The following is a 114442-nucleotide window of genomic DNA, read 5'->3' as shown; positions in this document are numbered from 1 at the left end:
CCGCCAATCAGAATGGCTGAACCGCGTACAAAACCGCCGCCGGTCACGCGATCAAGCTCGGCTATGCCGGAAATGATACGTGGGGCATCCTCGATTTCGCCCGAGAGCGAGGTGAGGGCAACGGCCCGGCCCTTGCGTTTGGACAGCATGGAGCCGGGACCGGAGCCAATACCGCTATTGGTGCCTTCTTCGACGAGTGTGTTCCACTCGCCGCAGGAGTCGCATTTGCCTGCCCAGCGCGTATGAACAGCGCCGCAATTCTGGCAGATAAACTGGATGCGTGCCTTGGCCATCAGGCACGCTCTTCAGGATTGGACAAACTATTCATACTGGTTCGGAATTGCGACCAAAGGAAATATACGGGACTATTCATATTGGTCCGGTATATAAGACCCTTCGGCCAGATCTGCAAATCGCGTGAACTCAGCCTGGAATGCGAGTTTGACAGTGCCGGTTGGTCCGTGACGCTGCTTTGCAATGATCACGTCAGCAGTACCTTTTACTTTTTCAAAGTGCTGCTTCCATTCTTCATATTTTGGATCGAACTCATCGCGTGGTTCGAGATTCTTGACGTAATATTCTTCACGGAACACAAAAAGCACAACGTCGGCGTCCTGCTCGATCGAACCCGATTCACGAAGATCGGAGAGCTGCGGGCGTTTGTCATCGCGGCTTTCCACCTGACGCGAGAGCTGCGAGAGCGCGATGATCGGAACATTGAGTTCCTTGCCAAGCGCTTTGAGACCCGTGGTGATTTCGGTAATTTCCTGCACGCGGTTCTGGGCCGATGCTTTCGATGAGCCGGTCATCAGCTGCACATAGTCGATCACCAGAACATCGAGACCACGCTGTCGCTTCAACCGGCGGGCACGCGCGGCAAGCTGGGCAATCGAGATACCACCGGTCTGATCGATATAAAGCGGAATCTTCTGCATATGCTGCGAGCAGGCAACCAGCTTTTCAAAATCGGATTCGGTGATGTCACCACGGCGAATTTTTGAGGATGAGACTTCCGTTTGCTCGGAAATGATACGTGTTGCGAGCTGTTCTGCCGACATTTCGAGCGAGAAGAAGCCGACAACACCGCCATTTTTGGCTTTAACTGTGCCGTCGCTTTGTTGGTCAGGCTCATAGGAATTGGCAATATTGAAAGCAATATTGGTGGCAAGCGAGGTTTTACCCATGCCCGGACGGCCTGCAAGGATGATAAGATCGGAAGGCTGCAAGCCACCCATCTTGCCATCAAGCGTGTGAATTCCGGTGGAAACGCCTGACAGATGACCATCACGCATGAAAGCAGCATTGGCCATATCGACAGCGGTGGTGACGGCATCTTTAAAGGCCTGAAAACCACCATCATAACGGCCGGTTTCTGCAAGCTCGAACAGACGACGCTCGGCATCTTCGATCTGTTCCTGCGGCGCATTATCGACGGGCGCATCATAGGCAACATTGACCATGTCTTCGCCGATACCGATCAAGGCGCGGCGGGTGGCAAGATCATAGATCGCCCGGCCATAATCCTCAGCATTGATGATGGTTACGGCTTCGGTCGCAAGACGTGCGACATATTGAAAGACAGTCAGATCACCGATCTTGCCTTCATTGGGCAGAAAGGTCTTCATTGTGACCGGATTGGCCATTTTGCCAACACGGATGAGGTCGGTGGCTATCTCATAGATGCGGCGATGCAAAGGCTCGAAGAAATGTGTTGGCTTCAGAAAGTCTGAAACGCGATAAAACGCATCATTATTGATCAGAATAGCGCCCAAAAGTGCCTGTTCCGCTTCAATATTATGAGGTGCTTCACGATAAAGCGTGTCTTTCTGATCACGCGCATCATCAAGTTTGCGTATCGCCGCTTCCGCCATGTCCGTCTTGTCCTGTCCCTGATCTTTTCCAGCTAGCCCTGAAGTGAGGCCAAACGCAATGCAGCCTCACGGTGATTCCGGCTGGAAGTCACAAGCTATACCATGATTCACAGGCATCCACAGTTCATCATTCAATCTTTTGCCACAGCACTTGACGAGAAAAATTCAGGCCTTTGCTCTCCTTTTTGGCGCTTGCACCGCGCTATTGGCGCCTTTGGGTGCACTGTCGAGCCGTTTCAGGCGCTTTTCTTCGGCCTCGATATAATTGCGGGTCAGCGGTACGGCCTCCTGTTTATGGGCAATCTGAATGTGGAAAACCATCATGTTTTGCCAACGGAAGGCACTTTCCGAGGCGGCCAGATAAAACTCCCACATGCGGCAGAAACGTTCATCATAAAGCGCTTTGGCCTCATCGCGTCGCGCCATGAAAGCCAGACGCCATTCTTTGAGTGTTTCCGCATAATGAAGCCGCAGAATTTCAATATCTGTAACATAAAGCCCGGCTTTCTCGATATGGGGCAAGACTTCGGAAAGGGCAGGGATATAGCCGCCGGGGAAGATATATTTGCGGATGAAAGGGTTGGTGGCGCCGGGGCCATCGGCACGGCCAATAGAATGCAGCAGAAACACGCCGTCTTTTTTCAGCAGACGTGCCACATGCTGGAAATATTCTGCGAAGTGGCCAACGCCGACATGTTCAAACATGCCGACCGAAACCAGCCGGTCGAACTGGTCATCAATATTGCGATAGTCGGTCAGTTGAAATTTTGCACGCTCCGCAAGGCCTTCTTCAGCAGCGCGTTGATTGGCGATAGTGTGTTGTTCCTCGGAAAGGGTAACACCAGTAACATCCGCCTTGAAATAACGGGCAAGATAAAGCCCCATGCCGCCCCAGCCGCAGCCGATATCCAGTATTTTGTCACCTTCATTGATGAGCATTTTGGCTGCGATATGCCGCTTTTTGGCGAGCTGTGCTTGCGCAAGCGTTGCATCGGCTGTTTCAAAATAGGCACAGGAATATTGTTTGTCCGGGTCAAGAAACAGATCGTACAGCGCACCCGACAGATCATAATGGCTTTTTATATTGTGTGATGAACGTGTGATATTATTCATCTGCTGAAAGCGGCGAAACAGCACGCGCAACTTTCCGGCTACTTTCATCCAGGGTTCGGTGGCCGCTGTCGGTCCTGTATTTTCAAAGACGATTTTCAGAAGCGTATAAATATCGCCTTCCAGAAAATCGATCTCGCCATCCATAAAACATTCAGCAAGTTTCAGTTCGGGGTTTAAAGCAACGGCGCGTTCTGCATGACGTGTATTGAAACGGATATGGACCGGCTCTCCGGTCTTGTCCCCATAACGCTGCAGTTTACCACTTGAATCAGTAACCGTCAGATCCCCGCTTTGTATCATATGCGAAAGAACGGTACGCAGCATTCTATACATCGGCCCCATCTCCTATTTAGAGCGCCGTGTGTCTGAAGGAGGCACAAAAGGCGCTCTAATTTCCAGTTTCGCAACCTGCTTTCCAAACTCTGAAACGAATTTGGAAACCATAATCCATCAGGATTGAAGTTGGCGCAAACATCAATGTGAACCTGTGGCAGCCGGCCTGTTGCCGTAATAAAAGCCGCGCTGTCCGTAGCTTTCAGACTATTCCCCGTCGGTCGATTGGCCTTTGGCTATTCATCTGAACAAGCACAGATGTCTCCGTCAGTCCCCTCTCCAATCCTATACTAATATATAGAATAGGGAGATTCGCGGATCTGAAAAGAGAAAATGCCCGGCGGAGACCACCGGGCATCATCATATAAAGTTTACCACCATGGGAATGCCCTTTGTTCAAGGCTGGCATTCCTTGGCTGGGAGACGGCTGATTAAGCCTGATCTTCTGCTTCTTCGTCTTCGTCGAAGATTTCTTCAGCAAGAGGTTCTTCTTCAATGCCGTAGATAGCTTCGATCGAGGTCAGGTCTTCACCCTTGGCCTGACGTTCGGCTTCTTCAGTCGAGCGGGCGATGTTTACAGAAACTGTAACTTCGACTTCAGGGTGCAGGGAAATGACGATTTCATGAATGCCAATTGCCTTGATCGGCTGCTTCAGTTCAACCTGGTTGCGGTGCAGGTTGAAACCGTTTGCAGTGATGATGTCAGCGATATCGCGGGTCGAAACCGAACCGTAGAGCTGACCTGTTTCACCAGCCGAACGAACAACGATGAAGGATTCACCATTGAGCTTGGCTGCAACGGCTTCAGCTTCGTTCTTGCGTTCGAGGTTCTGGGCTTCGAGCTGTGCGCGCTGGCCTTCAAACTTCTTGCGGTTGGCTTCGTTGGCACGAAGAGCCTTGCCCTGCGGCAGAAGGAAGTTACGGGCAAAGCCGTCCTTGACCTTTACAGTGTCGCCCATCTGACCAAGGCGCGCGATGCGTTCCAGAAGAATAACGTCCATTTGAGTTTCCTTTCGAGATTTAAATATGGATTTACTGGTTGTCGGCTTCCGGTATTTTCGAAATTGGCGCTCCGCGCGATGTATCGAAAAGGCCGAATACCATGAAGACAAAAAGCAGGAATGCGAAGAGTATGATCGCTACATAAACAAGCCAGAGCGCGACCGGGCGCCATGGTTTGCCACGAGTACGATGATGGAAAGTTGCAAGACCGGCCATCATGAAGCCGGCGCTCAGAGCACCAACCACGACCGTTGCAACAAGACCGGCAGTGCCCGGCAAAAATGCAACCGCAAGCGCAATCGCAAGAACCAGCAGTGCCGGACGGGGCATGCGCATGGTTGCTGGCCAATCATCGCGCGGTCGGCGCAAACGGCCTGAAAGAGCCGTCAGGCGCAGCGCCAGATAGAAATTGCCAACCAGAATAGCAAGAGAAACAGCAGGCTGAATGGCCGGTACCGCAATTGCGAGCATTGCACTGGTATTCTGACGCATTTCGTCAGAGGCGACGAATTGCGGATCGGCAGCCGAAAGCGCATCGATTGCCGAATTGGCCATAAGGGTAGCCATTTCGGGGCCAAAGCCAATAATTGCACCAATCACCACGCAGCTTGCTGCAATGAACAGCGACAGACGGAAAACAATATCCGAAAGCGGATACCAGACCATCACGTCTTTTGGCCCGCCAAGTTCTGACGCAGGGCGGGCAAGACCCGAGAGATAAGATCCGGTTGCAGCAGGCGCATAGCTTGTCAGCGCCATGAGCAATGCAGCCATGGGGGACGCAACAATGCCGACTGCAATGGTGGCGCATGAAGCTGCCACAAGCCCTGCGCTCGAACCCCAGCCGAAAGCCGCAACAAAAATCGGCAATGGCGTCAGGAAATAAAGAACCACTGCCATGCCGGACTGGACCAGAACGCCAGACGACATCAAGGCCGAGGCAAGCCCCGCCAGAATGCCAACGCCAATAATGGTTCCATTGAATTTCATAAATTCGCTGTCCTGCCCCGGCTGTTCCGGTTTTGCAGTTAGAGGTGCGGACAAGGTCACGTGCACCCCAACTCGGGATTTTAAGTGCTCCGGCTGCGCCCATCGCATCCGGGAAGAAATGCGAGGCGGCATGATCGCCGCCTCGCAAAAATTCTTACTTCACAACATATGGAAGCAGGCCGAGGAAGCGGGCACGCTTGATCGCCTTGGCGAGTTCACGCTGCTTCTTCTGGCTGACAGCCGTAATACGCGAAGGAACGATCTTGCCACGTTCCGAAATGTAACGCTGCAGGAGCTTGATGTCCTTGTAGTCGATCTTCGGTGCATTTGGACCTGTAAAAGGGCAGGTCTTGCGACGACGATGGAAAGGACGACGGGTTGGGATCTGATTGATATCAACCATGATTATGCTCCTTCGCCAGCTTCGTTGTCACGTGGACGACGTGGGCCACGATCGCCGCGATCACTATTGCGGTCGAAACCGCCTTCACGTGGGCGACGTGGGCCGCGGTCATCACCATCACGCTCACGACGTTCGTCGCGGCGCGAAAGCATTGCCGACTGGCCTTCTTCGTGTTCTTCAACGCGGATGGTCATGAAACGAAGAACGTCTTCGTTGATACGCATCTGGCGTTCCATTTCAGCAACGGCTGCTGCCGGTGCGTCAATGTTGACGAGCGTGTAATACGCCTTGCGATTCTTCTTGATGCGGTAGGTGAGGGGACGAAGACCCCAGTTTTCAACCTTACCGACCTTGCCGCCATTAGCTTCGAGGACACCCTTGTACTGTTCGACGAGAGCGTCGACCTGCTGCTGGGAAATGTCCTGGCGGGCAAGAAGCACATGTTCATAAAGAGCCATTGGCTTTGCCTTTCTTCTGTTACACACTACCGGCACTAACGGCTAAGCCTCTGCGACTTCTCTTAGACCGGAAAACCGGGAAGAAAGGACGCTTGGGTAAAGACAATCGAGAGCGGAGACACGGGAGGCAGAAGCACTTACGACTTCCACATGCTTTCTCACATTTAATGGTGAAGAAGGCACGACCCTCCGTTCAGCCCCCAGCTAATGCCAGTAACGAACGGGCGCTCAATACGTGCTTTTCCCCGGATTTGCAAGCGCTGTGATCTGCAAAAATCCACAAATACTTGACTTTTCAACCCATGCTGGGGCACATCGCGAGAAATTATTATATAAAAGAGGCATTCATGGCGGTAGCATTTACCTTTCCCGGACAGGGCAGCCAGGCAGTTGGCATGGGCAAGGCCCTTGCTGAGCAATTCGCTGAAGCACGTGCTGTTTTTGAGGAAGTGGACGAAGCACTGGGCGAAAAGCTTTCAAGCGTCATGTTTGAAGGGCCGGAAGATGTTCTGACGCTTACTGCCAATGCACAGCCTGCCTTGATGGCTGTTTCCATTGCCACGCTGCGCGTCATGGAAGCGCAGGGCTTTTCATTGAAAGACAAGGTTGCTTATGTCGCCGGCCATTCGCTTGGCGAATATTCGGCTCTTTGCGCCGCAGGGACTTTTTCGCTGGCCGATACTGCCCGTCTTTTGCGCATTCGCGGCAATGCGATGCAAAAGGCTGTGCCGGTCGGTGAAGGTGCCATGGCTGCAATCATCGGTCTTGAACATAGTGATGTCGAAGCAATTTGTGCTGAGGCAAAAACTTCTGGCCCGGTTCAGATTGCCAATGATAATGGCGGCGGTCAGCTTGTGATCTCCGGCGCAAAGGCGGCTGTCGAACTGGCAGCCTCGGTTGCTTCCGAAAAAGGCGCCAAGCGTGCAATCATGTTGCCGGTCTCCGCACCATTTCATTCGACGCTGATGGCGCCTGCGGCTGATGCGATGCGTGAAGCGCTTAGCTCTGTTGAAAAGCACAATCCGGTTGTGCCGCTTATTGCCAATGTGCGTGCTGTACCTGTGCGTGATGCCAATGAAATCGCTGATCTGCTGGTTGAGCAGGTGACAGGTCAGGTGCGCTGGCGCGAAACGGTTGAATGGTTTGCCGCAAATGATGTTACAACGCTTTATGAAATAGGTTCAGGCAAGGTTCTGACAGGTTTGGCGCGACGCATCTCCCGAGATGTGAGCGGCGTAACCGTTGGTTCGGCTGAAGAAATAGCTGCAGCACTTGCTGCGTTGAATAGCTAAGGGATCCCATATGTTTGATCTGACTGGCCGCAAGGCTCTTGTAACCGGTGCGACCGGGGGCTTAGGCGAAGCAATTGCACGCGCTCTTCATGCGCAGGGTGCTATCGTTGGCCTGCACGGCACACGCGAAGAAAAGCTGAAAGAACTGGCTGCTGAGCTGGGCGAGCGCACTTTCATCTTCCCGGCCAATCTTTCCGACCGCGAAGCTGTTAAAGCGCTCGGTCAGAAGGCTGAGGAAGATATGGGCGGCATCGACATTCTGGTCAACAATGCCGGTATCACCCGCGATGGCCTTTTTGTGCGCATGAGCGATGAAGACTGGGATGCAGTTCTTAATGTTAATTTGACGTCTGTATTTAACCTGACGCGCGAAGTGACGCATCCGATGATGCGTCGTCGCAAGGGTCGTATCATCAATATCACATCGATTGTTGGCGTAACGGGCAATCCGGGACAGGCAAATTATTGTGCATCGAAAGCTGGTCTGATCGGCTTCTCGAAATCGCTGGCACAGGAAATTGCAAGCCGCAATGTGACTGTGAACTGCATTGCGCCGGGCTTTATCGAATCGGCCATGACCGACAAGCTCAATGAGAAGCAGAAAGACGCAATCATGAGCAATATTCCCATGAAGCGCATGGGTGTTGGTAGTGAAATTGCGGCTGCTGTGGTTTATCTTGCAAGCGATGAAGCTGCATATGTTACAGGTCAGACGCTGCACATCAATGGTGGCATGGCCATGATTTAAAAGCTCTTCGCTAGCTTTTAAATCAGTATTTTACGGTATAAAAAGTCTTAAAGTCGGGTGGTAGAAACCAAAATGCGCTTTGCCTTGCTCAAGAAGCATGGTAATGCGCCCGACGAGAGTTTCGGTGTTTCGTTTGTGAAATGCCGTTATCCTGTTCCGCAAGGAATATCCACAGGGTGACTGTCAGGCGAGTAAACTCGAAACTTGGCAGACATCTTATAACTTGATTACAATCATGCATGCCGCTAACCAAGGCAGAGCAAATTAACAACAGGTCGAGGTTCCGACATGAGCGATACCGCAGAGCGCGTCAAGAAAATCGTTGTTGAGCATCTGGGTGTAGATGCTGACAAGGTCACAGAAGGTGCAAGCTTCATCGATGATCTTGGTGCAGACAGCCTCGACACCGTCGAGCTGGTCATGGCTTTCGAAGAAGAATTTGGCGTTGAAATTCCTGACGACGCTGCAGAAACGATCCTCACGGTCGGCGACGCTGTGAAGTTCATCGATAAGGCTTCTGCCTGATCTGAGCTACAGGGGCTGGGATTCTTCCGAATCCCGGCCCTGCTTGTCTTCTCTTTGAAGGCACTGAATTATCATGACCGGGAAAGCCCTGACTGGCTTTTGGCAGATTGCAGCCCGGTGACAGGACAGTCCGGTAACAGGGCCGCCCGGTAACAGGATTGAGCATTGGCCGTATGAGGCGCGTATCGCCTGCGGGATGTCTCCAACGAAACCTATCAAATCTAAGGGGTGAATATGAGGCGTGTCGTCATCACTGGTCTTGGTCTGGTGTCACCGCTGGCAAGCGGTGTCGAAGAGACCTGGAAGCGTCTTATTGCCAGTGAAAGCGGTGCTCGCCGCGTCACGGAATTTGAAGTCGATGATCTGCCGTGCCAGATCGCCTGCCGTATCCCTCTTGGCGATGGTACCAATGGTACTTTTAATCCTGATCTCCATATGGAGCCAAAGGAACAGCGCAAGGTCGATCCGTTCATTGTCTATGCTGTTGGCGCTGCCGATCAGGCTCTGGATGATGCCAACTGGCACCCGCAAAGCGATGAAGATCAGGTTCGCACCGGCGTTCTGATCGGTTCCGGTATTGGCGGTATCGAAGGCATTGTGGAAGCGGGCTATACGCTTCGTGACAAAGGTCCGCGCCGTATTTCACCATTCTTCATTCCGGGTCGTTTGATCAATCTGGCTTCCGGCCATGTTTCGATCAAGCACAAGCTGCGCGGCCCGAACCATTCGGTAGTTACCGCTTGCGCAACCGGCACACATGCCATTGGCGATGCTGCCCGTCTGATTGCTTTTGGCGATGCGGATGTGATGGTCGCCGGTGGTACAGAATCGCCGGTCAGCCGTATTTCGCTTGCAGGTTTTGCTGCCTGCAAGACGTTGTCCACCAAGCGCAACGACGATCCGACCGCAGCGTCGCGTCCTTATGATATTGATCGCGACGGTTTTGTCATGGGTGAGGGTGCCGGTGTTGTGGTGCTCGAAGAGCTGGAACATGCTTTGGCACGTGGTGCGAAGATTTATGCTGAAGTGGTTGGCTATGGCCTGTCGGGCGATGCTTATCACATCACGGCTCCAACCGAGAACGGTGAAGGTGCAGAGCGCTGCATGGTCGCAGCATTGAAGCGTGCAGACATTACCCCTGACCAGCTTGATTATATCAATGCCCACGGCACTTCGACCATGGCGGATACGATTGAACTGGGTGCGGTTGAGCGCGTAGTCGGTGATGCAGCTTCAAAGATATCCATGTCGTCGACCAAGTCGTCGATTGGTCATCTTCTTGGTGCTGCTGGCGCTGCGGAAGCGATTTTCTCAACACTGGCAATTCGTGATAATATTGCTCCGCCAACGCTTAATCTCGACAATCCGGCCGTTGAAACGAAAATCGATCTGGTGCCGCGCAAGGCGCGTGAACGAAAAATCGATGTGGCCTTGTCGAATTCATTCGGCTTTGGCGGCACCAATGCATCGCTGGTTCTGCGCCGTTATTCATAAGATTTAATGCGCTGAAAATCAGACTAATTTAAAAACGCGGGGATTTCTCCGCGTTTTTGTCAAAATGTGACCCGATATCATATTTAAAATTTCCAATTATGTTTAGTATTGCTCTACACAATAATATTGATTTGGATGCCGTTTCACGCGGATGAGAGCAAAAGAGTGAAGACAGGACGACTTGAAAAAGTTGGATCCGATGCACTCTAAAGACGAGGTAGTCGAGTGACGACAGAGGAAAAAGCGGGAAGCAATTCCGTCCAACAGCCGCCGCAGGATAATACGCCGTCTTCTGCGACGCCGGAAGAAGTTGTAGCCGCCAAGCCTTTTGTTCCTAAATCAGCCTCGGAAGCGCTTCGCCCGGAGCCGGGCACGCCTCCGCCGCGCAAGCGTTCGCGTCATGCCCGAAGCCAGATCGTCGTTTTTATGAACTTCATGCTGTCTTTGCTTGTGCTGGTTTTGATTGGTGCTTCGGCGCTATTTTATTTTGGCAAGGTCCAGTTTGATGCGACCGGTCCTTTGACTGCCCAAACGACTTTCCTCGTAAAACGTGGTGCTGGAGTTTCGGAAGTGTCAAACAGTCTCGAAAATCGCGGGATTGTCACTGATGCGCGTATTTTCCGCTATGGCATGCGTGCTTACGGCCATGAAAATGATCTGAAGGCGGGTGAATATGCCATCCCTGCCGGTTCCACCATGCGCGATGTGATGAATATCCTCATCAGCGGCAAGTCGATCATGTATCCGCTGACTATTCCTGAAGGATTGACCGTCAAGCAGGTGTTCGACCGTATTGCGGCTGATCCGATACTTGTCGGCGATATGCCAAAAGAAATGCCTGCGGAAGGTACACTTTTCACCGATACGCTTAATTTCACACGTGGCACCACACGCGAAGAAATCATCAATCGCATGATCGCTTCACAGCAGAAACTGATTGATGAAACCTGGGCCAAACGCCGCCCTGATCTTCCGATCAAGGACAAGAACGAATTCGTCACACTGGCTTCCATTGTTGAGAAGGAAACGGGTATTGCATCGGAACGTCCGCATGTGGCGTCTGTTTTCGTCAATCGCCTCAAGAAGGGCATGCGTATCCAGTCTGATCCGACCATTATCTATGGTCTGTTCGGTGGTGCAGGCAAACCCTCTGATCGCCCGATTTTCAAATCGGACATTGAGAAGCCAACGCCATATAATACCTATGTGATTAACGGCCTTCCGCCGACACCGATTGCCAATCCGGGTCGTGCCGCCCTTGAAGCGGTAGCCAATCCGCTTGATACCGAAGATCTCTATTTCGTTGCGGACGGTACCGGCGGGCATGTCTTTGCCAAAACCTTGGCTGAACACAATGCCAATGTGCGTAAATGGCGTGCAGTTGAGCAGGAAAAAAACCAGCAACAACAGCAAAATACTGGCCAGTAATTGGGCCAGTATTATTGGCTGATTTAGTTAGTAACGGACTTTGATTTCGCGTGAAGGAAAAAAGATATGGCGCTCCAGAGTATGACAGGGTTTGCGCGCCACGCGATACAGTATGGTGCCGCTGATAATGAAGCGCGGATTGTATGGGAAGTGCGCTCCGTCAATGGTAAGGGGCTGGATCTGAGATTGCGTTTGCCACAGGGGCTGGAAGGGGTTGAACATGCGGTTCGCTCTCTTCAGGCACGCTATTTCTCGCGCGGCAATTTTCAGGCAAGCCTCAGCGTTGAGCGAGCAGAAGCGCAGGCAGGTTTTGTAATCAATCAGGCGATGCTGGATGAAGTGCTGAAGCTTGGTGCCGAGCTGCAAGCCAGGCACGGACTTGCACCCGCAAGCGTTGACGGCATTCTTTCCTTGCGCGGCATCATTGATCAGGCACAGGTGAGCGAAGACGAAAATGCACGCGCGGGTCTCGAAGCCGCTGTTGTCGCCGCCTTTGAAGGTGCGCTAAAGGCGATTGCAGAAGCACGTATCCACGAAGGTCAGTCGCTTTTCGCCATTCTGTCCGGCCATGTCGATACGATCGGGCATCTGACATTAAAAGCGCGTAACGATCCATCACGCAGCATCGATTCTATTCGCACTAAGCTGGGAAACCAGCTTGCGCTGCTTATGGAAACAGGGCGTGATCTCGATGAAGCACGGCTTTATCAGGAAGCAGCGTTTCTTGCGACCAAGGCAGATATTCAGGAAGAGCTGGACCGGCTGGAAACCCATGTTTCTTCTGCCAGAAAGCTGCTTTCCGATGGCGGGCCAATCGGACGCAAGCTTGATTTTCTTTCACAGGAATTTAATCGCGAAGCAAATACATTGTGTTCCAAGTCGAATGCAGCATCGATCACGGCAATTGGCCTTGAGCTGAAAGCAGTTGTTGATCAGTTTCGCGAACAGGTACAGAATCTGGAGTAACGGAAAATGGCCATATCTTCGGTCGAAAATGGCATTGCACGTCGCGGTCTCATGGTGGTGATTTCATCGCCCTCTGGTGCTGGAAAATCCACTATAGCCCGGCAATTGCTGAGCGATACGGATATGAATCTTTCGCTTTCCGTCTCCGTTACCACGCGTGAACGTCGTCCAAGCGAAATTGAAGGGGTTCATTACCACTTCATCAGCAAACGTGAATTTGAGCGCCGCCGCGACAATGACGAGCTGATCGAATGGGCAGAAGTGCATGGCAATTTCTATGGCACGCTGCGTCAGACTGCCGAGGAAGCGCTGGCCGATGGCAAGGACATGCTTTTTGACATCGACTGGCAGGGAGCCGAGCAATTACAGGCCAAAATGCCTGCCGATGTGGTATCGATTTTCATTCTGCCGCCAACCATGCGCGAATTGCAGAACCGCCTTAACCGCCGCGCAGAAGATGCAGCGGATGTGATTGAAACCCGTTTGCAGAATGCGCGGTTTGAAATTCAGAAATGGGCGAAATACGATTATATCGTTATCAATGAAGACCTTCAGCGCTCTTATGCCGGTATCAAGGGTATCATCATTGCCGAGCGCCTGCGCCGCGATCGCCGCCCTGGACTTTTTGAGTTCGTCGAAGGCCTTCTGGAAGAAAATCCTGAGGCTTAGAGCGCTCCAGTTAAACGCAGAGCTAAAGCATGTTGTCTATATACCATGCTTCAACTCTTTGTTTTTCGGCGGATTATTTTAGTCGATCAGTATAAGGATCACATCAACCACAGCCAGTATGAACAAAAGCGCTATCATGGTTGCGGCAGCTATCACCATCATACGCTTTTGTCGGGGGCGCTTTTCTGGCTGCTTTTCGCTCAAGTGATAAGCTGTTTCAGGCATGGTCTCCTCCGGCTTGATCATTCCTTCAAGTTTTAACCTTATACCAATCAGACTGCCGTGCCGCCAACAGTCATTTGATCCATGCGCAGATGTGGCTGGCCAACACCGACCGGAACCCATTGTCCGCCCTTGCCGCAATTGCCTGAGCCGGTATCAAGTTTCATATCATTGCCGATCATCGAAATGCGCTGCATGGCATCCGGGCCATTGCCGATCAGCATCGCGCCCTTGATTGGTGCGCCGATCTTGCCGTCTTCGATCATATAGGCTTCCGTGCAACCGAACACGAACTTGCCCGAGGTGATATCAACCTGGCCGCCACCAAAGGAAACGGCATAAATGCCTTTCTTCATGGAGGCGATAATCTCTTCCGGCGTTTTGTCGCCCGAGAGCATATAGGTATTGGTCATGCGCGGCATCGGTGCATGTGCATAGGATTCACGCCGCCCGTTGCCCGTGGCTTCCATCCCCATCAGGCGTGCATTTTGTCGGTCCTGCATGTAATTGACGAGTTTGCCATCTTCAATCAGCACCGTGCGATTGGTTGGTGTGCCTTCATCATCGATGGTGAGTGAACCGCGACGCTCCGGGATTGTGCCGTCATCGACGACAGTTACGCCTTTTGAAGCGACCTGCTGACCGAGCAGCCCGGCAAAGGCGGAGGTCTTTTTGCGGTTAAAATCGCCTTCAAGCCCGTGGCCCACAGCCTCATGCAGCATGACACCGGGCCAGCCATTGCCCAGCACAATATCGTAAGTGCCGGCAGGGGCGGGGATAGCTTCGAGATTTACCAATGCCTGACGCAGCGCTTCATCCGCAACGCTTTGCCAGCTTTCTGTGGTGATGAAATCACCAAAGCCCTTGCGCCCGCCCAGCGTGTGTGAACCCGATTCCTGCCGCTCGCCATTGCCTGCAACGACCGAAACACTCAGCCGCACCATTGGGCGGATATCGCGCACGAAATGGCCGTCAGCACGTAGAATTTCCACCTGTTGCCATGAGCCTGCGATGGAAACCGAAACCTGCCGCACTTTCGGGTCTTTGGCGCGTAGATAGGCATCAATCTTTTGCAAAAGCTGAACCTTTGCATCAAATGTCGGTGAGCCGATTGGATTTTCATCTGTATAAAGATGACGATTGGTGCCAGCAGGTGCTGCCCTGTAGCTGCCGCTATGACCGCTCAATGTGGCGGAAACCGCATCGGACGCACGCTTGAGAGCGGCAAGCGACATCTCACCTGCATGGGCATAACCGATCGCTTCACCGGCCACGGCACGCAGGCCAAAGCCCTGATCCTGATTGAATGAACCCGTCTTGAGGCGGCCATTGTCGAAGACAAGTGCTTCCGCCTCACGATATTCCATGAACAATTCACCATCATCGCTGCCTTTCAGGCTTTGCGAGACAAGACGTTCAATATCGTCACGGTTCACGTCGAAACTATCGATCAGGCTTTTCATAAAAATAATCCTGCAGCATGTGTTTGCCACAGGATGTAAGCGCTAAATCGGTTGAGAACAACCTTAAACCATGCCACAAAAACCGGAGACCGGTTTTTCGATAACGGCATGCATATAATAAACGACTGGAGCGCCGTTTATGGCAATGCGTCGAAGCCTTCAGCAAAACCCGTCAAATCAACAGGAATGCCAACGCCTTCTTCCGGGGTCTGGAAGACAATGAATGTTGCAGACTTGCCGTTGCGGAATGTGTTGAGCAGGTCATCTTCCAGGATCACTTCTGCATAGCAGCCGTCTTCAAAGCAGCGCACGAAATAAGCGCGGCCAATATCCTTGCCGTCAACATTCAATCCAAGACCATTGGGCAATAATACGCCAAGCGGTGCAAGAACGCGCAGGATACGGGCTTTGTTGTCGGCAGTTTTGAGAACGACGACCGAAAGACCGAGTTCAGGGCGCTTTGCAGCAACCACATTTTGAATGAGTGCGCATTGCTCGGTCTTGGCACCGGCTGGCGTGTCGCAAAGGATCGCCCATGGGCCGTGCTGGGATTTGAGCGTGCCACTTTGCTGCGGTGTAGAAGGCGACTGGCCCGATTCCTGCTGTGCGGCGGGCGCAGGCAGCTGCGCCGGCGTCTGCTGTGCAAGCGATGGCAAACTTAGCGCAGAAAGAACCAAAGCTGCACCCGTTGCAATGGTGGCAAGAGTGGTAAGGCGCTGGAAAAGCGGGCGGCGGGTGGATGGGCGGAAAATCATGAAATCTCCAGATCGAATCACCGGGACGTTATCCTTAGAAACACGCGATGAAAAGCTGTTGTCGCTTCCGCACCATGTTTCAACGGCTTTGCCAGTATCGCATCGAGGATACGTCCTGATCAGTTGCAGCCATTATCATGTGGCACGTTAAAGGAAACCTTCTTTTAAATCATGGCTTCATTATGAGATTCTTCGGCTTTTCCCAAGTTTTCATTCACTTTTCACTGTTTTTGATAGCTTTAATCTTCAAGATGATATGCGCAGCTTCGGCACTGGCTTGCGTGCAAAAATGCCGCACAGGAACATATTCGCCTTCCTTGCGGTGTGCGTTAAGGTGTGGTTTGAACGCTGACGGGGGATACGGCCGTCTGTACGTCCGGCGTCCAGCTCGAAAGGGCAAAAAGGGAGAGAGTTCTGGTGGATAAGATTGTTGCCACAACGGGGGGTGCCGTCGTTGGTGCTTCCGCTTTGCTGTGGACAGGCGGTGCCGCTTTGGCGGATCAGCCGCGTCCGTGGGAAATGACATTTCAAAGTGCTGCGACCGGCATTGCCACGCAGATTCATTGGTTCGAGCGCTATACGCTCTGGTTCATCGTGCCGGTTACATTGCTTGTTCTGGCATTGCTGATCTGGTGTGTGATAAAATTCCGCGCCAGCGTTAATCCGGAGCCATCCAAGACCAGCCACAACACGGCAATCGAGGTGGTCTGGACCATTGGCCCGGTGATTATTCTGCTTTTTCTGGCAGTGCCCTCGTTTCAGCTTCTGACTGCGCAATATTCACCGCAGGATCCGACGCTGACCGTCAAGGCGACGGGTTATCAGTGGTACTGGGGCTATGAGTATCAGACTGAAAATCCTGTAAGTTTCGATTCGCTCATCCTCACGCAAGCCGACAGGGCTGCTGCGGGCAAAGAGGACCTCGCCATCTATCCGCGTCTTCTTGCGGTCGATAATGAAGTCGTGGTGCCGGTCGATACGACCGTGCGGCTGCTTGTAACCGCTGCCGATGTGATCCATTCCTGGACCATTCCCGCTTTCGGGGTAAAAATGGACGCTATTCCGGGCCGTATCAACGAGGCATGGTTCAAGGCGGATAAAGAGGGGCTTTATTACGGTCAATGCTCCGAACTTTGTGGTAAGGACCATGCCTATATGCCGATTGCCGTGCGTGTTGTATCTGATGAACAGTACAATACGTGGCTTGCGGCGGCAGCGACAAATTTGCAGGACGCAAACAAGGCGCTCAGGTCTGAACTTGAAAGCAAGACAAATGATAAGGTAGCTGCGGCGGGTCTTTGAGACTTCGATACGCAACTCTGTTGAAAGACGGGAGCGAATTCCATGGCTGGCACAGCAGCTCATAAGCATGCAACCATTGATGCGCATGATGATCACAAGCCAAAAGGCTGGGTGCGCTGGGTTTACTCGACCAACCATAAAGACATCGGTACGCTGTACCTGATCTTTGCAATCATTTCCGGTATTATCGGTGCAATATTATCGATTGCAATGCGGGCAGAATTGCAGGAACCGGGGATCCAGATTTTCCATGGCCTTGCGGCAATGGTATATGGGGTCGAAGGCGATGCGGCACTTGATGCAGGCAAGCACATGTTCAATGTGTTTACCTCCATGCATGCGCTGATCATGATCTTCTTCATGGTCATGCCAGCACTGATCGGCGGTTATGCCAACTGGATGATTCCGCTGATGATCGGTGCGCCGGACATGGCGTTTCCACGCATGAACAATATATCCTTCTGGCTCTTGCCACCGGCACTGATTTTGCTGCTGATTTCATTGTTCATGCCAGCGGCTCCGGGAAGCTGGGGCGTGGGCGGTGGCTGGACATTATATCCGCCGCTTTCAACCAGTGGACAGCCGGGACCGGCAATCGATTTTGCCATTCTTGCACTGCATATTGCAGGTATCTCGTCCATTCTTGGTGCAATCAACTTCATCACCACAATCCTGAATATGCGTGCTCCGGGCATGACGCTGCACAAGATGCCGCTTTTTGCATGGTCGGTGCTTGTGACAGCATTTTTGTTGCTTTTGTCGCTTCCGGTTCTGGCTGGTGGTATCACGATGCTGCTTACGGATCGTAATTTTGGCACGTCATTCTTCGCACCTGAAGGTGGTGGTGACCCAATTCTTTATCAGCATCTGTTCTGGTTCTTTGGTCATCCTGAAGTCTACATCCTGATTTTGCCGGGCTTTGGTATTGTCAGTCACATCATTTCGACCTTCGCGCGCAAGCCAATTTTCGGCTATCTCGGCATGGCTTATGCAATGGTCGCAATTGGTGTGGTCGGCTTTGTGGTCTGGGCGCACCATATGTATACGGTGGGGCTGTCTCTTGATACGCAGCGCTATTTCGTGTTTGCAACGATGGTAATTGCGGTGCCGACAGGCATCAAGATTTTCTCGTGGATCGCGACCATGTGGGGTGGCTCCATCACCTTCCGCGCACCGATGCTCTGGGCAATTGGCTTTATTTTCCTGTTCACCATTGGTGGCGTGACAGGTGTGCAGCTTGCCAATGCCGGTCTCGACCGCGCCCTTCATGATACCTATTATGTGGTGGCGCATTTCCATTATGTGCTTTCGCTGGGCGCTGTCTTTGCAATCTTTGCTGGCTGGTATTACTGGTTCCCGAAGATGAGCGGCTATATGTATGACGAATTTACCGCCAAGCTGCATTTCTGGGTGACCTTTATTGGTGTCAATCTCGTCTTCTTCCCGCAGCACTTCCTTGGGCTTGCCGGTATGCCGCGTCGCTATATCGATTACCCGGATGCCTATGCCGGCTGGAACATGGTGTCGTCTTACGGTTCCTATATTTCCGGCCTCGCGGTGTTGATCTTCCTTTATAATGTATTTGATGCATTTGCGAAGAAGCGCGTAGCAGGTGCTAATCCATGGGGTCCGGGTGCAACAACACTGGAATGGCAGCTTTCATCACCGCCGCCTTATCACCAGTGGGAACAGCTTCCGCGCATAAAATAAATCTGGCTCTGGCGAATGACCGAAAGGGGTTCGCCAGCGCATAAAACTATGTTATGTGCAGGCGGCATTCAGTTCCGTCTGACATCGCTTGACGTTCAGGAACGACGCTTTCGATTACAGCATGTCTTCCAAAAGCGGAAACCGGTTTTGGGAAAAAGACAGGCTGAGGATGGGAAACTGAGGCGTGTCGCACGAATATGATAGACGTGACACGCTTTGGTTAAGGATGCATCTCCGGGAGGTAAAGTCGTTTTGGATTGCTGATGTGCGCTCAGGGCCGGGTGCAGCATTGGCCCCGTGAATTCGAGGTTGTTAAAGTTAATGTCTCTGGTGGAAAAAAACGTTGTTTCCGAAGATGCATTCGCTCTTTCTGAGGCGACTGCACGGGATTATCTTATCCTGCTGAAACCACGTGTTATGTCGCTTGTGGTGTTTACCGGGCTGGTTGGTCTGGTGCTTGCGCCCGGCCACATGAATCCGGTTCTTGCGGCAATCAGCATTCTTTGTATTGCAGTTGGTGCAGGTGCATCAGGTGCGCTCAATATGTGGTATGATGCTGATATTGACGCGATTATGAAGCGCACAAAAAAGCGTCCAATCCCGGCAGGTCTGATTGCACCCAATCAGGTTCTGGCATTCGGTCTGACACTTTCAGTATTTTCGGTGTTGACGCTCGGCCTGATGGTCAACTGGCTTTCGGCGGCTTTGCTGGCATTCACGATTTTTTTCTATGCGGTGGTCTATTCGATGTGGCTGAAACGCTCGACGCCACAAAACATCGTTATTGGTGGCGCTGCCGGTGCTTTTCCGCCGATGATTGGCTGGGCTGCGGCAACCGGTGAGATCACCTGGGACAGTGTTGTCCTGTTCATGATCATCTTCTTGTGGACGCCTCCGCATTTCTGGGCGCTGTCTTTGTTTTCCAGTAATGATTATGAAGCTGCCCGCATTCCGATGATGCCGAATGTGAAGGGTGAATTGTCAACCCGCCGTCAGGCGATGTTTTATGCCGTTCTTATGGCGCCGGTGGGTGTTCTGCCCTATCTGATGGGCTTTGCGGGCATTAGCTATGGCGTGATTTCAACGCTGCTGGGGCTGGCATTTGTTTATTATGCATGGCGCATGTGGATGGCGGATAGCGAAACGCAGATGCTGCTTGCAGCACGCAAGCTGTTCCGGTTTTCGCTCATCTATCTTTCGGCGATTTTTGCCGTGCTGTTGTTTGAAGCATTGACGATGAAACTGTTGACCGGCTTTGGTATTGTCTGAGGAGACAGAATGGAGAGCGTCGTGACAGAAAAGACGGGCCAGCAGCCCACAGAAAAACTGGAACTGATTGTTCCGACGCCTTCGCAGAAAAAAGCACAGCGTAATCGTTCGATTGGTCTGGCGATTGCGCTCGTGTTGTTTGTGGTGCTTGTCTATATTGGTACGGTTGCCAAGCTTGGCGCCAATATTTTTGCGAGATCGATTTAATCGGCCTGAATTGATTGATATGAATTGACCGATATGAACTGATCGACTGTTACTCGTTTTCGGGAGGAGAAAATGGTTCAACAGCATGATGGTGACGAAAAGCAGAAGAAGCTGAACCGTTCCAACCGGACGGTAGCGATTGCCTGTATTTCTTTTTTCGTCTGCATGATTGGTGCAGCCTATGCTTCGGTCCCGCTTTATCGTATTTTCTGTCAGGTGACAGGTTATGGCGGCACGACGCAGCGTGTCGAGCAATATTCAGACACGATTCTCGACCAAACCATCAAGGTCCGTTTTGACGCGAATACATCCAATGCCCTGCCTTGGGATTTCAAGCCGGAACAGCGCGAGGTGAGCGTTCGCATTGGTGAGACCACGATGGTCAAATATGATGCGAAAAATCTGTTTGATGCGCCGACCTATGGCCGTGCAAGCTTCAATGTCGCGCCGGGCAGGGCTGGCGCTTATTTCAACAAGGTTGAGTGTTTCTGTTTTACCGATACGACGCTGCAACCGGGGGAAAGCATGGAAATGCCGGTTGTTTTCTTTGTTGATCCCGAGATCGTTAATGATCCCGATCTGAAAGACGTGAAGACAATCACGCTGTCCTATACGTTTTTCCCGATTGATAAGCCGAAATTTGTTGCCGATGTGAAGCAGGCTCCGGCTGGCAATAATGGAAGCTGAAAAAACGCAATGATGCGGCACACAATGCCGCAAAGACAATCGAGCGTGAGCGCTCTATTGTTTCGCTAAGAAGGGAATTGTCTGACGTTTGAATGAGCGCAGGCAGGATGGCACACAGAGGAGCCCTTTACAGGGTTGCATGGGGAGAGACATGGCAGACGTTCACGAGAAGAATCACGATTATCATATTCTTGCACCCAGCCCCTGGCCGTTTCTAAGCTCGGTTGGTGCATTTGTGCTGGCCATTGGTGGCATCGCCTGGATGCGCTATATCAATGCGGGTGATCTGCCTTTCTTCGGTATCAATCTGGCGACACCATGGCTGTTCTTCATCGGTCTCGCGATCGTTCTTTACTGCATGTATGCATGGTGGTCGGACGCAATCAAGGAAGGGCGTGAAGGCCATCATACGCGCGTTGTATCGCTGCATCTTCGCTATGGCATGATCATGTTCATTGCCTCCGAAGTCATGTTTTTTGCGGCATGGTTCTGGGCCTTCTTCGATGTCAGCCTGTTTCCGAATGAAGTGCATCAGGTGCTGCGTGCTGAGTTCACCGGCGGTCAGTGGCCTCCGAAGGGCATGGAAGTGCTCGACCCGCTGCATCTGCCGCTTTACAATACCGTTATCCTGCTTTTGTCGGGCACAACACTGACATGGGCGCATCATGCGCTGCTGCATAAAGACCGGACAGGCATGATCATTGGTCTGGTCCTGACAGTCGCACTCGGTATCCTGTTCTCCTTTGTGCAGTTCTTCGAATATGCGCATGCACCTTTCGAGTTCAAAGACTCGATCTATGGCGCAACCTTCTTCATGGCGACGGGTTTCCATGGCTTCCACGTCATTGTTGGAACGATCTTCCTGCTGGTTATCCTGTTCCGGGCAATGAAGGGTGATTTCACGCCGGAGCGGCATTTTGGTTTTGAAGCGGCTGCCTGGTACTGGCATTTTGTGGATGTGGTCTGGCTGTTTCTGTTCTGCGCCATTTATGTATGGGGCAGCTGGGGCGCCCCGATGCATGGTGGCTGATAAACTGTTTGAAAGACTTGCAAGGCGGCCCTGGAAACATGGCCGCTTTTCTTTTCAGAAACGTTCGGGAGGGCGTGATGTCAAACCATGATCTGTCGTCACAGGTTGATCCGGTTAAGAGTGGGATGAGCGGGCATTGCCCGCGCTGCGGCGAAGGCAGGTTATTTAACGGCTTTCTCACCGTTGCTCCGCGTTGCAGCGCTTGCGGGCTGGATTATTCCTTCGCTGATTCAGGCGATGGGCCGGCTGCCTTTGTAATCCTGATCATTGGCTTTATTGTTGTCGGGGCCGCTTTGTGGATGGAGGTCAATTATGGACCGCCACTCTGGGTGCATTTTCTTCTCTGGGTGCCGCTGGCAATTATTTTAAGTCTTGTTGCCATGCGCAGCATGAAAGGTATTCTGATTAATCTGCAATATCGTAACAAGGCGCAACAGGGCCGCCTGGATGATGGTCAATGACCCAGTCTCAAAAGCCGCCACCCTTTCCCTGGGCAGTGCTGATCGCCTCGCTTATTGCGTTCTCGATCCTGATTATGCTCGGAACATGGCAGGTTGAGCGGCTTTTTTGGAAGGAAGAATTGATTGCTTCCACGCAACAGCGTGTGCATGAGGCGCCGCTGCCATTGGCTGAAATGGAAAAAATCTATTCCGATGAAGGGACAGTCGAATATCGCCCGGTCACAGTGTCGGGTACTTTCATGCATCAGGGAGAACGGCATTTTCTGGCGACCTATCAGGGGCAGTCAGGTTTTAACGTCTATACGCCCTTGATGCTCGAAGATGGACGCTTTGTGCTGATCAATCGTGGTTTTGTTCCTTATGAGAAAAAAGATCCGCAAACCCGGCTGGATGGACAACTGGACGGACCTGTAACGATTACAGGTCTTGCGCGTGATCCGCTCAAAAGCAAGCCGGGTTATTTCCTGCCGGACAATGATGCGCAGAAGAATATTTTTTACTGGAAAGATTGGCCGGTAATGGCTGAAAGCGCTGATATTCCTTCGCTTGATGATGCCGTCCCTTTCTTTATCGATGCGGATAACAAGCCGAATTTTGGTGGTTTGCCGATTGGCGGAATAACGATTATCGATTTTCCCAACAATCATCTTCAATATGCTGTGACATGGTATGGGCTTGCTTTGGCGCTCCTGGGGGTTGTCGTGGTATGGTTCTGGCGCTATCGAAGGGCTATAAAGACCTGAGGAAGACTTGACACGGGCCTCGTTGCGGCCCAACTCCGGTCTTATATAATTTGCGCCTCACACCCAAACTTGCGAGCACGCTTCATGACCGATACACGTCCCCCTCTGGAAATCCGCCTTTGCGGCCCGCGTGGTTTTTGCGCAGGTGTTGACCGGGCAATCCAGATTGTTGTGCTGGCTTTGAAGAAATATGGCGCACCGGTCTATGTGCGCCATGAGATCGTGCATAATCGTTATGTCGTTGAGGGCTTGCAGTCGCGCGGCGCAATTTTTGTCGAAGAACTTGATGAAATTCCGGCAGAGCATCGCGATCAGCCGGTGGTATTTTCGGCCCATGGCGTGCCGAAATCGGTGCCAGCGGATGCACAGGCCAAGAACTTGTTTTACCTTGATGCGACATGCCCATTGGTATCGAAAGTGCATAAACAGGCCATGCGCCATCAGCGTCTTGGCCGTCATGTGATTCTGATCGGTCATTCCGGGCACCCGGAAGTTATCGGCACGATGGGGCAATTGCCTGAAGGTACAGTCACACTTATTGAAACGGTGGATGATGCAAGGGTGATTGAATTTGCCGACCCGGATAATCTTGGCTTTGTGACGCAGACAACGCTTTCCGTGGATGACACCGCCGGTATCATTGTCGAATTGCAGCAGCGTTTTCCAAATCTGACAGCTCCTGCTGCGGAATCGATCTGCTATGCCACCACCAACCGTCAGGATGCTGTGCGTGCAGCGGCTCCCGGTTGTGATCTGTTTTTGATTGTTGGAGCGCCCAACTCTTCAAATTCCAAACGTTTGGTTGAGGTGGCTGAAAAATCCGGTGCGGGCATGTCGATGCTTGTGCAACGCGCTTCCGATATCGAGTGGGACAAAATCGGCGATATTTCGGTGGTCGGGCTTTCCGCTGGTGCATCGGCACCTGAAATTATTGTCGATGAAATCATGGATGCTTTCAAGGCACGTTTCTCGGTCAGGATTGAACTGGCGGAAACGATCATTGAAACAGAAAATTTTCTGGTCAATCGCGAAATTCGTGATGTTGAATTGACAGTGCAGGATATGGCATTCGTCAATGGCGAAAACCGGGTTGTAGGGATACCGAAATTAGAGCGCATCCCAAAAAGTGTGTAACGGTTTTTGGACAAGATGCGCGATAGAAACAACCGCATCCCAAAAAGTGTGTAGCGGTTTTTGGGCAAGATGCGCGATAGAAACAACCGCATCCCGAAAACTGTGTAGCGGTTTTTGGACAAGATGCGTGTGGTGAATATGGGGAAATAAGCGGCATGGCCGTCTATACAGACATTAACGAAATCGAGCTTGGCGCTTTTCTTGAGCAATATGACATCGGGGCTTTGACCTCCTATAAGGGTATTGCAGAAGGCGTCGAGAATACCAATTATCTCCTGCACACCACGACCGGTTCTTTTATTCTCACGCTTTATGAGAAACGTGTGAACCGGGATGATCTGCCGTTTTTCCTCAATCTGATGCAGCATCTGGCCAAGCGCGGTCTGGAATGTCCGCAGCCGGTTGTGCGTCGTGATGGTGCAATGATTGGCGAACTTGCAGGGCGTCCGGCAGCAATTGTCACTTTTCTTGAAGGTATGTGGATGCGCAAACCAACGGTTGCGCATTGCGAAGAGGTTGGCCGTGGATTGGCTGAGATGCATCTGGCGGGTGAAGATTTCGACATGCGCCGTCGCAATGGCCTGACATTGTCGGATTGGCGTCCGCTATGGAACCTCTCGAAAGAGCAGGCTGACAGCGTCGAGCAGGGGCTGGTTGCAGAAACTGAAAGCGATCTTGATTATCTCGAAAACAACTGGCCGGCAGGATTGCCGGAAGGCGTGATCCACGCAGACCTCTTTCAGGATAATGTGTTTTTCCTTGGCGACCGCCTGTCGGGATTCATTGATTTCTATTTCGCCTGCACGGATATTCTCGCCTATGATGTGGCAGTGTGCTTGAATGCGTGGTGCTTTGAGAAGGATTTCTCCTTCAATCTGACAAAGGGCGCTGCCTTCCTGCGCGGTTATAATTCGGTGCGTCCGCTCTCGGCTGCGGAAATTGAGGCGCTGCCCGTACTGGCGCGTGGTGCGGCTGTTCGCTTTATGCTGACCCGTCTTTATGACTGGATTAATGTCCCCGATGGCAGTTTTGTCATGAAGAAAGACCCGATGGAATATGTGCGCCGTATGCGCTTTCATCGTCAGGTAACATCGGCAAGCGAATATGGTCTTGAAGCAGCAGGAGCAACTGCGTGAAGCATATTGAAGCGTTCACCGATGGCGCATGTTCAGGCAATCCCGGTCCCGGAGGCTGGGGCGCAATCATACGCTGGAATGATCATGTGAAAGAGTTGAAGGGCGGCGAAGCCGACACGACCAATAATCGCATGGAACTGATGGCTGCGATCTCGGTGCTGAACGCGCTTAAAGAGCCATGCGAAGTCGATCTTTATACCGACAGTGTTTATGTCCGTGATGGCATTTCCGGCTGGATTGAGGGCTGGAAGCGCAATGGCTGGAAAACAGCGGCCAAGAAACCGGTCAAGAATGCAGAGCTTTGGCAGGCGCTTGATGAGGCTCGTAAGCCGCATAAGGTAACCTGGCACTGGGTTAAAGGCCATGCGGGACATCCCGAGAATGAACGTGCTGACGAGCTTGCCCGTGCAGGTATGGAACCATTTAAATATAATGGTCACAAGTCGCTTCAGGTAAAGTAATTATCTTTTGATATTTAGATATGAAAAAGCCGCGCTGGAAACCAGCGCGGCTTTTGAGCTTTTGGAGCACATCCCGAAAAGTGGGAACCGGTTTTCGGACCATGATGTGCGTAAAAACAAATCCTTAGAGCGCCGATCTGATTCGATCAGATCGAAACGCGCTCCAGAGATAATTACTTGCTTTGTTCGAGTTCTGTTGGGTCTTTCAGACGGCCCGTCAGCGAGAATGCAAGAAGTGAAGATATCAGCATGGCTGCACCGACGATAAACATCGGCATTTCATAAAGACCAGTCCAGTCCTTGACGAGACCCGTGATATAAGGTGCTGCAAAGCCTGCAATATTACCGATCGTGTTGATCAGTGCGATACCTGCTGCGGCCGCCGTTCCACTCAGGAACCGCGATGGAATGGCCCAGAAGTTAGGCAATGCGGAGAAGATCGCACAGGCTGTGATCGTGATCATCAGGATCGTGGTTGCAGGCGATGGCATGAAGAGTGCTGCCGGGATGGCAATGGCGCCAACGAGTGCAGGAATGCCGATATGCCATGGGCGTACACCACGCTTTGCAGCATCGCGGCTCCAGAAATAAAGTGCGAATGCGGCTGGCAGATATGGAATTGCTGTGATCAGCCCCTTATCCACCACGTCAAACTTGGTGTTGAACTGTTGTTCAAAGCCGCCAATAATGGTTGGCAGGAAGAAGGCCAGCGCATAAAGCCCATAGATAAGCCCGAAATAAACAATCGACAGAAGCCAGACGCGCTTGTCTGTCAAAGCAAGACCGCTGCGGTGTCCGGGTGCCTTTTCCTTTACCTTTTCCTCCTGAGCGAGAGCGCCATTCAGCCAGTCGCGCTCGTCTTTGCTGAGCCACTTGGCGTCATTTGGCGTATCAGGCAGATAGAAGAAAGTAATGATGCCGACGATGATTGCAGGGGCTGCAACACCGAAGAACATAATGCGCCAGCCTTCAAGACCAAAAGCGCCATGCATTGCGATCAGCTCCGCTGCAAGCGGTGCCCCGATCACTGTTGTTAATGGCTGCGCAAGGTAGAACAGTGCAAGGATCTTGTTGCGGTGGCGCGAAGGCACCCATGTTGACAGGAACAGGATTGCGCCCGGGAAGAAGCCAGCTTCCGCCACACCCAGCAGGAAACGCAGAACGTAAAGTTCAGTCGCACTTGAAACCCATGTAAACAGAAGGGCGACAATGCCCCATGTGACCATGATGCGGGCAAGCCATTTGCGTGCGCCAAACTTGTGCAAGGCAAGATTGCTTGGCACTTCAAGAATGATGTAACCGACGAAGAAAATACCGGCTGCAAAACCGAATTGCGCTGCTGTGAGCGCAAGATCAGTTGTCATCCCGTTCGGACCGGCAAAGGATATTGCGGTGCGATCCAGGAAATTGATGAAGAACATCAACGCGATGAATGGAACCAGCCGGATCGAGATTTTCGATATGGCCGACTTTTCAGCGGCTGACATTTCGTGAGATTTTTGCTGCATTGCAGTTCCTCCCTGCTAGCACATTAAGAGAAGCGAAGAAGCTTGAAGAGAGGCATATCAAAAGATATTGCATATTCTATGGGCATCTGCGCTTAGAAATAGGCAGATAGCTAATGGTTGCGACATGCCGCCGCAAGCGATTTATTATCCGTAATTTGTGATATTACCTCACAGGTATGATCATATGCTAAGGGACTTCCATGCGACCATTGCCTTCTTTGAATGCACTCAAGGCTTTTGAGGCTGTTGCTCGTCATCGCTCGATGACAAGGGCTGCAGAAGAATTATGCGTGACCCATGGCGCGGTTAGCCGCCAGATAAGATCATTGGAGGATACGCTTGGCGTGCTGTTGCTTACACGCAATGCGCGGTTGAGCGAGCCGACACCGGAAGGGGCGCGGCTGGCAGAAGGTCTGGTCAGTGCATTTTCAATTATTGAGGGCAGTATCGAGCGTGTGAAACCGGGGCCGCTGACATTGTCCTGTTCCTCATCAATTATGATGGAATGGATCATCCCGCGTATTGGCCGGTTTCATGAAAGTCATCCGAAAATCGAGTTGCAGTTCAATATGAATTATGATCGCATCGATTTTATGCGTGACAAGATTGGCATAGCAATTCGTTCAAGCGTGATTGAACCGCCGGTTGATGCGGTGATTCGGGATATGGGCCGCGAGGAAATCGGCCTTGTATGCGCACCGTCCTATTTGAAACATTGCCCTTTGATTGATCCGGCTGATCTTGCACAGGCTGCGGTGCTTGCCACGCATACACGGCTGGAGGCCTTTGCAGACTGGCAGAAAGCAGCCAATGCAGATTTTCCGGCACCAGAGCCGAAATCCACATTTCATCACTTTTATCTGCTCATTCAGGCGGTGCTGTGTGGTTTGGGCGTTGCGGTGGTTCCGCACATGCTGGTTGCCGAACATATTGCATCCGGGCGGCTGGTTGCGCCATTCGGATTTCGTCCGGGGCCGCGTCGCATGTTGCTCTGGATCGCACCGCACAGGGCCGGGCAGCCCGATTCACTCGCACTTGAAAAGTGGTTGACCCGTGAAATGCGCGCTCCGCTGCAAAAGCAGAGCGCCACATCAAATTAATGAGTCCTGACCCTAAGATCAGAGCTGTTCAATCAGCGTTGCGGCACTCGAAGTCACAGCCTGTCCAGCCTGTTCCTCGATGTTCAGTGTTTTGACGATACCGTCTTCAACGATTGCCGAATAGCGTTTGGAACGAATGCCAAGACCACCTGCGGTCGCATCAAGCTCAAGGCCAAGTGCTTTCGTGAACAGTGCAGAACCATCAGCAAGATACAGGATCTTGCCTTCGCCACCCGTGCTTTGCGCCCATGCGCCCATGACGAATGGGTCATTGACCGAAACAACTGCGATTTGATCGACGCCCTTGGCCAGAATGGCGTCGTGGTTTTCCAGATAACCCGGGAGATGGTTAAGGCTGCAGGTCGGTGTGAAAGCGCCGGGAACAGCAAAAAGGACAACCTTTTTGCCTGCAAAGACTTCATCAGTCGTCACTTCTTTTACGCCATCCGCAGTCTTTACCTTGAAGGTTGCCGCAGGCAATTTGTCACCAACTTTGATCGTCATCATTTTCTCCTGAAAGTGAGCTTCTGCCGTCACGGCTCACCTGTATGAATGGCTGCATTTCATATGCCTTTGCACAAAGCAGGGCAGGGGTACTTAAGCCGATAAATCTAAGTTTCACAAATTCAAAATTGTGCTTTTCAGGTTCTGACTCTAGTCAAGCCGAACCTGCCCTGAAACTGCCTGGCCATTCTGCACCAGCGTATAGTCGATCAAAGCGTCCTTTTTGGCCTCACTGTAAAGCATTGCGGTGAAGCGGGATTGTCCTTCAGCTTTTGCTTCTGAAAGCTCGAGCTGATCACTGCCAACAAACAATTCGGCAGGGGCTGTCATATCCGGCAATGCGATCTCGAAAATGGCTTTGTTGTCCGCACGTTTTGCACTTTTCACACCAAAATCGCCAGAGGCTGCATCAGGCAAGCGATCAAATGCCGTTTGGATGATTGTGCGTGAAGCAATTACCTGAGGTGATTGTTCTTCCGTTTCATGGAGCATAAAGTCAAATTCTGCCTGAACAGGGATACAGATTTTGTCGCAAACACCGAGAAAGACATGGCCTTTCAGGCGATTTTCGCCGGGCTGTGTGGTGAATGTCAGCGGCAATGATACGGATTTTTTATAACCGATACCGCTTTCCTCTCCTTCACCAAAATAGACAGGTGTTGGGAAATCGATGCGAGCGGAAGCAGCCCCTTCGACATTGATTTGAGGCGGCACACCGGCATCGCCCGGATTGCGCCAATAGGTCTTCCATCCGGGATTAAGATCGATCTGCAAAGCGCCGCGTTGTTCCTCGCCCGACTTTGTGTCTTCGAGAATAATGCGAACCATGCCGCCGGGCGTTTTGGTCCATTCGGATGTGGCGGCCTGTGCGCCGGTGACGGCGCTTAAAACGAGCGAAAGGGTAAGAAGCTTGACTGATCTCATGAGACAAGATTGATTGAAAATCATGTTACTATCAAGGCCGGGTTTATGCTGGCATATTATCATTTAGATTTTCACCATCAGATTGAAAATGACAGTTAAAAAAATCATCAGGCCAAGGCCGATATGCATCAGCAAAGCGATGTTGGAAATGACACGTAATTGTGCATAATCCGTGAAATATGTGCTGATTTCTTCAGGCGGTGTCGGGTTGTGCCAGAGATAAAGTGCAAAGCGGTAATTGCCGCGCGGCATGGTGAAAATGTAATAAAGATCAGATACATCGCCGATAGATTTTGTCATTGATGGGCTTTGTCTTATGAAGTCGATCAGTGGTGACAATCTGCTTTGTGCATACACAGAGTAGATCATGAAAATAACGGCTGAAAACAGTATTATATAGATCAGCATGAAATCTATTCTTTTCAATTTTTCATAGTTTTTCTTGCAGGCAATGTTTCTGTGCCGCATTAACGTAAATCAAGAACCGTTTGGCAGATCGAGACAGTTTGCACAATTTTCATTGTCATTTGGCCCAGTCTTGCTACCTTGATGCCCATGAGTATTCTCAGGAAGCCAAATCAGGAGCAGGGTTTTTTAAACGGGCAATTCCTGCTTGCCATGCCCGGTGTGAATGATGACAGCTTCGCCCGCGCTGTTGTCTATATTTGTGCGCACTCCGAAGAGGGGGCCATGGGGTTTATTATCAATCAGTTGCAGCCTGTCGGCTTTCCTGACCTTCTGCGACAGATAGGTATTGTGCATGATGACGACCAGATCATACTGCCTGCACATGCACAGAAGATGATTGTACGCAATGGTGGGCCGGTGGACCGAACACGCGGCTTTGTGCTGCACAGCGATGATTATATGGTCGATTCCACCATGCCCGTAACGGAAGATATCTGTCTTACGGCAACCATTGATATTCTGCATGCAATCTATGGCGGTACCGGGCCATCACAGGCTTTGCTGACACTGGGCTATTCAGGCTGGGCGCCGGGGCAGCTTGACATGGAGTTTGCAAAAAACGGCTGGCTGGCCTGCTCGGCGCCGATGGATATGCTCTTTGATAGTGATATTACCGGAAAATATGAGCGGCTCATGAACCGGATGGGTATCGACATGACGCGGCTGGTTTCCGAAGCCGGTCATGCCTGAACAGGTTTTGAAATAGTTCTGACTGTTAAGCGGCTGCCGCATCCTGCTGTTCGCGGATGATGCGTGTTGCGTCGTCACGGCTGGATGGTTCGCCAAACATGAAGCTTTGCACATATTCGCAACCCATCTGGCGCAGTTGCAATGCATCGCTTTCATTATCGACGCCTTCTGTTACCACAGCCAGCCCCAGATCATGCGCCATGCTGACGATGGATCGTAAAAGCGTTGTCTTTTGCGGCTGGTCGCCTTTGACGAAAGAGCGGTCGATCTTGATGATGTCAAATGGGAAACGTGTCAGATAAGCAAGCGATGAATAGCCGGTGCCAAAATCATCAAGCGACAAGCCCACGCCCATGGTTTTCAGGCGGGCCAGCACATGGGCCGACTGTTCCGGGTTTTCCATCAGCACAGATTCCGTCAATTCCAGCTTGAGGCTGCCGGGCGCAAGATGAATGCGTGAGAGAACCGAACGCACATCATTGATGAGATCCTGCCGGATTAATTGTGTGCTGGACAGATTGACCGAGACAAACAGATTGAGTTTCGGAAATTGTTCCTGCCATTCAAACAGATCTTCCGCAGCGCGTTGAATAGCAAATAAACCGAGCTGTACAATCAGGCCTGAATTTTCTGCAATCGGAATGAACTCCAATGGCGATATGCCGCCGCGTCGCGGATGCTCCCAGCGCATCAGTGCTTCAAAACCGGCAATTGTACCTTCATCCAGCCGCACGATCGGTTGATAAACGAGGCTGATTTCATCGCGTTCAAGGGCGCGGCGCAGATCGGATTCAAGTTGCAGCTTGTCGCTGCCAATCGCACGGAAAGCAGGGCGGAATGGTTCGATACGATCGCCACCAAAACGTTTTGCCTGATGCATTGCAAGCTCTGCATCTTTTACAAAGTCTTCCGCAGAAGCCGCGGTCTTCGTCCATGTGATCAGACCCACAGATGCGGTCAATACGATCTCACGCTTGGCATAAGCAATCGGAGAGCGCACTGCCTGACGCATGGCTTCAGCGAAGGCTGCAATGCGGCCCGGATCATTTTCCGATGTCAATAACAGGCCGAACTGATCGGAGGAAAGGCGCGAAAGCGTATCCTGCGGCTGCATGAGGCGTGACAGGCGACGCGAAATTGTAAGCAGGATTGTATCGCCGGCTGACATGCCAAGACTGTCATTGACCTGCTTGAAGCGGTCAATATCGATGATGAAGACGGTTGGATGCAGGCTGCTCTCGCCCCGCGCCATATTCATGACATTGCTCAGACGATCAAGGAAAAGCTCGCGATTGGGCAAGCCCGTCAGATTGTCATGCACGGCATCATGCAGCAGGCGCTCTTCCGCCTTTTTCTGTTCTGTGACATTGACCAAAGTGCCAACACAACGAACGATCTCGCCGTTTGATCCGATGACAGGACGCGCACGCAGCGCATACCAGTGGTAATGCCCGTCATTGGCACGCAGGCGGAAAATCTGGCCAATGCGACCACGCCGGTTTTCCAAAATGGCGTCAAGGGTTGAACGGAAGCGATCGCGATCGTCTGCATGCATGGCCGGCAGCCAGTTGCGTACCGGACCTTGCAGGGAGCTTGCAGTATTGCCAAGATAATTTGCAATATCAGGTGTGGTGACAACCCGGTCCCGGGGGACATCCCAGTCCCACACGATGTCACCGGCGCCAATCACTGCAAGCGCCTGACGTTCCATGTCGGACAGCAGGCCTTGTTGCAATGCGCCGCCTGAGAAGGCGTGTTGCATGATTGTAAAGCCGATCAGCAAAACGATCAGAACAAGACCGCCACCAAGTGCTGGCTGAATAATGTCATTATCGAGCTGGCCCGAAACAGTCATCCACGAGCCAAGCAACCATATCAAAGTCAGCAGCCACGCCGGAATGAGCATGACCGCTCGATCATAGCCTTTGATCGCCAGATAACCGATGATGAAAACGCCACTGACAACCGTCAGTGCCAGCGATATTCGCGCAATGCCGGACGCAACAGGCGGATCAAAGACCGCAACACCTGCAAGCGCCAGAAGGCCAAGCACCCATGTGATAGCGCCATAGCTGAAATGATCATGCCAGCGATTGAGGTTGAGATAGGTGAACAGGAAAATCACCAGCGAGGCGGCAAGCGCAACCTCGGTCCCCGCCCGCCAGACCTGCTCATTTCCGGGCGTTATCTCCATCAGCTTGTTCCAGAAGCCGAAATCAACGCAGATATAGGCCAGAACCGCCCATGCGAGTGCTGCGGTTGCCGGGAAAAGCGAAGTGCCCTTAACGACAAAAAGGATTGTCAGGAAAAGGGCGAGAAGACCGGAAATGCCAAGCAGAATGCCGCGATAAAGAGTGTATGCATTCACAGCATCCTTATAGGTCTCCGGTTCCCATAGATAGAGCTGCGGCAGGTTATGGGAGGCAAGCTGGGCAACGAAGGTTATAACAGTGCCCGGATTGAGCGTGATGCGGAACACATCTGCATCTTCGCTTGGTTGACGATCAAGCGTAAAGCCTTCACTCGGGGTAATCGACGCAATACGGGTCGAGCCAAGATCGGGCCAGATCACGCCTGATCCAACAAGACGATAATGTGGTGCAACGATCAGCCTGTCAATCTGCTCATCAGTTGGATTGGCAATGGAAAAGGCTGCCCAGTCGCCGGATGCATTGGAGTTGGGATCTGCCTGCACTTCGATGCGCCGCACAATGCCGTCTGAGCCGGGTGCGGTAGAAACCTGAACGCTTTCCCCCTGATTGCGCAGCAGCTCAACAGCGCGCGAAAGATCAAGGGCCGTATCTCCCTTGGAGATTTTTATGGGTTCAACGGCATGAGATGGAACTGCCCAGCAGCTTATAAGGATGACCAGCGCCATGCAGCGCATAAAGGCAATAAAAAACCTGTTTGCTACACCATTCACGAGCGTTCAACCTTGCCATTGATCATGCGTAAATCGCTTTCTATCAGGGCAAACAACAGGTGATCCTGCCAGAAGCCATTGATTTTAAGATAAGAGCGCAGCAGTCCTTCTCTCTGAAATCCGGCTTTTTCGAGAAGCCGTATCGAACGAACATTATGGGGAATACAGGCAGCTTCGATCCTGTGCAACCTTAGTTCATTGAATGCAAAGGGGATAACTAATGATAAGGCTTCGCTCATATAGCCCTTGCCAGCCGACGATACACTGCTCCAATAGCCAATCATCCCGTTTTGCCCAACCCCGCGCTGGATATTTCCCAGCGTTATGCCGCCCAGAAGCCGGTTATCCTTGTTGTGGAAAATAAAGAACGGATAGCCGGTTCCATCGGAAATTTCCTCCTGAACACGCCTTAGCCTGTATCGAAAAGCCCCTTTGGTCAGGTCATCATCGGCCCATGTCGGCTCCCATGGCGTGAGAAAGGCGCGGCTTTGTTCACGCACATTGGCCCAGATTGCAAAATCGCTCAGCAATGGCTCGCGCAAATAAACGCGCTCCCCACGAAGAAATGTTGAATTGCTGCGCCGGAATGGCAGGCCGATCATTCTGGTTCCCGTGTTGTGGCATGTGCCAGGAGACTGTTCGTGGAAAGCGCAACAATGTTGCCGGGTTCCCTATGAAATTACAGCCTATTCCCCGATCTGTTAAACAGCAATCTTTCTTGTATGTGCACTTGTGGAAAGCGCATCCGTAAGTCCTTCAAAGCTCATCAGACGTCCAACTGGGCCAACCCCAGCAATTGTCGGCTTGCTATCGAGGAACATGCGGCCAGCGAGATCGCTCAGGCGTTCAGGCGTAATCAGTGCCAGACGCTCCATCAACTCGCTATTTGCAACAGGGCGGCCATAGAGCAGGAACTGACGTGCAATCTGCCCGGCGCGGCTTGCTGCACTTTCCTGTGACATCAACAGGCTTGCACTATATTGCGCACGGGCACGATTGACTTCTTCTATGCCAATCGAGTCGGCTGCTTTATGCAATTCATCAATGATGACAGGCAGAAGTTCGACAAGCTCATCCTTGCCGGTTGCTGCATGAATGCCGAAAAGCCCGGTATCCGAAAAGCCCCAGTGAAATGCATAGACCGAATAGCAAAGGCCGCGCTTTTCACGCACTTCCTGAAACAGGCGTGAAGACATGCCGCCGCCAAGGATCATCGACAGAAGCTGCGACGCATAGAAGTCACGCACATGATAGGCGCGGCCTTCAAAGCCGATCAGAACCTGCGCATCCATCAGATCGCGATTCTCGCGGAAGTCACCGCCAACATAAGTGGCGAGATCAAGCGTTGGCGCACTGTTATGGGCACGAAAACCGCCCAGACGCTTTTCCACTTCCTTCACGAATTCATCATGATCAATACCGCCTGCGGCCGTCACAACCATACGGTCGGCACTATACTGCTCATCAATATATTGACGAAGATCAGCCGGAGTGAAGGACATGACAGTATCCGGTTCACCAAGGATCGCACGACCGATTGGCTGGTGACGATAGGCAGCCTCAGTAAAACGGTCAAAGACGATATCGTCAGGCGTATCATGCGCGGCACCGATTTCCTGCATGATGACCTGTTTTTCGCGCTCAAGCTCGGCCTCGTCGAATTTGGAGGCTGTCAGAATATCAGCGAGAATGTCGATTGCCAGCGGCATGTCGTTGCGCAGAACCCGCGCATAATATGATGTGGTTTCCACACTTGTTGCAGCATTGATTTCACCACCGACATTTTCAATGTCAGAAGCAATCTGCCATGCACTGCGTTTTTCAGTTCCCTTGAAAGCCATATGCTCAAGCAGATGAGCAATGCCATGTCGGTTTGGCGCCTCGTTTCTTGCGCCGGCTTTCACCCAGATACCCAACGCAACGCTTTCCACATGCGGCATGTTATCCGTTACAATGGTCAGGCCATTGGAAAGACGCGTTACTTCAACACCCATATGCAAAATGCTCCCATTGTCCCATTCGGGTTCCCGTTCATGTTCCTTTTGAAAAGCAGCTGGACTTATGCCCGGGAATGACGGCGAATGTATTCTTCCACGATTTTCAGTTCGTTGTGAAGAACTGTGAAATTTTCTTTTCGCTCCATCAGGTCCGAAAGCCACGCCGGAAGTGCCGGTACTATACCGCTTGCAGCCTTGACTGCATCCGGGAATTTAGCCGGATGCGCGGTGGCAAGAACAACCATCGGCGCCTGGCCCGACATATTTTCGCGAGCGACCTTGACTGCAATGGCTGAATGCGGATCAAGCAGATAGCCATCGGCTTCCAGAACGGATTTGATTGTTGTCGCTGTTTCATCAACTGTTGAGCGTCCGGCAGCAAATTCGCTGCGAATGGCTGCAAGCGGCTTTTCAGAAATCGTAAAGCCGCCCGATTGTTTCAGGCTGTCCATAAGACCACGGATGGCACTTGCATCACGATCATGCGCTTCAAACAGCAGGCGTTCGAAGTTTGATGAAATCTGGATGTCCATCGAAGGCGATGTTGTCTGTTCGACCCCGCGCATTTCATATCTGCCGTTTTCCAGCGTGCGCGCAAGAATGTCATTATCATTGGTGGCGATAATGAGCTGATCAATCGGCAGGCCCATTTTCTTGGCAACGAAGCCTGCAAAAATATCACCGAAATTGCCTGTCGGGACCGTAAATGAGACAGCTCTGTCCGGTGCTCCAAGGCTCAATGCGGCTGAGAAATAATAGACAACCTGGGACATGATGCGTCCCCAGTTGATGGAGTTTACGCCGGAGAGCGAAATTGCATCGCGGAATTCGAGATCGTTGAACATGCCTTTGACCAGATTCTGGCAATCATCGAAGTTGCCTTCAATGGAAAGTGCATGGACATTTGAAAAACCGGAGCTGGTCATCTGACGCTGCTGGACAGGAGATACGCGACCATTCGGAAACAGGATGAATATATCAGTATTGTCACGACCGCCAAAGGCTTCAATCGCAGCGCCCCCCGTGTCGCCGGATGTGGCACCCACAATGGTTGCACGTTGGCCGCGTTGTGCCAGAACATAATCCATCATACGTGCCAGAAGCTGCATGGCGACATCTTTGAAGGCAAGTGTCGGGCCATGGAAAAGCTCAAGCACATATTCGTTGGCGCCCGTCTGAACCAGTGGACAAACAGCATCATGCCGGAATGTGCCATAGGCTTCACGCACCATGCGTTCAAATTCAGCCTGTGGAATTTCGCCGTTCACGAAAGGAGCAAGCACAGCCAGCGCAATATCCACATAGGATTTTCCACGCAGGTCACGGATCTGATCAAACGTGAATTGCGGATATTCCTGCGGAAGGTAGAGGCCGCCATCGCGGGCAAGTCCGGCGAGCAAGGCATCGCTGAATCCAAGAGCAGGTGCTTCGCCGCGGGTGCTGATATATTTCATCTCAAAGGCCTTCATTTCGGGTCGAGGCATATTTTAGCCATTGAATGCAATAGAGCGTCCCCAAAAAAGCCGCAAGAATTAATGCATGTTTTGAGGGATGGGGTTGCTCTTGACGATAAAAAACGGGAAAACCCCCTCACACTATCCATTATGGAGTGGTATAGAACAGGTCGATCAGTGCAGGGAAGCCCGGTTTATGCAGAAAGCATCACAGAATCGTTCACCATTGTTTGCAGTCGTTGCAACGGTTTTGCTCGCAGCACTTGCAGGCTGTACGACGAGCGCTACACAAAAATCAGCGGATGGATCACTCACAGAAGCTGGTCAGCCCCGTATCAAGGAATCGGAACTCCGTGCTTTTTGTCCGGGCGTTTCCCTTCGTGAAGGCACCGCTTATTTCAACACCTATGAAAAAGGCGGCGACAAGGATCCGGCCCGGGTCGTTTATCAGGCAGCGCTGACTGATACGACACGTTCTTGCCAATATACAGACGGAACCATCACCCTTGATGTTGCCGCAGCCGGCAAGGTTGTGCCTGGCCCGAAATTTAAGAGCGGCAATATTACAATGCCGATCCGTGTGGCTGTGGTGCAGGGTGGTAAGGTTATTTATTCAAAGCTGCATAAGCAGACAGTAAATATTGGTAATAGTGCTGCTGCAACGCAATTTGTCTTTAATGACAAGGCAATATCGATTCCATCTGAAAGTGCACGCAGTGTGCAGATATTCGTTGGCTTTGATGAAGGCCCATATAATACGAAATAAGCTTGCTTAAGCATATTTTGTGAATGAATGGAAACGGCTTGTAATTTAATCATGAGCCGTTTCACTTTATAAATCTGTTTTGACTAATTAATAATATAGTTGTTATTTTACGATTTTCTGGTTTCAAAAAATGAATATTTTTAGAAATCTATTGTTATCGGCCCATTTGTTTGATCTATTTTAACTTATAGCATGAATTGATATTATTCGCATTTGCAGCATTTTCGCTGGATTTTGTGGTTTTTCGTTATAAGCGCATTATAGTAGGGCGTTTTAATATGCTGTTCCAGCGCAGTTCATTCTTGTCGCCTGTTCCTTTCATAGTATGCATCATGCTGCTGGCGGGTGCATTAACTGGAAAGTGGGCCGCAGATCGCTTTCATCTCATGGATGAAGAAAGCGATATGAACCTCTATATGAGCGTGCTCATGAAGCAGGCCAACCGCATTGTCGACTCGGCGCGTGTCACGCTGGATAAAATGAACAGTTCAAATTTTCCAATATGCTCGCAGGAGGACAAACATTATATGCGTGAGGTTCTATTCTCCGCATATAATATTAAGGATATTGGTCGTCTCCAAAATGATATTCTGCAATGTTCCGCATTTTTGAGTGATGTTACTACTGAAGGGCGCCGTTCCAGAGAAGATGTCAGCTTTGATGATGGTACATATGTTTATCAAGACAGAGAGCTGATCACCACGGGCAGTCACGGCTCTATTTTTGGGCGCGATCAGGCCAATGTCGTCTTAAGCACGGTTGCTTTCGATGCGCTTCATATTCAACGGTATAATTTCGCTGTGTTCATTCATAATGAAAACAAAACGCAATTCGCTCAGCTTTATGGCTATCCGGCAACATTTACACCAGATTTTGGCAACCTTTTTGCGACACTTGAAGGCACCCGCTTTGATGATAATGAGGGGCTTTTTCAACTGCGAAGCTGTGATCCTGCATCGAATGTCTGTATTGTAATTACAACTTCAGCCGATATGAACAATACTTCGGACCGGCTTTTGCCTCTTGTTTTTATCAGTCTGGGCATGTTGGTTGGCGGTGGCCTGGCGATGGGGTGGAATTATTACCGCAATCGCGATCGCTCCTTGATTTCATTATTGAAAAAAGCGCTTGCTGCGAAGGAACTTACGCTCGTCTATCAGCCCGTGGTCAATATTGGAAACCGTTCCATTATAGGCTTTGAAGCCCTTATTCGCTGGGAGATAACAAAGGGAGACTTTATTCCGCCTGATTTATTTGTTGCACGCGCGGAAGAACATGGCATTGCCGATAAGATAACGCTTTATGTTCTGGACTGCGTTATCAATGAAATGGGACGCCTTCTGCGCAAGAAACGCTCACTTTACATCAATATTAATATTACGGCGAGTGATCTGCAAAGCCCGGATTTCATGAGAGCTATTAATGAACGACTGGTTGCTGCCAAAATAAAGCCAGAGCAAATCGGGCTTGAATTGACGGAACGCACAGCGGTTGATTTTGCAAAAGCCCGGGAAGGGATCAGTATTTTGCGCAAGCGCGGCCATAAGGTTTATATTGACGATTTTGGGATTGGTTATTCCAGCCTTGCCTATCTGGGTGAACTTCAGGTTGATGCGATCAAGATCGATAAGTCGTTTACACGAACAATTGGCGATGATGTTGATGCAGTATCGATTGTTCCTCAGATTATTTCCATGGCGCATCAGCATGGACTTGGGATTGTTGTTGAAGGCGTGGAAACAGAGGCGCAGGTAAATTATTTGCAGGGTATTTGTACAAATCTTTCAGGTCAGGGATGGTATTTTGGTAAACCCGTTGATGCAGCGGCTGTGGCCGCACTTGCAGGCAGCGCCCCGTCAAGCCGAAAACGCCGCCAGCCCGGATCATGATCCTATGTCCTGACCCGGATATTTTATAGCCGTCCCTGAAAAGGTGAACCGGTTTTCGCGACAAGTGCTTGTTGCAAATATTTCTTCGGAAATAGAAATTTAACTATAGAAGTAATCTTTAAGATTCTAATTAAATTAGACCTCTTATGTGAAGTGAATCGCAAGAATTTTGCGCTAAAACGTTAATCACTGAGACAGTTTAGCCTTAAATCCGACAGGCTGGGCTGCTTATGAGAAACAGTAACGAAACATTAGGGGGCAGGGCGGCATTTGCCGGTTCTGAGCTTGAGCCCATGAAGCCAAAATATGAACGTGTTCTTGAACCGACGGATAGCTGGGCGATTTTTGATGTCGCCACGGATGAACCTGCATCAATCGGTGATCGATTGTTGATAGGTCTTGGTGAGCATGAATCGGAAGAACTGCTTGCCCAGCTTAATGCTGCGCTCAAAGTTAAAAGAAAGCGCAGCGCTGCCTGACAACTTTTTGCGCACCGTTCAGGTGCGCAATAATGTTTTCCGGATTGGCTGACAACAATCAGGCATCCGCCCAGATTGAAAGAGCCTCGATAACCCCGGGCAAGTCCTTATGGCGATGGATGACGGTTTCTGCACCAGCATCTGTCAGCTTGTCGGCATGGCCCGGATAGGTATGCGCTCCACCTGTAAAGCCGATCACCCGCATACCGGCCGCACGTGCGCCATGGATGCCGTGGGCTGAATCTTCAATGACAATCACATCTGCCGGATCGACACCGAAATTCTGCGCAGCATGAAGAAAGACATCAGGAGCAGGCTTTGGCTTTTTGCTGCCGACTTCACGTGCAGAGAAAATATTGGGTGCAAACAGATCATAAAGGCCAACACGCTTGAGCATAAGTTCAAGGCGGGTGCTGGTTGAGTTTGAGCAGATGCATTTTGGCAGATTGAGCGCTGAAACGACTTCCACGATATCTTCAATCGCCTGCACTTCATTTTTCAGCCGTTCGTCCAGCAGTTTTTCTGCCTTATCCAGAAGCGATGCAGAAATAGGTATGCCAGCTTCACGCTCGACTGTGAGAAGAATATCCTGCCAGGTCAGCCCGGCAAAACGTTCGCCCACTTCAGCGGCTTCAATCGGGTAGCCAGCTTCTGTCAGAAGAGCAGCATCGACTTCTGCCGAGATGACTTCAGAGTCCACCAGAACGCCGTCACAATCAAAAATAATCAGGGCTGGAGCTGCCATGCTAAAAGCCTTTACTTGGGAGATATTGGGGTCAAATGACCTGCTGAACATTGCGCAGGAGCTACACTTTTATAATCCGCAGGTCAAACTTCAGCAGGGGGTATGCTTTATGCATTATCATATCATGATAGTGCGACATCTGAAAAACTGACGAAATAAAACATTGTGATTGTTTACACTTCACCGGAAATCTCGCGTCTGCGCCGGTCCAGCTCTTCATTATAGCGGCGCAATGTGTGTGCCTCGCTCAAAAGCCCGAGTACCTTGCGTTCCTGCGCATTATTGATGACTGCGAGGGCTTCCGCTTCTGCCCTGTCAAAGCGTACGACCGCTTCTTTTGCATTCATATGGGGCAGCAGAAATTCATCCTGATAACGCAATAATTCGCGGATGCTGCGTGTTTGGTCTGTTTTGTCAAAGCTCTCTGAATATGCTTCCGGCACTGGTATCATGCCGACATAATGACCTTCACTGTCTACTGCGATAACGCGTTGGGTCGAACCCAGCGGGAAATCGTGACGGAATGTCTCAATATCTGTATCAATCGGTACGGTTTTAACGTCATGTCGCATCATGCGATGAACAGTGAGATCGCGAACCCAGCCAATATCATGCGCTGAACGAATGGCTTCGCCACGCAAATGGAACCGCCATGTGGCGAACGAATAGCCGAATGTTTTTCTCACCATAAGTGATGACGAGACGACAGCGCCCAGAACAAGCATTGCCAGCGGAAAATCCCCTGTCAGCTCCAGAGCCAGAAAAGCCATTGTCAACGGGCCACCGATGATTGCAACGGCCATCGAGCTCATGCCGATGACGGCATAGGCTTCCGGTTCAAGCGTAAGCGGCAGAACATAGCCGCTGAGAATGGCAAATAACTTGCCAGTGAGTGCTCCCAAGAACAATGATGCAAAGAAAAGACCACCGCGAAAACCGGAGCCGATGGAAACAGCGGATGCAAGAGATTTGCTGAAAATCAGCAGCAACAATACCGGAATTGTCAGATTGGCATTAAGGTCCAGATGCAGCGCACCATGACCAGAAGCCAGAACCTGTGGTGAAACAAAAGCGATCATGCCGATAGCTGCCCCGCCAATTGCCGGCGCCAGCACTGTAGGTATAACGCTTTTACGGGCAAGCTGCTCTACGGTTGTGACACCGCGCATGATAAGAATGCCAATGCCTGCCGTCATGAAACCGAGAACAAGAGCTGGCAGATAGTCGCGTGCAGTGATCCCGTCGAGCGGGCCGATATGAATCACCAAAGGTGCGCCGCCAATGGCTTGTGTAACCAGCATTCCAACAATCGCTGCCACCACGACAGGGGCCAGAGTTGCAATCGAATAGACGCCGATAATCAGTTCAAATGCATAGAAGGCGCCCGTCAGGGGCGCGTTGAAAGCACTCGCAATAGCCGCCGCCGCACCGCATCCGACCAAAGTGCGCAAATCGGCCCGGCGTAGCTTCAGTATCCGCCCGATGCGTGAGGCAAAGCCACTTGAAAGCTGCGTATAGGCCGCTTCCAGCCCAACCGATGCCCCAAAGCCGTTTGAAATAAGGTTTTGACCAACCAGAATAAAACTGTCGGTCAGTGACAGGTGCCCGCCATGCAGTGCATTGGCTTCGATCGGGTCAACAATGGGTTTTTTGCGCCAGCGTGCCAGTATCCAGACGACGATACCCATCAATATGCCGCCAGCGACAGGCGCAATATAGGCAGCTATGTCGAGCTGAGAGGCCGAGCTTAGCCGTTCTCCTTCAGCTAGTCCGAAAAGCGCCTGATGCATCCATTGGGAAATGCCTGCAATGGCTGCCACGGCGAGGGCGGAGATGATACCAATGACGGCACCGGCAATGGCCAGACCGATCTCGCTGCCGCGCACAAGTGCACGCATACGGAAAGGCACAAAGAGAACCCGCAAATACCGGTTATGACGCAGCTCGTTGATATTCATGGACCATACATCGAGAGAAGCAAATCAGTTTCAGTGCGATCATAGGCAAAAACGAATAACCAAGCCTTAGTAATTGCACCGGATTTTTGTCCGTGAACTGCAATTTATTGACGGCATTAATATGGCTGGAAGAAATCTGTCATTTTTTACAGGCGCCCAAAAGCGCCGAAAACCCGGGTTTTTAGCACAAAATTAAGAAAAGGTTTACGATTTCAATCACTTGGCGTTAACCGCATATTTACCCTGTTCAGTAACCATAAGGACAAGTTTTTAGCGTTCACAGGTAATCGAGTATCCCATGTCTCTAGTACGTCTTGCACATGAGTTGCCAATTGAGGCCCCACGTACCGCCTGGCTCGACTCTATCATCAAGGGTGATTGCGTTGCCGCCCTGGAGCGTCTGCCTGATCACTCGGTGGACGTCATTTTTGCTGATCCTCCTTATAATCTCCAGCTTGGTGGCGATCTGCATCGCCCGGATCAGACCATGGTCAGTGCTGTGGATGATCACTGGGACCAGTTTGAAAGCTTTCAGGCCTATGATGCCTTTACCCGCGCATGGCTGATGGCTTGCCGCCGCGTGCTCAAGCCAAATGGCACGATCTGGGTGATTGGCTCATATCACAATATTTTCCGCGTGGGCACACAGCTTCAGGATATTGGCTTCTGGTTGCTCAATGATGTCATCTGGCGCAAGACCAACCCTATGCCAAATTTCCGTGGCCGTCGTTTCCAGAATGCGCATGAAACATTGATCTGGGCTTCGCGTGACGAAAAAGGCAAGGGTTACACCTTCAATTACGATGCCATGAAAGCAGCGAATGACGATGTGCAGATGCGCTCTGACTGGCTGTTTCCGATCTGCACAGGCTCTGAACGTCTGAAAGACGATAATGGCGACAAGGTACATCCGACACAGAAGCCGGAGGCTTTGCTTGCCCGTATTCTGATGTCATCAAGCAAGCCGGGCGACGTTATCCTTGATCCATTTTTCGGATCCGGCACTACGGGTGCTGTTGCAAAACGCCTTGGCCGTCATTTTGTCGGCATTGAACGTGAACAGGATTACATTGATGCTGCAACAGCACGCATTGCCGCAGTTGAACCACTGGGCAAGGCGGAACTGACCGTGATGACGGGCAAGCGTGCAGAACCGCGCGTCGCTTTTACCTCGATTATCGAAGCAGGACTTTTGCGCCCGGGTACAGTCCTGTGTGATGCACGACGTCGTCATGCTGCGATTGTGCGGGCTGATGGAACATTGGCGGCTAATGGCGAAGCTGGTTCCATTCATCGCATTGGGGCGAAAGTACAGGGTTTTGATGCCTGCAATGGCTGGACTTTCTGGCATTATGAAGAAGCAGGCATATTGAAGCCGATTGATGCCTTGCGCAAAGTCATCCGCGATGAAATGGCCGCAGCGGGCGCATAGAACACCACCACACTACCATCGGACGACCTCCAACAAAGTCTGATGAAAAGACCCTCGGAGCAGATTGCTTCGAGGGTCTTTTTTCATGCGTTGTTTGCAAATCGCCAGAAAGAACAATCAAGGTTTTTTCGTTCCCTTTTTGAAAGCATCCGGCAGTGCGGCGCTGATTGCCTTTTTCATCACCGTTGGCAGCGCTTCGCTTTCAAGCTCACTTTCTGCGGACCACCAGCCGTCAATGGTATGACTTTTTTTGATATTGCTGGCTGAGTAGACAGACAGGCGCAATTCAAAATGCGTGAATATATGCGTGATATTGCCCACAGGCTTCCAATGCGCAGGAAAGGGGGCTGATTGGGTTGTCGTATCTCCATCAATACGTGCAGTCCATCGACTGCCGGGAACTTCACTCATGCCAGCCAGCAAACCTTCGCCTTTGCGCTTGCGCAGCAATATTGCGCCATCATCTGCAATAGCGATAAATGCTGCACCGCTTCGCACAGGCTTGGGCGCTTTGGGCGCCTTGACCGGAAATGTTTCAGGATCGTGATGTGCGAGTGCTTCACAGCCATCATTGACCGGGCAGATTGCACATGCCGGACGATGCGGCGTGCAGATGGTTGCGCCTAAATCCATGACTGCCTGCGCAAAATCGCCGGGTCTGTCATGGGGTGTCAGACTTCCCATGAGATCACGAATTTCAGATTTTGCCGCGGGAAGAGGGGTATTTATGGCATAGAGGCGCGAAATGACACGCTCGACATTGCCGTCGACAACAGCAGCCGGTTCTCCAAAGGCAATGGCAGCAATGGCTGCCGATGTATAGTCACCAATTCCCGGTAGTTTTTTCAATTCAGCCGCGCTGGAGGGGAATTTTCCGTTATAATTTGCTGCAATAATATCTGCGCATTTCTTGAGATTGCGGGCACGGGAATAATAGCCTAAGCCCGCCCAGGCACGAAGAATATCATCCTCACTGGCCTTGGCCATGGACGCAACATCCGGCCAGAGTGTAACAAATTTTTTGAAATAGGCTTTGACGGCCTCAACGGTTGTTTGTTGAAGCATGATTTCCGATAGCCAGACACGATATGGATTTTGGAGCGTTCCGCGCGAGTTATCATATGGATTTACACGCCAGGGTAGAATACGATGGTGGCGATCATACCAGCTAAGGATTGCCTGGGTGTGGTCGGGTTTCAATATATTAAGCATCGTGATGGTAGGATTGAGCCAGCTGAGTGAATGTGTGATTTTCCTTAATCATGAATTAGGGAAAATGATATCAATTTGAAGTGTCTTCAAGGGGGCACGCTATGATAGACAGCCCTGTAGTGATATTGGGGCGTAAATCTCAAAGAAAGAATGCTCGTGAATAGTCATGTCCCGGTCTATGTCCTCAATCTTGCGCGTTCTGCGCAGCGCTGGGATGATGTAAAAGCGAGTGCCGGTCAGTTCGGTGTCGATCTGCGACGGATCGAGGCGGTTGACGGCAAGCTTCTCAAAGATGAAGATATTGGCAATTTTGATGCCGCAGCCTTTCGGCGATATCATGGAAAGATTGCTTTACCGGCAGAGATTGGTTGCTATTTTAGCCACATTAAAGCTCTCAGGGCAATTATTGCTGCGCCTGAATCATATGCCGTTATTGTTGAAGACGATGTGCGGTTTACCGCTGATTTTTTGCCATTTATTACCGATGTGAGCAGATTGAAGGGCTGGGATGTAATCAAGCTCGTCAATCATCGTATGGCAGCCTATCGAGGTTTTGTGAGCGTCAATGCGCGATATTCAATTGGCCGTTGTTTACATGGGCCTTCGGGCAGTTCAGCTGCCTATCTTCTGACGAAAGAAGGGGCGGGCAAGATTTTGGATGCGATTCAAATAATGTCTTTGCCATATGATGTGGCCTTGGAACGTGGCTGGTCAGGGGGCTATGAGCTGTTTCAGTCAAATCTCCCGCTCGTCAAACTTTCAGATACTGCAATTTCGACAATTGCGCAGGGGCGTGATGCCTATGCCAAAAAGCGTTTGCCGCCCTATAAACGGATCAGCACACTTTTTTTCCGGGCCACAGACTATATCAGGAGAATCGCATACGCTATGCAGATGAATCGACTACATATGGAGACTGAATGAGCTTTTTGAAAAAGACATTCCTTGTTCGGCGAAGAATTGATCATTGGGCTCTGACCATTGCATCTGCCGCAATGCCGATACGAGTTGGGCTCGGACCCGTACTGCTTTTTGTATTTTCATGCCTTGGTATTTATCTGGCGGTTTTCCGGCATGGAACAACGCGATTGTTTGCAAAGAAGTTTTATATTTTTATTCTTCTCTATGCTGCCTGGTCGCTTGGACTGATCCTTTATCGGGGAGAGCCCTTTGCCGATAATCGGCAGATTGGCTATACTCTGCTTATCGCCGTTTTCGCTTTTGCAAGTGCCGGTATGGTGCTGGTAAGAGACCCGCTGCGATCCTATGTCGTTGGATCGCGCATAGGTCTCATTGTGACTATGCTGGTAGTATCCTATCTTGTTTTCACGCATGATGAGCGTATTGGCGTAGGAGGTAACGCAGCGGTCTTTGCGTTTGTAGCAGGCGTTGCCGCCATCTCCGCCACATTACCGATTTTGAATGCACCCCGTTATCTGCCGAACGGACCCCATTGGCTGGTTCTGGGGCTTGCAGCAATCTTGCCATCAGAGACACGCGCGATCATTGTTGTGTTGCCGCTTTTTGCTGCCATTGAGATTATCTGTTTTCTCAAAAAATATAGCATAAAAAAACAAGGTGCGGTTTATGCGGTTTTTTTTGCAGCATTAGCCGCAGTCATCGTTGTCGGTCCCGTTGGAGATATAATTTCCAAACGATTTGCCGGGATGGTCGAATATTATGAGACTGGTGACAGTTCAAAATGGCAGGATAAGATTTCAGCCGATATTCGCGAAGTTATGTGGAAAAATTCTGTTATAGTTATTAAGCAGCACCCCATGATTGGCGTCGGCTCTTATTCAAAGATGGATATTGTAAGGCAAGAAGCAGGTGAGCAGGCTTCAATGCTTGCCGGTTTTCGCCATGTTCATAATACAGTGCTCGATGAATTGCTCAATGATGGTATTATTGGCCTGTTTTTCTTGTTTGCGGCTTTTGCCTCGATTTTCGTCTATTTGTGGCGCACGGCCAACAGCTGGGCTATGAGGCGTGTATTGATTTATTTTGCCGTTGCAGCTGGTAGTTATGGCATGTTGCATAATCCTTTACTGCATGAAGTGACGATCGCATCCGTGATGTTCTTCATTGCAGCATTAAATGCTGATGCTTCACGTCGTATTATGGCTTTGCGCCGCTCCGGGCTTGAAAATAATATTTGCAGGAAATGACATCTATGAAAGCAATCGTGACTGGTGTCGCTGGTTTCATCGGCTTTCACACGGCATTGCGCCTTTTGGATGAGGGCTGGCAGGTTATCGGCATTGATAATCTCAACGCATATTATCAGGTGGAATTGAAAGAAACCCGTCTGGCCAAGTTGAATGATCGCGATGGTTTTCGTTTTGCGCAAGCTGATATTTCAGATGCAGAGGCTTTTAATCATGCAATTGGCGCTGATGTTGATGTCGATATTATCGTGCATCTCGCAGCTCAGGCTGGTGTTCGTTATTCCATCGAAAACCCCGCTGCCTATGTTTCAGCCAATATTATGGGGCAGGTGAGCGTTTTTGAAACGACACTCAAGCTCGAAAAACGTCCGCCGATAGTGTATGCCAGCTCGTCATCAGTCTATGGGGCGAATGAAAAAATTCCTTTTTCGGAAAGTGATGCAGTTGATCATCCGGTCTCTGTCTATGCCGCAACCAAACGATCAGGCGAACTTCTGGCAGTGTCTTACAGGCATGTGCATGGTCTTTATTCGACGGGTTTGCGTTTTTTTACGGTCTATGGTCCGTTTGGACGCCCGGATATGGCGCCATGGCTGTTTACCTCGGCAATCCTCAAAGGGGAGCCGATCCGGGTTTTTAACAATGGTCAGATGCAGCGTGATTTCACCTTTATTGATGATATTGTGAGCGGCGTCCTGGGGGCTGTGAAGCGTATCATCGAAAAGCCGGAACAAACCGAGCCAGTTTATAATCTGGGTAATAATAACCCTGTTATGCTCAATGATTTTATTGCAGCAATTGAAAAAGCATGTGGCAAGCAAGCAATTCGTAAGCTTGAACCAATGCCGGCCGCCGATGTCCCGCGTACCTATGCAGATATTGCGCTGGCTAGCCGCGATCTTGGTTTTCGCCCTAAAACTGCGCTTGATGAAGGTATTCCTTTGTTTGTTGAGTGGTTTCGCGGCTATAATGGAACGCGATGAGCGAACGCAAACCAAAACGCGGCTTCCGCCCACTGGCTGATATGACCTCTGGTCTGATGGACCCGATATTGCAGAAGCGTGCGGGTATCAGTCTTTCATTGCTCCAGTCATGGGAAGATATTGTTGGCCCGGCAATAGGCAGCTCTTCGCGGCCTTTGCGTATTCTCTGGCCCCGGCGGCTACATGAGGATGACCCTTTCAGCCCGGCCACGCTGATTATTGCTTGCGAAGGATTTGCCGCCTTGCAGATACAGCATGAGACAGGCGAAATCATCAGCCGGGTGAATGGTTTTCTTGGCTTTTCTGCTGTTGGACGTATCAAGATTGAACAGAAACCGCCTGCAATTGATTTCAGGCGTAAACCAAAACGCTTTGCAACGCTTGCCCCTTCAGAAGAGCGGCGCATCGATAAGGCCACGGATGGTATTGAGGATGATGCGCTGCGTGCGGCACTGGCGCGTCTTGGCAAGAATATCCTTGCAGAGAAAAGATCGACAAAGAAGTGAACGCTTTGCCATAAAATTGATTCAAGGCAGGTGTTGAACTTCATTTGATGAAGTGAGGGCTGGTGCATAATGGCTCGCCGCTTTAAATTGTTATTAAAGTCAACATTGAAACAGGACTGGATGATTCGTATGCCTGCAATGCTTAACCGCAGACATGTTATTTCTCTTGCAGGCGCAGCAGCCGCAGGATTGGCGCTTGCTGGCAATGCAGGCGCACAGGCACGCAGTGCCGATGCCTCTGTCGATGCAGCCAAGGTTGCTGAACCCGGCAAGCTCAAGGATATGGTTTACGGCAATGCCGATGCGCCTGTTACGATTGTTGAATATGCTTCGCTGACCTGTTCGCATTGTGCTGATTTCACAATCAATACGTTTCCGGCCATCAAGGAAAAATACATTGATACGGGCAAGGCACGTCTGATCTTCCGTGAATTCCCGTTTGATCCACGCGCAACCGCTGCTTTCATGCTGGCCCGCTGTGCGCCTGAAGATCGTTATTTCCCTATGATTGACGTTTTCTTCAAGCAGCAGCAGCAATGGGCCGGTGCAGCCGATGGCGAAGCTGCATTGCTTCAGATTGCGAAACTTGCAGGTTTTACACAGGAGTCGTTCAAGGCTTGCTTGACGAACCAGCAAGTTCTCGATGATGTGAGAGCAACCATGGAACGCGGATCGACGGAATTTGGTGTCAATGCCACACCAACTTTCTTTATCAATGGACAGAAATACGCTGGAGCCCTTTCGGTTGACGAGATGTCGGCAATCATTGACAAGCTGCTCTAAGCCACTTTTCGGCAAGAAAAGCGGGCGCTTTATTGCGTCCGCTTATTGCGTTTTCAAGGGGAGGGCACGCTGATGCGCTTCTCCAAACTGCGCCTTGTTGGTTTCAAGTCTTTTGTCGAACCAATGGAATTCGTCATTGAAGGCGGATTGACTGGCGTTGTCGGGCCGAATGGCTGCGGCAAATCCAATCTCGTTGAAGCATTGCGCTGGGTGATGGGTGAAAACTCATACAAGAACATGCGTGCTTCCGGTATGGATGATGTGATTTTCTCCGGCTCTGCTACGCGCCCCGCACGCAACACGGCAGAAGTTACCCTTTTTCTTGATAATTCCGACCGTACAGCACCCGCTGCCTATAATGATCAGGACGAGTTGCAGGTCTCGCGCCGCATTGAGCGTGAAGCAGGTTCAGTCTATCGTATCAATGGCAAGGAAGCACGCGCCAAGGATGTGCAATTGCTTTTTGCTGACCAGTCGACGGGCGCACGCTCACCCTCCATGGTTGGTCAGGGCAGGATTGGTGAGCTTATTCAGGCCAAGCCACAGGCGCGTCGTGCACTGCTTGAAGAAGCGGCCGGTATTTCCGGTCTGCATACCCGCCGCCACGAAGCGGAATTGCGGCTTCGTGCAGCGGAAGGCAATCTTGAACGCCTTGAAGATGTGGTGGGAGAGCTTGGCAGCCAGATTGACAGCCTGAAACGTCAGGCGCGTCAGGCCAACCGGTTTAAAGCCCTGTCGGCTGATATCCGCCGGGCTGAAGCCTCCTTGCTGCATCTGCGCTGGTTGCAGGCAAAGGCACAGGAGGGAGAAGCGCAAAGTTCGCTTGCGCAGGCAACATCCATTGTTGGTGAAATGGCGCAGGAGCAGATGAAAGCCGCTCGTGAACAGGCCGTTGCTGCGCATAAATTACCTGAAATGCGTGAAGATGAAGCCAAAGCCTCTGCCGCTTTGCAACGTCTTTCCATTGCCCGCTCCCAGCTTGATGAAGAGGATGGACGTATTCGCGCCCGTCGTGCCGAGCTTATGAAACGGCTTGAGCAATTGAGTGCTGATATTGCACGTGAAGAGCAGATGGTGCGTGAAAATGCAGATCTTCTCGCCCGGCTCGATGAGGAAGAGCAGGAATTGACGGTTTCCGGTGAAGCATCCGGGGAGCGGGATGATGAGCTGCGTGCGGTTTTTGAAGATGCGGAAATTCGTTTGCAGGACAGCGAAAATGCGCTGGCTCGTGTAACGGCGGAGCGTGCAGAAGCGGCTGCCGAACGCACACAGATCGAGCGGGTCTTGCAGGAAACAAAAAACCGCCGTGACCGTCTGGCAAATCAGATGGAAACAATCGAACGCGATATTGCAGCAGTTGTCGAACAGATTGGTGGATTGTTTGATCCCTCTGAAAAGCGTCTTGCTGTCGAAGCTGCAACAGATGTTCTGGCAGCGTCTGAGGATGCGGTGCTTGAGGCAGAAGAACGTGTCGGCGCTGCACGTGAACGCGAGGTGGAAAGCCGTCAGCCACTGAGTGAAGCGCAGACCGAACATAACCGCATCGAAACCGAAGCGCAGACATTGATGCGTATTCTCAATGCCGGGGAGACAGGGCAATTCCCGCCGGTTGTTGAAGAATTGCATGTCGAAAAGGGCTATGAAATTGCTCTTGGTGCAGCCCTTGGTGAAGATCTGGATGCAGCAAGTGACACCAATGCTCCTGTTTTCTGGGCCTATAATCCGGCGGCTGAAACCGACCCGGCACTGCCCGATGGCTGTGTTTCGCTTGACCGTCTGGTCAAGGGGCCACAGCAATTGCGCCGCAGACTGGCACAGGTCGGCGTGGTCTCCGACAATGATGGACCGCGTTTGCAGGCAGCATTGCGACCCGGACAGAGATTGGTCAGCAAGGCTGGGGCGCTGTGGCGTTGGGATGGTTATACCGCAAGCGCCGATGCGCCGACACCGGCGGCCCAGAGGCTTGCTCAAAAGAATCGTCTGGCTGAACTTGAGCAGGAGGCCATTGCTGCTGCTGCTCGTGTGCAGGCTGCGCAACAGGCTGTGCAGCGCTTTGAAACTTCTGTCCGTGAAGCCGTGGAGCAGGAGCGCGTTGCACGGGATATCTGGCGTTCCAACCAGCGCAAGCTGGATGAAGCGCGTGAAGCGCTGGCCGCAGTTGAACGCGCAGCCGGGCAATTGGCGACAAAACGCGCCGGCCTTGAAGAAGCCAAAGCACGCCTTGAGGAAAATCTCGAAGAAGCACAGATGCGCGTCGTTGAAGCTGAAGACCGGCTTCATGAAATGCCGGATATGGATGCAATCAGTGAGCGTCATGCGGCTCTGGCAGCCGAGGTGCAGTCAAATCGTGCGCGTCTTGCCGAGGCCCGTGCGGCCTATGAGGGACAGCGCCGTGAAGCAGATAACCGTATGCGGCGTCTGGCGATGATTGGGCTTGAGCGTCGTAACTGGATGTCCCGTGCACAAAATGCGCAACAACAGATTGCAGCGCTCAATGACCGGCGGTCAGAAGCTGCTGATGAAGCTGAAACATTGGCTGAAGCCCCTGAAGAGATCGAAAATCGTCGCCGTGCATTGTTTAACGAGTTGTCGCAAGCCGAGGAGCGACGCAAGCAGGCTGCCGATCGTCTTGCGCAGGCAGAGACTGCACAGGCTGAGCTGGACAAGGCTGCGACACTTGCCATTCAGCAATTGGCAACCAGTCGGGAACAGCGTGCGCGTGCCGAAGAGCGGCTGACCGCTGCCGAAGAGCGTCGCAAGGATGCGGAAGCGCGTATAATTGATGCGTTGAATTGCGCTCCGCATGAAGCCATCAGACATACCGGATTAAAGCCTGAAGATCCTATGCCCGATACCGATCAGCTTGAACGCCAGTTAGAGCGTTTGCGGATCGAACGCGAACGTCTTGGCGCGGTCAATCTTCGTGCAGAAGAGGAAAGTCAGGAACTGATTGATCGTCTTGAGGCGATTATTTCCGAACGCGAAGACGTCATTGAAGCGATCAAGAAATTGCGACAGGCGATCCAGAGCCTTAACCGCGAAGGCCGCGAGCGTCTGCTGGCGGCGTTTGATGTTGTGAATGTGCAGTTCCAGCGTTTGTTTACGCATCTTTTTGGTGGCGGTACTGCGGAATTGCAGCTGATTGAAAGCGATGATCCGCTGGATGCGGGACTTGAAATTCTGGCCCGTCCTCCGGGCAAGAAGCCGCAGACAATGACGCTTCTTTCAGGTGGTGAGCAGGCGCTGACTGCCATGGCGCTGATTTTTGCAGTGTTCCTGACCAATCCGGCACCGATCTGCGTGCTCGACGAAGTGGACGCGCCGCTCGATGATCATAATGTTGAACGCTATTGTAACTTGATGGATGAAATGGCGGCTTCAACACAGACGCGCTTTGTGATCATCACCCATAATCCGATCACCATGGCGCGTATGAATCGTCTGTTCGGTGTGACAATGGGCGAGCAGGGCGTGAGCCAGCTTGTTTCGGTTGATCTGCAAACCGCAGAACAGTTGCGCGAGGCAAGCTGAATCATAGCTCGAAAAGGGGCGACGGTTTTTCGCCAGGACATGCCACATCATTTCCATAGGGTGTGGAGAGTCAATAATCACTATTTTTCGCTCCAGACAGCAAGCTCATTGCCAGCAGGATCGGTAAAGTGAAAACGCCGGCCACCGGGAAATGCAAAGATTGGTTTCACAACTTTGCCGCCGGCTTCTGTGACAGCTTTGAGCGTTTCTTCAAGCTGCGTTGAATAAAGGACCGGCAACGGTTTGTGTGTTGCTTGCGGGTCGGCATCAAAACCGCCGTCCAGTCCTTCTGCAAAAGCGGAATAGGTTGGACCGTAATCAACAAATGACCAGCCAAATGCACGCGCATAAAAACTCTTTGTGCTGTCCAGCGATCCGTTGAGCGCAGGCATTTCAAGATAATCGAGCTTGCCGGTGATCCGCATAACCAACTCCATTTGTTCCTTATTTGTTCTTATTTTTGCCGCAAGACGCAACAAGAGTCAATCCTGGCCCCGGCTGAAAATCAGTCTAATCGATTCTATTACGCTCCTTTGTCTTTTTTGATTGGCAGACAATGGGTTGATCGCATAAGCACGGGGACAGTTTCTGCAGTTCTGTGGAAAACACAGATATTGCGGACCCGTTACCTACGCATGGGAGGCCAGAATGGCAAAGTGGGTGTACGCATTCGGTGATGGCAAGGCAGAGGGTGCTGCGAGTGATCGCAACCTTCTCGGCGGCAAAGGTGCAAATCTGGCTGAAATGAGCAGCCTTGGTTTGCCGGTGCCGCCCGGTTTTACGATCACGACAGAAGTGTGCACCTATTATTACGACCATGAGCACTCTTATCCTGATGCGCTTGACCAGCAGGTGCAAACAGCGCTTGATCAGGTTGCAAACCTGACCGGGCGGGTGTTTGGCGGAGCGCAAAAGCCTTTGCTTGTATCGGTACGTTCGGGTGCACGTGCGTCCATGCCGGGCATGATGGATACGGTTTTAAATCTTGGTCTTAATGACAAGACGGTTCAGGCGATTGCGCGTGAAGCTGGCGATGAGCGCTTTGCCTATGACAGCTACCGCCGTTTTATCCAGATGTATTCAGATGTCGTTCTGGGTGTCGATCACGGTTTTTTTGAAGAAATTCTTGAAGACAAGAAGGCCGCTCTTGGCGTCGAAGTTGATACGGCATTAAGTGCTTCCGACTGGAAAGACGTGATTGCGCTTTACAAGAGCAAGGTTGAGGAAGAGCTTGGCGAGCCTTTTCCGCAAGATCCGCGCGAACAGCTTTGGGGCGCGATCAGTGCTGTTTTTTCAAGCTGGATGAATGCGCGTGCAATCACATATCGCCGTTTACATAATATTCCGGCCCAATGGGGCACAGCGGTCAATGTTCAGGCCATGGTGTTTGGCAATATGGGCGATACTTCGGCCACAGGTGTTGCCTTCACCCGCAATCCTTCGACGGGTGAAAATAAGCTCTATGGTGAGTTTCTGGTCAATGCGCAGGGCGAAGATGTTGTTGCAGGCATTCGCACGCCGCAAAACATTACCGAAGATGCACGCATTGCTGCCGGTTCTGATAAGCCTTCGCTTGAAAAGGTCATGCCGGAAGCTTTCGCAGAATTTCTGAAGGTCGCAGACCGGCTTGAACAGCATTATCGTGATATGCAGGATCTGGAATTCACCATTGAGCGTGGCAAGCTGTGGATGCTGCAAACCCGGTCCGGCAAGCGCACTGCCAAAGCTGCACTCAAAATGGCCGTTGAAATGGCTGCTGAAGGCTTGATCAGCGAAGAAGAAGCCATATTGCGTATCGACCCGCTGGCACTTGATCAGTTGCTGCATCCGACCATTGACCCACGGGCCGAGCGCATTGTCATCGCTCAGGGTTTACCGGCTTCTCCGGGGGCTGCCACAGGTGAAATCGTGTTTTCGTCCGAAGATGCGGAACAGGCAAAATCGGAAGGGCGCAATGTCATTCTGGTGCGTGTTGAGACAAGCCCGGAAGACATTCACGGTATGCATGCAGCTGAAGGAATTCTGACTACACGTGGCGGCATGACCAGCCATGCGGCAGTTGTTGCACGCGGTATGGGCAAGCCCTGTGTGTCGGGGGCGGGGTCGCTTCGTGTTGATTATCGCAATGGCATCATGCTGGCAGCAGGCCAGACTTTCAAAAAAGGCGATATCATCACCATTGATGGCAGCAATGGTCAGGTGCTCAAAGGCAAGGTTGCCATGTTGCAGCCGGAATTTTCCGGCGACTTTGGCAAGCTGATGGAATGGGCAGACAAGACCCGACGCATGAAGGTGCGTGCGAATGCTGAAACGCCTGCCGATGCACGTACTGCACGTTCATTCGGTGCGGAAGGGATTGGTCTTTGCAGAACCGAACATATGTTCTTTGAAGGTGAACGTATCCTTGCAATGCGTGAAATGATTCTTGCTGACAAGGAAGATGGTCGCCGGGCAGCTCTGGCAAAGCTGTTGCCGATGCAGCGTTCGGATTTTGTTGAGCTTTTCGAGATCATGAAGGGCTTGCCGGTCACGATCCGTCTGCTTGATCCGCCTTTGCACGAGTTTTTGCCGCGAACTGATGAAGAAGTTGCTGAAGTGGCAAGTGCCATGGGCATTGATGCGGACCGGCTGCGCGAACGCGCTGAGAGTCTGCATGAATTTAATCCGATGCTCGGTCATCGCGGTTGTCGCTTGGCAATATCCTATCCGGAAATTGCCGAAATGCAGGCGCGGGCAATCTTTGAAGCAGCCGTTAGCGCAGGCAGCAAAACCGGTGAGCCGGTGGTGCCGGAAATCATGGTGCCGCTGGTTGGGCTCAAGGCGGAACTTGATTTTGTCAAAGCGCGTATTGATGCGGTGGCAAAAGAGGTGATCAGCGAGTCCGGTGTCCAGATCGATTATATGGTCGGCACGATGATCGAATTGCCCCGTGCGGCTTTGCGCGCTGCTGAAATTGCAAAAACAGCAGAGTTTTTCTCGTTTGGTACCAATGATCTGACGCAGACGACATTTGGTATTTCGCGCGATGATGCAGCACCGTTTCTTTCGACCTATCAGAGCCGCGGTGTGATCGAGCAGGACCCTTTTGTTTCACTGGATTTTGAAGGTGTGGGAGAGCTGATCCAGATCGCAGCCGAGCGTGGGCGCAAAACACGTGACAAGCTCAAGCTTGGCATTTGTGGCGAACATGGCGGTGATCCGGCTTCTATCGCCTTTTGTGAAAAAACCGGCCTTGATTATGTATCATGTTCACCCTTCCGGGTGCCGATTGCACGTCTTGCGGCAGCGCAGGCGGCCATTCGTAACAAGTGATTGGTTTGAATCGGGGAACTTAATGTTTCGTCTCTTGTTAGCTGCGGGGAGCGTATTTGTTGGTTTAAGCACTGTGGCCAACGCCCATGATGCGTTGCCGCAGCGGGAGAAGCATGAGAAAATCACGATTGTAGAACCGCAATTGCGCATTGCAAAGGGTGGTTCTGCGGCACCTCAGATTGCGCTTACGCTTGATGCCTGTATGGGAAAGACCGATCATCGCATATTGGATGTTTTGGTGCAGAAACGTATCCCGGCAACAATTTTTGTGACCGCACGCTGGCTGAAGCAGAATGCCGAAGCTTTTGCGGTTATGAAGGCGCATCCTGATCTGTTTGACATCGAAAACCACGGCAATATGCATGTACCGGCCATAACGAACAGGCCGACCATGTATAATATCAAAACGGCAGGGTCGCTGGATGCTGTTCGATCGGAGATTGACGGCGGTGCGGATGCAATCGTGAAATCAGGAGCGCCAAGGCCGCAATGGTATCGGGATGCGACAGCCCGTTATTCAACCGATGCTGTCAAACTCGCCCAAAGCATGGGTTATGAGATTGGCGGTTATTCGCTCAATGGCGATCAGGGGGCATCCTTGCTGGCTCCTGTCGTTGCAAAGCGCATTGCGGGCGCACGCGATGGCGATGTCATCATCTCGCATATCAACCAGCCAACACGCTCAGCAGGTGAGGGCGTTGTGAAAGGCATTCTTGCTCTTCAGGCACAAGGCATGAAATTTGTGAAACTGCGTGATGTAAAAACCATTCTGACACTCAACCCGATCCATGATCCTGATGTGGCGGCACCTTCAGCCCTTGTAAAACCGCATGAGCCAAAGCCTGTTGAGTGATGGTTTTCAGCTGCCTTTGGTTGTTTTGTTCGTGGGTGTCAGGCTTTTCATGACAGCGGCATAATTGCGTCCAAGGCTGACAAAAAGAGCATTTTCACCTATAGGTGGCTCTACTGACAATGTTGTTCCGTCATGGCCCAGTGTTACAAAAACAACCTGGTCTTCTGGCTGCCCGGCAATGGCAATAGCACCAATTCGCTGGGCTTTGGTCGTGTCCAGTGCAGGCATGTTGAAAAGAACTTCTCCGCCCACACGCTCGGCTGCTTTGGCAAGGGCTGTATCAAATCCTTCAATGAAGACATCAATGGCACCGAGCGCAAATTCAAGCTCGACAGCTTCCAGCGTCATGACATCCTGTTCTGTTTCAGCAGTTGCGGATGTGGCTGGCGGCTGGCCATTATGATGGGTGCGATCCATATCGTCCTTTCCGACGAATCCTAAAAAAGCCCCCATATACGCGATCATGCCTTTCGTTAGAATTTGCTGCAATATCTTTTCTGTTGATTTAACTATATTTTTTCCCCTCATTTTTATAGCTGGATGAATTGCCAGTCTGTGTTGCGCCTTTTTCTTTTGCGCCACATCAGTCTCTGTTATGGATGAATGGGCTATGAAAACCGTTGGGACACTGCATGAGAAAACTTCGCTATCAGCGTCGTCAGTCACGCTCCGCAATATGGGCATTGCGGTTTGGCGTGTTTGCAGCTGTGCTGTCAGTGCTTGGATTTATCCTGCACAGATCGTCTCAAATTGAGACACCTGATTTTGTACTTGTCATGGCTGCTGGCGGGTTTTTTTCACTACTGGCCCTGCTATGCGCGGCAAAAGGATTGCGCAATCTATGGGTAAACGGTGACAAGGGCGGCACGCGTTCGTTCTGGGGCAGTTTTCTGGCATGTGTGGTGCTGTTTCCCATCTGCTTTCTTGCTTCGCTCTGGTATGGTTCACCACCGCTTCATGACGTGGCGACCGACCTCGAGAATCCGCCGCAATTTCCTTCAAACATGCCTGCGCGGCTGCCGCGCATGAATGCGTTGACTGCTGAGATAAAGGGCGAATTGCCTGGACAGATGTCCGCCTATCCCGATGTGACAGGCCGTCGTTATGAAGCGGCCCCTGACCGGGTGGCGCAAGGCGTGGAAAATACGTTGATGCTCTTTGGCTGGACATTGATCAGCCGCGACATACCAATGAATTCGCATGATTCAATACGTTTTGCGGCAACGGCCCATAGCGCCATTCTTGGATTGAAGAGCGATGTGGTGATCCGTTTGCTGGATGAAGGCGAGACCACTTATGTCGATATGCGCTCGGTCTCGCATTATGGTGAGCGGGATATGGGGCTGAATGCCGCTTTCATCACCGGATTTTTGTCTGCACTGGGCGGCGAAGTGAACAAGGCGCCTGCCGACGCACAATGATCAGCATGGCTGATAGATGCCGTGCAAGGATGGATTGCCATCCGTGATGATTTCACCACGCCCGACCAGATCTTCCAGATGGGCCAGAACGGAAAGTGCGGCAGCTCCATGCAGACGCGGGTCTGTCTCGCGGTAGATTGCCTTGACCATATCGGCAATGATGCGATCACCTTGCCTGATCCGTTGCAATATTGCGCGCTCGCGCATTTTTCGATGCGTGCGCAAACCGCGGACAAATGCAGCAGGTCTGGTGACTGCACCGCCATGGCCGGGCAGATAGATATGGTCATCACGTTCCAGCAGTTTTTCAAGCGAAGCCATGTAATCACTCATGGAGCCGTCTGGTGGCGCAACGATGGATGTGGCCCAGGCCATCACATGATCGGCGGAAAAAAGAATACCGCTACCTTCCAGACTAAAAGCCATATGATTGGCAGCGTGGCCTGGTGTGTGTATGCCGCGCAGACTCCAGTCGTCACCATCGATTTTTGCGCCATCGATAAGAGCTATATCTGGTAAAAAATCAGTATCTGCACTGGCTTCGAGCATATTCACTTCGCCAAAGTGATAGGCACGCGCAGGGCGATGCGGACCTTGTGCAACAAGAAGCGCTCCGGTGTGTTCTTTCAACCGTTTTGCAAGCGCCGAGTGGTCTCGGTGGGTATGGCTCACAAAAATATGGCTGACGGGGCGACCGGCAATAGCTGCAAGCAAGGTTTGAAAATGCTGCTCGTCTTCGGGACCGGGATCAATAATGGCGAGCGTATGGGTGCCGATAATGTAGCTGTTGGTGCCGTGAAATGTAAAAGCACTCGGATTATTGGCCGTTAAGCGCAAAAGGTCTTTACTCAGGGCAACCGGAGTTCCATATTCAGGGGAGAAATGACCGTTGAAATCGAGTGCCATCGAATTCCATTCTTCTTTGGTTTTATTGATTAAGCGGATTAAGGCTTATATAGTCGGGTTTCAATTGGATAATCTGAATGCAGGACTTTAAAGTCCGGTCGAAGGAGTGAGACGAACATGCAGCACAGATCAAAGTCAAAGGTTGCGGCCGCATCGCTTGCAGCGAGCTATTTGCCAACCGGGCAATTGACACGCGCATTCTATTTTGTCTCGCTGGCCCTGATCGGCACGGCAGTTCTGACAATTTCTGCAAATATCAAGGTTGACCTTCTTTACGTCAATGTGACGATGCAGACTTTTGCTCTTTTTGCGATTTCTGCGATTTACGGTTCGCGGCTGGCCGTTGCAACCGTTGCGCTCTATTTGCTCGAAGGGGCGCTCGGAATGCCGGTTTTCACCGGTACGCCTGAAAAAGGCATTGGCCTTGCTTATATGGTCGGACCAACCGGCGGTTATCTTCTCTCCTATCTGGTGGCTGCATGGATGATTGGCCGCGCTGCGGATAAGGGGCTGGCGCGTAATCCTTTTGCGCTTGGTGGCGTGATGCTGCTTGCTGAGGCTGTCATTCTGATCATGGGTGCAGGCTGGATGGCTTATTTGTTCGGCCTTGAAAAAGGCATTGCTTTTGGCCTTGGTGTTTTCATCATCGGGGATTTGGTTAAGCTTGCATTGGCGGCCTGCGGTGTTCCGGCAGTCAGCGCATTTTTCAAGCGTCGCTAGATTTAAGCAATTGATAGATTTTAAAGGCCGGGCAAGAACCCGGCCTTTTTCATATCTTTGTTGAAACTGCTTCGTGATTGACAATGCACCTGTTGCAAAGCTTTGTTAGTGCATATGTGTCGAATTTATCGGGAGGATCGCGTGAAGTTTCAAACGCTTGAGGTGGAACCGCTAACAAAAGCAGGCTTTGCGTCCTTTGGCGATGTCATCGAGACGGAAGGTGCCGAACGGCGTCTTATCAATAATGGTACAACGGAGCGTTTTCACGATCTGGCCCGTGTTGAAGCTGCAGGCACTGACGCCCGTGTGCTCATCAATATTTTCCGGGGGCGATCTTTTGCATTGCCGATTGATATTGTGATGCTGGAGCGCCATCCATTCGGATCGCAGGCTTTTATCCCGCTGCATCGCCGGCCATTTCTTGTTGTTGTGGCAGAAGATGCAAATGCTAAACCTGTAAAACCAAGGGCGTTTCTCGCGCGTGGTGACCAGGGCGTGAATTACTGGCGCAATGTCTGGCATCATCCGCTGGTTTCGCTGGAAGAGACTTCAGATTTTCTTATTGTTGATCGTGCAGGGCGCGAGGATAATCTGGAGGAGTATTTTTTTACGGATGTCACATATCGGATTGAAGCCATTCCGACGCTCGAAACAAAAAACTGAGGTTGATCATGGGTAAGCTCTCCACACATGTTCTTGATACCGCTTCTGGTAAACCTGCGGCGGCGATGCGGCTTGAACTCTATCGCCTTGGTGCTTTGGGTAATCTGGAACTGATAAAACGTATGGTGACAAATCTTGATGGCCGTACCGATGCGCCATTATTAAGTGGCAGCGAGATGCAGCAAGGCATTTATGAATTGCAGTTTCATGTCGCCGAATATTTTGAGGGTAACGGTGCAGACGTAACCCGCCCGCCATTTCTTGACCTCATTCCGATCCGTTTTGCCATTGCCGATGAGGACGGCAATTACCATGTGCCGTTGCTGGTCAGTCCGTGGTCCTATTCAACTTATCGCGGTAGCTGACTTATCCCCCTTGGCATGAATAGGATTAAGCTTGCTCGCATTATAATTGCGAGGAGTTTTTCATGGACCAAACCCCTAATCTTAAATTGCCCTATATCATGCCCAGTCAGGCGCAAAAGCATGTAACCCATAATGAGGCGATACGCCTTCTCGATGCGGTTGTGCATCTGAGTGTTAAATCGCGGCTAAACACAGATGCGCCTGCCAGCCCCATATCCGGCGAACGCTATATTGTCGCGGCCCCTGCTGGCGGAATCTGGTCCGGCAAGGATGGTATGGTCGCCTTTTTTGTTGATGATGGCTGGTCGTTTATCAGTGTCGGCAAAGGATGGCTTGCCTTTGTCGAGGATGAAGATCAACTGCTGATTTACAATGGTACGAGCTGGCAGAACACGGCGTCAGTTCCTGATAGTTTGACACTTTCCATGTTGGGCGTGCAGACAGATGCTGACGAAATTAACCGGTTTGCCGTGTCATCAGAGGCGAGCCTGTTCAACAATGCCGGTGCCGGTCATCAGGTGAAGATCAACAAGAATGCAGTGACAGATACAGCAAGCCTTCTATTCCAGACAGCCTGGAGCGGGCATGCAGAAATGGGCTTGAGCGGCGACAATAATTTTCGCATCAAGGTTGGAGATGATGCTGGCAACTGGCGTGAGGCGATGAAAATCGATCACGCAACCGGAAATGTTGCTGTGGGGCAGATTTGGCCATCAACACGGCTTCATGTTGATGGACCTATTCGTCTTGCATCCTTTACGGTGGCCGCTTTACCATTGGCTTCGCAACCCGGTCCGGGAGCTATGGTTTTCGTCAGCAATGCGACAGGTGGTGCGCAAATGGCTTATTCTGATGGCGTTGCCTGGCGTTCATTTCGTAATGGCGGTTTGATTATCCTCAATTCTACTTCTTGTAATATCCTCAGATACCAAACTTAAATGCTTTTGAAGTAATAATATACTATCTTCACTTGAATTGAGTAAGTATTTGTTTTCCTTGACGCCTTTTGGATTTACGCCATACATTTTTTTAAAAGATTTAATAAGCTGGCTTGGATCATTGAAACCGCAGCGATAGGATATTTCTTTAATAGAAGGTACTCTATCCGGGCTAAACATAATAATTTTATATGCAAGCTTCAGTCGTTTGTCGCGAATGAACTTTGAAATTCCGCCATGTTTTTCAAAAAGACGGTAGAGATTTGAGCGCGAAATATGAAAGTGCTCTATTATGAATTGTGGGCAAAGAAGTGGATTGGCCAGATTATTTTCTATAAAAGCTATAATCCTGTGGCGGATATTCAATATTGGTACCCAGTCACCGCTCAGACCTTTATCGACACCGTTTAAACTTGAAGATAATAAAGAGAGAAGTGCTTCTTTGATGCCAATGGCTTCTACAGCGCTGAATTCAGCTTCTATGTTGATTATGCCCTGGATGTAATTGGATAATATTTTTGTCGATGGTAAGTGCTGTTTTAATATGACGCCATGGAGGTTTTTCCATGCATAAATTTTTTCAAGTTCATTTTTTGAAATATTGATGTTGATGCGAGATCCGGCACTGACTTCTCCCGCTGTGGTTTGTGAAAGATCCGTAATATAAATATCGCCAGGTTGAGCGTAAACTTCCACATCATTAAAAGTGCTATACATCGTGCCGGCTGTCACGATTTGGATAATATAGTGATCTAGTCCGCTTTGGGCGATTGTTCTTTTTGTGCGGACATATCTCTGACTATTGAAGGTCGAATTCCCAATCAGAAGTGACCCTATTGCGCGCCATCGTACGCTGCCATGGAAACCTTTGATTTTTTCATCGGTATTTTCAGACACTTCATATATTGGTTTGATTGTCTCGCGCCATAGGTCATCTTTTCTTTTGGCATCCACCATGTTCGTTGAAAAGAAAAATTCTTTTTTCATATTTATTCATGCAGACATTGTTTTGGTTGCGCAATATAACCGGGGAGTGCGAATGGAATTGTCGCAAAATTATTGTGATAGAGTATAGTTTTAGTAAAATATCATATAATGGATATAGGCATCATAATATAATGTATCTATATTAAGAATACATATTATGAAACTCAATTTTCAATTTATTATAATGAAAAAATCAATTGGGAAAAGATCGAAATTATTCGAATTTATAGAATTCATGTTTCCATATTGTGGAGAACATAACTAAATTTTGAGCATTGATCATGCCGGGTCAGCATCTTTAAAAACGATGCAGGCCCGGCATGTTTATTTGTTTCGCATCCCTGTCAGTAGGGGCTGTCGACCTGGCCCATTTCCACATACACAGTCTTGATCTGACTGTAATGTGTCAGGGCTGCAATGCCGTTTTCCCGTCCAATTCCAGACTGATTATAGCCGCCAAATGGTACTTCAACGGGTGTTAGATTATAGGCATTGATCCAGCAGGTGCCGGCCTTGATCTGGCTGATGACGCGATGTCCACGTGCAATGTCAGCGGTGAAGACACCGGCAGCCAGACCAAATTCGCTGTCATTGGCGCGGGCGACCACTTCATCCTCTTCGGAAAAGTCAAGAATGCTCATGACGGGTCCGAAGATTTCCTCCCGCGCGATTGTCATATTATCGGTGACATCGGTGAATATGGTCGGTTCAATATAGCTGCCTTTATCAAAACCCTGAAGTTTCGGGATGCCGCCACCGCAGACAAGTGTGGCGCCTTCTGCCTTGCCTTTTTCGATATAGGACAACACTTTGTTGCGTTGTGCATGATTGATGAGCGGCCCCATCTGGGTGGCTTCATCCAGCGGGTCGCCGATGCGAATTTTACGGGTGCGTTCAGTCAGGCGTTCGACAAATTTCTCGCGGATGTTCTTGTGTACGAAAACGCGCGTACCATTTGAGCAGACCTGACCTGTAGAATAAAAATTGCCGAGCATCGCGCCGCCAATTGCATTGTCGAGGTCTGCATCGTCAAAGATGATAATTGGCGATTTGCCACCCAGCTCCATGGTGACATGCTTGAGGCTTTCGCCAGCCTGCGACATGATCCGCTTGCCGGTTGGAACAGAGCCCGTCAGCGACACTTTTGCTGTCAGACGGTGATTGACGAGTGCCGCCCCCACTTCGCCAAAGCCCTGAACAACATTGAACAGACCATCAGGAAGGCCAGCTTCCATATAGGCTTCTGCCAGCGCAAGTGCTGATAGAGGGGTATTTTCAGACGGCTTGAAAATGAAAGCATTGCCCATTGCCAGCGCCGGGGCGGATTTCCAGGCAGCAATCTGGATCGGGTAATTCCAGGCGCCAATGCCGACACAGATTCCAAGCGCTTCACGGCGAGTATAGGCAAAGGAGCCACCAAGCTCGACGAATTCACCGTTAAAACCAGCAACCACCCCGCCGAAAAATTCAAGCGCATCGGCAGCTGATGCAGCGTCTGCAACCAGCGTTTCTTGCAGCGCTTTACCCGTATCGAGTGTTTCGATCTTCGAGAGTTTCTTGTTCTTTTTACGCAGGATTTCTGCGGTGCGGCGCAGAATGCGACCGCGCTCAACCGGTTTTAGCGCCGCCCATTCGCTTTGCGCTTTCAGTGCAGCCGCATAGGCTGCTTCGATTACATCAGGGGTTGCAGAGTAGAGTCTGGCAATTTCTTCGCCTGTTGCCGGATATATCACAGGCAATGGCGTCCCGGCCTTGTCTTCCACAAATGCGCCGCCGATGAAGTGCGAGGCTTTTGGTTGTGCTTTCATTTTTTTCTCCTCGAAATTCATTAGCGGTCGGATATTTCCCAACGTGGGTTGATCCATGGTTGCTGATTGGACCGTCCCAGTGGCGTGCGCCCCAGAATATGATCGGATGCCTTTTCACCCGTCATGATCGATGGGCCATTGAGGTTGCCATTGGTAATGCGCGGGAAGATCGACGAATCTGCAACGCGCAATCCCTCAACACCAATGACCCGGCATTCAGGGTCAACCACGGCCATTGGATCATCAATTGAGCCCATTTTGCACGTTCCACAAGGATGGAATGCACTTTCCACATGTTCGCGCAGGAAATCATCGAGTTCACTATCAGACTGAACATGAGCACCGGGCTGAATTTCTTTGCCGCGATAGGGCGCAAAAGCATCCTGCCCGAATATTTCGCGCGTCAATCGCACGCAATGACGGAAATCAGCCCAGTCATCCTCATGGGACATATAGTTGAACTTTATGACAGGCTTTTCACGAGGATCGGCCGAACGAAGCGTAACACTGCCGCGGGATCTGGAGCGCATGGGCCCGACATGGGCCTGAAAGCCGTGCGATTGGGCTGCCGCCTTGCCGTCATAGCGGATGGCAACTGGCAGGAAATGATACTGAATATCTGGATATTCTACACCCGCTTTTGAGCGCACAAAGGCAGCAGACTCAAAGTGATTTGTCGCACCATCGCCGGTTTTGAAGAACAGCCATTGTGCGCCAATTCTGGCTTTTGAAAATAGGTTAAGTTTTGAATAAAGCGTGATGGGCTGCGTACATTCCTGCTGGATATAAACCTCCAGATGGTCTTGCAGGTTTTGGCCAACACCGGGCCGATCGGCTATCACTTCAATGCCATGTTCTTTAAGCTGTGCGGCTGGCCCGATGCCGGAAAGCATGAGAAGCTTTGGCGAATTGATCGATGATGCGGCGATGATCACTTCACGGCGTGCGCGAATGGTCGAGAAGCTGCGCCCAGCTTCAATTTCAACGCCAACGGCATGTTTTCCATTTATTATGATTTTTCGTGCCAAACCTCTGACAAGTTTGACATTAGGACGCTTGAGAGCCGGTTTCAGATAGGCATTGGCCGCAGACCAGCGACGTCCCTCATGGATCGTCTGCTCCATCGGGCCGAAACCTTCCTGCTTTTCACCATTATAATCTGAGGTCAACTCAAAGCCCGCCTGATGACCGGCATCGACAAAGGCCTTGAATAATGGATTATCGCGGCGACCGCGCTGAACATGCAAAGGACCATTGGTGCCGCGCCAGCCCTCCTGTCCACCATGCGAATTTTCCATCCGTTTGAAATAGGGCAACACATCGGCATAGGACCAGCCGCTTGCGCCACTTTCCGACCAATGGTCATAATCGCGTGCATGACCGCGCACATAGACCATGCCATTGATGGATGATGAGCCGCCAACCACCTTGCCGCGCGGGGTAACGAGGCGGCGTCCACCGATATGGGGTTCCGGCTCTGTCGAAAATCCCCAGTCATAGGTTTCCATATTCATGGGAAAGGAGAGGGCGGCAGGCATCTGGATCAGCGGACCAATGTCCGGGCCACCATATTCGATAACAATGACCGAATGTCTGCCATCTTCTGACAGACGATAGGCCATGGCTGACCCGGCAGAACCGGAGCCGATGATAACGAAATCTGCTTCCATACTCATGGCTCCACCGAAAGCTGGACCGCGATATAATCTTCAACAAGCGCAATTGCCGATGTGGCATCCGGTGCATCTGCACCCAGCGCATGACGGATATAAAGCCCGTCGATCAGTGCGCTCGCGCCTTCAGCAATACGATTGGCGCGAGCTTTAGAGGTAAGCTGACCGAGCGCGAAAACGAAGTTTGAATGCAGGCGGCGGGCATAGACACGCAAAAGCCGCCTTGTGTCTTCGGATTGCTGGGCGTGGACATAGAATGTGAGCCAGGCGGCAATCGTCTCATGGGCGAATTGCGAAGCGGAAAAATTTACCTTGATAATGGCAGCAATGCGCTCATGCGGCGTCTCGGCAGCCCTGATTGCCTCGTTTAAATCATGGCCCAGTTCGCGCAATAAATGCCGCATGGTGGCGAGGATAAGCTTGTCTTTACCGCCAAAATAATGATGCGCGAGGGCAGGAGATACGCCAGCCTCATGGGCGATTTGCGCAACGGTGACATCAAGCGAACCGCGCTGGCCGATTGTTTTGATCGTGGCGTTGATGAGTTCGCGCCGACGCAGTGGTTCCATCCCGATTTTGGGCATAATCATTATCCGGCTTGAGGAGTGTCGATTGCTATTTTATTGTTGCCCATTTTATCGTTGATTGACTGATCAATCAATAAAAAATCTGACAGGCGTCGAAATGTGGATAGGGGCTATTATTTAGCGACTTCCACCCGATGAGCTTGCGGACAATGTCTGCTCTGCATACATTCAAGCCATGAGCAGAGCTTTCACAAAAGAACAGGACGATGCACCGGTTGACCTTGGTGAACGACCTGTCAGCCCGCACCGCAATCTCGTAACGCCTGACGGCTTGAAGATGATTGAACAGGAGCTTGTGCGCCTGCAACGCGAGCTGGCGCAAGCCAATGTCGCGGAAGAACGTTCAACAATTGCGCGTCTTTCGCGTGATTTGCGCTACTGGACGTCGCGTCGTGAAACGGCAGAACTATCTGTACCTGAACCGGACAGCGAGGTGGTGCGCTTCGGCATGACGGTTGAGCTTGAAAATCTTGATGACGGCAGCACCCGCATATGGACTATTGTGGGCGAAGATGAGGCCGACCCATCCAAGGGCAAAATCTCGCATATAGCGCCGGTTGCAATCATGCTTTTTGGCAAGCCGGTGGGCGATGTGTTGAAGATCAATGGCCATGACTGGGAGATTGTGTCGGCGAAAGTTTAGGATCCTGACTCTAACCTTCGCCAACCGCTACACAATGATCACGAAAGAAAGCTGCAGCACCGGCTTCGTCGATTTCGCTGGTTGATACCATCAAAACAAGTTGGATAATGTCTTCTTGCTCTGCTTCGAGGCTGTAGCCATTGAAGTAAAGAAACAAATCAGCAGCCGCCAGGCCAGTGCGCTTCTTGCCATCGATAAATGGATGGTTCTTAAGTAACCCAAACAAATAAGCTGCGGCGAGATCAAACAGGTCGGGATTGCCATAGGCTTCTTTCTGCAATGGTCGGGCCAGAGCAGAATCCAGTAAGCTGGAATCACGAATCCCCATCGCTCCACCATGCAGCAGTAATTGCTCCTGATGCAGTGCCTCAATAAAAATGCGTGAATGAAAGTCTGTCACTTTGCCAGCACACGATAGGCGGTCTCATATTTTTTCATGCGCTCACGCGCAATCTTCATCTTCTTCTCGAAGACGTCAGGATCATCCTCATTGCGCGTTAATCGTAGGCTGTTTTCATCTGCTGTGAGAACCAGCGTGTCGCCTGCTTGCAGATTAAGTCGCTCCAGCACTTCCTTAGGCAGGATGACACCTTCGGAATTGCCGATCTTGCGCAGGGTTACGTTCATGACTTTTCTCCTATGTTATAACAGATGATATAACATAGGAGTCATATTGTCTACGCGTCCTATAACCATCCCTTGCGGCGGAAATAGAACAGTGGCAGCAATGCCGAGGCAATCATCAGGCCCAGCGCCATTGGATAGCCCCATGGTGAGTTGAGTTCCGGCATGAATGAGAAGTTCATGCCATAGATCGACGCAACGAGTGTGGGCGGCATGAAGCCCACCGCGGCAACTGAGAAAATTTTGATGATCGCATTTTGTTCGACAGATATAAGCCCGACAATTGTATCCAGCAAAAACGTGACCTTGTTGGACAGGAAGTCGACATAGGCGACCAGCGATTGCGCATCGCGTTCAAGCGATTTGATCCATGACCGTGTGTCTTTTTTGGTCGCGACGGGGCTATTTATTGCCGAAAGATAAACCAGCATTCGACTGACGCCTGCCAGGCTTTCCCGCATGCGCGATAAAAACGTTCCCTGACCGCCGATCTGTGTGAGGATATGTCGAAAATCTTCCGTTGTCATTGGCCGCGCTTTTGGCTGGCGACGATAGATCGAATGCGATGCCGCATCGATTTTTCCTGCAACGCCTTCCAGAATATCCGCCAGACGATTGGTCGTTGCCTCGATGATGCCAAGCATGATCGACAGGCCCGAGCATCTGGTTGTCGGGATCAGACCATTACCGGGCTTTGTGGCACGGGTAATGTAAATGCTCACCGATTTCGGGTCCGCATAGCGCACGGTCACAAGGCGCTGGCCATAGATGATGAAGGTGACAGGCGCCAGTTCCCGGTGATCAAGATCAACAGCATGAAGAATTGGCACCGTCAGATATTGTGCGCCATTTTCCATATAGAACCGGCTTGATTCCTCAATTTCTGTCATGTCTTCGCGGGTGGGGATGGAAATGCCGGTCCATGCCTCAACGATATGATCTTCATTGACGCCGGGTGCAAGCAGGTCAATCCATATGACATTTTCAGGCAAGGGATTGCCGGGTTCGACCTCGACACGTTCAAGGTGGTCTCCGTTTAGGCAGTAAAGATTGATCATGGTGCACCCGATTGCCAAGTCTTTTAATTCACCTGCCAGCTTGCGTTAAAAATGTTAACGGAATACGGCAGACCAACTCTTCCGATGTTTATTACAAAATTTCAGCTATTGATCCAATAATCTGATGAGATGCATCGCTGATTTGTGATGAGATTGACATGAAAGGTGCTGGCGAAATGAGCCACACAAATTCTGCGGCAGAGACCGCTTTGGTGGATGTCGAAGTTGACAGTGTGCCGCAGCCTCCCGAGCCGCGCCAACAGAATATGGCTCTGCGCTTTTTGCTGGGATTAAGTCTGGTTTTGATTGCAGCCAATCTGCGACCGGTGTTTTCAAGCGTATCGGTGCTTTTGCCGGAAATCATCGAAGCGACGGGTATGTCGGGTGTTGCGGCAGGTGTGCTGACAACTTTGCCGGTTGTCTGTCTTGGAGTATTTGCGCCCTTTGCACCGCGCCTTGCGCAGCGTTTTGGGGCGGAGAAAGTTCTGTTATTTGTACTGATCGTTTTAACCATTGGCACAGCGATCCGCGGCATTGGCAATTCGGCATCGCTTTTTATCGGTGCGATGCTGGCAGGAGCGGCAATTGCCACGGGTAATGTGTTGCTGCCGGGGGTGGTTAAGCGCGATTTCCCAAAAACCGCAGCCATCATGACCGGGCTTTATACAATGGCATTGTGTGGCGGCGCTGCCGCAGCAGCGGGTTTTACAATCCCGATTGAGCATATGCTGGGCGGCTCCTGGAATCTGGCACTGGCTTTCTGGGCTTTGCCAGCCGCACTTGTGCTGTTGCTGTGGTTGCCACAGGCTTTACGCGCAAAGCATAATGTGGCCCATTCCGGTTTTAAGCTTATCGGATTATGGAAAGACAAGCTTGCATGGCAGGTCACATTGTTTATGGGGCTTCAGTCTTCCATGGCTTATGTGGTCTTCGGCTGGCTCGCCCCTATTTTGCGTGAGCAGGGGCTAAGCGCCACCGCAGCCGGCGGACTGGTGTCATTTTCCATTCTTGTGCAGGTCATCACCTGTCTGGGGATACCTTCGATCGCCATCCGGCAGAAAAGCCAAAGCCTGCTCAATGCTCTGCTTTGTATGAGTGCAGCGCTGCCCTTGATTGGTTTTCTTTATTTGCCGCAATGGAGCTTCTGGCTTCTGGCCATCATTCAGGGCTTTGGGCAGGGCGGACTTATTGCAGCTGCGATGATGGTGATCGTGTTGCGTTCACCCGATTCCCATATAGCGGCGCATCTCTCTGGCATGGCGCAATGTGTGGGCTATATAATCGCTTCCATCGGGCCGCTGGTGGTGGGATTGATCCACAGTGCGACAGGCAGTTTTGCAGCTTGTGGACTATTTTTTGCAGCTCTTGGTATAGGAGCTGCCATTAATGGCTGGGGCGCAGGCCGCGCAAAACATATCGGCGTTAAAGGCGTTTAAAAAATAAAACAGCCCCGTTTTCCGGGGCTGTTTTTTGTGAAATCTATACGAACTGACCCAGGCCAGGAATTGATCCGACAATGGCGTCGACCGGTTCGGCACCGGCTTTTTCCTTGGCAAAGCTGATGGTTTCCTTTGCAACGCCGGAAATTTCGCCCATGCCGAGACCCGCGCCCATCAGCTGCGAGCCAAGTCCCATCACGCCACCCATCAGGCCGGATAGAAGGCCGCCGCCTTTAACCTGCGAAATGGCTTCTTCCGCACCCGGAAAAGCTGCCAGAAGCTGCTGAACCTTGTCGGCTGGACCTTCTTTTTGCAAAAAGGCCAAAATCATACCAACGGCTTTTTGAGCTGTCGCTGCATCAATACCGACATTGGAGGTGATGCGCGTGATCAGTTCTTCCATGAGACTCTCCCGAATTATCTTACGTTTACGTAATATGCATTATGATTGAAGCTTTGCAAGTATTTCTGATGCATAATGTTCCGAATTTTTCTGAACTGAAGCTAAAAATCAAGTTTCCTGCCCCTAATTTCGAGTTATCGTTGTAGCGTGGCTGTGCTGCTGGTATATCCTTGGTCAAGCAAACCTTTTACGGAGCGACAGAGCTGATGACCGCTGATGATGCAATTTTTCTTGGTGCAAGCCGTAAACCGGATGATTCCTATCAGCAGCCGGAATATCTGGCGCTGAAATATGGTAACAGGCATGGTCTTGTCACCGGTGCGACGGGCACGGGGAAGACTGTGACTTTGCAGGTATTGGCTGAAAGTTTTTCTGCGGCTGGTGTTCCTGTTTTCTGTGCAGATATCAAGAGCGATCTGTCAGGGATTGCCGCAGCCGGTGTGGCAAACGAAAATCTCACCAAACGCGCTGAAGAAGTGAAGCTTGATCCTTATGAATTGCGCGCTTCTCCTGTTATTTTCTGGGATATTTTTGGTGAAAAGGGCCATCCGGTCCGCGCAACCATTTCAGAAATGGGACCGTTGCTGCTCTCGCGTCTGATGAGCCTTACAGATGCACAGGAAGGTGTGCTTAACGTTGCTTTCCGCCTTGCCGATGAAGAAGGCCTGTTGCTGCTGGATCTTAAAGACCTGCAGGCAATTCTTGCAGAAATGGCGGAGCGCTCGACTGAACTTTCAGCGAAATATGGCAATGTCAACAAGGCTTCTGTTGGTGCGATACAGCGTTCGCTGCTGGTGCTTGATCAGCAGGGAGGGACGAAGTTTTTTGGTGAACCTGCGCTTCGTATCTCCGATTTGATGCGCACAACGACCGATGGGCGCGGCGTTATCAGTGTGCTTGCCGCGGACAAGCTGATGATGAGCCCACGTCTTTACTCGACATTTCTGCTTTGGCTGATGTCTGAACTGTTTGAAGAGCTTCCCGAAGTGGGCGACCCTGACAAGCCGCGTCTGGTGTTTTTCTTTGATGAGGCACATTTGCTGTTTGATGAAGCACCAAAGGCACTGGTCGATCGTGTTGAACAGGTGGTTCGCCTGATTCGTTCGAAAGGTGTTGGTGTTTATTTTGTAACGCAGAACCCGCTCGATGTGCCTGAAACGGTTCTGGCCCAGTTGGGTAACCGTGTGCAGCATGCGCTTCGCGCCTATACGCCCCGCGAAACCAATGCAGTAAAAACCGCAGCCGATACGTTTCGTCCGAATCCTGATTTCAAAACTTACGAGGCGATTACCAATCTCTCGACAGGTGAAGCGCTGGTGTCGACATTGCAGGCAAAGGGTGTTCCTTCAATGGTTCAGCGCACATTGATCCGTCCACCATCGTCACAGATTGGACCATTGTCGCCGGAAGCCCGTGCAAAAATTATCGCAGCAAGCCCGGTTGCAGGCCAGTATGATCAGGCTGTGGATCGGGATTCTGCATTTGAAATGCTGGCTCGAAAGGCGCAGGCTTCGGTAGAGGCAAAGCAGAATGCCAAAGAAGAAGAAGCTGGCCAGAGCGGAGGCATTCTTGGCGAGATCATGGGTACCGCTTTTGGAACAGGACGCCGCTCTGGTCGCCAGACGGTCGCTGAAACAGCGATGAAATCGGTTGTGCGCTCGGTCAGCAACTCCCTTGGCCGTGCGCTGGTGCGCGGTATTCTGGGCAGTTTCAAACGCTGATAGAATAGCAAAAAGCCCCGCATTGCGGGGCTTTTAAATATGTATCCAAATTCAGATTTAGATGACCACGATCGGTGCTTTTGGCGGTACGCGATTATAAAGGTCGATGATGTCCTGGTTTAACAGGCGTACACAACCAGACGAAACCGCCTTGCCGATAGACCACCATTCAGGATTGCCGTGCAGGCGATAGATGGTGTCTTTGCCATCTTTGAAGATGTACAGTGCACGTGCTCCGAGCGGGTTCTTGAGGCCCGGACCCATGCCGCCATTGCGTATGCTGTAGGGCTCGAGTTCCGGCTGGCGTGCAACCATTTCATCCGGCGGTGTCCAGCGCGGCCATTCGCGCTTGTATTGAATAACAGCGCGGCCTGACCATGCAAAACCATCGCGGCCGATGCCAACGCCATAACGCATTGCCTGACCATTACCAAGGACCAGATACAAAAAGCGATTGGCGGTGTCGACAACGACCGTTCCAGGCATTTCACCTGTTGGATCCTGCACGACCTGACGCAGATAGCGCTTGTCCATTTTCTGGATTGGTATAGCTGGAAGCTGATAACCATTGTCTTCAACTGCCGCATACATGGATGTCCAGCTTCCGTAGGAAGCATCGACATTGGCTTGCGGTGTCCTGTTGACAGGATTGCCATTGGCATCGACATCGACGATTGGAACATTCTGCCCCAACTGAGCACAACCGGCGAGGCCGGCCGCCGCTGTTGCTGTCATGGCCGTAAGAAAGGAACGGCGGGTAAGGGTCGTTTGCATATGAAAACCAGTTTGATGACGGGAGGAGTGTTAGATACAACGGTTAGGGTTAATGAAGTGCGACCAACGCGTTATGATAATCACAAATTCTGCGTTCAGAACGATGTGACCGCATTTAATTGCAGGCAAAACGCCCGATGAATGTGGCCTCTCGCCGTTCATAATAAGGCTTAAAAGTGGCCGGGGCATCGCAAGTGGTTTCGTGTTGCCATTGTGACACAATTTTGGTCGCAACAGGCGGTTGTCTGCGGCTGTCGTCTGTGTCGGTTGCTTTTTAGGTATTGCTGAATTTAGTTCAATTGCTTCAGACTGGGCAGAATAAGGGCAGGGGGATATTGCTTGTATTCGTCAGGCTGGCTGGATCGATTGATCCATACAGCACGCATACCGAATCGTGCAGCACCTGCAATATCCCAGCGGTTGGAAGATTGGAATGAGATTGCTGACGGGTAAAGCCGCCATTGCATTGCTATCAGCTCATAGACTGAAGGCGATGTCTTATAACGTTTGACGCTATCGGCTGAGATGACATCATCAAGCAGGGCATCCAGTGCGCAGGATTTAACCGCCGCTTCAAGCATGGCAGGCGAACCATTGGAGAGGATCGCCAGTCTTGCGCCTTTGTTTTTCAGGCTTTTCAGTGCGGCAGGGACTTCCGGGTAGCAATCAAGATGTCCATAGGCTTCAAGCAGATCGCTGCGCAGAAGGGGATCGACAGAAGGATAACGCGCAAAGGCGAAATCGAGGGCTTCTTCAGTCAGTTTCCAGAAGTCACGATATTCCCCCATCAGGCTGAGTGTCCAGGAATATTCGAGCTGCTTGGTTCGCCAGAGCAGGGAAAAGGCTGCTCCATCCGGTCCCGCTTTGTCTTCATGTCTTCGCACAGCGGAATGCACATCAAACAATGTGCCATACGCATCGAAAACATAAGAATTGTAAGACACTGATTTGCTCCGTTTATCTATCAATTATCGAAAAAGTAAATTGGACCCTATCTTTATGCAATTTCAATAAAAATTCATTGACTTGGTAGTCAAATTTAGAAGATGCGCCATTGCCGCATGTGACATTGCGGCCTATGTAGATTGCGCACGCAAGTTTTCAGGGCTGTGCTCGCACTGCCCTCAGTAGCTGCTTATTGTAAGCTGAAAGACACAGAGGAGAGTTCCAATGGCCTTTGAACTGCCACCCCTTCCGTATGATTATGATGCACTTTCGCCATTCATGTCGCGTGAAACACTCGAATTCCATCATGACAAGCACCATCAGGCTTATGTTACCAATGGTAACAAGCTGCTTGAAGGTTCAGGTCTTGAAGGCAAGAGCCTTGAAGAAATCGTCAAGGAAAGCTTTGGCAAAAATCAGGCGCTCTTCAACAATGCCGGTCAGCACTATAACCATCTCCATTTCTGGCACTGGATGAAGAAAGACGGCGGCGGCAAGAAGCTGCCTGGTGCGCTTGAAAAGGCTATTGAATCCGATCTCGGCGGTTACGACAAGTTCCGCGAAGATTTTATCGCAGCTGGCGCCGGTCAGTTTGGCTCGGGCTGGGCATGGCTGTCAGTCAAGGATGGCAAACTCGAAATCTCGAAGACTGCCAATGGTGAAAGCCCGCTCGTTCACGGCGCGACACCAATTCTTGGCGTCGACGTATGGGAACATTCCTACTACATCGACTATCGCAATGCGCGTCCGAAGTACCTCGAAGCATTCATCGATAGCCTTGTGAACTGGGATTATGTTCTGGAGCTCTACGAAAAGGCATAATAGGCCTTTTCAGTCGTGAAAATGAAGAACCCTGCGAAAGCAGGGTTTTTTGTTGCTTGATCATGCATAAAACATGATGCTCAAGATCAAGAATAGTTTCAGATATTTTCTGAAGAGAATGCAGAGATGGAATATTTAAACAATAGTATTTTAATCATGTTTTTCACATAATTGTGAAATCAATGTAATAATATCAATAATATCTGCGTATTTATTGTCCTTAACACCATTTGATGAGTGTATTTGTTGCAAATATGGTGAATCTATCTGATATTTACATCAGGGATGATTATTATCCATTTTCAATTACGGAGGATCATATGCGTTCTTTTTTTCTGGCTTTTGGTGCAGCGCTAATTCTGGGCGCTGGTGTGGCTCATGCCGATGTGATCGCTGATCGTCAGGCCATCATGAAAGATCTGGGCCGCTCTGTCGGGCAGCTGGCGCCAATGGTGAAGGGTGAAAAACCTTTTGATGCAGCCGTTGCTCTGGCAGCTCTCGAAAAAATCGACGCAGATGCGAAAAAGTTTGATGTTGATAGCTTGTTCCCTGTTGGCTCCGATCAGGGGGACACGGAAGCTTCTCCAAAAATTTGGGAAAACAGGCAAGATTTTATCGGGCACGTTGAAAAATTCCGTGCCGATGCCGCGGCAGCAGTTGCGGCAAAGCCCGCTGATCTTGATGCATTGAAGCCTGTCTTTCAGCAGGTCGCCGCCAATTGCGGTTCCTGTCATCAGGCCTATCGCGTGAAGAAGAACTGATTAGGAAAATAATGATTCGCAAACTTGCCTATGCTGCAGGTGCCGTCATCATTATCGGCGCTGCCAGTTTCTGGATGCTGACAAGGCCGCAGACGGTAGACCCGTCAGTGATTGCGTCTTTGCAGCCGGGTGATGTCGTCAATGGAGAGCAGGTTTTCTGGGCAGGTGGCTGCGCTTCCTGCCATGCAGCACCGGCTGCAACCGGCGATGCCCGCAAGATTCTTGCCGGCGGGCATGAGCTGGTTTCGGATTTTGGCACTTTCATTGCTCCAAATATTTCCCCATCAGAGCAGGGGATTGGCAACTGGACATTGCATGACTTCGCCAATGCAATGCTGAAAGGGACAGGTCGGGCAGGGGAGCATCTTTATCCTTCTTTTCCCTACACATCTTACGCAAAGATGCAGCCGCAGGACGTGGCGGATTTGTTTGCCTATATGAAAACGCTGCCGGAATCTGACAATGTAGCGCAACCGCACAAACTGGGCTTTCCGTTTAATATTCGGCGAGGGCTTGGGCTTTGGAAACAGCTTTATCTCTCTGATAAGCCGGTTCTGGCCCTTGCCAATGTATCGGATCAGGTCAAGCGTGGGCAATATCTTACCGAAGCGCTCGGTCATTGTGGGGAATGCCACACACCGCGCAATGTCATTGGCGCTCTGGATACAAAGCAATGGATGGCGGGCGCTTTATCACCTGAAACCGGCAGCGATGGTCGCAAGGGCATTGTGCCCAATATCACCTCTGGTGAAGGAGGCATTGGCGACTGGAGTGAAAACGACATCGCCTATGCGCTTCAAAGCGGCTTTACGCCGGATTTTGATTCACTCGGCGGTTCCATGACCGATGTTGTAACCAATATGGCGCAGATAACAGATGCGGATCGTGAGGCAATCGCGGCCTATCTCAAGGCGATTCCTGCGCATAAGAATGGTTATCCATCCACCCGCTGATTATCTCTTCGTGCAGCGCACAACAGTTGGTAATCCGGCATTGGTGTATTTGCTCTGCATTGTATAGAGCCAACCTTTGCATTCTGACATGGTTTGAAAGCAGCGAAAGCGATCAATCGGCACCAATCCGTCACTGCTGACAAAGGGTGAGTCGTCCACGCCGCTGAATTGCCCAACAATGACACCACTGCCACGTGGTGGCGTGTTGCAGCGCTGTCCGGCAAATTCGCTGACATTTTTACGCACCTGTGCTTGTGCGAGTGTTGCAGGTGTCATCAATGGCAAGGCAATAAGAGCAGTCAAAAATGCGCGATGCATGCTTTGATCTCCGTATCGGTTCCATCAAGCTATTATAGGCTTGAACAAAACTCCCGGCAAATGAATTGCCGGGAGTATTATTTATATGTCTTTAATGATGTTTTCCGACAGCTTTGAGTGCAAAAGCATAAGTATAGGCGACTTCTTCCAGCCGGGAGAAGCGCCCCGATGCACCGGCATGACCTGCATCCATATTGATACGGAAGAGAACCGGATGATTGTCGGTTTTCAGTTCACGCAGCTTTGCGACCCATTTGGCTGGTTCCCAATAGGTGACGCGCGGATCGGTCAGGCCTGCAACAGCGAGAATGCGCGGATAGGCCTGTGCCTTTACATTGTCATAAGGCGAGTAGGCTGCAATATTGCGATAATCGGCTTCTGATGTAATCGGATTGCCCCATTCCGGCCATTCAGGAGGTGTGAGGGGCAAAGTGTCATCAAGCATGGTGTTGAGCACATCGACAAATGGTACTTCTGCAATAATACCGCCAAAGGCCTCTGGTGCCATATTCGCAATAGCGCCCATCAGCATGCCACCTGCTGAGCCGCCATGGGCAACGATTGCATCATGACTGGTGAAACCTTGCGCGACGAGATGCTTCGCTACCGCGATAAAGTCTGTGAACGTGTTGGTTTTCTTTTCACGTTTGCCATTTTCATACCAGGAAAATCCTTTGTCCTTGCCACCACGAATATGCGCGATGGCATAAACAAAGCCCCGGTCAACCAGTGACAGGCGAGAAGTGCTGAAGCTTGCCGGAATCGTTATGCCATAGGAGCCATAGCCATAGAGCAGACAGGGTGCAGATCCATCGATCTTCGTGTCCTTGTGGTAGAGCAGCGACACTGGAACCAATTCACCGTCTTTGGCCGGTGCAAGAATACGCCGCGTGACATAATCGGAAATTTTATGACCGGAAGGCACTTCCTGTGTTTTGAGCAGCACGCGTTCACGTGTGTTCATGTTGTAGTCGAAAAGCTGCTCAGGCGTGGTCATCGAAGAATAGGAGAAGCGGATGACATCCGTATCATATTCCGCACTGCCGTGCAGTCCCAGCGAATAGGCCTCTTCATCAAAGGCAATAGCGTGCTGTTCGCCGGTTTTACGGTCACGGATGACAATCCGCGGCAGACCGTTATCGCGTTCCATCCAGACCAGATGCCGTTTATAGGCAGCATGTGAAAGAATAAGGCGTCCGGGAACCTCAGCAACAATATCTTCCCAGTTTTCCGGTTGCGGTGCTGATGCGGGTGCACGCATGATTTTAAAGTCTTTGGCGCCATTAATATTGGTCAGAATGAAGAATTCATCCCCACCCGGCGCCAGATCATATTCCACGCCGGTTTGACGCGCCATGACGAGCTGCGGTTTTGCCGCCGGATCATTGGCAGGCAGCAGCCAGCATTCCGAAGTTTCGTGATCATGAATGTCAATGAAGATGAAGTCATCAAGGGGAGAACCGCCGATTCCGACAAAAAATCCCGGATCTTTTTCCTCAAAGATCAGCTTGTCCTGCGTCTGTAATGTACCGATTTCATGGTAGAAAACCTTGGATGGCCGGTGGTTTTCATCAAGCAGGCTATAGAAGAAGCCTTTGCTGTCAGCATCCCAGCTACCGCTTCCATTGGTATCGGTAAGAATGTCATCAAGGTCTGACATTTTTTCAAGGTCACGAATCTTGAGTTTGTAAAATTCCGAACCCTTATCGTCATAGCCCCAGATCAAGCGATTGTGATCGGGTGAGTGATCAGCGGAAGCAAGGCGGAAATAGGCCTTATCTTGCGCTTCCTTGTCTCCGTCTAGAAGGATTGTTTCGGTGCCGCCATCGCGTGGCGTGCGGATGAAATAGGGTTGCTCGCCGCCGGTGCGAAAAGAAGCGCCATATGCATAAGGTCCGTCCTTGGATGGAACGGATGAATCATCTTCTTTAATGCGCCCACGCATCTCGGCAAAAAGTGCTTTTTGAAGCGTCTGCGTATCTTTCATCAAAGCGGATTGATAGGCATTTTCTGCCTCGAGATGCGCCCGAATTTCGGGTGCCAGAACGGATGGGTCCTTGAAGACATCCTGCCAGTTATCAGCGCGAAGCCATGCATAATCATCCGTGCGGGTAATGCCGTGGCGGGTATCTTGTGATGGATGTTTCGTTGCTTTGGGCGGCTGCGGGAAATAGATGTCTTGGGGCATGTAAAATCCAGTAAAAGTGAAATCATTCAGAACTGTTATGTCTGGGTCCTGACCCTGGCACAAACAAGATTACGCGGGATCGAAGATCAGGGCATTGCCATTCATGCAGTAACGCAAGCCAGTTGGCGGCGGACCATCCGGGAAGACGTGCCCCAGATGCGCATCACAATCCGAGCAGCGAATTTCAGTGCGGTTCATTCCATAAGAATGGTCTTCAAAGGCCGAAACTGCATCAGCTTCGATCGGTTGATAGAAACTTGGCCAGCCGGTTCCCGATTCATATTTTGTTTCAGAGCTATAAAGAGCGCGGTTGCAGCATACACAGCGATAGATTCCGTGTAAGGAACTGTCAAAATTCGGGCTGGAAAAGGCACGTTCCGTGCCATGCTGGCGGGTAATCTGATATTGGATTGGTGTGAGCTGTTCGCGCCATTCCGCATCAGTTTTGACAATTTTCAGACGACGGTTTTGATCGGTTGAGTTTGACATTGTTTCCTCCTGTGTGGGGAGATTGGCAGTTTGTTGCCCGCAGTGGTCGCTTTTTGGACTGGACGAACCGTGAATCGGACTGTTTATCGCATTATGGAATGCTTGAGACCTTTAATCGTTTGTTTATAGCTATGGTATTTAAAATTGTTTTTGTTTTTTAGTTTGGTCTTGAATTTTATGTGTGCACTATCTGTTTTTAAGCTTCCAGACATATATAGTTGCAGACAGTATCAAATACGAGTTTAATTACGTGAAATATATTTTAGATTTGCCTTTTTGCTGCCTTAGTCGTTATCCATGAGTTTTGCTGGTAAATATGGTTCTTTTAGAGGGCATTAAGAAGAATTGCTCCAAAAGACATTGTTTATATATGTGTGATAATTCAGGAAGCAGCAAAGATAATATACCAGTGAACTTATCACTTTACGAATAAATACGATCTCTCGGCAGGGTATTTTTCATAGGTTAGTCATTTTTGAATGACACCTATAGCTGCATGTCGGTTGTATTTGTATTTGTAAGAAGAATTTTGCATCCTGGATGTAAATCATTTTAACAATTCTATTGCAAATGGTGATGTTCTTTGTTATTGGCGATGCAATTTAGCATTGGGCAGGGTTTAAGATTTTAAGAAAATCGCTCTCGATTTCATTGAGAGCTTTAATCTGCTTGATATGAAGAACGTTTATAAAGGAAAAAAAATGGAAAACCCTGAAGTCTATGACGAGAGTGCAGAACTGTTGCTTAGTCTGACTGCTGATGTTGTCGCTGCCTATGTCGGGAATAATTCTATTCGTGCAAGTGAGTTACCTCTCCTGATTTCAGAAGTACATGCTGCGTTCAAGAGCCATGTTGTTCGTGAAGAGGCGCCTGTTGTTGTTGAAAAGCCTAAGCCAGCTGTTAATCCGAAGAAGTCAGTGCAAGATGATTACATCATTTGCCTTGAAGACGGTAAGAAGTTCAAATCACTTAAGCGTCATTTGATGACACATTATGGTATGACTCCTGAACAGTATCGTGAAAAGTGGGATCTTGATCCTAACTATCCAATGGTTGCGCCAAATTATGCAGCAGCTCGTTCGCGTCTCGCAAAGAAGATGGGACTGGGTCGTAAGCCTAAGGGCGCATAATTGGCCTGATAATCCAATTCGTTCTTGTTTCAGTTTGAAGCAAGTTGACCATAGCCCGGTGTTTTCACGCCGGGCTATTTTTATTCCAGACCCTTATCGAACAATGACAGTCTTGCCCATCAGTCTGTCCAATGCCTGTTTTAAGGCAATATGTCTGTTAAGATCATAACTCCAATGGCGATTGATGCCTTTCAGTCGCTCACGTTCGATCAGTCGGTTTAACCTGTTTTCAGCTTGTTTTTTCTCGTCTTGTGAGCTGTTGAGCAAAGCGTCCATGTCAATGCCGGCAATGATTTGCAGGGCAGCGCGTTGCATTGCCCCCATGCGTTCTTCATTGCGCGTAGCAAGAAATTCCTTGCAACTCTTTCGAAGAGTAATTTCCATCTTTTCACTTCCACCGGTTACATTTTTCCCGATGGCAGAATCCCCTGATTTTTGAGAGTGTGGATAAAATTCCTATATTACGATGATAATAGTGGATATTTTATTTATTCCGGGCTTCATAAAACTTATCCCCACTTGCAAATTCCTCATTATAAGAAGATATTCCTATAATGGTGAGGAAAGATGAATGTCTCTGAAAACTCCGGATATCATCCATACCCGCGTAGAAGCTCTGGAAGCTTTGAAACTTATAGCAGCACGACATGGGCGGGCATTGAAGCTGGATAGTTCTGGTCCGGTTCCAGGGCGTCGACGTCAGGAAAAGAACATTCAAATCTGCGAAGCTTTGATTGATGTTTTATCTGTTTATTTTGGCGTCAGCGGTACTGAATTGCGTTCTCCGATGCGGTGCCGAAGGGAGGTTGCCCGGGTACGGCAGTTGGGAATGTATCTCGCTCATACTTTGTTTGGGATGATGATGAACGAGGTGGCAGCCGGCTTTTCCCGTGATCGGACGACTGTCATGTATGCTTGTCATCTCGTCGAGGACCGGCGCGATGACCCGGAATATGACGCAGTGGTTTCCACGATAGAAAAACTTGTCAATGTTGGATTCTCGGATTGGAGGATGGTGGCATGAGCATAGCCGGTACAACTGCCAAAACACGAATTATCCGCTTTCTGAAGCAGGGTGGATGTGAAGTGCAGGACTCTGTACGTGAAAGCCATGTTTTGCTTGTTGCCGATCATGGAACCATTGCAGCCAGCCGCACTGAATTGGATGCGATGCAAAAATCTGGCATCCTGATTTGCGAAAATGATCGGCTTGCGCTTGCGTCACAGGTCCGAAAGTTGGCCCGTCCACATGCTCGAGCCATACATAAAACTGAAACAATTGAGCTGGAATATGGCGTCAAGGTAGAAATCAACCCGTCTGAGTCACCTTTGGCCAAGCTCTATCGGCTTCGCAATGGCAAAGGCGCCAGTTTTATTTCAGAGGATGAATTTCGGGCAGGAGAGAGACTGCGTGCAGACTTCACGCGCGGATCCATGATGCCTTCAATCACAGCACGGTGGGATGTCGGTGTCGGAAATGCCAATCGTTCAGGTCCTGGTGGCATGGCGGAACTGACAGATATTGCGCTTGCAAGCCGGATGCGTGTTGAACGTGCATTGAAGGCGGTTGGGCCTGAGTTGAGTGGGGTTCTGATTGATGTTTGCTGTTTTCTGAAGGGGCTTGAACGCGTGGAACGTGAGCGTCAGTGGCCAGTACGTTCGGGCAAGATGCTGCTTAAGATGGGACTATCCATGCTGCATCGGCATTATAACCCGCATATCGAAAAGGCAGATCGGTCGGTGGGGATTGTGCATTGGGGAACACAGGATTATCGACCGATGTTGCGACCCGGTCAAAATTGATCGCTTCATGTCTTTCAATCATATTGACCCAGCCTAGGGTTTAAACAACAACAGCTTATAGACGGGGGATCACTATGCTTGGCAGCCGCAATAAGCTTGAACAGATTTTTTTAAAACTGAAAACGCGTGTCGAAAAAGAACGTGTTTTCAGCAAAACCTATCCGGGCACTGCAATTGCCGAGGCCGATGCTTCTGATAAGCGTGCGCATGAAGGATGGCGTAATAGCCCTCTTGATGGTCGGATTGTTTCAATCAAGGACTTGTTTGATATCGCGGGTGAGCCGACGCTTGCAGGCTCCGTTGTGCGCAAGACTGCTGCGAACGCAAGCGAGGATGCCGTAATTGTGCAGCGCTTGCGAGCAGCAGGCGCGGTGATTATCGGAAAAACGCATATGACGGAATTTGCGTTTACGGCAGTCGGTTTGAACCCGCATTATGGGGTGCCAGCTAATGCGATTGACCCCCGATATGTGCCCGGTGGCTCTTCTTCGGGTGCCGCAGTATCGGTTGCCGAAGGAACAAGCGAGATTGCTATCGGGTCTGATACGGGGGGGTCGGTGCGTATACCTGCGGCCTTGAACGGGCTGGTTGGCTTTAAACCTACTGCAAAGCGCATTCCTCTTCAGGGGGCATTTCCTTTGGCGCCTTCGCTTGATTCGATTGGCCCCATAGCCAGAACCGTTGCGGATTGCATTCTTGCTGATGCGATTATGGCGGGGGAGGCGCCAATTCTGCCAGCGCCTGCGGTTTTGTCTGAATTGACACTTGCATTGCCCGAAGGTGTGTTGCTGGCGGATATGGAACCTGAGGTAAATGATGCCTTTCAACGATCTTTGCAGGCACTTCAGGCCGCCGGTGTGCGGATTGTCCCGTTTGAGTTGAACGATCTTGTTTTTAAATTATGTAAAGCCACGTCGATTGGATCGATTGCAGGCATTGAGGCAAGCCAGATCCATGCACAAACATGGTTGCAAGATCCGGCTGCGAATGTTGATGAGCGTGTAAAGCATAGTCTTGCTCAACGTTTAAACATTTCCGAAAAAGACTATCAGAGCCTCATGCAGACACGCCAGTCACTGATTGCTGAAATGGATCGGCGTCTTGCAGATGTTGATTTCCTTGTGACGCCCACCACACCAATTGTCGCACCGACAATTGCTTCTGTGAGCGATGACAAGCATGAATATGAGCGTGTGGAAACACTGCTTCTGCGCAATACGCAGGTGGCCAATCAGTTTGATCTTTGCAGCATTACGCTGCCAATGCCCGTAATTGGAATGCCTGTCGGACTGATGCTGACTGGCCGAAACGGTGCGGACAAGCAATTGCTTGCAGCAGCACTTTCGGTAGAGAATCTTTTAAGCTGAAGCTTTGAGTGCCGCAGCATCCTGGCGGATGCGTGCCACCATAGAGCGCAGACCATTGGAGCGTTGTGGTGTCAGATGCTCATCAAGGCCCAGTTTTTTCAGAACTTCTTCCGGGTCCGATGCCACGATTTCGGACGCTTTGCGTCCTGAATAAAAGGCAAGTACGATCGCAACCAGACCGCGCACAATATGCGCATCGGAATCACCGAGAAAATCGATAACCGGATCTTCGCCTTCATGCGGTATTGTCTTCAGCCATACCTGACTGACGCAGCCCTGTACCTTGTGCGCAGTATCTCGCGCATCATCGGGATAAGCAGGCAATTCCTTTCCCAGATCGATTACATAGCGATAGCGATCTTCCCAGTCGTCGAGAAATTCGAAGTCGGAAATGATGCTGTCTATTGTCGTGGTCATGATATCTGCTCAAAATGGGTCACGGTTCGGTTGTCTATATAGGGACAAACGGCACAAACGTCACCCCAAACATCAGTTTCGAGATGGGATTGCGCCCGTCACAGAGCGATCAACTGCGCGAAGTGCTTCGGCACGCGGGGTAGGGATCGGGATTTTTGAAACAGAATTTTGTGCCGGCTGATTTTCTGCTTGCTGTTTGAGCGCAGATTCTGTCCCTTCTTGCGGAGCACTTGATGGCTTGGCACCGAAGCGCTCACTCAGATATTCGAGGATGCCGCCACTTTGCTCCATAGCGCTGTTTGCAGCACCAGACAGAAAAGATGCGCCGGTTTCGCAAAGTGCTGGATTGTTTATGCAGAGCTTGCCGATTTCCAGTGCAGTTTTACCATTAGCCAGTATTTGATCAGCCGCGTCTGTTTTTGTGTTGATTGTGCTGCCGGGTTCTTTATCAGACGACGTGTTTTCTCCATCCGCAGGAAAAAACTGCGGCATGATCATAAATGCCAGCGATAGCCAGATTGCGGATTTGATGAGAAAACGGATCATTGCGCTCGAAAGTGTTGGCCGGAATTGGTAAAATCATTCTTCATGAAATTAGAAAAGATTTCGTAACCGTAAGAATCACCGTTTTAAAATGCCACAGCGCGGAAAATGCCCGGCAGAGCCAGGGTATTGTCCACTTTCTGTTTACCATAGCAGAAAAACTTCGGCCCAAAATTGTCAGATTCTGCATCAATCCGCACATCGCCAGCTTGTTTTATCCTTTCTTTAAAGCCTCGTCTGCATTCTGGCATCAACAGGCCAATCCCTGATGGATGTGCCGAACGAGTATTGAGTGAGTAAGGCAAGTTGAGCGCCATTCTTTTGAACGCAGCACAGATCGCAGGCACTAAGGTGCAGGCGTTTGCGCGTTTTTACGAACGTTTTTGCCAGCGCTGGACGGATTGTTCAGATGCATCCGCGATTCGCATCATCGGTTCATTCATGCTTTTGCCGGTTTTGCTGTTTGTAACTGTGAATGCTTCCGCTCTGACAACAGATTTTGCGATGCTGTCTGTGCTTGCGGCAAGTTTTGCAGGCATTGCGATGATATTCTGTGGCTTAAGCCTGATGGGTATAAAAGCCGGGGTTCTTGGAACGCTCAATTTTGCTGTTTATGGTGCAGGGCTTGCTGCAATCGCCTTGCTTGCCAATGGCGGCAGCATTGTGCTCTGGATTATGGCACTGGCTTTCCCGCTTGAAGCATGGCTCACAAGCCGTAAGCCGCTGGCAGCACTTGCAGCTATTATTGTGCCAGCCTTTATTCTGGTTGCAGGGGATATTTCTGTCGCGACTCTGTCGCCTGCTTCTCTGGTTATGTCGATGCTCTATGTCGCAAGCCTTGTTGCACGTAGTCAGGCTCTTCGAAGAGATGCAGTATCCGTCGCTCAGCCCGTACAAAAGCCATTGATTGCAGCCGGTGATATGTTGATTACACTGGATGTTGAAGGGGTTGTTTCAGAAATCGGAGCAACATCGGCGGCATGTCTCGGGGTTCAGCCCAATATGCTTGAAGGGACTGCACTGATTGACCGGGTGCATGTGGCTGATCGCGTTCAATATGTTTCGTTGCTTGCTGATCTGCGCTCTGGCTGTCAAGCGCGTCCTGTTGATGTGCGCCTTCGTACGATTGAAAACGGCACCCCGGTTTTTCTGTCATTCCGTATCGAAGGTGTGGCAAGCAATGGTATCATTACGCTGATTGGTCGTTCACTGGAAGGTGAACACAGACTGCTTGAAGAAATCAATGCGCTGAAAGCTGAGCTGGAAGAAGAGCGTATTGGCAAGGGCCGTTTGCTGGCAACTGTCAGTCATGAATTGCGCACACCGCTCAATTCTATCATCGGCTTTTCTGACATGCTCTCCCATGAGATGGGGTGTCAATTACAGGACGAAAAGCAGCGCGAATATGCGGGGCTTATTCATAAGTCCGGCCATTATCTGCTGGAACTGGTCAACTCGGTTCTTGATAATTCCAGGCTTGAAACCGGCACTTATCAGATTGCGCCTGAGAGTTTTTCTTTCAATGAGGCGGCGGATATGTGCGCTGCCGTCATGCTGCCACAGGCGGAAAAGAAAGGCCTTGCTTTCTGTCATCGTGTGAATGCGACAACGGGTGAGGTGGTCGCAGATCGCCGCGCAGTGCAGCAGATTTTGCTCAATCTGACAGCCAATGCGGTCAAATTTACGCAGCCGGGTGGTTGCGTTACCATTGATGCATCGCGTGTCATCATCGGCGGACAGCCTCAACTTGAAATCGTGGTTGCGGATACCGGCATCGGTATTGAACCGGAAGATATGCAGCGCATTGGATCGCCATTCGTGCGTGCAGACAATCAATATACACGCGCACAAGAGGGAACTGGCCTTGGCCTGTCAGTGGTCAGGGGATTGGTAGAGCTGCATCATGGCTCGATGAATATTAAAAGCTGTGTGGGCGAAGGAACGGTTATAACTATTCATCTGCCGGTGGCAGGCCCACAAAAACTGCTTGATCAGGATTCTTTGGGAGAAGAGGATCAACTGCAACTTGGCACGGTCATTGACATGAACCGTCACCAGGGAGAACGGAATAATGAGTGGCACAAAGACGAAAACTGTGAACAGAGCCAAGAGCGGAACAGCACGCAAGCCCGCAAAACGGCCTAGTCTCGGTCGTCGTTTGCTCCGGGGGTTCTTTAGTTCGGCTTCTGCGCTGGCGATATTTGCCGGCAATTTTATCGTGCGCAATCCTGTGCTCACCGGTGGCGCAACGGCCTTTGCGGTTGTGATGGGATTTGTTTCGGCCAATGCGCTCTGGTATCAGCCGGAAGCACATAATGCTGTTTTCTTCAAAACCCGCACGGATTTTGTTTTCAAGGCCACGCCGCGTGCATATTTGCCCGCAACAGTGTCGCAACAAAAGCTGGACGAAAATACGAATTCCAGACCTGTTGAAGTGTTGCCGCAAGACCGGACAGTATCTGCTGCGCTTTCGCCGGATCATTCGCAGGTGACTGGCTCGATTGATGAAATGTTACCAGCCCTTGCGCCCAATGCAGATATTGAAATTGCGCGTCTGCAACAACGATTGCGCACACTTGGTATTTATCAGGGAACAGTTGACGGTTTTACAGGGCCGCAAACGCGCGAAGCAATGGAACGCTGGCAGACATTGCAGAAAAAAGCGGGCATAGCTGATCAGAAAAATGAGGCCGGGGCGTCAAAACAGGATGATGTTGCCCGGCTTATAGATATGGCTGTGCCAACACCAAGGCCTCAGCCTGTGGTTCAGAAGGTTGCTCTTCCTGCAAAACGTGCACCTGATCTCACATCTTTGGAAAGCAAGCCTGTCGAGGCAAGGAAACCGTCTGTTGTACTGGCAGCAGTTCAACCGCAGACAGAGATTTCTTCGCAGGATATTATCCGTGTGCAGGCCGGTCTCAAAGCTTTTGGCAATGAAATGATCAGTGTTGACGGTGTTGCCGGAAAAACCACACAGGATGCCATCCGTGAGTTCCAGAAGCTGTTTAAATTGCCCGTGACTGGTGAAGTCGATGCTGCGCTGATTGCAAAAATGCGCGAAATTGGCCTGATCAGCTGATACAGGATACGCCATGCGTCTGACATCGGATTTCTGGGTTTCTGCGCTGATCCGCAAAGTGCAGGGCGAGGGAGGTTTTGCTTATCTCTCACGTCGCGGTTCCAAAGAAGCGGGAGCGATCTTCATCAAGGTCAGTTCGCGCCTGGGAACTTGTGACCTTTATTCACCCGCCCCACAGGTCTTTTATGAAGAAAACAGCGACGGTGAACGTATGTTCCTGCCTATTCTCCATGCTGTTGATGATCTTAAAGCTGGTGAGCGCATGGAACAGGAAATTCGTTTTGATCCCGATCTCTGGCTGATAGAGCTGGAAGATGTGGCAGATGCCGGCAAGTTTTTTTCAATTTTGACGGATGATTTATAGGCTGACCCTAATGGATGTGTTGTTTTCATCCGTAGCCGTGACCATTTCGCGTAATTTATTGCGCAGTGATTTTGACATTTCTTCAGCTTTCCAGCGACGCACAAGCGAAATTGCTTTTTCCTGATCAATGGAATGATAAATCTGGATAAAATCGCGAAGCTCATTACGATCAGCGACCACTGGTCCGAGAATTGCAGACATGATTATAAAGCATTCAGCCGCTGACATACCAAGCGCACGCAAGGCGATTGGTAAATGTGATTCTGGCCATTTTCCGATTATCCGGTCAGCATGATCGAAAGAAATATCGAGCGAATCGGCCAGAGCCGTGCGGAATATCTGATCGTCAATCAGAAGGGCTGTATCGATCAAATGCTCCGGTGTTGCCAGAGTGCCGGCACCGAACAAGGATGGGGGCGGTGATGAGGATATGTCGTCATTTTTATCTTCATCGAGTGCGGAGGATGTGCCGGCTTTGTCTGTTTCAATGCAGGCCAGATTTTCTTGTAAAACCAGAAGACGGTCAATGACGGCATCGTTGAAGCTGCGCAGAACACCCTTTAGCAAAGGATCATCCGATTGCCTGCGTGCAATTGCACGGGCATGGACCAGTCCATTCTTGCTGATAATCTCGATGAGATCCTGCGGCTTTAAAACGGGTGAACGCAACAAAACCGGGGCAGAAATTTTGACAGGTTCATTGGCGAGTGCAAGAATCAGGCGTCGCGGTGCATGTTCAATCTGTGCAATCGCATTGGCCGCCTGTTGCTTGCCGCGCATGGACGAGCGCTCAAGAAGCGGGAGTGCCAGATCTTCCAGCTGATGTGCATCTTGTCTTCCGGGGCGTGTCAACGAAGCAAACGCAGCTATTGCAGCGACCAGAAGATCGTCTGCTTTGCTGTTATCAGCTGTCGATTTTGACTGGTTCCGATTGCTGGAAAAATCTTCCAGAACGCGGAACTGATCGTTTGTCACGCAAGCTACTCCGGTAGGCTAAAACTATGAACGTGCCTGCCACATGCCGGCAAACTGGATAATAATTATGAAGCCTTAGCAACTCATTAACCGTGCGTGAGAAAGAGATTGTTTTGCAATGTATTAATTCTTTTCAAAGGTGGCACAGCTTGCTTGCCTAAAGAAATTTTGCACCTGTCCGCTCCAGCTCGCATCGGGCATGAAGCTGCGCAAAACAACAGCGCCTTCGCTTATATCCTGCTCGATAATGATCGAATGGTCATAATTATGCATGCCATCCGCACGCAGGGTTGCGATCCCAATCGGATCCGCAATGATCAGATCAAGTTCGCGCTCGTCGGATACTTTGTCATTCAGGCTGTAAAGATTGTCGCCATTGGGTGTGTAAATGGAGAGCGACCAGAAGGGCAGCTTGCCTTTTAATGTGATTCGCACTGGTCCGTCCGTGAGATCAAACCGGCACGCGGCCTGTCGCATCAAAGGATTCTGATCACTGACAAGACCTGATCTCTCTGTAAGGACATAGAAGTTGTAATTATCACCGAGTGCTTCGAGATGCGACCATGCATTTTTATTTGCGTAAAACGGCACCAATAGCACAATTGCGATATGCACTATCGCTGCACCAATCAATCCCAGAAGAAGTAGACGCAGGATTTTAGCCACGGCATGCCCTAGTGTTTGTGACAGGTACAATATTTGGCATGACAAGATCGATCAGCCCGGAGGAGCTTGCAGCAGGCGTATCGTAAAGTGTCATCACAAGTACGAAATTGCCAGCCCCTTCAACCGCGAGCCAGTTATCGGGGCTGGCATCGGGGCTGATGGTAATTTTTACGCTGCCATCATATTCATAAATTACGTCGCGTGAATGCAGTGCTGGCTGTAAGCCATCTCGCGCTGCGATGGGTTTAAGATCCGTATCTGCCGGATAGAGAGTCCAGAATCGTGCAGTCGGTGTAAAACCGCTCAGACGGTAGCTGCATCCCCGGCGTAACGCGCCGCCATTGCTGTCTTTACGTGCATAAAAGGCCAGACCTTCGGCTGTTCCCAGCGCGAGACGGGCTTTGCGGGCTGCACGGGCTTTTGAATAGGGGTCGGCATCTTCTGTACCGGAAAGAGGATATGCGTTCCACGCACCAATCTGCAATTCGCCAAACCCACTGAAATGGTCGAGTGTGTAGTCGGTTGCCCATATACCGCCGCCCAGTGCGATGATAAGTATGGTGATGACTTTGAGAATTGTTTTCAGCATTTTTCTCAAAGTACCGATACTTTATCGCGCCTTGCAAGGGCTGGAACAGGTGGCGCGTTGCGGATAGCATTGCTCAGTTCTTTGAGGGTTTTCGTAGCATCGGGTGACAGAACACGTGGAGCTGCCGGCATTGCTTCCTCTGGCATACCGCTTGCAGCCACTTTTGGATTCGCTGATTTGGCAGGAGCCGGGAAAGCGGGAGTGATGCCGGGAATTGGCTTTAACTCAATATTCTGATGCGCATAATTCATCATTCTTTGCCAGGCCATTGCCGGCAAAACGCCTCCGGTGAGTTCTTTCATCGGTGTGAAATTATCATTGCCAAACCAGACAGCCGCCGTGAAATTGCCTGTAAAACCAACAAACCATGCATCACGATAATTTTGTGTGGTCCCTGTTTTGCCGCCAACGCGCGTCATCGGCAGGGCAGCACGGCGGGCTGTACCGCGTTCTGGTACCTGCACCAGCATCGAATTCATCTCAAAAGCTGCTTTTTCAGACAAGGCCCGGTGGGGCTTTGGCGCATCGCGGAAATAATCCCACAACACTTTGCCCTCGGACGAGACAATCTGCGTGAAAGCATGGCGATTACCGGCCATCCCGCCATTGGGAAAAACATTAAAACCTGTTGCCTGATCCATGACCGTCATCTCGGATGTGCCCAGCACCATGGTTTTATGTGAGGAAATTGGCGTTTCCACACCCATGGCTTTGGTTAAGGCAACAATCGGGGCCGTTGTCAGATGGTCCTTTGCCAGACGTACAGGAACAGAATTGAGCGATCTTACCAGCGCCGTTGTCAGATCGACCCGTCCGGCAAAGCTGCGGCCATAATTGCGCGGCGCCCAGTTGCCCCAGCTGACAGGTGCATCGGAAATAATGGTGTTTGGCGTCAGTCCTTTTTCCATGGCAGCTGCATAGACATAGGGTTTGAAGGATGAACCCGCCTGACGCAGCGCCTTGGTTGCCCGATTGAACTGGCTCTCACCATAATCGCGACCGCCCACAAGCGCACGTACTGAACCGTCATTGGCAATCACCACGGTGGCGGCTTCCGAAACATTATAATCCTTGCCGTATTGACGCAGATGAAACTCAAGCGATTCTTCCGCAGCCTTTTGCAGGTTGCGATCCAGTGTCGTGCGCACAGTTAGCGTATGATAAGGAAGGTGCCCGGCAATTTTCTTCACTTCCTCAAAAGCCCAGTCGAGAAAATAGTCCGGGCTTTCATTCTTTGCTCTGTCGACCACGCTTGCGGGATTGCGCCGCGCAACAGCAACCTGACCTTCGCTCATGAAACCGCTTTCGACCATGTTGGAAAGCACGACATTGGCACGGGCACGCGCTGCCGGAAGATTGACATGGGGCGCAAATTTCGCAGGCGCTTTAAACAGGCCAGCCAGCATGGCTGCTTCCGCGAGCGATACGTCCTTGACGTTTTTGCCAAAGTAAAATTCGGATGCCGCCGCAATACCAAATGTACCGCCACCCATATAGGCGCGGTCCAGATAGAGTTGGAGTATTTCTTTCTTGCTCAGATTGCTTTCAAGCCAGATTGCGAGGAATGCTTCCTTGATCTTGCGCTCGATGGTGCGTTCATTGGAAAGAAACAGGTTTTTTGCGAGCTGCTGCGTCAGTGTCGAGCCGCCCTGTACCACGCCGTTCGCGCGTAGGTTTTGATTAAGCGCCCGGCTAAGCCCCCAGATATCAATGCCGTAATGATCAAAGAAACGGCGATCTTCGGTGCCAAGAACAGCCTTGATGACATGATCCGGCAATTCATCGATCGGCACAGCCTGACGGTGCAGAATGCCACGTTGTCCTAGCTCATTACCATATCTGTCCAGAAATGTGACGGCATAGTCATCCTGAGAGCGCCAGTCTTTTTTGGTTTCGTCAAAGGCAGGCAGCGCCAGTACAAGCATTGCAACAAAGCCAATAACCCCGAGCGTAAAACCTTCATCCAGAACTTCGACAACCAGCCGCCGGAAGCCGCGAACACGAAATTTCCGGGAGAATATCGTGATGTTTTCCCACCATTCACGGGCATGGAAACGAAAATTATAGAGGCTGGAATCGATCCATGCATCAAGGCCGACAAATCGCGAAACCCGAAAGGGCTTGCTTTTGCTCTTTTCAGAATCATCATCAGCTTCTTTACGCATGTACTCGGCTTTTTAATCGTAAAAGTTGTGAGGTATACAGAACCTGCTACTTAATCATATCAGATAATTAAGCCATAACTCGTGTTAATTCGTAAACGAAAGTTAGAAAGTTTTGTAAGAAAAAAATCTTAAATAGGAAAATAGTCCTTGACTGCGTAACGGCGCTTTGCTATTCATCAGATACAGTCAGAAAAGTGTGACTGATCTTGATGAAGGCCTCGATACCCCCGGCTTTCTTCAGGACTGCAAAACCCCGGAAGCTCTTTGCTCTCGGGGTTTTGCATGAGTAGGGTCCTGACCCTGATTTGATCCGATCATATCGAAATGAACTCTACCGGATATACCATTGAAAATGCGAAAGATTGACGAGTGTCGTGAGGCGCGGGTCAGGCTGGCTTTTCGCCTGCAAAAGAAACATGACATTGCTGTGGCTGAGATTGTTGGGGTGATGGGCTGTTCGGAAAAACAATATCTTCACTGGCTTAAGGGCATTGGTCTTGATGAAAACGCGCTCATTAAGCCCTCTGCTGCGGATACTGCCCTGCAAAGGTTGCAGAGCGAACTCAATAAGCTGATTGATGCAGAAGAACTGCCGGAAAAGGGCAAGGCGGAAGCTTTAATGGCTCTGGCCAAAGCCGTAAAAACTGTTGGCGAGCTTGCAACGGAAACAGGAGTTTCCGAGGTGGAGGATGACACTTCGAAGGTCAGTCTGGTCAAAGTCCGACAGGCATTGGCACGTATAGACAGGAGAATTAACGAACTTGCAAAAAGGCACGCGCGGGAACTCTTGGGGCGCGGGCTTGACGCAAAATCAGATAATGGCACTGGATAGCGAGTGGTTGTTAAGGGCACGCGATGCGCAATTGCCACCGTCCGGTGACTGGCGCACATGGCTCATTCTTGGTGGTCGCGGCTCGGGGAAAACGCGGGCAGGGGCTGAGTGGGCGTCGGGAATGGCGCTGGGGCTTGCACCATTTTCTGCGCGTGGCTGTGGACATATTGCGCTGGTGGGCGAAACTTTCGCCGATGCGCGTGAGGTTATGGTGGATGGTCCCTCCGGCATATTGTCGGTTTCGCGACTGTCACGCCCGCGTTATGAAGCGACACGGCGCAGGCTTCTTTGGGATAATGGTGCGGTCGCGTCACTTTATACATCGGAAGACCCGGACGGATTGCGTGGCCCGCAATTTGATGCGGCATGGTGTGACGAGCTGGCAAAGTGGAAGAATCCGCAATCGACTTGGGACATGCTGCAATTTGGCCTGCGATTGGGTCACTTTCCGCGTCAGGTGGTGACGACAACACCGCGTGCAGTCCCGTTGCTGAAATCTCTGATGAGCGACAGCTCGGTTGCAATGACCCATATGCGAACATCAGAGAATGCCGAACATCTCGCCAGTGGTTTTATCGAAGCGATCCATCAGCGTTATGCCGGAACAAGGTTGGGGCGGCAGGAACTTGATGGCGAGTTGATTGAAGAACGTGCCGGTGCATTGTGGTCACGTGAGCGGCTGGAGCAATGTTTTGAAACCGCCGCACCTGAACTTGTCCGTATTCTTGTGGCGATTGATCCGCCTGCCTCATCCGGCAAGTCGTCAGATGCTTGTGGGATTGTCGTGGCGGGTATTGATGACAACGGCTTCGCTCATGTGCTGGCGGATGAAAGCATGTCCATGGCCAAGCCACATCAATGGGCGCGGCGGGCAATTGCACTTTATCATTCATATGAAGCCGATGCAGTGCTGGCCGAGGTCAATCAGGGCGGTGAAATGGTTGCAGCAGTTTTGGCTGCCGAAGATGCTTCGGTGCCAGTTTTGATGCGCCGTGCATCGCGGGGCAAATGGCTGCGTGCCGAGCCGGTGGCAGCCCTTTATGAACAGGGTCGTGTGCGCCATGCGGGGCGGTTTTCTGCGCTTGAAGATGAAATGTGTGACTTCGCACCTGAAGGCCTTTCAAGCGGACGTTCGCCGGATCGCCTTGATGCGATGGTATGGGCGCTGAGCGAACTCATGCTTGGTGCCGATCGAAAGCCAAGAATCCGGCGTTTCGGGTAAAATTTAACATTATTGGAGAGCCTATATGGCGTGGAACTGGCCGTGGCGCAAAACTGCTGCGAACGTACCCTCACATTCTGCTGCGGGACGGCAGACCAAAATGGCTCATGGTTTTGTAGCCCTTCATATGGAGCGCGGACCGTCATGGATTGCACGGGATTATACTTCACTTGCCCGCGAGGGCTTTATGCGCAACCCGGTGGCGCATCGCTGTGTGCGCCTGATCGCTGAAGCAGCCAGCACTGTGCCCTGGTTGCTCTATGAGGGGGCAACCGAACATGAAACGCATCCGTTACTTGATCTCATTGCAAGACCACAGGCTGGGCTGGACGGCAGCAGTTTCTTTGAACGACTATATGGCCATTTGCTGATTTCGGGCAATGCCTATGTCGAGCGTGTCGATCTGCCAAGCGGACGCAGTGAACTGCATCTTCTGCGACCCGAGAGAGTGACCCTTGAAACATCGCATGATGGCTGGCCGCAAGCGCTGGTGTATCGCTCCGCCAATACCAGTCGTGTTGTTTCGCTTGCAGGCGCGGCATCCGCAGGTCTGCACCTTAAACTGTTTCATCCGCTGGATGATCATTATGGTTTTCCGCCGTTAGAGGCAGCGTTGATGGCGCTCGATCTGCATAATGCGGCAGGTGCCTGGAACAAGGCTTTGCTTGATAATTCTGCTCGTCCATCTGGTGCTCTGGTCTATGCGCCAAAGGATGGAGGCAACTTGACCGAAGAGCAATTTGACCGGCTGAAAACTGAGCTTGAGGAAGGCTATACAGGGGCTGCCGGTGCCGGGCGTCCACTGCTGCTTGAGGGCGGTCTGGACTGGAAAGCCATGGGTTATAGCCCGCATGATATGGATTTTATTGAAGCGAAAAATGGCGCGGCCCGCGATATTGCGCTGGCTTTTGGTGTGCCGCCGATGCTGCTCGGCATTCCGGGTGACAACACCTATGCCAATTATGCCGAAGCCAATCGCGCCTTTTATCGCCTGACTGTGATGCCTCTGATCAACCGCACGGCAAAAGCGTTTGGTTGCTGGCTGGGACCATTGTTCGAGGGCGATCTGAGACTGGAACACGACATAGACCAGATTGAAGGCCTGTCGCTGGAACGTGAATCGCTCTGGCGGCGTGTTTCGGAAGCATCATTCCTCAGTGACGATGAAAAACGTGATGCGGTTGGCTATCAGCCGCGCACAGAAAGGAGAGTGCCATGAGCAATCTGAGTGAAACCGTGATGACATCCGATGCCACATTGGTGTGGTTTGCCAAGATTGCCGGAGCGGTCGCAGGTTCTGCCGTGTCCCTTGCCTATATGTTGCCAAAGGGCAAGCGTGAGGCTGGCATTCGCTTTGCCGTCGGCATCATCTGCGGCATGGTTTTCGGCGGTGCTGCCGGTGTTAAAATTGTGCAGACCTTGTCACTGGAAGAGCTGCTTGGCCGCGCCGAGGTGATGCTGATGGGGGCAACCGCTGCAAGCCTTGCTGCATGGTCGGTGCTTGGTATCCTGAAACGCTTTGCCGAACGCATGAAACATGCGTCCCTTCCCATTCTTCCATCTTCGCAAAGGAGCGGGAATGACAAAGCATGACCTGAAACTTGAAACCAAGCGTGCTGCCCTGGTGCTCGACGAGGTGGAAATCGACGGCAGTTTTTCAGGCTATGCCAGTGTGTTTGGTTTGGCAGATCTTGGCAATGACGTGATCGAGAAGGGCGCTTTTGCCAGATCGCTTGCCTCTCGCAAAACCTCGGGCGTACGTATGCTCTGGCAGCATGATGCCGCCGAACCGATTGGTGTGTGGTCCGATATTCGTGAGGACCAGCGCGGCCTTTATGTCGAGGGCAGGCTTGCCAAAGGTGTGGCCCGCGCCCGTGAAGCTCTGGAACTGATGCGGGCTGGCGGACTGGATGGCCTATCTATCGGTTTTCGCACTGTGAAAGCACGCAAGGATGCGCGAACAGGCTTGCGACACATAATAGAGGCGGATCTTTGGGAAATCTCGGTGGTGACTTTTCCGATGCTGCCACAGGCACGGATTAATAATCTCAAGGCGGAATTGCCAACGATAAGAGAATTTGAACGCTGGCTCACGCGGGATGCGGGGCTAAGCCGTTCTGCTGCACGGCTGGTTATAGCCAAAGGCTATTCAGCACTTGCAGCCTTACAGGGTCAGGACGGGCGGGACGCTTTCCGGGCAGATAATGAGGCGCTTGCGCAGCGTATGCGCACCGCCTGCAGGATAATTTCATCTTATTAATCAGGATCAAAAATGGAAAAAAATCATGCAATCCCGCTCGAAACCAAGAGCGTGGAAACGAAGGCGCTTAATTCAAAACTGGGCAATAACGGCGATGTGTCGGAAGCCTTTGATGAGTTTATGACCGCTTTTTCGGCTTTTCGTGAAGCCAATGATGAGCGTTTGAAAAAGGTTGAAAAAAGTGCCGATGTCGATGTGCTGTTGCGTGACAAGGTTGATCGCATCAATCTTGCACTTGATGAACAGAAACAGGCGCTGGATCAATATGTTCTGAAAAATGCGCGTCCACCGCTCGGAAAAGGCTCACCAGTTGAAAATCTGGAGCACAAGCAGGCCTTTGATGGCTATGTTCGCCGTGGCGATGAACAGGCATTGCGTGGTGTTGAACAAAAGGCGCATTCCTATGCATCTGGTCCTGATGGCGGCTATCTGGTGCCGGCGGAGCTTGAAACCGAAATTGGTCGCCGTCTGGCTGTCCTCTCGCCCATCCGCGGCATTTCCAGTGTGCGTCAGGTATCGGGTGCGGTGCTGAAAAAGCCGTTTTCGGTCAGTGGTCCGGCAACAGGCTGGGTTGGCGAAACTGCTGCACGTCCACAGACGGAATCGGCAAAACTGGCTGAGCTTCAGTTTCCAACCATGGAAATCTACGCGATGCCAGCGGCCACTTCTTCGCTGCTTGATGATGCAGCCGTAAATGTTGAGCAGTGGATTGCTGAAGAGGTGGAAGCAGCCTTTGCCGAGCAGGAAGGCGAGGCCTTTATCACCGGCAATGGTCTGAACAAGCCGATGGGTTTTCTGAGCTACAGCACTGTTGAAGATGCAAGCTGGGAATGGGGCAAGATCGGCCATATTGAAACGGGTGTTGAGGGCGCATTGCCTGCATCCGATCCATCCGACAAGCTCATCGAACTCATTTATGCATTGAAGGCCGGGTATCGCCAGAACGCCAGTTTCGTGATGAACCGCAAGACGCAGAGTGTGCTGCGTAAGCTCAAGGATGCTGACGGAAACTATCTCTGGCAGCCACCTTCATCGGTTGGTGAAAAGGCATCATTGATGGGCTTTGGTCTGGTTGAAGCCGAACATATGCCAGACATTGCTGCGGATTCAACGCCGATTGCCTTTGGTGATTTTGAACGCGGTTATCTCGTGGTGGATCGCATCGGCGTGCGTGTGTTGCGTGATCCATATTCTGCAAAGCCCTATGTGCTTTTCTACACCACCAAGCGTGTGGGCGGTGGTGTGCAGGATTTTGATGCAATCAAGCTTCTGAAGTTTGCAGCCTGATTTTCTTATGAAAGTGCATCTTTTGAGGATGCGCTCTCAGCAAAATCTACCTGCCGGTTTTGGCAGCTAGATTCAATGTGCAAACGCGTTGAATCTCTTTCTGGGGTTCCATGCATAACTATCTGATTTGAGAGTTATTTTAAGGGGAAAAAAATGACAATGTTTCTTGTCACGCCGCCGGTGCTGGAGCCGGTGACGATTGCTGATGCACGCGCATTTTTAAGAATTTCCACTGAAAGTGAAGATGAGATTTTACACCGTATTATCAAGACGGCACGTGAACTTGTCGAAGCGGAAACGGGTCTGGCGCTGATTGATCAGACATGGCGTCTGCGCGTTGATCGCTGGCCACGTTCTGGTCGTCTGGCCCTTTTCAAATATCCGGTGAAAGCTGTGACGGCTGTAGTCGCCTATCGACCTGACGGAAGTGCAATCAGCATGGAACCGGAAGAGTTCATGCTGCAGCATGGTCGTCGTCCGCAGCGTGTCTATATGGCACAATACCCGGATGCCCAGACATTTTGCGGCCTTGAAGTCGACTTCATAGCGGGCTTTGGTGAAACCGGCGTTGAAGTGCCGGATGCGTTAAAACAGGCAATATTGACCCTGACAGCCCATCTCTATGAAAATCGTGCTGGCCTTGATCAACGACAGGCAGACCTGCCGCCAATGGTCGGGCAGATGGTTGATAGCTGGCGACGTGTATCTCTATGAACAATATTCTGTTTATTGATCCGGGGCAGCTCACTTCAGAGCTGGCCCTGGAAGCCATGCAGCCGGTTGCTGATGGCATGGGCGGCTATCGCAAGACATGGTCAGAAATTGCGACGCTCTGGGGGCGCATTGAACCTGTGTCCACCGCTCAGCGGGATTTTGGGATCAGGCCACGCCCGGAAATAACCCACCGCATTCTGGTGCGCTATCGAGACGATATTTCATCTGACAAGCGTTTTCGCAAAGGCGGACGCGTGTTTTTACTGCGTGCGGTCCATGATGCGGATGAACGTGGGCGGTATCTGATCTGTCTGGCCATGGAGGAAGGGCGGTGAATATTGCGATGAAACTGACTTTTGAAGGTCTCATACGCGCATTGCGGTTCAGGCAAATCGCTGTGCGGGAAGACATTTCCACCGGGCAACTGAATGCCCGCAGTGAAAGTGAAAATTCAAGCGGGGTTAGAAATGAAGAATGGCGCAGCAGCATTGCAGAAAGCACTTTATGAGGCTTTGAAGAACGACGAACAACTCATTGATGAGCTTGGTGGCAAGCATGTTTATGATCATGTGCCACCAAACACAGCTTTTCCTTATGTCACGCTTGGCGAGACATTGAGCAAGGAATGGAATACGGCCACCGAACCGGGCGGCGAGCATTTCCTCAATATCCAGATATGGGCGCGTGAAGCCGGGCGCAAGCGCGTGCTTGATATTGCCGGACGCATCGCGACACGGCTTGATGAGCAACCGCTCGATCTGGATGGGCATAGCGTCGTCAATCTTATGCTGAGCGAAGTTCTGGCGCGAAACACAGACGGCTTCGGCAGCTATCTCGGCACCATGCGCTATCGTGCTGTGACCGAACCGGCAAACTAGAGCACATCCCGAAAAGTGGGAACCGGTTTTCGGGATGTGCGTAAAACAAAAAGATAGAGCCAGGAGCAAAATATGACAGCTCAACGCGGCAAGGATATCTTGCTGAAAATTGCGCATGGCACCGGGCAGTTTGAAACCTGCGCTGGCCTGCGGACCAAACGTATTGCTTTCAATGCAGAAACTGTCGATGTGACGGATGCAGATGCAGCAGGCCGCTGGCGACAATTGCTGGCAGGCAGTGGTGTTCAGCGTGCTTCGCTCAGCGGATCGGGCATTTTCAAGGATGCAATTTCGGATGCAGTGATCCGCAGCATTTTTTTTAATGGTGAAATCCGCGAATGGCAGATTGTATTGCCGGATTTTGGGACAATCACTGGAGCGTTTCAGATTGTCGCTCTGGAATATGGTGGCAATCATGATGGCGAGGTGACATTTGAAATTGCCCTTGAATCCGCAGGGCTGATTACTTTTGGAGAAGCGCTATGATGGTTAATCGCCATCGTGGTGAGGTTGCGGCAAAACTCGATGGTCGCGACTGGACACTGTGTCTGACGCTTGGTGCATTGGCGCAGCTTGAATCTGCTTTTGAAGCAGACAATCTTTCCGACCTGATTGCACGCTTTTCTGGTGGCAAGCTTTCGGCTTTCGATATGCAACGCATCATCTGTGCGGGTCTTCATGGCGGCGGGCATAATGTGTCGTTTGAAGATGTGGCTGAAATGCGTGCAGACGGGGGGGCAAGCGGCTATGCACGCATTGTTTCAGCACTGCTGAGCGCAACATTTGGAACGGAAGAAAGCGATTCTTCTTCAAACCCTTGAGTGCCGCAGTTGAATCATCTTCTTCACGTCAGCCTTTCCCGTGGGACGAGGTCATGCGTGCAGGATTTGGTCTGCTGCGGCTTTCTTCAAGAGACTTCTGGGCAATGACCCCGCGCGAACTTGGCGCCGTTCTCGGACCCGTTTCGCAGAACATCAATGCTCCTTCACGCATGACACTCGATGCGCTGATGCATGCCTTTCCCGACAGGTGATTTTATATGACAGATGAAACTGTAACCGTTTCCGTCGAGGCGGATACGAGCGCGTTTGACCGCGCTCTGATCGACCTTGAAAAGCGTTCGTCGAGCTTTGGAACAAGTCTGACGACTGCCCTTAAAAGTGCAGTCGTGTCCGGTAAGGGACTGGAAGATGTGCTGCGCGGACTTGCCAGCAGTCTGGCAGGTTCGGCCCTTTCCGCCGGGCTGCAACCGTTACAAAATCTTGGCTCGTCGCTGATGACAAACATGCTTGGTGGCCTTCGCGGTATCATGCCTTTCGCCAAGGGTGGTGTGGTTTCAAGCCCGACTTACTTTGGCATGGGCAATGGCTCGCTGGGGCTGACGGGCGAGGCGGGAGCCGAAGCGATCCTGCCTTTGGCGCGTGGTGCCGATGGCAGGCTTGGCGTGGCCACCGGTGGCAATGGGGTCAAGCCGGTTCAGGTCGTGTTCAACATGACCTCGCCTGATGCATCCTCCTTCCGAAAATCAGAAGCGCAGCTTTCCACCATGCTCGCGGGTGCGGTGCGCCGCGGCGCCCGGAGGATGTGAGATGGAAGCTTTTCACGATGTCCGTTTTCCGCTGGGCGTTTCTTTTGGAGCAACGAGTGGGCCGGAATGGCGCAACGAAATTGTCACGCTCATATCAGGCATGGAAAAGCGCAATGCACGCTGGGCGCATTCGCGCAGGCATTTTGATGCCGGAACAGGTTTGCGCTCGCTGGACGATCTGAAAGCTGTGCTTGCCTTTTTCGAAGCACGGCGCGGATCGCTGCATACATTCCGCTTCTCCGATCCATTTGATTTTTCATCGGTGAACGGAACAGCTGCACCCTCCCATAATGATCAGCCTATTGGAACCGGTGATGGTTCCACAATGCAATTTCAGCTTGTCAAACATTATGAAAATTATAGCCGCCCGATCACCCGTCCTGTCGTGGGATCTGTGCTCATTGGGGTTAACGCGATCAGGTTGAGCGAGGGCGAGGCTTATACGCTCGATCATGCCACGGGCATTGTTTCTTTCAGCCCGGATTATGTGCCTGCCGAGGGTGCCCTGGTGACGGCTGGTTTCCTGTTTGATGTGCCGGTTCGTTTTGACACAGACCGCCTGACTGCCAGCATTGCATCATTTCGGGCGGGTGAAATTCCTTCCATTCCCATCATTGAGGTCAAGGCATGATCCCGGTTCCGCCACAACTTGAATCACATCTGAAAGGCGAAGTGACAACCCATTGTTTTGCATGGCTTATCAGGCGTTCAGATCAGATTGTCATGGGTTTTACGGATCATGACCGGACGCTTGATCTTGATGGTATTTCCTGCGAACCCCTGACCGGTCTTAACAGCAGTGAAGCCTCGACAACGCTTGGTCTGGCAATTGCGGGCGGCGATGTCGAGGGCGTGTTGTCGTCTTCGCGTATCAGCGAGACCGATATCGAGCAGGGGCGCTTTGATGGGGCAAGGGTCGAAACCTATCTCGTCAACTGGAACAGGCCGGACCAGCATATGCTTTTGCGGCGCTGGACGGTGGGAGCGATAACGCGCACAGACGGCCGTTTTGTAATGGAACTGAAAGGTGCTGCGGCTGCCTTTGATTCTGTCTGTGGAAGGCGTGTTTTGCGCCAGTGCGACGCTGTTCTGGGTGATCAGCGCTGTGGTGTTAACACCAGTGATCCGCGATTTTTTGCAGATGGTTCCGTGACGCGTGCTGCTGGTTCCATGCTGAGTGTCACCGGCTTGGATGGATTTGCCAGTGGCTGGTTTTCGCTTGGTCTGCTGACATGGACAAGCGGGGATAATCTGGGCAGATCGGTGCATGTTGTTGCACAGAGCGGCAATAGTCTGAGCCTCACAGAATCGCCGGTATTGACCGCAAGGCCGGGTGATAGTTTTCGTCTTGTTGCAGGATGCGACAAAAGCTTTGCTACCTGTAAGGCAAAGTTTGCCAATGGCACGAATTTTCGCGGTTTCCCGCATCTCCCGGGCAATGATGCCGCCTTTGCCTATGTCAGTTCCGGTAATGAATATGATGGGAGTGCGCTGGTTCCATGATAGCCAATCCCATCAATATTGCCGACAGGATTTTGACCGAAGCTGAAAGCTGGATCGGCACACCCTATCGGCATGGTGCATCTACCCGCGGCATAAGCTGTGATTGTCTTGGTCTGGTGCGCGGTATCTGGCGCAGACTTTATGGTGGAGAGCCGGAAACGCCTGCTGTCTATGCGCCTGATTGGGCGGAAGCAGCTTTGGGTGAACCGCTGCTGGAAGCAGCTTCAAGACATATGCAGCAACGTAAAGAGAATGAGCCACAACCGGGCGATCTGCTGATCTTTCGCTGGCGATCAGATGTTGCTGCCAAACATCTCGGCATTATGGCGCGTGAGAACCGGTTTATCCATGCCTATGAGGGGCATTGTGTGATGGCCTCTGCTCTGGTGCCCCAGTGGCGCAAGCGTATTGCCGGAATTTTTATTTTCCCTGAAACAAAAGGTTAAGCAATGGCGACTGTTGTTCTGCAGGCGGTGGGCGCTGCCGTAGGTGGTATTTTTGGCCCTGTCGGTGCGGCTATTGGTGCGGGGCTGGGTGCCATGGGCGGTTATGCCGTTGATACGGCTATCATCAATTCCACCCGTCACATGGAAGGGGCGCGACTGAACAGTGGCCGTGTTGCAAGCGCCGAAGAAGGGGCCGCATTGCCTTTTGTCTACGGCACGGCACGAGTTTCCGGCACGCTGATCTGGGCGACGCGCTTTGAAGAAAAGAAAACAACCGAACGTCAGGGCGGCAAGGGTGGCCCGAAAGTGACATCCTACAGCTATTTTGGCAATGTTGCCTATGCAGTTGCCGAAGGTGCCATTGCAGGAATCCGGCGCGTCTGGGCAGACGGGCAGGAGCTTGATCTTACTGAAGTTGAAATGCGTATTTATCATGGCACGAATACGCAGCAGCCTGATCCGCTGATCGAAGCCAAGCAAGGGACAGGCAATGCCCCTGCCTATCGTGGAACGGCCTATGTGGTATTTGAGCGCCTTCCGCTCGATACTTACGGCAATCGGCTGCCGCTGTTTCAATTTGAAGTGTTGCGCCCTGTCGGGCAAGTCGCGCAGGATGTCCGTGCAATCGCACTTATTCCAGGCTCGACAGAATTTGGCCTGTCCCCGACGCCTGTTGCGGATGGCTTTTTTTTAGGATTGCGGCAAAAACTAAATCGCAACGCAAAACGTGGACGCAGCGACTGGACAGTCGCGATGGACGAGCTGCAGGCATTGTGTCCACAACTTAAGAGTGTGGCAATCGTTCTGCCATGGTTTGGTAATGATCTGCGTGCCGGGTCATGTCAGATCAGACCGGGTGTTACACATCGGGGTTCTGTGTTCTCTAACCAGACATGGAAGGTTGAAAACGTTACACGCAGCGTGGCGCATCTGATTTCAACCAGCGGCGAGGGGGCCGCCTATGGTGGTACACCGTCTGATAAGAGTGTGATTGACGCAATTCGTGATGCCAGATCGCGTGGATTGAAGGTAACGCTTTATCCGTTCATCATGATGGATGTTGCGGCTGATAATCAGCTGCCCTCACCCTATGGCGGAATAGGGCAATCTGTTTATCCATGGCGCGGGCGTATTACCTGTCATCCTGCCATTGGTGTTGCTGGCTCGCCCGACAAGACGGAGGAAGCGGCCAATCAGGTTGAAGCTTTTGTCAATGGAACATGGGGTTACAGGCGTTTTTTGAATCACTGCGCAAGTCTGAGCCAGCAGGCGGGTGGGGTTGATGCATTCCTGCTGGGTTCTGAACTGCGCGGCCTGACCAGTATTCGCGAAAGTCGCGATGGTTTCCCCTTTGTCACGCATCTTTGTGCACTAGCTGCCGAAATGCGCACCAGACTGGGGCCAGACTGCCGCATAAGTTACGGCGCGGATTGGAGCGAATATTCTGGTTATCAGGCGCAGGACGGTAGCGGCGATTTCTTCTTCAACCTTGATCCATTATGGGCACATCCGGCAATCGATGCCATTGGTATCGACAATTATATGCCGCTTGCCGACTGGCGTGATGATGATCTTGAGGGCGGCAACCCGGACGGTTTTGAAGGAGCTTATGATCTTGATGGTCTGAGCCGTAACATTGAAGCTGGCGAGGGCTTTGATTGGTATTATGCAAGTCACGAAGATCGGGAGGCACGAAATCGTACACCGATTACCGATGGAACGGCCGCTAAGCCCTGGGTCTATCGCTATAAGGACATCCGCTCATGGTGGAGCAATCCGCATTATAACCGTATCGATGGCATGGAAGTGGACGTGCCAACCATGTGGGTGCCGCAGGCAAAACCCGTATGGTTTACCGAACTTGGCTGTCCGGCAGTCGATAAAGGGCCAAACCAGCCAAATGTGTTTCCTGATCCGAAATCATCGGAAAACGCGACACCTTATTTTTCCAATGGTTCGCGCTCCGACATTGCGATGGATCGGTTTTTGCGGGCGCATTATCAATATTGGCCACAGCATAATCCGGTTTCGTCCGTCTATGGCGGGCCGATGCTCGACATGGAGCGCATCTATCTCTGGTCATGGGATACAAGACCGTTTCCAGAGTTTCCTCTGAAAGGTGATATATGGGGTGATACACCCAACTGGCGGCTTGGTCATTGGCTCAATGGTCGTATCAGTGGTATAGCGCTTGATGAATTGATTGCAGCAATTCTTGCTGATTACGGGTTGCCGCAAGCGGATTGTTCGGGCGCTGACGGGCATTTGACTGGTTTTGTCATTTCAGAGCCGTCCACGGCGCGTGGCGTGCTGGAACCCTTGATGAATGTTTTCGGGGTGCATGGTTTTGAACAGGCCGGTAAATTTGTATTTCGGAGTATCGCACGGGCATCGCCTGCACTTGATGTAGCAATCACACTTGTTGAGCCTCAGGATGGAGACGCGCTGACAGCCATATTGGATGATCAGGGCGATTTGCCTTCTGTAGCCGAGATTTTCTGTAACGATCCGCTGCGGGATTTTCAGGTGGCGGGTGCATCGGTGCGGCGCGATAAAGGGCAGGGTACGGAAAGTCTCAGCCTGTCCGGTTCTATGGAGCCGGGGCAGGCAAGCGCCCTTGCGGAAGCATGGCTGGCACGTCGTTATGCCGAGCGCCGTACGGCAAGTTTTTCACTGCCATGGTCTGAAGCTGCCCTTCATGTCGGCGACCGGGTGCGGCTTGATATGCTTGGTGGTGCACGTGATTACGTTGTTTCGACTGTGGAAGACGGGGAAGTGCGTGCAGTCAAGGCCGTGGCGCTTGCCCCCAATATTGTCTTTGCTGACCGGGGAGAGACGCCTAAACTGCCTCCGGGTGAGCCGGTTTCGGATATGAAGCCTGTTTTCCATCTTGTTGATCTGCCATTGTGGCCGGGTGCAGAAGACCCGGCCGGCCAGTTCCGTGTTGCCGCTTATGCCAGACCGTGGCGCGGTGTGATGGCTTATGCATCTCCCATGGATGATGGCTTTGCAGAGCGCAGCCTCATTGCTGAACGGGCTGTAATGGGCGAGCTGAGCGCTCCGCTGGCAAGTGGTCCGAGCGGACGTTTGATCAATGCGCAGATGATAGAATTGACGCTTTATTCGGGTGAGTTGCAATCAAGGCCGCTCGCCCAGATCCTCAATGGTGCGAATATGGCCATGATGAAATCTCCCGATGAAAAATGGGAAGTGATCCAGTTTCTTGAAGCTCATGAAACCGGATCAAATCAATGGCGGTTAAGCGGTCTGTTGCGTGGTCAGCTTGGAACAGAACCCGCGGCATGGCTTGAAAAGCCAGCAGGAACGCCATTCATATTGTTTGATGGTGGCGTGCAGAGCGTTGGTTTGCAGCTATCTGAAATAGGACTGGAGCTTAACTGGCGTATCGGTGCTGCTGGCAAATCGTTTTCAGATGAATATTTCGATACGGTTCAAGCGATTGGTGGCTTGCAGGCATTAAGGCCCCTAAGCCCTGTGCATGTGAAGGTCGAGCGGCGCGGCAATGGTGATTTGTTGCTCAACTGGATCAGGCGAGGGCGTGTTGATGCTGATAGCTGGATGGGGGCAGATATTCCGCTTGGCGAGGACAGCGAAAATTATCGCGTGGAAGTCTGGCAGGCAGGCGTCTTGCTCAGGACGGCTGAGGTATTCACGGCAGCCTGGACATATCCGGGTACCATACGATTTTCTGAAGTGGGAAACAGCGATTTTGAAATTCGGATTGCAATGCTGAGCGCAAGGGTCGGGGTGGGCGATTTTACCTCAATCCCGATTGAGAGCAATTTTTAAGTTAAGAGGACATATAATGACTGATGATAAAGCCTGGTATCTCTCTCGAACGGTTTGGGCTGGGTTGGTTGCCTTGTTTCTGTCGCTGGCTGGTGCCTTTGGCCTTGTGAGTGAAACAGTCGATTCCGGTGCAATGACTGATGTATTGCTGCAACTTGCCACCGCAATTGCCGGCCTTGTTACTATTTTGGGCCGCATAGGGGCAACTTCACGCATTTCATAATTTTACAAACCGTGATAGCAATGGTGTGAAATACGCCTGATGTCGGAATATTGACGGATGTTCCGGATAATATTATGCGTAAAAACAATAGTTTAAATGGTGCTGGTCCAGCTATATGGATTTGTGCTGTTTTATGGGCCTAAATTCCTTTGTGTCCCTCAGCGGAGTGTATCATTCATGCATTGTTCAGCTGACAGGCGCTATATAAGGGACATGATGAAACAGAACCCTGCTCTTAAAATTTTCGCGCTTCTGGCCGCAAGCATCGGTCTGTTGCCGGTCAGCGCCGGTGCTCTGCCAATTGCATCACCGCAGAAGTCAAGCTTTCTGGTTGCTGCGGCTGCTGATTGTGCGGCCATTGGTGAACGAGTGGCTGCCTCTCAGGGTGGTCAATTGGCAAAGTCAACGCCATCAACGCAGAATGGCCGTGCCGTATGCGTTGTTGTGGTGCTTGTGCCGGGGCGCGATGGTGAACGCCCGCGTCGTGTTGAAGTGGCTGTTCCGGCACAATAAGCGGATTTGCTACAGTAACAAGCAAGGAAACATGGCTTGCGTATCCTGATCGTTGAGGACGACAAAGACCTTAACAGGCAGCTTTCGGATGCGATGGCTGCCGCAGGCTATGTCGTGGATAGTGCTTTTGATGGTGAAGAAGGCCATCATCTGGGCGACACTGAACCCTATGATGCGGTGATTCTCGATATTGGTTTGCCATTGATGGATGGTATCAGCGTTGTGGAGCGCTGGCGGCGTGACGGTCGGGCCATGCCTGTGCTTATGCTGACTGCGCGTGATCGCTGGAGTGATAAGGTTGCCGGTATTGATGCCGGTGCAGATGATTATGTTGCAAAACCTTTCCATATAGAAGAGGTCATGGCGCGGTTGCGTGCATTGATACGCCGTGCGGCAGGACATGCATCGTCTGAACTCATATGTGGTTCATTGCATCTTGATACAAAGACCTCCAGGGCCAGCGTGGACGGTGTAGCACTCAAGCTGACCTCGCATGAGTACAGGCTGCTCTCCTATCTGATGCATCATATGGATGAGGTTGTGTCCCGCACGGAACTGGTGGAGCATCTTTACGATCAGGATTTTGATCGTGATTCCAATACAATTGAAGTTTTTGTCGGTCGCCTGCGCAAGAAGATGGGCGTCGATCTGATCGAAACCGTACGCGGTATGGGCTATCGTATCCGGTCTGACGGACAGGGAGATTTGAAAGGGAGCGGGAACTGAAACTGCTCCGCATTTTCCCCCCTTTGCGTTCGCTGGCAATACGCGTCGTTACCCTGTCGACGCTCTGGGTTATTTTAGCGCTTGTGGTTGTAGCCACACTGATCAGCACCCTTTATGGCGATGCGGCGCGTAATAATTTTGAACGACTGCTGACGGCTCATCTGTTCAGCCTTGTCGGTGCAGTGAGCATAACAACGGATGGCATCCTTCAAGGTCGGCCTGAATTGGGTGAGTTGCGTTATTCCAGTCCGCTTTCTGGCTGGTACTGGTCGGTCGATCCCATTTCGGACAATGTGAGTGGCAAGCTGCAATCCCTGTCGTCTGTTGGACGTGTTGTTCCGGAAATCCCGCTATCGCAGGTCCCTTTCGACAGCTCATTCATGCGCAGCTACACCTTGCCGGGACTCAATGGTGAAGAGCTCTATATTGTCGAAACGGAAGTCGTTCTGGATAATGACAATCGTGTAGCGCGTTTTCGTGTAATGGGTAATCTGAGCGAAGTGATGAGAGAAATCTCTGACTTTCGTAGAAAACTTGCTTTCTATCTTGCGATTTTTGGGCTGGGCAGTGTTTTCATCAATGCTGCTATTATCCTGTTCGGTTTGCGCCCACTCGACAAGGTGCGTCTGGCACTTACAGATATTCGCGAAGGCCGTTCAGCTAGACTCGACACATCCTTACCGATTGAAATTGCCCCGCTTGCCAAAGAGATGAATGCCCTGATTGAGAATAATCGTCGTATTGTTGAGCGCTCGCGTACACAGGTTGGCAATCTTGCGCATTCTCTCAAAACGCCACTTTCGGTTCTCGTCAATGAAGCGCGGAGCATGGGAGGGGAGCAGGGGCGCGTTGTTCTTGAACAAAGCGAATCCATGCAGGTGCAAATACAGCATTACCTGCAACGGGCACGCATTGCAGCGCAACGTGACAGTGTTGTCTTCAGAACACCGGTCACTCCCGTTCTGGAACGGATGGAACGGGTAACGGTCAAACTCAATCCTTCCTTCAATATCAACTTCAGAAATCTTCTTCCGGGTGCCGTATTTGCTGGCGAAAAAGAAGATCTGGAAGAAATTGTCGGAAATCTTTTGGAAAATGCGGCTAAGTGGGGGCGCAGGCGTATAAAAATCCTTCTTCGATCGGCGGCAGACGGCAAACGACAGTTTGAAATCCTGATTGAAGATGATGGTCCGGGGCTGGCGCCAGACAAGATTGAAGCGGCGCTGAAGCGGGGCAATCGCGTCGATGAAACCAAACCGGGTACAGGACTTGGTTTATCGATTGTTCAGGATACTGTGCGCGAATATGGTGGCAGCCTGCATCTTGGAAAAAGCAATATGGGTGGGCTTGCCGTGCGCGTTGTGTTGCCGCTGACTGAAGATTGATGGTTGTTTTTGCATAAAGCCTAACTACAAGGTTAGAGTAACGGCTGCATTTTGCGATAATATGCATGCTCATATTTATTAAGGTCGGCTTGTTATGATGATGGTTTCCAGGTTTTCCGTTCCGTTTTTGCTTGTTTCAGTTGCGCTTGCGCTGTCTGCTTGTGGAACCTCCGGCAGCAGCAAGGGGACTGGGCTGACTTCGCTTGGAGGCCTTTCCTCAAAAGCAGAAACACGTCCTGATCTTCTTGCGTCTCTTGGAAATGGTTTGCTTGGGTCTTCGGCGGGACAGTTGACAATGGGCGATCGCAGAAAAGCGCTTGAAGCAGAGTATCGCGCCCTTGAATATTCGCCAGCAGGCAAAACCGTTTCATGGAGCGGTGGTGGATCGACATCGGGTGATGTGAGCGCAGCACAGCCCTATCAGGTTGGCTCGCAGAATTGCCGTCAATATACGCATAGTTTTGTGATAGCGGGTGCACCTCACACTGTTCGTGGCACTGCCTGCCGCAATGCGGATGGAAGCTGGACACCGCTGACATAGAACTGTTGTGAAATTTACAAGTCGTTATTTGCTGCCGCGCAAACTGCATATGGTTTTTTATTGCTTGATCATTTCATAAGAAAGCGCAGTCGGGTGATTGTCGATTTGCGGCGAATTGCCCTAGCCAACCGGATTCGACACAGTTCGAGTTGGTTTTTATGTTGGCTGCGATTAAATCACATTCATGGATTTTTGGTTGATTGCCGCGCTGCTGACAGTTGCAGCTATAATGATTGTTTTATTGCCGCTTGTACGGAACAAGCAGGATTTTTTGCCTCCTGAAAAAAATGATCTGGAAGTCTATCGCGACCAGTTGCGGGAAGTCGATGCTGACGCCGCCCGTGGCATGATTGATGCGCCAAGCGCCGAGCAGGCACGGATTGAAATTTCGCGTCGTATTCTCAATGCTGAGAAAGACAGCTCCGGGATGAAGGCAGGTTTAAAAAAAGGGCCTTCAGCGCGTATATTGGCTCTTGTTTCTGTTTTGGCTGTCCCTTTGATTGCCTGGGGCATTTATCCAATCTTCGGAGCGCCTGGCGTCCCGTCAATGCCGCTGGCTGAACGATTGGCGAATAGTCCTCAAAGCAGTTCGCTTGATGAACTGGTCGCACGGGCTGAAAAGCATTTGGCGCAAAATCCCGATGATGCGCGTGGATGGGATGTATTGGCGCCAATTTATCAGCGTATGGGGCGTGGGCGCGATGCGGCCAATGCCTATCGTTCGTCGATCCGGCTTGAAGGCGAAAATTTCTCGCGTGTTCTTGGTCTTGGCGAAGCTTTGATCACAGTGTCGGGTGGTCCGATCACTGCGGAAGCGGAAGATCTTTTTAACAAAGCGGCCGCTTTGCAGCCTGATGATATACGTCCGCAATATTATCTTGCACAAGCACAGTTGCAGGATGGTAACTCTCACGCTGCCGTAAAACGATTGCAGACACTTCTTGATAATGCGCCGGCAGACGCACCGTGGCGCATGCAGGTTGAACAGACAATTGCGCGTATTCAAGACAATGATACTGCGCCACAGTCACCCGTTAAGGGTCCGACAAGTGATGACGTCGATGCCGCAGCCTCAATGAGCCGGGAAGACCGTCAGGCTATGATTGAAGGCATGGTTGAGCGCCTTGATGAAAGCCTGCGTGAAAATGCTCAGAATCTTGAAGGCTGGAAACGCCTTGTGCGCTCTTATATGATCCTTGATCGCCGTGAGGCAGCTCTTGATGCGTTGAAACGTGGTATCGCGGCATTGGATGTTGAAAAGCGGACAGAGTTGAAAAATTTTGCCTCAGGGCTGGGATTGGAAGCAGGGAGCGCAAAACAATGAGTGCGACTGCAGAAAACAACAGGCGCAATATAAAACCGGCAGGCAATCTGGCCCGCACCGTTAGCCGAAGGAAGCGAAAGCGGCTGATGCTGATTGCTGGCGCATTGGTCGTATTGTCAGTTGCTGTTGGATTGATGCTGATGGCTTTCAATCAGGACATTCGCTTTTTCCGAACCCCTGCCGACCTCACCGCACAGGAAATGACATCCGGTGCCCGGTTTAGACTTGGCGGTCTCGTTGAGGAAGGTTCGGTTGTGCGAGAGGGCAGTGAAATTCGATTCACCGTCACAGATACGATCAAGACCGTGAAAGTTGTGTTTGAAGGTATTGTGCCTGATCTGTTCAGAGAAGGACAAGGGGTCGTTGCGGAAGGTCGCTTTGAACCCGATGGTATTTTTCGCGCTGATAATGTTCTTGCCAAGCATGATGAAAATTATGTCCCGAAGGATCTTGCCGACAGCCTGAAAAAGAAGGGTGTGTGGGAAGGTGAATGATGGGAACTGGAAAAACCTATGAATGTTGAGATAGGTCATTTTGCGCTTGTTCTGGCGCTGGCATTGTCCGTGGTTCAGTCTGTTGTGCCTGTCGTTGGTGCGCAGCGCAGGGATATGCAGCTTATGGGCGTTGCAGTGCCCACCACTCTGGCGGTTTTTGCGCTCATTGCTTTTTCCTTTGTGGTCCTGACATTTGCCTATGTGGTGTCGGATTTTTCGGTTCTGAATGTGGTCGAAAATTCCCATTCGCAAAAGCCGATGCTCTACAAGATCACCGGCGTATGGGGCAATCATGAAGGCTCCATGCTTTTGTGGGTGTTGATTCTAAGCTTTTT

Annotated in this window: 120 protein-coding genes (2 of these 120 only partly in view); 75 read left to right on the top strand and 45 right to left on the bottom strand. The window is 51.2% G+C overall.

Annotated elements, in window-relative coordinates; genetic code table 11:
• From radA to rpsF, 7 genes are all read right to left on the bottom strand, one after another.
• A protein-coding gene (radA, locus tag FHY56_RS05720) for a DNA repair protein RadA (protein ID WP_140904209.1) crosses the window boundary here: on the bottom strand, positions 1-293 show its 5' portion. It extends 1102 nt beyond the left edge of the window; only the first 293 of its 1395 coding nucleotides appear in the window; it begins with the start codon at positions 291-293; the stop codon falls past the left edge of the window.
• Positions 294-365: 72 nt separating this feature from the next.
• Positions 366-1871, bottom strand: a complete 1506-nt coding sequence (locus tag FHY56_RS05715; RefSeq protein WP_140904208.1) for a replicative DNA helicase — start codon at positions 1869-1871, stop codon at positions 366-368.
• A 165-nt stretch (positions 1872-2036) separates the two neighbouring features.
• Positions 2037-3317: an SAM-dependent methyltransferase gene (locus FHY56_RS05710; protein ID WP_140904207.1), complete on the bottom strand. Its 1281-nt coding sequence runs from the start codon at positions 3315-3317 to the stop codon at positions 2037-2039.
• Between the two features lie 431 nt (positions 3318-3748).
• Positions 3749-4318, bottom strand: a complete 570-nt coding sequence (gene rplI / locus FHY56_RS05705; RefSeq protein WP_140904206.1) for a 50S ribosomal protein L9 — start codon at positions 4316-4318, stop codon at positions 3749-3751.
• A 31-nt stretch (positions 4319-4349) separates the two neighbouring features.
• On the bottom strand, positions 4350-5309 hold the full coding sequence (locus FHY56_RS05700; RefSeq protein ID WP_140904370.1) for a DUF2232 domain-containing protein: 960 nt from the start codon (positions 5307-5309) through the stop codon (positions 4350-4352).
• A gap of 154 nt (positions 5310-5463) precedes the next feature.
• Entirely contained in the window at positions 5464-5712 is a 249-nt protein-coding gene (rpsR, locus tag FHY56_RS05695; RefSeq protein WP_022712184.1) for a 30S ribosomal protein S18, read from the bottom strand.
• A 2-nt stretch (positions 5713-5714) separates the two neighbouring features.
• Positions 5715-6170: a 30S ribosomal protein S6 gene (gene rpsF / locus FHY56_RS05690; RefSeq protein WP_140904205.1), complete on the bottom strand. Its 456-nt coding sequence runs from the start codon at positions 6168-6170 to the stop codon at positions 5715-5717.
• A 347-nt stretch (positions 6171-6517) separates the two neighbouring features.
• Between rpsF and fabD the strand changes: the two genes are divergently transcribed.
• The 7 genes from fabD (at position 6518) to gmk (ending at position 13292) form a co-directional block, all read left to right on the top strand.
• Positions 6518-7462, top strand: a complete 945-nt coding sequence (gene fabD / locus FHY56_RS05680; RefSeq protein ID WP_140904204.1) for an ACP S-malonyltransferase — start codon at positions 6518-6520, stop codon at positions 7460-7462.
• A gap of 10 nt (positions 7463-7472) precedes the next feature.
• Complete coding sequence (fabG, locus tag FHY56_RS05675) at positions 7473-8210, top strand: 3-oxoacyl-[acyl-carrier-protein] reductase (protein WP_140904203.1); 738 nt, start codon at positions 7473-7475, stop codon at positions 8208-8210.
• 288 nt (positions 8211-8498) lie between these two features.
• Positions 8499-8735, top strand: coding sequence for an acyl carrier protein (locus FHY56_RS05665; RefSeq protein ID WP_002963616.1), 237 nt, complete (start codon positions 8499-8501; stop codon positions 8733-8735).
• A 234-nt stretch (positions 8736-8969) separates the two neighbouring features.
• Positions 8970-10229 (top strand): beta-ketoacyl-ACP synthase II, encoded by a 1260-nt coding sequence (gene fabF, locus FHY56_RS05660; protein ID WP_140904202.1) that lies wholly within the window; start codon positions 8970-8972, stop codon positions 10227-10229.
• A gap of 225 nt (positions 10230-10454) precedes the next feature.
• Positions 10455-11657, top strand: a complete 1203-nt coding sequence (mltG, locus tag FHY56_RS05655; protein WP_140904201.1) for an endolytic transglycosylase MltG — start codon at positions 10455-10457, stop codon at positions 11655-11657.
• 66 nt (positions 11658-11723) lie between these two features.
• On the top strand, positions 11724-12623 hold the full coding sequence (locus FHY56_RS05650) for a YicC/YloC family endoribonuclease (protein WP_140904200.1): 900 nt from the start codon (positions 11724-11726) through the stop codon (positions 12621-12623).
• Between the two features lie 6 nt (positions 12624-12629).
• Positions 12630-13292 carry a guanylate kinase gene (gmk, locus tag FHY56_RS05645; RefSeq protein ID WP_140904199.1) on the top strand — a complete coding sequence of 221 codons (663 nt, stop codon included), beginning with the start codon at positions 12630-12632 and terminating at the stop codon, positions 13290-13292.
• Between the two features lie 78 nt (positions 13293-13370).
• Here the strand turns inward: gmk and FHY56_RS17775 are convergent, their stop codons facing one another.
• From FHY56_RS17775 to FHY56_RS05635, 3 genes are all read right to left on the bottom strand, one after another.
• Positions 13371-13517, bottom strand: coding sequence for a hypothetical protein (locus FHY56_RS17775; RefSeq protein ID WP_158447740.1), 147 nt, complete (start codon positions 13515-13517; stop codon positions 13371-13373).
• Positions 13518-13564: 47 nt separating this feature from the next.
• Entirely contained in the window at positions 13565-14977 is a 1413-nt protein-coding gene (gene tldD, locus FHY56_RS05640; protein ID WP_140904198.1) for a metalloprotease TldD, read from the bottom strand.
• A 137-nt stretch (positions 14978-15114) separates the two neighbouring features.
• The gene (locus FHY56_RS05635; protein ID WP_140904197.1) at positions 15115-15732 is read right to left on the bottom strand and encodes an invasion associated locus B family protein; all 618 of its coding nucleotides are present in this window, start codon (positions 15730-15732) and stop codon (positions 15115-15117) included.
• A gap of 417 nt (positions 15733-16149) precedes the next feature.
• Between FHY56_RS05635 and coxB the strand changes: the two genes are divergently transcribed.
• From coxB to rnhA, 11 genes are all read left to right on the top strand, one after another.
• Positions 16150-17034 (top strand): cytochrome c oxidase subunit II, encoded by an 885-nt coding sequence (coxB, locus tag FHY56_RS05630; protein WP_140904196.1) that lies wholly within the window; start codon positions 16150-16152, stop codon positions 17032-17034.
• A gap of 42 nt (positions 17035-17076) precedes the next feature.
• Positions 17077-18744, top strand: coding sequence for a cytochrome c oxidase subunit I (gene ctaD / locus FHY56_RS05625; protein ID WP_140904195.1), 1668 nt, complete (start codon positions 17077-17079; stop codon positions 18742-18744).
• Between the two features lie 321 nt (positions 18745-19065).
• On the top strand, positions 19066-20013 hold the full coding sequence (gene cyoE / locus FHY56_RS05620) for a heme o synthase (RefSeq protein WP_140904194.1): 948 nt from the start codon (positions 19066-19068) through the stop codon (positions 20011-20013).
• A 21-nt stretch (positions 20014-20034) separates the two neighbouring features.
• Positions 20035-20220, top strand: a complete 186-nt coding sequence (locus tag FHY56_RS05615; protein ID WP_235889430.1) for a hypothetical protein — start codon at positions 20035-20037, stop codon at positions 20218-20220.
• A 72-nt stretch (positions 20221-20292) separates the two neighbouring features.
• Positions 20293-20907: a cytochrome c oxidase assembly protein gene (locus FHY56_RS05610; protein WP_140904192.1), complete on the top strand. Its 615-nt coding sequence runs from the start codon at positions 20293-20295 to the stop codon at positions 20905-20907.
• Between the two features lie 151 nt (positions 20908-21058).
• The gene (locus tag FHY56_RS05605) at positions 21059-21937 is read left to right on the top strand and encodes a cytochrome c oxidase subunit 3 (RefSeq protein ID WP_140904191.1); all 879 of its coding nucleotides are present in this window, start codon (positions 21059-21061) and stop codon (positions 21935-21937) included.
• Between the two features lie 77 nt (positions 21938-22014).
• On the top strand, positions 22015-22398 hold the full coding sequence (locus FHY56_RS05600) for a DUF983 domain-containing protein (protein WP_140904190.1): 384 nt from the start codon (positions 22015-22017) through the stop codon (positions 22396-22398).
• Positions 22395-23141 (top strand): SURF1 family protein, encoded by a 747-nt coding sequence (locus FHY56_RS05595; protein ID WP_140904189.1) that lies wholly within the window; start codon positions 22395-22397, stop codon positions 23139-23141. Before FHY56_RS05600 ends, FHY56_RS05595 begins: the two co-directional genes overlap by 4 nt.
• Positions 23142-23225: 84 nt before the next feature.
• On the top strand, positions 23226-24275 hold the full coding sequence (gene ispH / locus FHY56_RS05590) for a 4-hydroxy-3-methylbut-2-enyl diphosphate reductase (RefSeq protein WP_140904188.1): 1050 nt from the start codon (positions 23226-23228) through the stop codon (positions 24273-24275).
• Positions 24276-24430: 155 nt separating this feature from the next.
• Positions 24431-25411 carry a homoserine kinase gene (locus FHY56_RS05585; RefSeq protein ID WP_140904187.1) on the top strand — a complete coding sequence of 327 codons (981 nt, stop codon included), beginning with the start codon at positions 24431-24433 and terminating at the stop codon, positions 25409-25411.
• The gene (gene rnhA / locus FHY56_RS05580; protein WP_140904186.1) at positions 25408-25872 is read left to right on the top strand and encodes a ribonuclease HI; all 465 of its coding nucleotides are present in this window, start codon (positions 25408-25410) and stop codon (positions 25870-25872) included. The genes FHY56_RS05585 and rnhA overlap by 4 nt, the downstream gene beginning before the upstream one ends.
• Before the next feature lie 173 nt (positions 25873-26045).
• Here rnhA and FHY56_RS05575 read toward each other — a convergent pair whose 3' ends face one another.
• Positions 26046-27380 carry an MFS transporter gene (locus tag FHY56_RS05575; RefSeq protein ID WP_140904185.1) on the bottom strand — a complete coding sequence of 445 codons (1335 nt, stop codon included), beginning with the start codon at positions 27378-27380 and terminating at the stop codon, positions 26046-26048.
• A 200-nt stretch (positions 27381-27580) separates the two neighbouring features.
• Between FHY56_RS05575 and FHY56_RS05570 the strand changes: the two genes are divergently transcribed.
• Entirely contained in the window at positions 27581-28480 is a 900-nt protein-coding gene (locus FHY56_RS05570; RefSeq protein WP_140904184.1) for a LysR substrate-binding domain-containing protein, read from the top strand.
• 18 nt (positions 28481-28498) lie between these two features.
• Here FHY56_RS05570 and FHY56_RS05565 read toward each other — a convergent pair whose 3' ends face one another.
• The 3 genes from FHY56_RS05565 to FHY56_RS05555 all read right to left on the bottom strand — a co-directional run bounded on the left by FHY56_RS05565 (position 28499) and on the right by FHY56_RS05555 (position 30208).
• Positions 28499-28984 carry a peroxiredoxin gene (locus FHY56_RS05565; RefSeq protein WP_140904369.1) on the bottom strand — a complete coding sequence of 162 codons (486 nt, stop codon included), beginning with the start codon at positions 28982-28984 and terminating at the stop codon, positions 28499-28501.
• A 150-nt stretch (positions 28985-29134) separates the two neighbouring features.
• Positions 29135-29908: a protein-disulfide reductase DsbD domain-containing protein gene (locus tag FHY56_RS05560; protein ID WP_140904183.1), complete on the bottom strand. Its 774-nt coding sequence runs from the start codon at positions 29906-29908 to the stop codon at positions 29135-29137.
• A gap of 63 nt (positions 29909-29971) precedes the next feature.
• Positions 29972-30208: a hypothetical protein gene (locus tag FHY56_RS05555; protein ID WP_158447739.1), complete on the bottom strand. Its 237-nt coding sequence runs from the start codon at positions 30206-30208 to the stop codon at positions 29972-29974.
• 255 nt (positions 30209-30463) lie between these two features.
• Between FHY56_RS05555 and FHY56_RS05550 the strand changes: the two genes are divergently transcribed.
• Entirely contained in the window at positions 30464-31066 is a 603-nt protein-coding gene (locus tag FHY56_RS05550; RefSeq protein WP_140904181.1) for a YqgE/AlgH family protein, read from the top strand.
• Positions 31067-31091: 25 nt separating this feature from the next.
• Here the strand turns inward: FHY56_RS05550 and FHY56_RS05545 are convergent, their stop codons facing one another.
• The 4 genes from FHY56_RS05545 to thrC form a co-directional block, all read right to left on the bottom strand.
• Complete coding sequence (locus FHY56_RS05545; RefSeq protein WP_140904368.1) at positions 31092-33953, bottom strand: sensor domain-containing phosphodiesterase; 2862 nt, start codon at positions 33951-33953, stop codon at positions 31092-31094.
• A 32-nt stretch (positions 33954-33985) separates the two neighbouring features.
• Positions 33986-34591, bottom strand: a complete 606-nt coding sequence (locus tag FHY56_RS05540) for a GNAT family N-acetyltransferase (RefSeq protein ID WP_140904180.1) — start codon at positions 34589-34591, stop codon at positions 33986-33988.
• 99 nt (positions 34592-34690) lie between these two features.
• Complete coding sequence (locus FHY56_RS05535) at positions 34691-35983, bottom strand: M16 family metallopeptidase (RefSeq protein ID WP_140904179.1); 1293 nt, start codon at positions 35981-35983, stop codon at positions 34691-34693.
• 65 nt (positions 35984-36048) lie between these two features.
• Complete coding sequence (gene thrC / locus FHY56_RS05530) at positions 36049-37440, bottom strand: threonine synthase (RefSeq protein ID WP_140904178.1); 1392 nt, start codon at positions 37438-37440, stop codon at positions 36049-36051.
• A 196-nt stretch (positions 37441-37636) separates the two neighbouring features.
• Here thrC and FHY56_RS05525 point away from each other — a divergent pair, with 196 nt between their 5' ends.
• From FHY56_RS05525 to FHY56_RS05515, 3 genes are all read left to right on the top strand, one after another.
• Positions 37637-38206, top strand: coding sequence for a hypothetical protein (locus FHY56_RS05525; RefSeq protein ID WP_140904177.1), 570 nt, complete (start codon positions 37637-37639; stop codon positions 38204-38206).
• Positions 38207-38484: 278 nt separating this feature from the next.
• On the top strand, positions 38485-40095 hold the full coding sequence (locus tag FHY56_RS05520) for an EAL domain-containing protein (RefSeq protein WP_140904176.1): 1611 nt from the start codon (positions 38485-38487) through the stop codon (positions 40093-40095).
• Between the two features lie 293 nt (positions 40096-40388).
• Positions 40389-40574, top strand: coding sequence for a hypothetical protein (locus FHY56_RS05515; protein WP_140904367.1), 186 nt, complete (start codon positions 40389-40391; stop codon positions 40572-40574).
• Between the two features lie 58 nt (positions 40575-40632).
• Here the strand turns inward: FHY56_RS05515 and FHY56_RS05510 are convergent, their stop codons facing one another.
• Both FHY56_RS05510 and FHY56_RS05505 read right to left on the bottom strand, forming a co-directional pair.
• Positions 40633-41319 (bottom strand): HAD family hydrolase, encoded by a 687-nt coding sequence (locus FHY56_RS05510; protein WP_140904175.1) that lies wholly within the window; start codon positions 41317-41319, stop codon positions 40633-40635.
• Between the two features lie 173 nt (positions 41320-41492).
• The gene (locus FHY56_RS05505; RefSeq protein WP_140904174.1) at positions 41493-43277 is read right to left on the bottom strand and encodes a chloride channel protein; all 1785 of its coding nucleotides are present in this window, start codon (positions 43275-43277) and stop codon (positions 41493-41495) included.
• Between the two features lie 298 nt (positions 43278-43575).
• On the opposite strand from FHY56_RS05505, the gene FHY56_RS05500 reads away from it, so the two are divergent.
• Entirely contained in the window at positions 43576-44709 is a 1134-nt protein-coding gene (locus FHY56_RS05500; protein ID WP_140904173.1) for a site-specific DNA-methyltransferase, read from the top strand.
• Between the two features lie 117 nt (positions 44710-44826).
• On the opposite strand, the gene mutY is transcribed toward FHY56_RS05500, so the two are convergent.
• Positions 44827-45921, bottom strand: coding sequence for an A/G-specific adenine glycosylase (gene mutY / locus FHY56_RS05495; protein WP_140904172.1), 1095 nt, complete (start codon positions 45919-45921; stop codon positions 44827-44829).
• Between the two features lie 156 nt (positions 45922-46077).
• Here mutY and FHY56_RS05490 point away from each other — a divergent pair, with 156 nt between their 5' ends.
• The 6 genes from FHY56_RS05490 to smc all read left to right on the top strand — a co-directional run bounded on the left by FHY56_RS05490 (position 46078) and on the right by smc (position 53892).
• Complete coding sequence (locus FHY56_RS05490; RefSeq protein WP_140904171.1) at positions 46078-46845, top strand: glycosyltransferase family 25 protein; 768 nt, start codon at positions 46078-46080, stop codon at positions 46843-46845.
• Positions 46842-48089, top strand: a complete 1248-nt coding sequence (locus FHY56_RS05485) for an O-antigen ligase family protein (protein WP_140904170.1) — start codon at positions 46842-46844, stop codon at positions 48087-48089. The genes FHY56_RS05490 and FHY56_RS05485 overlap by 4 nt, the downstream gene beginning before the upstream one ends.
• A gap of 5 nt (positions 48090-48094) precedes the next feature.
• Positions 48095-49072 (top strand): NAD-dependent epimerase/dehydratase family protein, encoded by a 978-nt coding sequence (locus FHY56_RS05480; RefSeq protein WP_140904169.1) that lies wholly within the window; start codon positions 48095-48097, stop codon positions 49070-49072.
• Complete coding sequence (locus FHY56_RS05475) at positions 49069-49578, top strand: DUF721 domain-containing protein (RefSeq protein ID WP_140904168.1); 510 nt, start codon at positions 49069-49071, stop codon at positions 49576-49578. Before FHY56_RS05480 ends, FHY56_RS05475 begins: the two co-directional genes overlap by 4 nt.
• 129 nt (positions 49579-49707) lie before the next feature.
• On the top strand, positions 49708-50361 hold the full coding sequence (locus FHY56_RS05470) for a DsbA family protein (protein ID WP_140904366.1): 654 nt from the start codon (positions 49708-49710) through the stop codon (positions 50359-50361).
• A gap of 72 nt (positions 50362-50433) precedes the next feature.
• Complete coding sequence (gene smc, locus FHY56_RS05465; RefSeq protein WP_140904167.1) at positions 50434-53892, top strand: chromosome segregation protein SMC; 3459 nt, start codon at positions 50434-50436, stop codon at positions 53890-53892.
• Between the two features lie 80 nt (positions 53893-53972).
• On the opposite strand, the gene FHY56_RS05460 is transcribed toward smc, so the two are convergent.
• The gene (locus FHY56_RS05460) at positions 53973-54317 is read right to left on the bottom strand and encodes a VOC family protein (RefSeq protein ID WP_140904166.1); all 345 of its coding nucleotides are present in this window, start codon (positions 54315-54317) and stop codon (positions 53973-53975) included.
• 223 nt (positions 54318-54540) lie between these two features.
• Between FHY56_RS05460 and ppdK the strand changes: the two genes are divergently transcribed.
• Together ppdK and FHY56_RS05450 are read left to right on the top strand one after the other, a co-directional pair.
• A complete protein-coding gene (gene ppdK / locus FHY56_RS05455; protein ID WP_140904165.1) occupies positions 54541-57204 on the top strand; it encodes a pyruvate, phosphate dikinase in 2664 nt (887 codons plus the stop codon).
• 22 nt (positions 57205-57226) lie between these two features.
• A complete protein-coding gene (locus tag FHY56_RS05450) occupies positions 57227-58057 on the top strand; it encodes a polysaccharide deacetylase family protein (protein ID WP_140904164.1) in 831 nt (276 codons plus the stop codon).
• Between the two features lie 6 nt (positions 58058-58063).
• Here FHY56_RS05450 and FHY56_RS05445 read toward each other — a convergent pair whose 3' ends face one another.
• The gene (locus tag FHY56_RS05445) at positions 58064-58474 is read right to left on the bottom strand and encodes a hypothetical protein (protein WP_140904163.1); all 411 of its coding nucleotides are present in this window, start codon (positions 58472-58474) and stop codon (positions 58064-58066) included.
• A 215-nt stretch (positions 58475-58689) separates the two neighbouring features.
• Here FHY56_RS05445 and FHY56_RS05440 point away from each other — a divergent pair, with 215 nt between their 5' ends.
• Positions 58690-59478 (top strand): DUF1499 domain-containing protein, encoded by a 789-nt coding sequence (locus FHY56_RS05440; RefSeq protein WP_140904162.1) that lies wholly within the window; start codon positions 58690-58692, stop codon positions 59476-59478.
• On the opposite strand, the gene FHY56_RS05435 is transcribed toward FHY56_RS05440, so the two are convergent.
• On the bottom strand, positions 59479-60384 hold the full coding sequence (locus tag FHY56_RS05435) for an MBL fold metallo-hydrolase (RefSeq protein ID WP_140904161.1): 906 nt from the start codon (positions 60382-60384) through the stop codon (positions 59479-59481). It abuts the gene before it with no gap.
• 117 nt (positions 60385-60501) lie between these two features.
• Between FHY56_RS05435 and FHY56_RS05430 the strand changes: the two genes are divergently transcribed.
• From FHY56_RS05430 to FHY56_RS05415, 4 genes are all read left to right on the top strand, one after another.
• Entirely contained in the window at positions 60502-61104 is a 603-nt protein-coding gene (locus FHY56_RS05430; RefSeq protein WP_140904160.1) for a biotin transporter BioY, read from the top strand.
• Between the two features lie 141 nt (positions 61105-61245).
• Positions 61246-61767, top strand: coding sequence for an ureidoglycolate lyase (locus FHY56_RS05425; protein ID WP_140904159.1), 522 nt, complete (start codon positions 61246-61248; stop codon positions 61765-61767).
• An 8-nt stretch (positions 61768-61775) separates the two neighbouring features.
• Positions 61776-62132: a hydroxyisourate hydrolase gene (gene uraH / locus FHY56_RS05420; RefSeq protein WP_140904158.1), complete on the top strand. Its 357-nt coding sequence runs from the start codon at positions 61776-61778 to the stop codon at positions 62130-62132.
• Positions 62133-62194: 62 nt separating this feature from the next.
• Positions 62195-63070, top strand: a complete 876-nt coding sequence (locus FHY56_RS05415) for a DUF2793 domain-containing protein (RefSeq protein ID WP_140904157.1) — start codon at positions 62195-62197, stop codon at positions 63068-63070.
• Here FHY56_RS05415 and FHY56_RS05410 read toward each other — a convergent pair.
• The 4 genes from FHY56_RS05410 to betI form a co-directional block, all read right to left on the bottom strand.
• On the bottom strand, positions 63002-64057 hold the full coding sequence (locus tag FHY56_RS05410) for a helix-turn-helix domain-containing protein (RefSeq protein WP_140904156.1): 1056 nt from the start codon (positions 64055-64057) through the stop codon (positions 63002-63004). The genes FHY56_RS05415 and FHY56_RS05410 overlap by 69 nt on opposite strands.
• 344 nt (positions 64058-64401) lie before the next feature.
• Entirely contained in the window at positions 64402-65865 is a 1464-nt protein-coding gene (betB, locus tag FHY56_RS05405) for a betaine-aldehyde dehydrogenase (RefSeq protein ID WP_140904155.1), read from the bottom strand.
• Positions 65866-65885: 20 nt separating this feature from the next.
• Positions 65886-67535 carry a choline dehydrogenase gene (gene betA / locus FHY56_RS05400; RefSeq protein ID WP_140904365.1) on the bottom strand — a complete coding sequence of 550 codons (1650 nt, stop codon included), beginning with the start codon at positions 67533-67535 and terminating at the stop codon, positions 65886-65888.
• Positions 67536-67537: 2 nt separating this feature from the next.
• Entirely contained in the window at positions 67538-68122 is a 585-nt protein-coding gene (betI, locus tag FHY56_RS05395; protein WP_140904154.1) for a transcriptional regulator BetI, read from the bottom strand.
• Positions 68123-68300: 178 nt separating this feature from the next.
• Here betI and FHY56_RS05390 point away from each other — a divergent pair, with 178 nt between their 5' ends.
• Positions 68301-68768, top strand: a complete 468-nt coding sequence (locus tag FHY56_RS05390) for a GreA/GreB family elongation factor (RefSeq protein ID WP_140904153.1) — start codon at positions 68301-68303, stop codon at positions 68766-68768.
• Between the two features lie 10 nt (positions 68769-68778).
• Here the strand turns inward: FHY56_RS05390 and FHY56_RS05385 are convergent, their stop codons facing one another.
• The 3 genes from FHY56_RS05385 to FHY56_RS05375 are packed head-to-tail and all read right to left on the bottom strand — an operon-like array spanning position 68779 to position 70450.
• Positions 68779-69168 carry a type II toxin-antitoxin system death-on-curing family toxin gene (locus FHY56_RS05385; protein ID WP_140904152.1) on the bottom strand — a complete coding sequence of 130 codons (390 nt, stop codon included), beginning with the start codon at positions 69166-69168 and terminating at the stop codon, positions 68779-68781.
• Entirely contained in the window at positions 69165-69395 is a 231-nt protein-coding gene (locus FHY56_RS05380; protein ID WP_140904151.1) for an AbrB/MazE/SpoVT family DNA-binding domain-containing protein, read from the bottom strand. Before FHY56_RS05380 ends, FHY56_RS05385 begins: the two co-directional genes overlap by 4 nt.
• Positions 69396-69454: 59 nt before the next feature.
• Positions 69455-70450 (bottom strand): magnesium transporter CorA family protein, encoded by a 996-nt coding sequence (locus FHY56_RS05375; RefSeq protein ID WP_140904150.1) that lies wholly within the window; start codon positions 70448-70450, stop codon positions 69455-69457.
• 176 nt (positions 70451-70626) lie between these two features.
• Between FHY56_RS05375 and FHY56_RS05370 the strand changes: the two genes are divergently transcribed.
• Positions 70627-71886 carry a CynX/NimT family MFS transporter gene (locus tag FHY56_RS05370; protein ID WP_140904364.1) on the top strand — a complete coding sequence of 420 codons (1260 nt, stop codon included), beginning with the start codon at positions 70627-70629 and terminating at the stop codon, positions 71884-71886.
• Positions 71887-71929: 43 nt separating this feature from the next.
• Here the strand turns inward: FHY56_RS05370 and FHY56_RS05365 are convergent, their stop codons facing one another.
• Positions 71930-72292, bottom strand: a complete 363-nt coding sequence (locus tag FHY56_RS05365) for a DUF2267 domain-containing protein (protein WP_140904149.1) — start codon at positions 72290-72292, stop codon at positions 71930-71932.
• Between the two features lie 206 nt (positions 72293-72498).
• On the opposite strand from FHY56_RS05365, the gene FHY56_RS05360 reads away from it, so the two are divergent.
• Positions 72499-74013, top strand: coding sequence for a helicase HerA-like C-terminal domain-containing protein (locus tag FHY56_RS05360; protein ID WP_140904148.1), 1515 nt, complete (start codon positions 72499-72501; stop codon positions 74011-74013).
• A gap of 57 nt (positions 74014-74070) precedes the next feature.
• On the opposite strand, the gene FHY56_RS05355 is transcribed toward FHY56_RS05360, so the two are convergent.
• A complete protein-coding gene (locus FHY56_RS05355) occupies positions 74071-74787 on the bottom strand; it encodes a L,D-transpeptidase (protein ID WP_140904147.1) in 717 nt (238 codons plus the stop codon).
• A 290-nt stretch (positions 74788-75077) separates the two neighbouring features.
• Complete coding sequence (locus FHY56_RS05350; protein ID WP_140904146.1) at positions 75078-75731, bottom strand: haloacid dehalogenase type II; 654 nt, start codon at positions 75729-75731, stop codon at positions 75078-75080.
• A gap of 226 nt (positions 75732-75957) precedes the next feature.
• Here FHY56_RS05350 and FHY56_RS05345 point away from each other — a divergent pair, with 226 nt between their 5' ends.
• From FHY56_RS05345 to FHY56_RS05335, 3 genes are all read left to right on the top strand, one after another.
• Positions 75958-76554, top strand: coding sequence for a superoxide dismutase (locus FHY56_RS05345; protein WP_140904145.1), 597 nt, complete (start codon positions 75958-75960; stop codon positions 76552-76554).
• A 320-nt stretch (positions 76555-76874) separates the two neighbouring features.
• On the top strand, positions 76875-77315 hold the full coding sequence (locus FHY56_RS05340; RefSeq protein WP_140904144.1) for a c-type cytochrome: 441 nt from the start codon (positions 76875-76877) through the stop codon (positions 77313-77315).
• An 11-nt stretch (positions 77316-77326) separates the two neighbouring features.
• Positions 77327-78268: a cytochrome c gene (locus FHY56_RS05335; RefSeq protein WP_140904143.1), complete on the top strand. Its 942-nt coding sequence runs from the start codon at positions 77327-77329 to the stop codon at positions 78266-78268.
• Here the strand turns inward: FHY56_RS05335 and FHY56_RS05330 are convergent, their stop codons facing one another.
• The 3 genes from FHY56_RS05330 to msrB form a co-directional block, all read right to left on the bottom strand.
• The gene (locus tag FHY56_RS05330; RefSeq protein WP_140904142.1) at positions 78269-78586 is read right to left on the bottom strand and encodes a hypothetical protein; all 318 of its coding nucleotides are present in this window, start codon (positions 78584-78586) and stop codon (positions 78269-78271) included.
• A gap of 91 nt (positions 78587-78677) precedes the next feature.
• Entirely contained in the window at positions 78678-80774 is a 2097-nt protein-coding gene (locus tag FHY56_RS05325; protein WP_140904141.1) for a S9 family peptidase, read from the bottom strand.
• Positions 80775-80843: 69 nt separating this feature from the next.
• Positions 80844-81263, bottom strand: a complete 420-nt coding sequence (gene msrB / locus FHY56_RS05320) for a peptide-methionine (R)-S-oxide reductase MsrB (protein WP_140904140.1) — start codon at positions 81261-81263, stop codon at positions 80844-80846.
• A 701-nt stretch (positions 81264-81964) separates the two neighbouring features.
• Between msrB and FHY56_RS05315 the strand changes: the two genes are divergently transcribed.
• On the top strand, positions 81965-82393 hold the full coding sequence (locus tag FHY56_RS05315; protein ID WP_140904139.1) for a Ros/MucR family transcriptional regulator: 429 nt from the start codon (positions 81965-81967) through the stop codon (positions 82391-82393).
• Positions 82394-82486: 93 nt separating this feature from the next.
• Here the strand turns inward: FHY56_RS05315 and FHY56_RS05310 are convergent, their stop codons facing one another.
• A complete protein-coding gene (locus FHY56_RS05310; protein WP_140904138.1) occupies positions 82487-82777 on the bottom strand; it encodes a cytoplasmic protein in 291 nt (96 codons plus the stop codon).
• A gap of 187 nt (positions 82778-82964) precedes the next feature.
• On the opposite strand from FHY56_RS05310, the gene FHY56_RS05305 reads away from it, so the two are divergent.
• The 3 genes from FHY56_RS05305 (at position 82965) to FHY56_RS05295 (ending at position 85563) form a co-directional block, all read left to right on the top strand.
• A complete protein-coding gene (locus FHY56_RS05305) occupies positions 82965-83417 on the top strand; it encodes a helix-turn-helix domain-containing protein (RefSeq protein ID WP_376889500.1) in 453 nt (150 codons plus the stop codon).
• Positions 83414-84196, top strand: coding sequence for a DUF6456 domain-containing protein (locus FHY56_RS05300; protein ID WP_140904137.1), 783 nt, complete (start codon positions 83414-83416; stop codon positions 84194-84196). Before FHY56_RS05305 ends, FHY56_RS05300 begins: the two co-directional genes overlap by 4 nt.
• 74 nt (positions 84197-84270) lie before the next feature.
• Complete coding sequence (locus FHY56_RS05295) at positions 84271-85563, top strand: amidase (protein ID WP_140904136.1); 1293 nt, start codon at positions 84271-84273, stop codon at positions 85561-85563.
• Here the strand turns inward: FHY56_RS05295 and FHY56_RS05290 are convergent.
• The 3 genes from FHY56_RS05290 to FHY56_RS05280 form a co-directional block, all read right to left on the bottom strand.
• The gene (locus tag FHY56_RS05290; protein ID WP_140904135.1) at positions 85555-85980 is read right to left on the bottom strand and encodes a SufE family protein; all 426 of its coding nucleotides are present in this window, start codon (positions 85978-85980) and stop codon (positions 85555-85557) included. The genes FHY56_RS05295 and FHY56_RS05290 overlap by 9 nt on opposite strands.
• Before the next feature lie 72 nt (positions 85981-86052).
• Positions 86053-86526, bottom strand: a complete 474-nt coding sequence (locus tag FHY56_RS05285; protein ID WP_140904134.1) for a hypothetical protein — start codon at positions 86524-86526, stop codon at positions 86053-86055.
• A gap of 83 nt (positions 86527-86609) precedes the next feature.
• Positions 86610-86828: a hypothetical protein gene (locus FHY56_RS05280; protein ID WP_140904133.1), complete on the bottom strand. Its 219-nt coding sequence runs from the start codon at positions 86826-86828 to the stop codon at positions 86610-86612.
• 1 nt (position 86829) lies between these two features.
• On the opposite strand from FHY56_RS05280, the gene FHY56_RS05275 reads away from it, so the two are divergent.
• From FHY56_RS05275 to FHY56_RS05265, 3 genes are read left to right on the top strand one after another with little or no spacing between them, the layout of a single operon-like run.
• On the top strand, positions 86830-88668 hold the full coding sequence (locus FHY56_RS05275; RefSeq protein ID WP_376889494.1) for a sensor histidine kinase: 1839 nt from the start codon (positions 86830-86832) through the stop codon (positions 88666-88668).
• The gene (locus FHY56_RS05270) at positions 88595-89602 is read left to right on the top strand and encodes a peptidoglycan-binding domain-containing protein (RefSeq protein WP_140904132.1); all 1008 of its coding nucleotides are present in this window, start codon (positions 88595-88597) and stop codon (positions 89600-89602) included. Before FHY56_RS05275 ends, FHY56_RS05270 begins: the two co-directional genes overlap by 74 nt.
• Before the next feature lie 13 nt (positions 89603-89615).
• Entirely contained in the window at positions 89616-89966 is a 351-nt protein-coding gene (locus FHY56_RS05265) for a DUF1491 family protein (RefSeq protein WP_140904131.1), read from the top strand.
• Here FHY56_RS05265 and FHY56_RS05260 read toward each other — a convergent pair.
• From FHY56_RS05260 to FHY56_RS05245, 4 genes are all read right to left on the bottom strand, one after another.
• Positions 89961-90941, bottom strand: a complete 981-nt coding sequence (locus tag FHY56_RS05260; RefSeq protein WP_140904130.1) for a DUF2336 domain-containing protein — start codon at positions 90939-90941, stop codon at positions 89961-89963. The two genes, FHY56_RS05265 and FHY56_RS05260, sit on opposite strands and share 6 nt — an antisense overlap.
• A gap of 123 nt (positions 90942-91064) precedes the next feature.
• A complete protein-coding gene (locus tag FHY56_RS05255; RefSeq protein ID WP_140904129.1) occupies positions 91065-91607 on the bottom strand; it encodes a DUF1254 domain-containing protein in 543 nt (180 codons plus the stop codon).
• Positions 91600-92196: a DUF1214 domain-containing protein gene (locus FHY56_RS05250; protein ID WP_140904128.1), complete on the bottom strand. Its 597-nt coding sequence runs from the start codon at positions 92194-92196 to the stop codon at positions 91600-91602. Before FHY56_RS05250 ends, FHY56_RS05255 begins: the two co-directional genes overlap by 8 nt.
• Before the next feature lie 5 nt (positions 92197-92201).
• On the bottom strand, positions 92202-94361 hold the full coding sequence (locus FHY56_RS05245; protein WP_140904127.1) for a transglycosylase domain-containing protein: 2160 nt from the start codon (positions 94359-94361) through the stop codon (positions 92202-92204).
• 352 nt (positions 94362-94713) lie between these two features.
• Between FHY56_RS05245 and FHY56_RS05240 the strand changes: the two genes are divergently transcribed.
• The 25 genes from FHY56_RS05240 to FHY56_RS05120 form a co-directional block, all read left to right on the top strand.
• Complete coding sequence (locus tag FHY56_RS05240; RefSeq protein ID WP_140904126.1) at positions 94714-95193, top strand: hypothetical protein; 480 nt, start codon at positions 94714-94716, stop codon at positions 95191-95193.
• Positions 95180-96415: a DNA-packaging protein gene (locus FHY56_RS05235; RefSeq protein WP_140904125.1), complete on the top strand. Its 1236-nt coding sequence runs from the start codon at positions 95180-95182 to the stop codon at positions 96413-96415. Before FHY56_RS05240 ends, FHY56_RS05235 begins: the two co-directional genes overlap by 14 nt.
• 25 nt (positions 96416-96440) lie before the next feature.
• Positions 96441-97634, top strand: coding sequence for a phage portal protein (locus FHY56_RS05230; protein ID WP_140904124.1), 1194 nt, complete (start codon positions 96441-96443; stop codon positions 97632-97634).
• Positions 97631-98008, top strand: a complete 378-nt coding sequence (locus FHY56_RS05225) for a DUF6107 family protein (protein ID WP_140904123.1) — start codon at positions 97631-97633, stop codon at positions 98006-98008. The genes FHY56_RS05230 and FHY56_RS05225 overlap by 4 nt, the downstream gene beginning before the upstream one ends.
• On the top strand, positions 97995-98675 hold the full coding sequence (locus FHY56_RS05220) for an HK97 family phage prohead protease (RefSeq protein WP_140904122.1): 681 nt from the start codon (positions 97995-97997) through the stop codon (positions 98673-98675). Before FHY56_RS05225 ends, FHY56_RS05220 begins: the two co-directional genes overlap by 14 nt.
• A gap of 12 nt (positions 98676-98687) precedes the next feature.
• On the top strand, positions 98688-99962 hold the full coding sequence (locus FHY56_RS05215) for a phage major capsid protein (protein ID WP_140904121.1): 1275 nt from the start codon (positions 98688-98690) through the stop codon (positions 99960-99962).
• Positions 99963-100115: 153 nt separating this feature from the next.
• On the top strand, positions 100116-100676 hold the full coding sequence (locus tag FHY56_RS05210) for a head-tail connector protein (RefSeq protein ID WP_140904120.1): 561 nt from the start codon (positions 100116-100118) through the stop codon (positions 100674-100676).
• Positions 100673-101011: a phage head closure protein gene (locus FHY56_RS05205; RefSeq protein ID WP_140904119.1), complete on the top strand. Its 339-nt coding sequence runs from the start codon at positions 100673-100675 to the stop codon at positions 101009-101011. The genes FHY56_RS05210 and FHY56_RS05205 overlap by 4 nt, the downstream gene beginning before the upstream one ends.
• Before the next feature lie 132 nt (positions 101012-101143).
• Positions 101144-101554 carry a DUF3168 domain-containing protein gene (locus FHY56_RS05200; protein ID WP_140904118.1) on the top strand — a complete coding sequence of 137 codons (411 nt, stop codon included), beginning with the start codon at positions 101144-101146 and terminating at the stop codon, positions 101552-101554.
• Between the two features lie 72 nt (positions 101555-101626).
• Positions 101627-102040 carry a phage major tail protein, TP901-1 family gene (locus FHY56_RS05195; protein ID WP_140904117.1) on the top strand — a complete coding sequence of 138 codons (414 nt, stop codon included), beginning with the start codon at positions 101627-101629 and terminating at the stop codon, positions 102038-102040.
• Positions 102037-102375: a gene transfer agent family protein gene (locus tag FHY56_RS05190; RefSeq protein WP_140904116.1), complete on the top strand. Its 339-nt coding sequence runs from the start codon at positions 102037-102039 to the stop codon at positions 102373-102375. The genes FHY56_RS05195 and FHY56_RS05190 overlap by 4 nt, the downstream gene beginning before the upstream one ends.
• On the top strand, positions 102372-102587 hold the full coding sequence (locus tag FHY56_RS05185) for a rcc01693 family protein (RefSeq protein ID WP_140904115.1): 216 nt from the start codon (positions 102372-102374) through the stop codon (positions 102585-102587). Before FHY56_RS05190 ends, FHY56_RS05185 begins: the two co-directional genes overlap by 4 nt.
• A gap of 6 nt (positions 102588-102593) precedes the next feature.
• Positions 102594-103142 carry a phage tail tape measure protein gene (locus tag FHY56_RS05180; RefSeq protein ID WP_140904114.1) on the top strand — a complete coding sequence of 183 codons (549 nt, stop codon included), beginning with the start codon at positions 102594-102596 and terminating at the stop codon, positions 103140-103142.
• A 1-nt stretch (position 103143) separates the two neighbouring features.
• Positions 103144-103773 carry a DUF2460 domain-containing protein gene (locus tag FHY56_RS05175; protein WP_140904113.1) on the top strand — a complete coding sequence of 210 codons (630 nt, stop codon included), beginning with the start codon at positions 103144-103146 and terminating at the stop codon, positions 103771-103773.
• Complete coding sequence (locus FHY56_RS05170) at positions 103770-104645, top strand: DUF2163 domain-containing protein (protein ID WP_140904112.1); 876 nt, start codon at positions 103770-103772, stop codon at positions 104643-104645. Before FHY56_RS05175 ends, FHY56_RS05170 begins: the two co-directional genes overlap by 4 nt.
• On the top strand, positions 104642-105091 hold the full coding sequence (locus FHY56_RS05165) for a C40 family peptidase (protein ID WP_376889477.1): 450 nt from the start codon (positions 104642-104644) through the stop codon (positions 105089-105091). Before FHY56_RS05170 ends, FHY56_RS05165 begins: the two co-directional genes overlap by 4 nt.
• A gap of 3 nt (positions 105092-105094) precedes the next feature.
• The gene (locus FHY56_RS05160) at positions 105095-108901 is read left to right on the top strand and encodes a baseplate multidomain protein megatron (RefSeq protein WP_140904111.1); all 3807 of its coding nucleotides are present in this window, start codon (positions 105095-105097) and stop codon (positions 108899-108901) included.
• A gap of 16 nt (positions 108902-108917) precedes the next feature.
• Complete coding sequence (locus FHY56_RS05155; RefSeq protein ID WP_140904110.1) at positions 108918-109124, top strand: hypothetical protein; 207 nt, start codon at positions 108918-108920, stop codon at positions 109122-109124.
• A 216-nt stretch (positions 109125-109340) separates the two neighbouring features.
• The gene (locus tag FHY56_RS05150) at positions 109341-109637 is read left to right on the top strand and encodes a hypothetical protein (protein WP_140904360.1); all 297 of its coding nucleotides are present in this window, start codon (positions 109341-109343) and stop codon (positions 109635-109637) included.
• A gap of 36 nt (positions 109638-109673) precedes the next feature.
• Positions 109674-110363 (top strand): response regulator transcription factor, encoded by a 690-nt coding sequence (locus FHY56_RS05145; protein WP_140904109.1) that lies wholly within the window; start codon positions 109674-109676, stop codon positions 110361-110363.
• Between the two features lie 53 nt (positions 110364-110416).
• Positions 110417-111748, top strand: coding sequence for an ATP-binding protein (locus FHY56_RS05140; protein ID WP_140904359.1), 1332 nt, complete (start codon positions 110417-110419; stop codon positions 111746-111748).
• Positions 111749-111842: 94 nt separating this feature from the next.
• Positions 111843-112289, top strand: a complete 447-nt coding sequence (locus tag FHY56_RS05135) for a hypothetical protein (RefSeq protein ID WP_140904108.1) — start codon at positions 111843-111845, stop codon at positions 112287-112289.
• A 184-nt stretch (positions 112290-112473) separates the two neighbouring features.
• On the top strand, positions 112474-113613 hold the full coding sequence (ccmI, locus tag FHY56_RS05130; RefSeq protein WP_140904107.1) for a c-type cytochrome biogenesis protein CcmI: 1140 nt from the start codon (positions 112474-112476) through the stop codon (positions 113611-113613).
• Positions 113610-114107 carry a cytochrome c maturation protein CcmE gene (gene ccmE, locus FHY56_RS05125; protein ID WP_140904106.1) on the top strand — a complete coding sequence of 166 codons (498 nt, stop codon included), beginning with the start codon at positions 113610-113612 and terminating at the stop codon, positions 114105-114107. Before ccmI ends, ccmE begins: the two co-directional genes overlap by 4 nt.
• 18 nt (positions 114108-114125) lie before the next feature.
• On the top strand, positions 114126-114442 hold the start of the coding sequence (locus tag FHY56_RS05120; protein ID WP_140904105.1) for a heme lyase CcmF/NrfE family subunit. Its footprint extends 1675 nt past the window's final position; 317 of the gene's 1992 nt are visible here — the first part of the coding sequence; the start codon lies at positions 114126-114128; its stop codon lies beyond the right edge, outside the window.

The organism is Brucella gallinifaecis, assembly GCF_006476605.1.
Classification (GTDB): domain Bacteria; phylum Pseudomonadota; class Alphaproteobacteria; order Rhizobiales; family Rhizobiaceae; genus Brucella; species Brucella gallinifaecis.
Note: the sequence above shows the minus strand (reverse complement) of the source record. Positions and strands in the feature narration are given on the sequence as shown.

Excerpts from the sequence above, each read along its gene's own strand:
- FHY56_RS05715 (WP_140904208.1), bottom strand. The coding sequence starts at position 1,871 with ATGGCGGAAGCGGCGATACGCAAACTTGATGATGCGCGTGATCAGAAA.
- FHY56_RS05710 (WP_140904207.1), bottom strand. The coding sequence starts at position 3,317 with ATGTATAGAATGCTGCGTACCGTTCTTTCGCATATGATACAAAGCGGG.
- rplI (WP_140904206.1), bottom strand. The coding sequence starts at position 4,318 with ATGGACGTTATTCTTCTGGAACGCATCGCGCGCCTTGGTCAGATGGGC.
- FHY56_RS05700 (WP_140904370.1), bottom strand. The coding sequence starts at position 5,309 with ATGAAATTCAATGGAACCATTATTGGCGTTGGCATTCTGGCGGGGCTT.
- rpsR (WP_022712184.1), bottom strand. The coding sequence starts at position 5,712 with ATGGTTGATATCAATCAGATCCCAACCCGTCGTCCTTTCCATCGTCGT.
- rpsF (WP_140904205.1), bottom strand. The coding sequence starts at position 6,170 with ATGGCTCTTTATGAACATGTGCTTCTTGCCCGCCAGGACATTTCCCAG.
- fabD (WP_140904204.1), top strand. The coding sequence starts at position 6,518 with ATGGCGGTAGCATTTACCTTTCCCGGACAGGGCAGCCAGGCAGTTGGC.
- fabG (WP_140904203.1), top strand. The coding sequence starts at position 7,473 with ATGTTTGATCTGACTGGCCGCAAGGCTCTTGTAACCGGTGCGACCGGG.
- FHY56_RS05665 (WP_002963616.1), top strand. The coding sequence starts at position 8,499 with ATGAGCGATACCGCAGAGCGCGTCAAGAAAATCGTTGTTGAGCATCTG.
- fabF (WP_140904202.1), top strand. The coding sequence starts at position 8,970 with ATGAGGCGTGTCGTCATCACTGGTCTTGGTCTGGTGTCACCGCTGGCA.
- FHY56_RS05650 (WP_140904200.1), top strand. The coding sequence starts at position 11,724 with ATGGCGCTCCAGAGTATGACAGGGTTTGCGCGCCACGCGATACAGTAT.
- gmk (WP_140904199.1), top strand. The coding sequence starts at position 12,630 with ATGGCCATATCTTCGGTCGAAAATGGCATTGCACGTCGCGGTCTCATG.
- FHY56_RS17775 (WP_158447740.1), bottom strand. The coding sequence starts at position 13,517 with ATGCCTGAAACAGCTTATCACTTGAGCGAAAAGCAGCCAGAAAAGCGC.
- tldD (WP_140904198.1), bottom strand. The coding sequence starts at position 14,977 with ATGAAAAGCCTGATCGATAGTTTCGACGTGAACCGTGACGATATTGAA.
- FHY56_RS05635 (WP_140904197.1), bottom strand. The coding sequence starts at position 15,732 with ATGATTTTCCGCCCATCCACCCGCCGCCCGCTTTTCCAGCGCCTTACC.
- ctaD (WP_140904195.1), top strand. The coding sequence starts at position 17,077 with ATGGCTGGCACAGCAGCTCATAAGCATGCAACCATTGATGCGCATGAT.
- cyoE (WP_140904194.1), top strand. The coding sequence starts at position 19,066 with ATGTCTCTGGTGGAAAAAAACGTTGTTTCCGAAGATGCATTCGCTCTT.
- FHY56_RS05610 (WP_140904192.1), top strand. The coding sequence starts at position 20,293 with ATGGTTCAACAGCATGATGGTGACGAAAAGCAGAAGAAGCTGAACCGT.
- FHY56_RS05605 (WP_140904191.1), top strand. The coding sequence starts at position 21,059 with ATGGCAGACGTTCACGAGAAGAATCACGATTATCATATTCTTGCACCC.
- FHY56_RS05600 (WP_140904190.1), top strand. The coding sequence starts at position 22,015 with ATGTCAAACCATGATCTGTCGTCACAGGTTGATCCGGTTAAGAGTGGG.
- FHY56_RS05595 (WP_140904189.1), top strand. The coding sequence starts at position 22,395 with ATGACCCAGTCTCAAAAGCCGCCACCCTTTCCCTGGGCAGTGCTGATC.
- ispH (WP_140904188.1), top strand. The coding sequence starts at position 23,226 with ATGACCGATACACGTCCCCCTCTGGAAATCCGCCTTTGCGGCCCGCGT.
- FHY56_RS05585 (WP_140904187.1), top strand. The coding sequence starts at position 24,431 with ATGGCCGTCTATACAGACATTAACGAAATCGAGCTTGGCGCTTTTCTT.
- FHY56_RS05575 (WP_140904185.1), bottom strand. The coding sequence starts at position 27,380 with ATGCAGCAAAAATCTCACGAAATGTCAGCCGCTGAAAAGTCGGCCATA.
- FHY56_RS05570 (WP_140904184.1), top strand. The coding sequence starts at position 27,581 with ATGCGACCATTGCCTTCTTTGAATGCACTCAAGGCTTTTGAGGCTGTT.
- FHY56_RS05565 (WP_140904369.1), bottom strand. The coding sequence starts at position 28,984 with ATGACGATCAAAGTTGGTGACAAATTGCCTGCGGCAACCTTCAAGGTA.
- FHY56_RS05560 (WP_140904183.1), bottom strand. The coding sequence starts at position 29,908 with ATGAGATCAGTCAAGCTTCTTACCCTTTCGCTCGTTTTAAGCGCCGTC.
- FHY56_RS05555 (WP_158447739.1), bottom strand. The coding sequence starts at position 30,208 with ATGACAAAATCTATCGGCGATGTATCTGATCTTTATTACATTTTCACC.
- FHY56_RS05550 (WP_140904181.1), top strand. The coding sequence starts at position 30,464 with ATGAGTATTCTCAGGAAGCCAAATCAGGAGCAGGGTTTTTTAAACGGG.
- FHY56_RS05545 (WP_140904368.1), bottom strand. The coding sequence starts at position 33,953 with ATGCGCTGCATGGCGCTGGTCATCCTTATAAGCTGCTGGGCAGTTCCA.
- FHY56_RS05540 (WP_140904180.1), bottom strand. The coding sequence starts at position 34,591 with ATGATCGGCCTGCCATTCCGGCGCAGCAATTCAACATTTCTTCGTGGG.
- FHY56_RS05535 (WP_140904179.1), bottom strand. The coding sequence starts at position 35,983 with ATGGGTGTTGAAGTAACGCGTCTTTCCAATGGCCTGACCATTGTAACG.
- thrC (WP_140904178.1), bottom strand. The coding sequence starts at position 37,440 with ATGAAATATATCAGCACCCGCGGCGAAGCACCTGCTCTTGGATTCAGC.
- FHY56_RS05525 (WP_140904177.1), top strand. The coding sequence starts at position 37,637 with ATGCAGAAAGCATCACAGAATCGTTCACCATTGTTTGCAGTCGTTGCA.
- FHY56_RS05520 (WP_140904176.1), top strand. The coding sequence starts at position 38,485 with ATGCTGTTCCAGCGCAGTTCATTCTTGTCGCCTGTTCCTTTCATAGTA.
- FHY56_RS05515 (WP_140904367.1), top strand. The coding sequence starts at position 40,389 with ATGAAGCCAAAATATGAACGTGTTCTTGAACCGACGGATAGCTGGGCG.
- FHY56_RS05510 (WP_140904175.1), bottom strand. The coding sequence starts at position 41,319 with ATGGCAGCTCCAGCCCTGATTATTTTTGATTGTGACGGCGTTCTGGTG.
- FHY56_RS05505 (WP_140904174.1), bottom strand. The coding sequence starts at position 43,277 with ATGAATATCAACGAGCTGCGTCATAACCGGTATTTGCGGGTTCTCTTT.
- FHY56_RS05500 (WP_140904173.1), top strand. The coding sequence starts at position 43,576 with ATGTCTCTAGTACGTCTTGCACATGAGTTGCCAATTGAGGCCCCACGT.
- mutY (WP_140904172.1), bottom strand. The coding sequence starts at position 45,921 with ATGCTTAATATATTGAAACCCGACCACACCCAGGCAATCCTTAGCTGG.
- FHY56_RS05485 (WP_140904170.1), top strand. The coding sequence starts at position 46,842 with ATGAGCTTTTTGAAAAAGACATTCCTTGTTCGGCGAAGAATTGATCAT.
- FHY56_RS05480 (WP_140904169.1), top strand. The coding sequence starts at position 48,095 with ATGAAAGCAATCGTGACTGGTGTCGCTGGTTTCATCGGCTTTCACACG.
- FHY56_RS05475 (WP_140904168.1), top strand. The coding sequence starts at position 49,069 with ATGAGCGAACGCAAACCAAAACGCGGCTTCCGCCCACTGGCTGATATG.
- FHY56_RS05470 (WP_140904366.1), top strand. The coding sequence starts at position 49,708 with ATGCCTGCAATGCTTAACCGCAGACATGTTATTTCTCTTGCAGGCGCA.
- smc (WP_140904167.1), top strand. The coding sequence starts at position 50,434 with ATGCGCTTCTCCAAACTGCGCCTTGTTGGTTTCAAGTCTTTTGTCGAA.
- FHY56_RS05460 (WP_140904166.1), bottom strand. The coding sequence starts at position 54,317 with ATGCGGATCACCGGCAAGCTCGATTATCTTGAAATGCCTGCGCTCAAC.
- ppdK (WP_140904165.1), top strand. The coding sequence starts at position 54,541 with ATGGCAAAGTGGGTGTACGCATTCGGTGATGGCAAGGCAGAGGGTGCT.
- FHY56_RS05450 (WP_140904164.1), top strand. The coding sequence starts at position 57,227 with ATGTTTCGTCTCTTGTTAGCTGCGGGGAGCGTATTTGTTGGTTTAAGC.
- FHY56_RS05445 (WP_140904163.1), bottom strand. The coding sequence starts at position 58,474 with ATGGATCGCACCCATCATAATGGCCAGCCGCCAGCCACATCCGCAACT.
- FHY56_RS05440 (WP_140904162.1), top strand. The coding sequence starts at position 58,690 with ATGAGAAAACTTCGCTATCAGCGTCGTCAGTCACGCTCCGCAATATGG.
- FHY56_RS05435 (WP_140904161.1), bottom strand. The coding sequence starts at position 60,384 with ATGGCACTCGATTTCAACGGTCATTTCTCCCCTGAATATGGAACTCCG.
- FHY56_RS05430 (WP_140904160.1), top strand. The coding sequence starts at position 60,502 with ATGCAGCACAGATCAAAGTCAAAGGTTGCGGCCGCATCGCTTGCAGCG.
- uraH (WP_140904158.1), top strand. The coding sequence starts at position 61,776 with ATGGGTAAGCTCTCCACACATGTTCTTGATACCGCTTCTGGTAAACCT.
- FHY56_RS05415 (WP_140904157.1), top strand. The coding sequence starts at position 62,195 with ATGGACCAAACCCCTAATCTTAAATTGCCCTATATCATGCCCAGTCAG.
- FHY56_RS05410 (WP_140904156.1), bottom strand. The coding sequence starts at position 64,057 with ATGAAAAAAGAATTTTTCTTTTCAACGAACATGGTGGATGCCAAAAGA.
- betB (WP_140904155.1), bottom strand. The coding sequence starts at position 65,865 with ATGAAAGCACAACCAAAAGCCTCGCACTTCATCGGCGGCGCATTTGTG.
- betA (WP_140904365.1), bottom strand. The coding sequence starts at position 67,535 with ATGGAAGCAGATTTCGTTATCATCGGCTCCGGTTCTGCCGGGTCAGCC.
- betI (WP_140904154.1), bottom strand. The coding sequence starts at position 68,122 with ATGCCCAAAATCGGGATGGAACCACTGCGTCGGCGCGAACTCATCAAC.
- FHY56_RS05390 (WP_140904153.1), top strand. The coding sequence starts at position 68,301 with ATGAGCAGAGCTTTCACAAAAGAACAGGACGATGCACCGGTTGACCTT.
- FHY56_RS05380 (WP_140904151.1), bottom strand. The coding sequence starts at position 69,395 with ATGAACGTAACCCTGCGCAAGATCGGCAATTCCGAAGGTGTCATCCTG.
- FHY56_RS05375 (WP_140904150.1), bottom strand. The coding sequence starts at position 70,450 with ATGATCAATCTTTACTGCCTAAACGGAGACCACCTTGAACGTGTCGAG.
- FHY56_RS05370 (WP_140904364.1), top strand. The coding sequence starts at position 70,627 with ATGAGCCACACAAATTCTGCGGCAGAGACCGCTTTGGTGGATGTCGAA.
- FHY56_RS05365 (WP_140904149.1), bottom strand. The coding sequence starts at position 72,292 with ATGGAAGAACTGATCACGCGCATCACCTCCAATGTCGGTATTGATGCA.
- FHY56_RS05360 (WP_140904148.1), top strand. The coding sequence starts at position 72,499 with ATGACCGCTGATGATGCAATTTTTCTTGGTGCAAGCCGTAAACCGGAT.
- FHY56_RS05355 (WP_140904147.1), bottom strand. The coding sequence starts at position 74,787 with ATGCAAACGACCCTTACCCGCCGTTCCTTTCTTACGGCCATGACAGCA.
- FHY56_RS05345 (WP_140904145.1), top strand. The coding sequence starts at position 75,958 with ATGGCCTTTGAACTGCCACCCCTTCCGTATGATTATGATGCACTTTCG.
- FHY56_RS05340 (WP_140904144.1), top strand. The coding sequence starts at position 76,875 with ATGCGTTCTTTTTTTCTGGCTTTTGGTGCAGCGCTAATTCTGGGCGCT.
- FHY56_RS05335 (WP_140904143.1), top strand. The coding sequence starts at position 77,327 with ATGATTCGCAAACTTGCCTATGCTGCAGGTGCCGTCATCATTATCGGC.
- FHY56_RS05330 (WP_140904142.1), bottom strand. The coding sequence starts at position 78,586 with ATGCATCGCGCATTTTTGACTGCTCTTATTGCCTTGCCATTGATGACA.
- FHY56_RS05325 (WP_140904141.1), bottom strand. The coding sequence starts at position 80,774 with ATGCCCCAAGACATCTATTTCCCGCAGCCGCCCAAAGCAACGAAACAT.
- msrB (WP_140904140.1), bottom strand. The coding sequence starts at position 81,263 with ATGTCAAACTCAACCGATCAAAACCGTCGTCTGAAAATTGTCAAAACT.
- FHY56_RS05315 (WP_140904139.1), top strand. The coding sequence starts at position 81,965 with ATGGAAAACCCTGAAGTCTATGACGAGAGTGCAGAACTGTTGCTTAGT.
- FHY56_RS05310 (WP_140904138.1), bottom strand. The coding sequence starts at position 82,777 with ATGGAAATTACTCTTCGAAAGAGTTGCAAGGAATTTCTTGCTACGCGC.
- FHY56_RS05305 (WP_376889500.1), top strand. The coding sequence starts at position 82,965 with ATGTCTCTGAAAACTCCGGATATCATCCATACCCGCGTAGAAGCTCTG.
- FHY56_RS05300 (WP_140904137.1), top strand. The coding sequence starts at position 83,414 with ATGAGCATAGCCGGTACAACTGCCAAAACACGAATTATCCGCTTTCTG.
- FHY56_RS05295 (WP_140904136.1), top strand. The coding sequence starts at position 84,271 with ATGCTTGGCAGCCGCAATAAGCTTGAACAGATTTTTTTAAAACTGAAA.
- FHY56_RS05290 (WP_140904135.1), bottom strand. The coding sequence starts at position 85,980 with ATGACCACGACAATAGACAGCATCATTTCCGACTTCGAATTTCTCGAC.
- FHY56_RS05285 (WP_140904134.1), bottom strand. The coding sequence starts at position 86,526 with ATGATCCGTTTTCTCATCAAATCCGCAATCTGGCTATCGCTGGCATTT.
- FHY56_RS05270 (WP_140904132.1), top strand. The coding sequence starts at position 88,595 with ATGAGTGGCACAAAGACGAAAACTGTGAACAGAGCCAAGAGCGGAACA.
- FHY56_RS05265 (WP_140904131.1), top strand. The coding sequence starts at position 89,616 with ATGCGTCTGACATCGGATTTCTGGGTTTCTGCGCTGATCCGCAAAGTG.
- FHY56_RS05250 (WP_140904128.1), bottom strand. The coding sequence starts at position 92,196 with ATGCTGAAAACAATTCTCAAAGTCATCACCATACTTATCATCGCACTG.
- FHY56_RS05245 (WP_140904127.1), bottom strand. The coding sequence starts at position 94,361 with ATGCGTAAAGAAGCTGATGATGATTCTGAAAAGAGCAAAAGCAAGCCC.
- FHY56_RS05240 (WP_140904126.1), top strand. The coding sequence starts at position 94,714 with ATGCGAAAGATTGACGAGTGTCGTGAGGCGCGGGTCAGGCTGGCTTTT.
- FHY56_RS05235 (WP_140904125.1), top strand. The coding sequence starts at position 95,180 with ATGGCACTGGATAGCGAGTGGTTGTTAAGGGCACGCGATGCGCAATTG.
- FHY56_RS05230 (WP_140904124.1), top strand. The coding sequence starts at position 96,441 with ATGGCGTGGAACTGGCCGTGGCGCAAAACTGCTGCGAACGTACCCTCA.
- FHY56_RS05225 (WP_140904123.1), top strand. The coding sequence starts at position 97,631 with ATGAGCAATCTGAGTGAAACCGTGATGACATCCGATGCCACATTGGTG.
- FHY56_RS05220 (WP_140904122.1), top strand. The coding sequence starts at position 97,995 with ATGACAAAGCATGACCTGAAACTTGAAACCAAGCGTGCTGCCCTGGTG.
- FHY56_RS05215 (WP_140904121.1), top strand. The coding sequence starts at position 98,688 with ATGGAAAAAAATCATGCAATCCCGCTCGAAACCAAGAGCGTGGAAACG.
- FHY56_RS05210 (WP_140904120.1), top strand. The coding sequence starts at position 100,116 with ATGACAATGTTTCTTGTCACGCCGCCGGTGCTGGAGCCGGTGACGATT.
- FHY56_RS05205 (WP_140904119.1), top strand. The coding sequence starts at position 100,673 with ATGAACAATATTCTGTTTATTGATCCGGGGCAGCTCACTTCAGAGCTG.
- FHY56_RS05200 (WP_140904118.1), top strand. The coding sequence starts at position 101,144 with ATGAAGAATGGCGCAGCAGCATTGCAGAAAGCACTTTATGAGGCTTTG.
- FHY56_RS05195 (WP_140904117.1), top strand. The coding sequence starts at position 101,627 with ATGACAGCTCAACGCGGCAAGGATATCTTGCTGAAAATTGCGCATGGC.
- FHY56_RS05190 (WP_140904116.1), top strand. The coding sequence starts at position 102,037 with ATGATGGTTAATCGCCATCGTGGTGAGGTTGCGGCAAAACTCGATGGT.
- FHY56_RS05180 (WP_140904114.1), top strand. The coding sequence starts at position 102,594 with ATGACAGATGAAACTGTAACCGTTTCCGTCGAGGCGGATACGAGCGCG.
- FHY56_RS05175 (WP_140904113.1), top strand. The coding sequence starts at position 103,144 with ATGGAAGCTTTTCACGATGTCCGTTTTCCGCTGGGCGTTTCTTTTGGA.
- FHY56_RS05170 (WP_140904112.1), top strand. The coding sequence starts at position 103,770 with ATGATCCCGGTTCCGCCACAACTTGAATCACATCTGAAAGGCGAAGTG.
- FHY56_RS05165 (WP_376889477.1), top strand. The coding sequence starts at position 104,642 with ATGATAGCCAATCCCATCAATATTGCCGACAGGATTTTGACCGAAGCT.
- FHY56_RS05160 (WP_140904111.1), top strand. The coding sequence starts at position 105,095 with ATGGCGACTGTTGTTCTGCAGGCGGTGGGCGCTGCCGTAGGTGGTATT.
- FHY56_RS05155 (WP_140904110.1), top strand. The coding sequence starts at position 108,918 with ATGACTGATGATAAAGCCTGGTATCTCTCTCGAACGGTTTGGGCTGGG.
- FHY56_RS05150 (WP_140904360.1), top strand. The coding sequence starts at position 109,341 with ATGAAACAGAACCCTGCTCTTAAAATTTTCGCGCTTCTGGCCGCAAGC.
- FHY56_RS05135 (WP_140904108.1), top strand. The coding sequence starts at position 111,843 with ATGATGATGGTTTCCAGGTTTTCCGTTCCGTTTTTGCTTGTTTCAGTT.
- ccmI (WP_140904107.1), top strand. The coding sequence starts at position 112,474 with ATGGATTTTTGGTTGATTGCCGCGCTGCTGACAGTTGCAGCTATAATG.
- ccmE (WP_140904106.1), top strand. The coding sequence starts at position 113,610 with ATGAGTGCGACTGCAGAAAACAACAGGCGCAATATAAAACCGGCAGGC.